This is a genomic window from Paenibacillus sp. J2L1-98, from assembly GCF_056269405.1.
In genome coordinates this window covers 1-115,343 of the sequence record NZ_JBWDNW010000004.1, presented here as the reverse complement: position 1 = coordinate 115,343, position 115,343 = coordinate 1, and the positions used below count along the sequence as shown (strand labels likewise).

Below are 115,343 nucleotides of genomic sequence, written 5' to 3'. Positions count from 1 at the left end.
TGACTTCGATATGCTGAGCAGAAGCGTAGTCGGCACCATCTCTTGATGATACGTAAGAATCGCAACATAAACCGAAGGAGCCACCAAGGCAATCACAACGAATAAGTAACGAAGCCACCGAATCATCGAAGAAATCATGAACCTCTGATAGTAATCCTCAGGTGACTGCAATAAAGAAAAGAGAGTCGTCGGTACAACAATAGCGATGGGGGTCCCATCAACAAGAATGGAAACACGGCCTTCCAATAACTGAGCGGCGACCGCATCCGGCCTTTCTGTAGTTAATAGCTGAGGAAAAGGAGAAAACGGGTTATCCTCGATCATCTCTTCGATATATCCGCTTTCAAGCACACCGTCCATATTTATTCGCTCTAACCGATTCATTACTTCTTGCACCAAGTTAGGGTCCGCCAGCCCTTCGATATAGGCAACAACGATTTGAGTCTGGGTGTACCGCCCGAGTTTTACCGAGTTCATTTTGAATAACGGACTCTTGATCTTTCTCAGCAATAAGGACATATTGACTGACAATGTTTCGGTGAATCCTTCGCGCGGTCCCTTAATAATTGGTTCAGCAACAGGTTCCTGTATGGAACGATGTTCCCACTTGGATAAATTTAATGCGATTCCGTTCTTTTCCTTATCAATAATAAGGACCGGATTCCCCATTGAGACTTGTTCTATGACTTCTTCGAACGTTTTTACTTCTTTATGATTGGAAAGCAAGATTTTGTTTTGAACAATGGGCGTACTTTCTTGCACCTCAGAGGTGACCTGACTAAGCGGAGTAAGTACATATTCATTGATCATATCCTTATCAGATAAGCCTTCAATGAATATAAGAAGCGCATTTGTTTTCCCGGAAATCAGAAAGTTGTGGAAGACAACATACAAGCAATTTTCATAAATGGTTTGAAGCGTCTGCAAATTTTCACTCAGTTCCAAGGAAAGAGGGATTTTCATACCTGTAATATCTTGGAGTTTATCAGCCGATATCTTCGTTTGGGAAGACACATAACCTTTTCGAACTAATTTTTTAAATAAATCCAAGGTCGACCACCTGTCTTCTTATCCAGTCTAATTCCAAATATTACAAAACACCTTTTCATCATAAAGGTATATTGTCTTTAGTTTTCCAAAATTATTCACAAACTAGCAATGGGGGTTCCTCCGGCATACAATAAATTTTTAAACAAAAAAAAAGGCGACCCCTCCCCGGTATATTTCCGGAAAGCGATCGCCGCTTCTTCTATTTAGTTCGTAAAATGGAAATATGACAAGCTCCTTATAACCGTTCCTTCACCCAAACAGCCATTTCGCCTTTGCCGCGGTTCGCCCAAGCGTAATAAGGAATAAAGGTAAGACTTGCCGGCTCAAGGGCGGCATCCGCATTCGAGCGGTACAGCTGCGTGCCCCATTGCTCGAACTCCAGCTTCAGTCCTTGCGCCTTAATAACCTCAATTCCCCCTACCAGCTGCTCATCAAATGATGCCTCGAGCTTAACGTCCTGCGGCAGCAGCAGCTGCTGAAGCTGCGGGCCGTTATCGGCTTCCTCTACGCAATAGACAAGCGGTCCGCGCTGCAGCGCAACTTTACCGGCGTTTTGTTTAACGAGCGGATGGCTTCTTACGCGCATAATCGGCATTTCGAGCGTAAGCTCGACGTTGTCTCCGGATGTCCACAGCCGTTCGATACGTGCATAGCCGTCTACGATTTTATCTGTGATGCTGTAAGCCTCGCCGTTAACGAGCACCGCTGCATGCGAGGACCAATCCGGAATGCGCAGCGCTAATGAAAACGCAGCCGGCTGATCAAGCGTTACTTCGAAGCGTGCAGCTCCATTCCAAGGCATGCCGGATTGCTGATTAAGCTTAATTTTTGTACCGTTTAATGTGAGCTCCGTCTCTCCGCCGATATACAAATGCGAGTAAATGGTATGTCCTTTCGTAGAGTACAAATACTCCCCGAGCGATGCCAGCAAGCGGGCAATATTCGGCGGACAGCATGCGCAGCCGAACCATTCTTGGCGAACCGGCTTCACATGGTTATAGTTTTTATTTTTCCCCTCGCATACATCCGGCGACACCTCCAGCGGATTCACATAGAAGAAATGTCTGCCGTCGCGTGACATGCCTGCGATGACCGTATTAAACAGAGCGCGCTCCATGACGTCCGCGTAGCGGCTGTTAGGCTCAAGCTGCAGCATCCTATGAGCGAAGAAGATCAGACCGATCGATGCGCATGTCTCCGAATATACGGTATCATTTGGCAGATCGTAGTCAAAGGAAAACGCCTCGCCATGAGCCATCGAACCGATACCGCCAGTAATGTACATTTGCTTCGAGGCAATGTTATCCCACAGTCTGCGGCATGCCTCAAGCAAGGACTCGTCTCCTGTTTCCCGCGCAACGTCAGCCATTCCTGCCAGCATGTATACGACACGTACCGCGTGACCAACCGCTGCTTCCTGCTCGCGGACAGGCAGATGGGTTTGAAAATATTCAGGGTCGATATGAATTTTGTTATTGCTCCAATGTGTCGTTCTGCCTCTGCGGTCAGCCTCTGCCTCGAAGAAACTCGGCTGCTGTCCGCGCTTATCGATGAAGTAGCTGCTGAGCTCCAAATATTTGCGGTTGCCGGTCGTTTCATAGAGTTTTACCAGCGCAAGCTCTACCTCCTGATGGCCGTCATAGCCGGCAATTTGTCCGGGTCCGTCGCCGAATACGACCGCAATATCGTCCGCGATGCGGCATACGATATCAAGCAGCTTCCGCTTGCCGGTCGCTTTAAAGTAAGCAACGCCGGCTTCAATCATATGTCCGGCAGAGTAAAGCTCATGGCACTCGGTTAAATTCGTCCACTTTTTGCCGGGCTCCTTGATCGTGTAGAACGTATTCAAATAACCGTCCGGCTGCTGAGCCTTGCCGATAATGTCGATCATCTCGTCGGCAACCTGTTCAAGAGCCGCATCCCGCTTCGTCTCAAGCAGATAACCTACCGCTTCCAGCCATTTGGCTACGTCTGTATCTTGAAACACGTAGCCGTAAAAGTCGCCTTTTTCTAATCCGGCCGCAATTTTAAAGTTGCTAACCGCCCCGCTTCGCTCTGCTCCTTCTACCCGGTCGTTTATGGCATCCCATTGATAAGGAACAACTACGTCCCTGACCAGGTTAATATAATAATTCCAGAAATCATCCGTAATATTAACTTGCTTTAGTGATACCGGCTTCGCATTATCCTTGCTAACTGCTTGTCCCATTCGCACTCGCACCTCTCCAGCATCTATTAAATTTCATACTGCTGATTTCTATTTTATGCGTTAGAATAAAACATAAATACGAACGTAAATAACCTATTTCTTATAAAATTTCACACTAGCATGGAGAGTGGAAAATGATGATAGAGTCATCGGAGCATGTCTATTTCGCAGCGCCGCCGCTTCCCTATTACTTAGAGAGCGGCGTTACCGTCCATAAGCCGGGCGATCAGCATCCGAACCGGAAGCAGCTTGGCGTATTTGACCTGATCATAGTGGAATCCGGCTGTTTATTTATTGGCGAAGAGGATCGCACATGGAATTTGACGGAAGGCCAGTCTCTTCTGCTGCTTCCCGACCGTTATCATTACTCGGTGAAGCCGTCAGAGAACAAGACTGTCTTCTATTGGGTTCATTTCCTGGCGGTAGGGGAATGGCAGCAGTCCGGGCTGGATCACGCCAGCCTCAACCACGATATGCATTATAATCGTTTTCTAACGTCGCCCTATTCGCTTCATCTCCAAAAAGCATGGACGCTCCCCTATCCCGATCAAGCGTTCCGATTAATGCGAACGCTGAACAAAGCGGGTGGGGAGCGTCAATCGAGCGCCTTCTGGACGCAGCAGCAAAATTTCGAGGAGCTGCTGCGCATGATGGATTTACGCCAAAACGACAGCTATACGAGCCCTTCCGTCACACTCGCGGAGAAGGTCGAGGCCTTTATTAAAAACAATTACCGCACCGAATTGACGAGCAAAACGATGGCCGAAGCGCTCAATTTTCATTACAACTACATTACAAGGTGCATGAAGCAGGTATACGGCATGACACCGATCGACTACTTGTCCAAATACCGTCTTGAACAGGCCAAGCTGCTGCTGCTCAAGACGGAGTGGCCCGTTGCGGAAATCGCCGGGTACGTCGGGTTTGAGAATGTCCCTTATTTCTCCAATTGCTTCACCCGTCATATCGGCATGCCTCCGACGAAGTTCCGTAAGCAGTATACGACATGAATGTTCATTACATTAATTTATATACCCACAAAAAAACTGTATGCCCTCCGAATACTTGTATGTGTTGCGCGCACAATACATACTCATGGAGGTAATAAAATGAAAAAAACCGTAATTTGGGCTGGCGTAATTTCGCTCAGTCTCATGGCGTCCACTGCATTTGCCGCTCCTCAAAATCAGGGAACAAACGAAGCAACTATTAAAGCGGAAATTGAAGACGGTACTGTAAGCGGTTCCGTTTATGGAAACGAGAAGAACGATGGATCGAAAGGTCTTCAAAATGCATATGAGAACGTCAAAGATAAACCGGCAGGCGCTCGGATTGCCGAGCTGCTAAAAACTAAATATAACATCGAGGTGAATGCTGACACTAGTTTAGCTGTACTGGTCACTGCATTGGAGAAGGATGGCGAACTAAAAGCTGCAGCGGATGTGCAAGCCGAGGTTGTCTCACTGGATCCCAACAATATCGAGGAGTATAAGAAACTGGGCAAGCTAAAAATAAAGCTCGGTGACAAAAAAGTTAAAGTTTATGTAAATGGCAAAACGCTAGGCTTTGAAGTATCCCCGGTTGTAGAGAGCGGTCGCACGCTTGTCCCGTTCCGCGCGATCTCTGAGTCGCTGAAAGCCGTAGTCACCTATGATAATGTTTCGAAAACGGTGACCGTTGCACGTGACGGAGTCGAAGTCAAACTGACGCTTGGCAGCAAAACCGCTACTATAAATGGGAAACCGGTAACGCTTGACGTTCCCGGTAAGGTCAAAAGCAACAGAGTTCTAGTACCATTACGTTTTCTGAGCGAAGCACTGAATACTAATGTAACATGGGATACGGAAACTTCCAGTGCAATTATCGTCGATAAAAATACGAAAGCTTGATTGTAAACACGTAAACAAAATAACAGCCCTCCATATTCTCATGAGTATGGAGGGCTGTTATTTTATCTGACTAATTCAAAAGGAACGCCGATATATTGTGCCAGCTTACTAGTTACTTCCTCGGTGTGAATGGCGTAGTAAGTGCCTGTCGTTGTTTGGAATACAGCCAGCCCATTTTCTTTACCGTTTTCACTGCTAATTATTAGTACGTCTTCAGCCGATATTTCAATGAGTTCATCATTTTTATTTTGAACAAAAATGAAATCCTTCGTTTCGCCATCGACAAATTTCTTAAAGAACATTAGGTAATCAACTCTTCTCGATCCAGTTTTACTTTTATTATTCCCACAAAGTTTAGTTTTGAAACATCCATTTCAAAATAGAAACGCGAACTTTAGATCTTTTTTTAGAAAACCGCTTTCTCATTTATTGCATAGCGTTCTTTATCGGAAAATACACCGTATAGGCTTCGTCCCTTATCTCATAAAGCGGTATAAAGCGGATACCGCGGTCTTGGCCTGTTGCCCGGTAATAGCCGGGATTCCACCAGCCATGATGCCTCTCGCGATCAGGCACGAGCAGCGACTCCGGCTGCTTTGGATCGCCGTACAAACGGCGTTCTTCGTCTACCAAGCCCGCAAGCACGATTGGCCCGTCCATAAAGGCAGCCGTATCAGGCTCGCCGGGCAGCCGCTCGGTCGTCAACTTCTTCGGAAGCTCAATGATAATAATATCTCCGTCATGCCATACGCGCTTTATCCCATAATAGGAGGTGCTGTGGAACGGACCGGCCTCGGCCGCCCCATTTACCGAAATTTCCGCTGCCCCGTCCAGCCACCAAGGGAGCCTTAGCTTTAAGGTGAATTCCGACTCCTTGCTGCAGGAAACCGTCAACCGGTAAATGAAACGATCTGGCCGATGAACCGGTATCGGCTTACTATCTACCTTCGTAATAGCCGTCATGCCGGTAACCGACCAACCGTTAAGCGGAAATATGCCATTTTGCCCGTCCTGCTCGATTCGAAGTCCAATCTCACTCCCCTCCCGCTCAAACCGTACGCTCGAAGGAATCCACTGCGAGATGGTTACGCCTTGTTCATTTTCCATAAATATTTGCGTCTCATAGGATGCGTTGGCTTGAACCAGCGTACCGTGACAGCACCAGAAATGCTGCGTTTCCGAGCCCCATGTTTTGCGGCTGCCCGCGCCTAGCCCTAAGAAATACGAGATCATGCCCGTTTCTCCATGTTGATGAGCGAGAACGCCATTGACGAATCTGCGCTCCCAATAATCCGCATAGGCCGCGTTTCCCGTCCAACTAAGCAAATACTGAGACAGGCGCATCATATTATAATTGCAGCAGTGCTCCTGACCGACGCCAAGCCGGGCAGCCATTTCTTCCGCCGGCATCCATAGCTCGGCATTATCTCCCGCACCGGTACATACGAAGCCCCGATCCGTTACCGCGCAGGCCCAGAACGCTTCGGTCACCTTGCGGAACCGTTCATCGCCTGTTACTTCATAGGCTCTGGCGGCGCCCAAAATTTCCGGAATTTGCGTATTCGCGTGCTTATTGGTGAGCACATCTTGTCCAGCCAGCAGCGCATCAAAAAAACGTCTGCGATCATACCGGTACATGAGCTTAAGATGCTTCTCATCCCCTGTCGCCCCGTATAAATCCGCCCACACTTCCAGCATACCGCCGGTTTCCATATCGAGCAGCTCATCCATTTGCTCCTGCGAGAAGCTGCTGGTCCAGCGGTCAAACCATGACGCCATCCCTTTCATCATATCGAGCGCCTGCTCATTTCCCGCAACGGCATACATTTCGTATAAACCCATAAGCAGCTTATGAACGGTATAATGAGGCGCCCATACCCACTTGCCGCTTACAAGCCGGTGCATAAACGTTTCAGGAAACGCCGCCAGCCATTCGCCGCCGCTCGCTTCCTGGCATTTTGCCAGCTCCGATACGATATGATCCGCCTTCGCTTTGACCATCATATCCTTCGTTTGCGCAAAAATACGGGCCGCCGCCGAGAGCCAATGCCCCATCATATGACCGCGCAGCTCGCAGGTCGGCGATTCCCAGCCCCAATGCCAATGCTCCGGCCCGTCCATGCTCATCGTGGACGCCGTTGTCGTCCCCCCGTTACCGCTATAGCTCCATAACCCCGCTTCCAAATAAAAGCTGCGGAGCAGATTTTGATTCGTAAGGCTCATCACATATTGCTTGTTTAACTCAAATCGCGCTTTCAACGGCCCATTCGCCAATTGGATTTGACCAGCCGGATATTCGGACAACACCTTAAACATCTTAAACGCCCTCCCTATTTTTGTTCCTTATGCTCATTTTAGACGCAATTAAAATAGGGATAAATGCACGGATTCTGCAATTGCATATACTTTTTTTAGGTATTATAATGTACGGAATGAAAACTAGCAGGGGAGGTTCTCAGCATCGATACGAACATCAGTCTCACTGCAGACCGGCTGCCGCTCGTGAGGGATATGGGCTGGAATCAGATCTCAAATATCTATACGCATCCCGACCGCATATTGGATTATGATGTGTTTCTGTTCGTAACGAAGGGAAGCATGCAGGTTATTGAGGAAGGAACGGAATATATCGTCCGTGAACAGGAGCATTTGTTTTTGAAGAAGGGGCTTCACCACTGGGGGCTGCCGAAGACCGAGCCAGGAACCTCCTGGTACTGGATTCACTTCAATACCGCCCTTGACGAACGGGTTTCCTACAGCGAGCATCTCCCGCTGCTCGAGCTAGGTTATTTCTATCCCCATCATTATGAGTACCGCTTTACGCTGGATAAATACGGAACTTCTCCCTTGCATCAGGGATTGGCGCAGCGGTTGCTAACGCTTCTGGACGATTACTGTCAGCTTAAGGTGCATGGCATGACCAGAACCAGCATTCTCGTCTATCAATTGTTTTTGGATTTGCATGAGGCCGCCTTAACGCAGGAAAACCCGAAATCAAATAGCGGCAAAGCGAATACGATTGCGGGCAGAGTTATGGACTATTTGGCCCGGCATTCGAACGGCGAGTTCGATTCGGCAAAACTAAGCAAGGAGCTGGGGCTCAATTACAGCTACTTATCGGCCTCGTTCAAGAAACAGACCGGACAAAGCATCATCGAAGCCCATACGAAGCTGCGAATGAACAAAGCGGTCGACATCATGAGAAATACATCCTTGAACATCTCGGAAATCAGCGAGCAGCTCGGCTATAAAAATCCGTATTATTTTAGCAGAGTGTTTAAAAAAGTGCTTGGCGAAGCGCCTACCTTCTATCTTCGCCACTATTATAAGCCTTAAAATGACGATGCCGCTCCTCTTGCGCGAGAAACGGAGATAAGGAAAAGTGTTGCTCCGCCAGGCGAATGTGCGATGATCGTTACTGCTTAACTAATAAGAACTTCCCTCCTTCATCTTTGATGACTCTTAAGAAAGACCCTTTTCGTTGGACTGGTGCCCAATGCTCATTTGGTGGGGATGTACGTTGCAATAGGTCTATTTTCTAGACTAATTTTTGTGAATGGCGCTAGTTTGAAGGGAATAGATCTAGATTTTAGATCTATTTTCGGTGAAAGGTGCCTAGATGCTCATTTAGTAGGGGTGTACGTTGCAATAGATCTATTTTCTAGACTTATTTCTGCGAATGGAGCTGGTTTGACAGGAATAGATCTAGATTCTAGATCTATTTTCGACGGAAGTTGCCCGGATGCTCATTCGGTGGGAGGGTGTGCTGCAATTACGGGTCACAGCAGACGGAGCTGTCCTTCAAGGTCTATAACCTTGGAGACAGCCCCTGTTTCTGTCTACTTATGCCCGGCTTCCGTCTTCCTCAAGCCATAGAATCGAGGTAACGCCGCGCTGCAACGATGGAATGTGAGCTGCGGAGCGCATCCGCAGCCGACCGCTCGCTTGAAGAGCGGATCGGCATCGAAAAAATGGCCGCCCGCCTCGGCTGCAGCCCCGCCTATTGCAACCGGGTGTTTCAGCGCGTCTACGGCATGTCCCCCCGTCAATATTTAACCGGACTCATCATTCGCCAAGCGAAGCTGCTGCTGATCAATACGGAACTTACAATCGAAGACATCGCTTATCAGCTCGGCTATCGCGATATCTTGCAATTCAGCAAGCAATTTAAACGCTGGATGAACCTGTCGCCGGCGGCATTTCGCAAGCTGACGAAATAGCGCCAATACATGAACAAGGGACGCCGGCAGAAGCCGGCGTCCCTTGTTTGCGTTATTTTTGAAGCTGCAATAAATTGTACATAAGCTGCGTTGCTTCAGCTCTTGTTGCATGCCGCTTCGCTAACTGTACCTCATTTTCATTGAGTTACCTGCTGAAGTAATCCTCCAGCCCATTCGCAATTGCATTGGCTGCTTTCTTCTGGTAGCCGGAGCCGCGGACGATGGATTCATCCTTTGCGTTGGACAAGAAACCGAGCTCTACGAGTGTAGATACCGTATCATTTTCCCGCAAAACGTGAAGATTGCCGAAAGAAATCCCGTTGCTCTTCAAGCCGATGCCGTCCGCAAGTCTGTTTTCTATCGCGCGGGCCAATGGCCGGTCTTTCGTTTCCGAATAATAGAAGGTAAGTATGCCTGACGTATTATTCTCCGAAGAATTATAATGGATGCTGACGAAAGCGTCCGCACCGGCGGATTCGCTTATCTTCACCCTGTCGGAAAGCTCGGGCTTCTCCTCTTCCTTCGTTCTTGTCATGAGGACGCGCGCTCCGCGGCTGCGAAGCTCATCCTCGAGGTAGAAGGAGGTGCTCAAAGTAAGTTCTTTCTCTATCGTTTCATATTTTGTTCCGATCATTCCGGGATCGTCTCCGCCGTGACCGGAGTCAATGACGATTACTTTCCCTTTAAGTCCCTTCGATTTTCCCGAAGAAACCGCCGCCGTTTGTATTGCGCCCTTCGCGATATAACGATCTGATACCCAGCCGATTTGCTGATCCGGAGTCTGGATCCGAACCCATCCTTCACGGTTGTCCGTTATCGTAACAGCCTCACCCTTTGTTAGGTATCCCAGAATGTCATAGTTCAATCCGGCGCCGGCCCTGATCCGCAGCATATCCGCCAGCACAGTCGCCCGGGGGGCTGCAGAACTCTTTTGCACACTGCCGTCTTGATCTGTCGCCGATGCCGTAACGACACTGCCATCGACCTTCTTCAAATAATGACCTGCCGCCCAACCGGAAACCCGGTCCGACTTGATGCGCAGCCAGCCGTACTCTTCATTCGAAACGGTGACCATCTCGCCATTCTTCAAAGAACCTACGATCGACGATTCAAGCGAAGGGTCGCTGCGGACATTCAATGAGTCGGTGTATACCTTGGCTGTATAACTACCGCTTGCTTCCGCCCGGGTGGCTGCAGAACTCTTTTGCACACTGCCATCTCGATCTGTCGCCGATGCCGTAACGACACTGCCATCGACCTTCTTCAAATAATGACCTGCCGCCCAGCCGGAAATACGGTCCGACTTGATGCGCAGCCAGCCGTACTCTTCATTCGAAACGGTGACCATCTCGCCATTCTTCAAAGAACCCACGATCGACGATTCAAGCGAAGGGTCGCTGCGGACATTCAATGAGCCGGTGTATACCTTGGCTGTATAACTACCGCTTGCTTCCGCCTGGTTTGGTATATAACCGGAAATACTGATCAACCCACAGATCAAAATTATCAAGTATACATTTTTGTTCATCCAAGTCTCCTTTATTATTCTTAGGCTATGTAGGTCTACTATTATACCAACAATTACCAGATTCGTGCAGTCCTATATATGTAAAATTACGACCGCATTCTCCATAAGCCGCCAAAAAACTATAGTTATAGCCATACGTCAGAGTCTGACGCTAGTTGCAATATTACAAAAAAAGGCGCCGCTTACGTCCGGAACAGACGTAAACGGCACCGATTTAAATGTACTGCGAAGGAATGAAGCGAGGATAGTAGCTGCTTTATACAGATTTAACCGCGTGACATCACGTTAATCTGCTTAGTACACCTGCTTCAAAAATTGAACCGTTTCATCAACCGCTTCGTCCAGCTGAAGTGTCGTGCCCTCATAGGGATCAGCTGCGCCGAATGTATGATTCCCTCCCGCAATGGAAACGAAGTGCTGCTTCGGAGCGACATCCTGCAGCAGCCGATTCTGAGTCAACAGGCGTTCATTGTCCTGCGCTCCCTGTACAACAAGAGCAGGGACGGCCAGCGAAGCGAATTTGCCGGCGATGTCGAAACGCTCCTCATTGCTAGCGACGTCCTCGAGAATCGCCTGCTCCTGCAGAGTCAGTTCTTGACCGGGCACAGCTTTGGGCCGGTTAGGAACCGCGCCGCCGTTCCATACGACAACTGCCCGTACTTCGGGATGCTCCGAAGCATAAATGATGCTGCTGCCGCCCGAACGACTGTGCCCGAGAATGGCAAGCCGCTCCGGATCGGCTTGCCCGGCCAGCGGCAATCCTCCTTCGCGAAGCCGGGCCACAAGAGCTTCCAAATCAAGCAGCTCACGGCTCACCGTACTTGCTGCTGCAGCTATACGCCCGTCCAATCCTTCATTTCGCGCGCCGATTCTGGAGAAATCGAAACTCACCGTATAGAAGCCTTGCTCGGCGAAGCGGCTCGTCACATCCGGCCAGAAACCCCAATCTTTGTGGCCTTTGAAGCCGTGGCTGACGACAAGCACCGGCTTGGCGGCACCGTCCTCCACCGTTTTCACTTCGCCTTTAATAAACAGTCCCTCGTCCAATTCAATTTTAAAACTCTCAATCGCAAGCAGTTGTTTTCCCACCGCTCTTCTCTCCCTTCTATTGTTTCAAGATCCAATCGTTTAGGTCAAAATTGTTGTCGGCCAGCTTCTCGTCCACAAGGAAATTCTTCGTTCCATCGAGAAGCTTGAGACCGGCATCGGTAAAGGGAACATCCTTTATTGTACTGATCGGGGCTGTCTTCTTAACCAGCTCCGGTGTCGTGCCGGCGATCTCCGCCGCAAATTTGTAATATTCATCCTCATGCTGCTTGAGGTCCTCCAGCGCCTTCAACCGAATTTCGTTCCATATCTTCGGGAAATCGGGGAACTTCTTCAAATAATCCTCGGATACGACGGTTACACTCGATCCATAAAGATCCGGATGACTCGTCGCATCGTTCAGATGCGTAAACCCCTGGTCGATCAGCTTGAGCGCATTGACTCCGCTGTTCGTCGTGGCATCCACCTCGCCCCGCGCAAGCGCCGCTTCGGCGTCCGGGCGAAGCAGATGAACCAGCTTGTAGTCCGTTACGCCTTCCTCCTTCAGAAGCCCGACTATGTAACGGTGCATAAAGGAGCCTTTCTGAATGGCAATCGTCTTTCCTTGAAGGTCCTTAACCGTCTTGGGACCGTTTTTCTTGCCGATCAAATAGCCGATTAAGTCGGTCGAGACCTGCGCGATCACCCGGGTTTTCGCTCCGGACGAATGGGCCAGAATGGCTGGCGTATCGCCCAAGCCGCCGATATCGAGCCTGCCGCCGATGAGCGCTTCGCTTTGGTCAGGCCCGTTCGGAAAGCCGGTCAGCTTCACTTCAGTGATGCCGTATTTCTTCAATTCCGCTTGAATGATGCCTTTATAGAATCCCCAGCCTTCCGCGCCGGAAGGCAGATTCAGCTTGTTCGTGCCGATATAGCCATAGTTCAGAACAGCGGGAACATCACTCTTGGCATCGCCGGAAGCGGCTGTCACGGCGGCATTTCCGCTTGCCGCGGATGAGTCCTCCTGCTTATCGTCGCTTCCGCTATTATTTCCGCATGCCTGACTGAAAAGCAGTATAAGTGCAAAAGCAAGAATGCCTATGAAACGCAATGCCTCGCGGCCCCCTTTTCCCCTCTTTGTCATCTCTGTTTCTCTCCTCTCAAGTCTCTATACACGTTCATTAAAATCTTGTTTTAACAGACAATTGATACATATATTCGTGACTGGATACCGGCGTTCGTCCCCGACCCCAGCCGACTTTCTCCCGGTAACCGCCGAGCAGCCCCTGCTGCTCGATTTCCTCTTCGCTTATATGAATGACGGCTTCCGAATCCGGCGCCACATAGAGCGCATCCACCGGACAATACAGCTCGCACATGAAGCAGGTTTGGCAGTCGCTTTGCCGCGCGATGAGCGGGATGCCGTTCTCTACGCGGTCAAAAACATTCGTGGGGCAGACATTAACACACTGGTTGCACTCGATGCATTTTGACTCGCTGATGATTTCAATCAATTTATGACGGCCTCCTTCTGAACTTCCTGCGTCTTGACCCACACATGATCCAGCCCGCCGCTGACCAATCGGTAGCGCTGCTCATTATCCAATTCCGGGAAGTCTTCCCGTTTGTGCATTCCTCTCGTTTCGGTGCGAACGCGTGCGGAATGATACATCCACCGGGCGGTCGCGGTCATGGCCGCCGCTTCGCGGGCTTTGACCCCATCAGAATTCAAGGTTACGGCTTTGCCGCGCAGCTCGTTCCAGATACTGTCGAGGCGCTCGATTGAACCATCCAGCCCTTTCTCCGTTCTGAACAGGTTGCGGTCGTACGGCATGACTTCCTCTTGGATGGAACGGACGTATTCCTCCGTCTTCCGTGGAGCGGATTGATCCACTGCTTTGGCGGAGAGTGGAGAGGAGGACAAGCCTTTCAAACGGCGGAATTCCTTCTTCACGCCGAGGTTTTGAGCATACGCGGCCGCCCCTTCGCCTGCGAACGATCCCGAAGACATCGCCCAAGCCGCATTATGGCTGCCGCCGCCGGTGAAGCCGCCGCAGATCAGCTCGCGCGTTGCGGCGTCGCCGGCGGCGTATAATCCGGGCACTTTGGTGGCGCAGTGCTCGCCGGCGATATGAATTCCTCCGGTACCTCGCACGGTTCCTTCCAAACGCAACGTGACCGGGAACTTGTCTTTGAACGGATCGATGCCGAGCCGGTCGAACGGCAGAAAAAAGTTGGTCTGCCCGACGCGCAGCAGCGGCTGAATATCATCCGGCGCTTGATCGAGTCTCGCGTATACTTGCCTTCCTTGCAGCAGGTTGCGGGCTATAACCGAACGGCCCCTCTGCGATCCGGCTCCTTCCACAAGCGAACCGTCCTCATAATAGAAGCTGGCGTATTTGTAATAAGCCGTCTTGGTCACCGACGAGAATGTGGGTGAAATCGCGTAAGCATTCGAAAATTCCATTCCCGAGAGCTCCGCTCCCGCTTCCGCCGCGAGCAAGTAACCGTCTCCCGTCAGTACGTTGCAGCCGAGTGCCTTGCTGAGGAAGGCGCATCCGCCGGATGCGATAATGACTGCCCCTGCGCGTACGGTCCAGGAGTCGCCCGCTTGCGTGCGGACGCCGGTCGCTCCGCCAACGCCATGCTCATCCGCCAGCAGTTCCAGCGCGGGACTGTGGTCCAATATTTTCACGCCGGATTTCAGCGCCTTCTTGCGCATCAGCTTCATATATTCCGGTCCTTGAAGCCCTCTCCGGTATTGGGTGCCGTTCTCATCAAGCGGAAACGGATAGCCCCATTCGGCGATTTTGTTCATGTTCTCGTAGGTCCGGTCGAGTACCCGATCCATCCACCCATTCTCCGCCAGATGGCCTCCCAGCCCGAAACGGCTTTGCTTTGCCTCTTCACGCAGCTGAGCGTCCGGCTTGATGTACCACACCCCCGTACCCGAAGGCGCCGTAGCGCCGCTCGATCCGCAGTACCCTTTATCCACAAGCACTACCTTCGCGCCTTTGGACGCCGCCGTAATCGCCGCCCACGTGCCCGCAGGTCCCCCTCCAATGACCAATACATCGGCATCTAACTGAAGATCGACCGCCTTTACACTCGTTTCACTCATTCTCCTTGCCTCCTATTTTTCATTATTGATCTATGGAACACATCTGCCATATGCGGCAAACGAAACCAACCAAGCTTAACCCCTGTAATTGTCCCGCCAGTGCAGCCAGCGTCGTTCCAACAGCCGCACAAGAGAATCGAACAGCTTGCCGACGATTGCGAAAATAATGACCCCGACAAAAATGACTTCCGTCGTCGAGTTCTGCTTGCCGATGTTGATCAAAAATCCGATACCCGATTGTGAACCGATCAATTCGGCGACAACAAGGCCAAGCCATGAGACGGCCAGAGAAAGCCGTACTCCGAGCAGGATGTTCGGCAAAGCGGCGGGTAGGATAAGCCGCGTAATTTGTTTGAACCGGCTGAATTCCAGCACGCCCGCGACGTCGAACAGACGGTTATCTACGCTGCGTATTCCCGCGAACGTGTTGATATACATCGGGAAGAACGCCCCGTTTGCGATAATGAAGACTTTGGACGTCTCACCGAATCCGAACCATAAAATGATGAGCGGCGCGAGCGCCAGATGCGGCACCATCCGCAGCATTTGGAAGCTCGGATCAAGCACATGCTCCGCTTTCCGGGAAAATCCGACGAGCAGGCCGGTCAGCAGGCCCAAGCTTCCTCCAATGGCGAAACCGGCCGCCGCTCGCTGTATGCTGATGCTCAAATTGAGGACTAGTTCGCCTGACATGATCATCTCTTTGAATGACTCCAGTATCATGGACGGCGTGGGAAGGAAGAAGGTTGAAATAAACCCCAGCTTGCCCGCAAGCTGCCAAACAATCACTATGATTACAGGAAGGATCGCTCCGATAATAAAATCGTTTACTCTCGCTTTCCATTTCAAGCCGGACCAAGAGGACTTCCGTTCATTTGTTCTGCCTATCGGCTGGACAAGCACTTCCGCCTGGTTGCTCATAACGTTTCATCGCCTCCTAGCCTTGATAATTATCGCGCCACTTCAGCCACCTTCGTTCCAACAAACGGACGAGCGAATCAGTCAGCTTCCCGACGACTGCGAAAATGATAATACCGACAAATACGATTGGCGTCTTGCTGAACTGCCTCGCATCCGACATCAGATAGCCGATTCCCGAGGTAGAGGCCATGAGCTCCGCCACGACCAATCCGAGCCAAGAGATTCCGACCGAGAGGCGCACCCCCAGAAGTATGTTCGGCAGCGCCGCCGGAATGACGAGCCGGATCAACTGCTTAAACCGGCTGAAGCCGAGCACCCTCGCCACTTCAAACAGCTTGTTGTCCACATTGCGGATACCGAGAAAAGCATTGATATATAGCGGGAAAAAGGCGCCTTTGGCAATGAGCAGCACTTTCGATTCTTCCCCGATTCCGAACCATATGACGAACAGCGGCGCTACCGCCAGACTCGGAATCATCCGAAGCATCTGGACGGTCGGATCGAATGCCCGCTCAGTCCGGCGGAACAATCCTACAAGAATACCGAACAGAAGCCCGAACCCGCCGCCAAGGAAAAAACCAAACGCCGCGCGGGCAACGCTGATTCGAAAGTGCTCCCACAGCTCGCCCGAGGCGGCAAGCTTACCGAAAGCTTTAGCAATCGTTACAGGCGTCGGGAACAACAAGGTCGAAATAACCCCAAGCTCGCCCAGCGCCTGCCAGAAAACAAGAAGCGCGAGGGGCAGAAGCGAACCCAGCAAGAAAACCGTCGTTCGCTTGTAGCCTCCGGGTTTCGTGATTTCGGTCGATGCGCTCATTTAAGTACCCTCCCTTCTTTTGGCCGCTAGATGCCTGCGCCGCTGTCGACTAGCTCCAGTTCCTCGATTTTCTCGAATTCGCCGATTACCTTATAACGCAGCTCCTGAAAGGCGACACTCGATTTCTTGCGCGGAAACAACAGCTCCACGGGGACAATCTTCTGAACCGTTCCGGGACGCGGCTTCAGAATGACGATCCGATTGGCCAGAAATACCGCTTCGTCAATATCGTGAGTAACAAAAATCATCGTCGTTTTGTTCTGCTGCCAAATATCTAGAAGCACCTCCTGCATATGCGCTCTCGTGAAGGCGTCAAGCGCGCCGAACGGCTCGTCGAGCAGCAGCACCTTCGGGTTGCGGAGCAGTGCCCGAGCAATGGCTACCCTTTGAGCCATACCCCCGGACAGCTCCCGCGGATACGATTTCTCGAAGCCCTTCAAGCGCACAAGTTTGATCAGTTCATCCACCTTCTTACGGATTTCCGGCTTATGCAGAGATAAGTCGGCGGCGATGTTCTTCTCGACCGTCAGCCAAGGAAACAAGCGAGGCTCCTGAAAAATAAATCCCTTCTCAATGCCCGGCCCGGTCACCTGCCGGTCATTCAGCTTAACGCTGCCGTCATAATCGACGTCGAGCCCGGCGACGATTTTAAGCAGCGTGCTTTTTCCACAGCCGCTCGGGCCGATGACAGTGATGAATTCACCTTCTTTCACCGCCAGATTAATATTTTGAAGAGCCGAAACGGAGCCTTTGCCGGAATGAAAAGTCTTGCTGAGCTGCCGGATGTCGAGTAACGCGCTCATGAGTTTCATCCTTTCTCTCGTCCCGTTCGTTATTAACACAAAAAGGCATTCTCAATTGAGAATGCCTCCGTCCGAACGGTCGACCTTACATGAATTTAGTTAATGTCGTTAATTCGTATTATTCACAGTGTATTAATTGGTTTTACAATAACAAGAAACCGCCATGCTGTCAATCTGTTTTTTTACAAAAGCGGCTCCCATAAGCGGGAAGCCGCCTTTGTCATGCTATCGTAGTTCTTCTTTGCCAATGTGGAAAACTTTCGTAAGTCACAGGTAAACGTAAACAGCCAGCTTTAAAGTAATTTAAGCATAACTATTAATCGATGTTCAGGCTGAATACGACCGGAGTGTCGCTTTGAACCTTCGTAGTCTTAATAATTAAAGCCTCTTCCGTTCTCTCCCATGTCGGCTTTTCATCAAATCCCAGCACGCTAATATCTTCAATAATAGCTTGGAAGTGATGCGATTTTTCACTAAGCGACTTAATTTTAACGACTCCATCATCCGGAAACACAAGAACAGTTGCATAAAGCCGGCTTCCTTTCACGGTGAAGCGGATATCCTCGCTCGTATAAGCCTTCGTTACGCCATCTGTAAATTGTCCTTCCTTAATCTTCGTAGGGCCCTCGCCCGACGTCCGCCAGAAGGTCGTATCATAGATTGCTTCGCCGTTCACTTTAAGCCAGCCGCCAATTTCAAGCAAAATTTGTTTATCCTGCTCAGGAATCGTTCCATCTGCTTTCGGTCCTACGTTAAGGAGCAGGCTGCCGTTTTTACTGACGATATCGACCAGATCCCGGATAATCTCAACCGAGGTTTTATATTCGTTATCCGCTGTATAGCACCATGAATTTTTCGCAACAGCGGTATCCGTCTGCCAGAAATACGGCTTCATATCGGCGAACTGGCCTCTTTCAACGTCTGGAACAGCGGTACCGAACTGAAAGGCATCATGCTTGTAGTTGATGGCAACCTCGATTCCCCACTCAGCTGACTTATTATAATAATACGCTGCAAATTTTTTGAGATAGGGCTTGAAGGCTGCCGTTTGAATCCACCAATCAAAATAAAAAATATGAGGCTTATACTGATCAACAAGCTCGCAGCAGCGAATGAGCCAATCCTCCAAGTATTGCTGGTTCGGAGGGGAGCCATACAGGTCATGATGGTCAGGCTCGGGCATAGCGGGCCAATAAAAGTCGCCTTGCACGAGCGGCTCCTTAATATCGGATTCAAACTCCTTGCCATGCGACATGAAAAACCAATGCTCGGCACGGTGGGATGAAACACATAAGGTCAGCTGCCGCTTTTCAAATGCCTCTTTCATTTCGCCAAGCAAATCTCGTTTAGGTCCCATCTCATGAGCGTTAAACGGGGAAATATCGCTTTTGTACATTTGAAACCCGTCATGATGCTCGGCAACAGGCATAATATATTTCGCGCCCGCCCGCACGAAGAGCTCTGCCCATTCATCTGCGTTAAAGCGCTCTGCCTGAAACATCGGGATAAAGTCTTTGTAGCCAAAGTCCTTATGCTCCCCGTACACGGCAATGTGATGCTTATATGCTTTTGAATCCTTGATGTACATATTTCTGGAATACCACTCGCTGTCGAATGCCGGAACGGAATACAAGCCCCAGTGGATGAAAATACCGAATTTCGCGTTTTTATACCAGCCCGGCACCTGATACTCGCTAAGTGAATCCCAGTTATCCTTAAAACTGCCTTTGGCAATCGTATCGTCAATAGCCTTCAAATATGCACTTGCATCCATGATTGTCATCATCCCTTCGCAATGTAATGCCTACGTACATTCTAGCGATGATATCATAGAATAAACATGCAGAAAGCTATCTTTCTATTGGACAAAAATAACCTTTCCATTCTAATTGCTTTCCTAATGGAAACAAAAAAAGACGCTCTCCTCCTGTACACGCTGTCTAAATAGACAACAGCCTCCCGGAAGAAAAGCATCTATTTCATTCATTTATTAGTATTTCAAGACGACAACGTCCGCTTCAGCCAATCGTAAGCCAGCCGCCCGCTTATTTCATGAGCGCCGGGGAACACATCCTGTGCCAGCTTGTCCCCTGCGCCTTCAGCGTCATAGATCGCCTGAATTTCCGCGGCAGCCTTGCGAAAGCCTGCCACCGGAAAGATCGGATCATTCTCGCCCGATTCGAGAAACAACGGACGCGGAGCGATGAGTCCGATCAGCTCAGGCAGCTCGGCATGCGCGAGCAACCCCGGCGTGTAGTTATCGATGCAATGATGTACAGCAAAAATGCTGTCCTTAAACGTGTTCGTGAAGCCCGTCAGTACCGCCGCGTTTATTCTAGCCTCCAGCACAGCGGCTGCATAACCAATCAAGCCGCCTCCCGAGAAGCCCATTAATCCAATTCGATTCGCATCGGCCTCCGGCCGTAAGGCCAAGTAGTTGAAAGCCTTTAACGCTTCGGTTACGCGCAGGCCGGTAAGCGTCTTGCCGAGCATCATCAGCTGCGTCGACAGATTGTAGCAGGAGCTTGGCGCATCCGGATTAAGCGCGAGATCCGAGAGCAGTCTGCGCTCACCGAAGCCGATAACATCCGGTGCGATAACGATCATTCCCCGCTTAACCAGCTGCACCGCAAAATGCTGGTGTATACCCGGCTCCGCCCCGTCAGGCGAACCATCCTTCAGCAGGCCGACTATTTCCCGGCTGCCGTAGCCATGACCGTGAAGCGCCAGCACGCCGGGCAGCGGTCCCTTCGCGTCATTAGGGATAAGCACATAAGCGGCAAAGGTCAAATCCGGCGTAACCGACAGCTCCACCCGCTCGCGGACATATCCGTCGCATTCTACCCGTTCCAGCAATTTAGGAGCATGTGCGGGATTAGGCTCGAATTGGCCGATCGCCTCGCGCAGCGCCGCCTTCAGCTTCGGCCTCCGCTCGTTCCGAAGCTCCCGTATGGATTGGCTGCGATGCCGGCTTACTGCTTCGTCATACAGCTTCTCTAAATATGAATCCCCGTTCCACATCGTTGTCACTCCCGTCCCTAAGTTAAATTTACTTTTGTGCTGCTGCGCTGAACAGCAAGGACCGTTTCGGCACGATCCGGATCGCTTGTCCTCCGCTTGGCGCCATCAAGGCGTGCAGCTCTGTTCTATGATCCACTTCCTTCACCGTAATGGTCACATGGGTACGGGTCGCTGGCTTATCGAATGAATCTGTATATATATACGCGATATAGGCAGTACTTTCCTCCAGAAAATCAAGCTTTACGCTTCTTTCGCGCGCCTGCTCATTCGTAATGCAGCCGATAAACCAGTCCTCTCCGCTTCTTCTGGCAATAACGGCGTACTCGCCGATGCTGCCCTGCAGCACGCGCGAATCATTCCATACTGTAGGCAGCTGCTTGAAAAACTCAATTTCCGGCTCGCCTTCGTAATCGGCAGGCCGATCGTACCAGAAGACCGATTGCATCGGACTATAGGCGATAACGGACATTGCAAGCTGATGCGCATGCGTCGTCTGCTTCCGCTCTGTATAGTAACAAATCGTATAATCGCCGGCTCCCGCGACGAATCTCGTAAATGGCAGCGTACAGTTGTGACGTGCTGTCGGCATATGCTCGTTGCCCCGTATCCCTTCCTGTGTCAGCAAATTCGGATAGGTGCGCGAGAAGCCCGTAGGACGGTAGGCATCATGAACATTGACCAGAATTTCATACTCGGAGCATTTTCGAATGACATCATGCAGCCAGCTCGTCCATGCTTGCGGGCCGCAGTTCACGAAGCCGATCTTAATCCCTTTCATTCCCCATTCCTTATAAACGGGCAAAAATTGCTCCAGCTGCTGCTCTACCGCTCTCCGGTCCAAATACAGAATGACGCCTATCCCTTTGGAAGCGGCATATTCGACAATGCCCCGCATGTCCAGCTGCGGATAAGTAACGCCCTCCTCCATCTTGAAATACCAGACGTCATTAACCTGATTCGTACATAATGAACGATCGTCGAACGGATCGCCGTACCAGCCCCAGTCGAACATCATAAACTTAAAGTTCATCTCAGCCGCAAAATCCACGCAAGCGATCGCTCCCTCGGGCGTCAGCGTCATTTCACGAAGCAGCTTGCCCGGAACGATCCAGTCCGTATGTTCAATCGCGCAGGGCTCACTCAGGTTCAGAATGATATCGTTGCGCTCCAGCAGCTCGCCCGGCGTATCGCCGACAATGACAACACGCCACGGCGAAGCGAACGGCAAACCGGTTCGTACAAGCTCATCCGCCAGCTTACCGCTTAAGCTCGTATCCATATTGTCATATCCGACATATTGCGTAACGAGACCGCTCAATTGACTTACGACGATGCCGTCCTCTGCCTTTAGCAGCATCCGCGCATAATCGGTCATAGCCGCTTCCGTAAGCGCTGCATAAATGCCGCTCGCGTAAACGACCGTAAGAGGCCGTTCGCAGTTTTCCTTCAGCTCACCCACCGGCACCAGATGATATTCCCCTTCAGCTCCATGATGCTCATAAGCCATGCAGTCCTCCGGAAAATAAAACTGGCTGCGCTCGCCCGCGATCGTAAGCGTTCCTTCCAAGCCCGGCTGCTCGGGCAGCTCATACCGAAAAGCGATTCCTTCATCATACGCCCGAAAAACGATCCGCAGCTCCCGCTCCTTCGCCGACTGCTCCCGTAATGTGACGCTCAGCTCATTGTACCGGTCCCGAACCTGATCCCGCTCTCCGTAAACAGGCCGCCACTGCTCGTCCTTCGACTCAAAGCGATGAGAGGAAATGACAAAACCGTCAAGTAAATCTGCCTGTCCCTTCAGCTTTAATCCGAGGCGTGAAGCTTGCAGCAGAGGAATTCCTTTATATGCGGCTTTATAGACCGGAATGCCTTTGGCTCCCTCTTCCGCCGCTAATAAAAAATCGATCTTCAAATTGCCGTCTGGAGAAGCGACTGTTAATGACTGCATCGTATGACCACTACCTTACCTAATTTGAATTTATATGCTTTAAATAAATGTCAGCACCGCTTTATCCGCGTTATATTTCATACCAATTCCCCTTTAAAAAGCTTAATGTCCGGCGCTCCCGATTGGAATGCTCTTTTTTAATGGATGATGTCATTTTTTTAAGAAAAACGGACGATGACGGGGTTGCCATCATAGTCCGTTTCTTTGCTGTGGTTGCATGACTTGCCGCCGTTGTAAATGTACGCCTGAAGATCATATTCTGTAGGGATTTCCCTCATCGCATCGTTCGTATTAATCGGAACAACTGCTCGGCTGTCCGCCTTACATTGCTCTTCGCTTCCTCCGGGTTCAACGCTTGCTCCAGTGATACCGGACCGCTGACAACCGGGAAGTAAGCGGTGATTCCAAGCCCATTCAATACCGAAGCTTGACTCGTCACCCCTCCGGCCAGAGCAATGACCGGAATGCCATGCTTATCGGCCATGGCGGCAATTCCTAACGGCGCCTTGCCCATAGACGTTTGTCCATCCAGCCTGCCCTCGCCTGTAATGACGAAATCCGCTCCTTCCAGCTGCTTCTCGAAATCGATCCTGTCCAGCACAAGATCAATGCCGGATTGAAGCTCCCCCTGCAGGAACACGGCGAAAGCTCCCCCAAGCCCCCCTGCCGCTCCCGCGCCCGCTATCATCTGCATGCTGATTCCCATATCCCGTTCCACAACCTGCGAATAGCTTGTTAAACCGCAATCCAACAGCTGAACCATCTCGGGATCAGCCCCCTTTTGAGGACCAAATACGTAAGCAGCTCCCTCAGGCCCATAGAGCGGATTGTTGACATCGCAAGCAACATGAAAGGTACAATCACTCAGCTCAGGACAGGCTTTCTCCGCAATAATTCGGCGGACACGAAGCAGAGCCTCTCCCCCCTGACCCGCCTCGTTTCCGGATTCATCCAGAAACCGATAACCCAGTGCCTGGAGCATCCCGATACCGGCATCATTTGTCGCGCTCCCTCCAAGGCCGATGACAAATTGGCGGCAGCCTTGTCCTATCGCATCAAGAATGAGCTCACCCACGCCATATGTTGTCGTTAGCAGCGGATTTCTGCACTCCTTCGGCACTAACGGCAAGCCGCAAGCGGCTGCAACTTCAATAACGGCCGTTTGACCGTCCCCTATTATCCCATATACAGCTTGAACCGGCTCCTGAAGCGGCCCCGTCACCTGAACGGACCTATTCTGTCCTCCTGTTGCGGATACAAGCGATTCTGTCGTACCTTCCCCGCCATCCGCCAAAGGCAGAACGACCGTATCGGCGTCAGGGAATACGTTTTTTATGCCCTGCGCTATCTCCTGACCTCCTTCAAGGGATGACAGGCTACCTTTGAACGAATCCATTGCAATAATTACTTTCATGTTATTCCGCTCCTTTCACGCATTGAATAGCTCTACTATAAACGAAAGGAGCTGCTTGGCGGAATGGTATCCCTGTCAAAAAATGAGCCTCTTTTTTGGTACATGTACCAAAAAGAGGCTCGTTCTAATTTACTCATCTGCTAACAATGCAAAATACAAGCGTACAGCATTCAAAAATTGTCTGGGATCGAGTTTTGTTTTCTCCGCTATTTTGTCAAGACGGTATTGCAGCGTATTTTTATGCATATGAAGCACAGCAGCCGTATCTTTGAGCGACGCATTTTGGACGAAGTACGTCCTCAGCAGCTCCTTCTCTTCTATTGTCACATCAGCTAATACCAGCGAAGCATAATCCCGCTTGATTCCAGAATCAATACCGGCAAGCAGCATACCCAGTTCAAGCGATGTGTACTCACACAAAGGAATACCCGCAGTTACTCCATACTGCAAAGCCAATCTAGCGTTGCGATAGGACAAGGCAAGATCCTCCCAGCCTGCTGCACTGCCAGATCCAATCAGGAAACGATGAGAATACGAATCAGTCAACTGCTGTACCACGGCCTTATAACGGGATTGTTCTACAATAAGAATATACTGATTGGGGAAACGGTACGCATACAAGCTCAACCGCAATGTTTTTACCAGTTGATGCATAGGCTCGTAATCGCCCTGCTGCTCCAGCAGGATGACGACTGCCTTCGGTTCAGCGCTCACGTCTACTCCCAGCTGCAGCAGCTTGCTCTGCCATCTGCCCGTATCTTCAGCACCTTCTCCGAATACAAGCATCCGGGTCAGCGCCGCGCGAAGCTCTTCAACCGATTGTTTTTCCCGGATTTGCATATTGTCTCTTATAAGCACTTCAGTTAACTTCGTGAGAAGAAATCCAAAAGCCCGGCATTCCTCCGGATCTCCCGATATTCCTATAACACCAATGAGCTGCCCTTCCATGACAACAGGATAGTTGATGCCTTTGCGTGAGCCCAAATAAGCTTCATCTTCAACAATCTCCATTGGCAGCCCTTGCTCCATAACTCGTTTTCCTGCCTGATGAACCGTTCCGATCCGCTGTATATCGGTGCTTGCCATGATTCGTCCATCCGTATTCATAAAATTAACGTCATAGCCAATAACCGTCTTGGCAGCCTCTACAATTGATTGAGCCAGCGCTTTGCTCATTTGGAACGATGGATTCACGTTCTCCCTCCAATCACGTGGTGGCCTGCATTTACTGAGTTTATTGATTTCTCAATTTTGCGTTTTAAAGATCGGATTCATAAACTTGAATATAGGCTTAATGATACGGAAGATCAAATGATTGAATACATATTAAATAATCAGGAAGAAATGGTCAACCTGCTATCCAAGCTATCTGCTGCAGCTGAAGAAATAAGACAATCGATTAAACAATGCAGCAACTCCTGAAACGATAGAGCAACAGGCCGCCAAAGATCACTTGGCAGCCTGTTGCTCTATTGTTGAAACTTATTTTATACAAATTTACAGAGTGCAAAAAAATGTCTACCTGCTTTAAGAAAACCGGTCTGGCGAGAAGGCCTGATTGTAAGCGGACGTCTGCTTGTTCTCGATATAATCTGCCGCCAGCTTGGCGGTTGCCGGACTGAGCAAAATGCCGTTGCGGTAATGACCGACAGCAAGCACGACTCGGCTCGATTCCGCTATCCGCCCTATTAAGGGAAAACCATCCTGCGTAGCAGGACGAAGGCCAGCCCAGCTGTGAAACGGCGTTTTGTCCGCCAAAAACGGAAACAGCTGCTTATTCCAATTTTTCAGCCGCCCGATTCCTTTGTCCGTAACCGTCGTATCAAAGCCGGCAACGTCCTCCGATGCGCCGCATACGAGAGTCGAATTTGCTTTGCCCACCAAGTAGCCCTGATTGCAGAAAACCATATGCGAAACGGGCTGCGCCTCGACTTCATACGCGCAAATTTGTCCGCGGATCGGATAAACCGGAATGTTCATATGAAATGTCTCTGCAAGCTGCTGCGCCCAGGCGCCCGAGCAAATCAGCAGCTGATCGCCGTCAAAAAAACGTCCGTCCGCTGCGCGGACGACAGCCTCGCGCTGCCATTCGACGATTTCGAGCTCATCCAAATTCTCATAGATTTGTACGCCGATATTTCTGCACGCCTGCTCCAGCGCGCTAACAAAATGAGGAGCATAGATGTGGCTTTCCTCCGGCGTATATAAGGCTGCCTGGGCACTCCGCGCGAGCAGCGGCTCCTTGCTAAAGAGCGCGTCTCCCTCCAGAATGCTACCGGAAGAGCCGTATTGCCGCTGCCATAGCAGCCTGCCCTCCAGCGCCAGCAAATCCGCCTCATGATAGGCGACATACAGACTGCCGGAGTTCGTATACTCGAAGTCCTGCTTAGAAACCTGCCTGATCGTCTGCTGCCACTCCGGATATAGCTGCAGGCTGTCCAAGCAAAGCTGAAAAAAATCATCCGGACCTTCGACATTTTCAGAATAAGGTGCGAGCATCCCGGCAGCAGCGCCGGAAGCCTGGCCGCCGCAGCGCTTCGTTTCGAGAACAGTAACCTGACAGCCCCGGCTCTGCAGTTCAAAGGCGCATGATAAGCCAATAATGCCCCCGCCCATAACCATGATTTTCTCTCTCGTCAACGTTCCATCTCTCCCGTAAATCAGGTTATTTCAATTTGAATTGCTCAAGACCGCTGCTTGCCGAAGCGTAACGCTTCTTCGTAATTCTGCCCGATAAATAGGAAAGCCGCCCGGCTTCAATCGCGAGGCTCATCGCCTTCGCCATCCTTACCGGGTCCTTTGCCTTCGCTACCGGCGTATTCATCAGCACGCCGCTTACCCCAAGCTCCATCGCCTGTGTTACATCGCTTGCAGAGCCAAGACCCGCATCGACAATGATCGGAACCCCGGCCTCCTCGACGATTAGTCCAAGATTGTACGGATTAAGGATGCCAAGACCTGTGCCGATCGGCGCCGCTCCCGGCATGACGGCTGCCGCTCCCGCTTCCTCAAGCCGCTTGCAGATGACTGGGTCATCCGACGTATAAGGCAGCACCGTAAAGCCTTCCTTCACTAATATCTCAGTAGCCTTCAACGTTTCGATCGGGTCCGGCAGCAGCGTCCGTTCATTTACGCTAATCTCGACCTTAATCCAATCGCTGAGTCCCGAAGCGCGCGCCAAGCGGGCGATACGAACGGCCTCGTCTGCCGTCCGCGCGCCCGATGTATTCGGAAGATAAATATAATTGTCTTCCTCCAAATGCTGAAGGATCGAATCATCCTCCGTAGAAGCCAAATTAATCCGCCTGATCGCAAACGTCAGTACCTGCGCGCCCGAAGCCTTGATCGCTTCCTTCTGGACGAACGGGTTAGGAAACAGTCCCGTACCGATAAAAAAACGGGAGGAAAGCGTATGGCCGCCAATTTGCAAAACATCTGATTTCATACAATCAGCCCCCTCCTACAAAATGAACCAATTCAATTCGCATATTCGGATGAACGGGCGTATCCGCCCATTGCTCAGCAGTCAGCACCTGGCCGTCAGCTTCCGCCACAATCGGCTTGCCCGTAAGTCCCAGCCGTTCAATAACGTCTTGAATCGTATTTACTTGCTTCAGCTGCTGCTGTTCGCCGTTGATGATAAGCTCCATAAGATCACTTTCCTCTCTCCAGCTTCCTGATGAACGCTTCGCAGGTGCCTTTCACGTCCGCGCTGCCTACGATTTCGCTAACCGCGCAAATTCTTGTCGCCCCCGCCTCAATGACTTCATCGACATTGTGCAGCTTGATGCCGCCGATGGCTACGAACGGAATTTTCACAGCTTGTACGACCTCGCGTACATATGCGATCGTGACCGGATCTACCACGTCCACTTTAGTTGCCGTTGGAAAAATAGGACCGACGCCGATATAATCCGCCCCCTGCTGCTCAGCGAGCAGCGCTTCCCCGATCGCATGGGTAGAAATACCGATGATTTTGCTGCCGACGATTTTTCGCGCTTCCGAAAGCGGTACATCCCCTTGGCCCAAATGAATGCCGTCCGCATCCGATTCCATCGCAATATCGATATAATCGTTGACGATGAAGGTTACTCCGTATTTTCTGGTCAGCTCTCTAAGCGCCTTAGCCTTGGCCAGCACCTCCGCTTTATCGCTCGTTTTGTCGCGCAGCTGAATAATATCCACGCCGCCCTTGATCGCTTCCTCCATCACTTCAATAAGGTTCCGTCCCGGATGGAATTGCTCTCCTGTTATCGCGTACAATCGAAAATCTTTCATTGCTCATCAAACCTCCGTTTTAAAGCCCGATATAACGGGCATATAAAGTTTTGGCGCGTACGAAATCATCGGTTCCCTGCACGAGCACGCGCCCGTCCGCAAACAGCACGAGCCGCTCGCCCTCGGGCAGCTCAGCTTTGAGAAGAAACGGATTCAAATTCACCTTTACCGCTACCGGCTCAAGCCGCTGCCGCCATACTTCAAGATCTAGCGTTCCGCTGCCCGCAATTTGGATCGTTTCCCGTCCGCATAAGGAAAGCACGGTGTTCTCCCCACTCAATTCAAGCGCCGGGTACTGCTTCAGCTGGCAGCACGGACAGCTCTTGTCCGGTTCGCCCAGCTTCATCTCATAGTATTGATTTTGCCAAAGATCAAACGTGACTAAGCTCTTTCTTCTTTGCTTACTGTCATCGACCAAATATTTGAGCGCTTCAACCGCCTGATAGGAGCCGACCATATCGACAACGGGCGCAATGACACCGATCATGTCGCAGGTTTGGCCGCCGGCATCCCCTGTTTTTATGAAGCAGCGCAAGCATGGCGTCTCGCCGGGAACGAAGATCGCGCTCATCCCCCGCGAGCTGACGGCGCCGCCGTACGTAAACGGAATGCCAAGTTTGAAGCAAGCGTCGTTCAACAGAAAGCGGGTATGGAAATTGTCCGTGCCGTCCAGCACCAGATCCATTCCTTCGAGCAATTCCTCGATATTATGGGCGGTTACGTCGGCAACGATCGCTTCCAAGCGAACGGAGGAATTAATTTTTTTAAGCTTCTTTTCGGCTGCTACGACCTTCGGATATACATGCTGTACATCCTCCTCATCGTATAGCATTTGCCGCTGCAAATTGCTTTTTTCCACGTAATCTCGATCTACAAACCGTACATGCCCAACTCCTGCGCGCACCATATGGTTGGCCAGCACCGTTCCCAGCGCTCCCATCCCGACAATACAGACCGCGCTGCCCTTCAGCTTCCGCTGTCCAGCTTCGCCAATCGGCGCAAAAAGCATTTGTCTTGAATATCTTTCCTCCATTTGCCGCTCCTTTCCGCGCGCTTGTCACTCATTTATAGGTTGCGGAAGGCATCCTCCGCCTTGATATCTTTCTTCAATTGACCGTGTTCCGTCAGCCAGCTGATCACCGATCTCCACGATTCCTCGGATTGTGAGCCAAACGGCTCCGAACCCGCATCCATCAGCGGCAGCAGCGTTTCCAGGCTTTGTTTCTCGATTGCTGCATCGAGCGGGAAATTTGCATCTTGTTTTTCAAGCAGCGTATTCAATGCTTTATCCGGATTGTTAACCGTGTATTGCTGGCCTTTGGCAGCCGCCTCGATAAATTTCTTAATGGCTGCGCTCTTGCTTTCAAGCCCCGCTTCGCTTGCGGTAAGGACAAGCTCATAATAATCGGGAACGCCGTAAACGGAAGGATCAAACGATGTGAGCTTCACGCCTTCCTTCTCGAGCAGCGGCTTCTCATGATTCACATAGCCGCCGATAATCGCATCGACCTTGCCCGTCGTCATTGCAGGAATGAGATCCCAGCCAATGTCTACGTAATTTAGTTTGGATGAATCTGCGCCATCGGACTCCACCATCGTGTTGACAATAAGCTGATCGAGCGGAATGGACGGATAGCCGATTTTTTTGCCGATCAGATCTTTCGGGCTTTGAATGCCGGCCGATTCAAGCGCCATGAGGCGGTTGAGCGGATGACGCACGATGGATGCCACCGAAACGACCGGAATATCCTCGGCGCGGGACATTGCAACCTGCATCTGATAGCTGAGCGCGAGATCCGCTTTGCCCGTTGCCACTAATTTTAACGCATCATTCGTATCCGCGGGCGTTTTCAAATTCACCTTCAAGCCTGCTTCTTTAAAATAACCCTGCTCCTCCGCCGCATACAGGAAGGAGTGCACCGCATTCGGATACCAGTCGAGCAGCACCGTAAGCTCCGTCTCGGCTTCCTTGCTGTTATTTGCATCCGCTTGCTTCTTGGAGCCGCAGCCCGCCATCATCGTCAGGACGAGTACAAGTGCGACTGCTATCGTCAAATTCTTTTTCCACATGTGTAAGCTCATTTGTTTGTTATTCCTCTCTTATTTGCAATTAATTGTAGCTTTCGATTTTTAAGGTTGGCGGCGGGCAAGACTGATCCGCTCTATCCACTGCGCCGCCAGAAACAGCAGTATGCCCATCGCAGACAGCAGCAGCACGCCGGAAAATACCGCCTCGCCCCGAAGCATGTTCGACGCCCGCTTCGTATACATGCCAAGCCCGGCCTCTCCGCCCAGCCATTCCCCGAGCGTAGCGCCGCCAACGCTAATCGTCGCGGCCATCTTAAGGCCCGTAAAAAAACCGGGCAGCGCCGACGGCATTTTCCATTTCAGAAACAAATCCCGCTTACGGGCGCCCATCGACCGCATGACCTCGCCGATGCCGGCATCAGCCGAGCGGAAGCCGTCTGCCGTATTTACCGCAATGGGGAAGAAGGTGAACAGGATGACGACGGCAACCTTGCTCCATATTTCATAACCGAACCACATGACCATAATCGGTGATAACGCAATAATCGGTATCGTCTGGGACGCGACAATGAACGGATAGAGCGTCTTCCTAGCCAGACCCGAGCCTTCGATCCAGACTGCGGCTAACGTTCCGAATAGGATGGAAATGCCGAGCCCAAGCAAAGACTCTCCCAAAGTGACAACAAAGTGCTTACCCAGCAGAAGCCGATTATCCCAGGTGGAAATCAGCACGTCAGACAGCTTCGGAATAATATAATGCGGAATGGCCAAAAAGGCCGTCGCAGCTTCCCACAACACTGCAAGCAGCAGCGCGAACAAAAACACAGGCATGCCTGCCCACAACCGCCGCCTCATCGGACCGCTCCTTCCAAGCTGCCCGTACCCCGTCCAAGCAGCTCCAGCGCCTGCCGCTTCAAAGAAATAAAGGACTCATCAAGCACATGCTGATACGTCCTTGGCCTTGGCAGGCCGATCACCAGCTCCTGCAATGCGGTAACCGGCGCCTTCGCCGCTATGAGCACGCGGTCGGACAGCAGCAGCGCCTCATCGACATCATGCGTAATAAATAGAATCGTTTTGCGGTGCTGCTCCCACACTTGCAGCAGCCATTCCTGCATGCTGACCCGCGTCATCGCATCGAGAGCGCTGAACGGCTCGTCCAGCAGCAGCAAATCTCCACCGCCCAAAATAGAGCGGAGAAACGACACCCGTTGGCGCATCCCGCCCGACAGCTCATGCGGGCGCTTCGCCCCGGTACCCTCCAGCCCGAATGCCGGAAGCAGCTCTAGCACCCGTCTTCTCGCTTCCCGCTTGGGCGTACCGGCCAGCTCCAGGCCAAGCGCGGCATTATCAAGCACGCTCCGCCACGGCATAAGACTGTCCCGCTGCGGCATATAGCCGATGCGTCCCGGACGTATGTTCCGCGCATCAGCCTGCGCATCCCCGCCGGAACCGAGCTTTATCGTTCCCTCTTGCGGGGACAGCAGGCCTGCCAGCAGCCGGAACAGCGTCGTTTTCCCCATTCCGCTTGGCGCCAGAAATGAAACAAATTGTCCTGCTGGAATGTCGAAGTCAAGTCCTGCGAACAATGGCAGCTCATCTTTAAAAGCATAGGTCAGACCGCTGACAGACAAAGCAAGCGGAGGCCCCCCCGGCTTCACTTCACTCAAATCGGCCACTCCTCTTGCCGGTAAGCCATATCCCAGAACATATATTCAAATTTGGAAGTCGTCACAAACAGTTCCTCCAGCCGCGCAAGCTCCCGCTCCGGCAAGCCTTCAGAGAGCCGGTTCATTAGGCCGATGGTCCACTCTGTCAGCTCGCCAAATTCCTCTGAGCTGTACATTAGTATCCATTCGCGGTAGAGCGGATGCTCCAGTGCGCCCGGATAACCGGCGAACGCCGTGCCGATTTCCCGGTAGCTCCACATGCATGGAAGCAGAGCGGCAACCACCTCGGCAAGCGAGCCTTGCGCAGCATCAAGCATATATTTCGTATAAGCTATCGTTGTCGGGGCAGGCTGCGTCGCCTCCAGCTCATCCCGCGCAATGCCGAAGCGCTCGGCATATTGCCGGTGCAGCTCCATCTCCACATTCAGCGTCGAATGCAGCAGCTCTGCAAATTTGCCCATCGTCTCCAGATCATTGGCTTTAATACTGCCTAACGCGAACATTTTGGCATAATCGATTAAGTACACATAATCTTGCTTCATATAGTAAATGAACCGTTCAAGCTCCAGCGTTCCATCTCTTAGCCCGGTCAAAAACGGATGTCCATGACAATTTCCCCATACCTGCTGCACCGACCGGTACAGCCTATCGCTAAAACGCACCACTGATCACTCCGCCCTTTCCGCCTCATGGTCCCGACGCTTGCTTTCGTATTCCGGCTTTGCTTGATTGCACCAATCGGCAATAAAACCAATCATAACTTTGACGTAATCGACAAGCTCCCGCATATCGATGCTCTCATTCACAGCATGGGCATGCCGCAGCTGCCCCGGCCCGTATATGACCGTTGGAATGCCGGCCCGGCCCAGCCAGCCCGCATCGGTAACAGTCGCGCTCATGCCGACAGCCGGAGCTGCTCCCAACTGCTGAAGGTGGGCAGCCGCAAGCGACTTAAGCCCGTCTCCATCCTCATCCAGCGTAAGTGACGGAAAGATCTCGCCCCGCTCCTCAAGCATCGAACGGCCTCCCCAGCGGAAGGTCGGCGGGTGCTGGCGCAGCCACGGATCAGCTTCCGCAACCTTCAGCAAATGGCTCTCGATTTCGGCAGCCACCGTTTCATAATCCTCATCGGGATAGAAATGAACCGTGATCCACAATGCGCAGCGGTCCGCAATGAACGCCGCATGGCGGCCTCCTTCAATAACAGCCGGATTAATCGTATTCGAGCCCGGCGAAAAACCAGGGTAGGATTTGGTCACTGCCCAGTGGCGCTCCAGCTCCTGAAGGCCTTCAATCAGCTTGACCATTTTCTCAATCGCGCTGGCGCCCTGAATGCCTCCGCCCGCATGAATCATCCGCGACCTGAGACCGTCATGATAAGTGACCGGGCTTTGCACCGTCACCCATCCGGTAATGACCCCGCCCTGTCCCTGAATAGCGAGCTCGCTCGTATCGGCAACGACGGCAAAATCCGCGCAGCAACCCCGTTCGGTGCAGGCTCTCGTTCCTGCCTCGCCAGCTTCCTCGCCAATGACCGATTGAAACAGCAGATCTCCCTTCAGCTCCACTCCCGCATCCGTCAGCAGCTTGACCGCAAACAGCAGAGCGGCCAATCCGCCCTTCATATCTGCCGTTCCGCGCCCGTAGGCTCTGCCTTCTTCTAATGTAAGCTTGAACGGATCACGCTGCCATTCCCCATCGTCGCCGACCTCGGCTACATCGATGTGGCCATTTAGCAGCAGGCTCCGGTAAGAATCCCGCTGCGTGCCCGGCCTGAGCGCGGTAACGTTCGGATCGCCGGGATACACCTCCCACAGCTCCGTCTCGAAGCCGCTTGCCTGCAGCTGCTTCTCGACAAACCGCTGCGCATCAAGCGTATTTCGTGCCGGAGGGCTCACTGTTGGAAAGGCGATCAGCTGTGCCAGCAGGGCGAACAGCTCGCCTTGCCTTTCTTCAGCCTGCTGCTGCAGCTGGGCAATTATAGCTTGCGGCATAAATATAATATCCTCCTTTTGGTACAAAGCAGGCTAGAGCAATAGAAAAAACCATTCGAGAATACACGAATGGTTACGATTCGATACGTTCTCTACGCCAGCATTACCTGGTTCAGATTAACGGTCCGGGACAGCAGGTCCCAATCTCAGCCGGACTTCATCCAGCACCCGAAGTCTATATTAAGTTAAATCTACTATAACTTATGCCTATCTAATTGGCAATACGTAACTGATAATGTTTCTCACAAACAAACGCCTGCTTTCGGCTTAATGCAATCGCTGCAAATACACCTGCCGCTTCGTTTATTTTATCTTGCATAAATAATTATCTAAATGTATATTTATACAAAAGAATAAACACTCGGGAGGCTCGTCATGATTCAATTGGAAAAATCGTTAACAGCAGCTTTATTGAGAAAAGCGGATAATTCGGTTTTAAATACGGCTCGCCGTCCCAGCCTTGTGATGGAGCGCGGTGAAGGAATGTATTTGTGGGATACGGAAGGTAAACGCTACTTGGACTTTGTCGGCGGCTGGGCGGTCGCCAGCTTGGGGCATTCCCCCGCTGCCATTCAGAAGGCCTTATCTCGTCAGGCTTCAACGCTCATTCATGCCAGCCCCGGTTACTATAACCGGCCTATGATTGAATTCGCGGATCTGCTCACGAACGTGAGCAACATGGACAAGGCTTTCTTCGCCAGCAGCGGCGCCGAGGCGAACGAGAGCGCCATAAAGCTCGCAAGAAAGCATGGCGCTGTCAACCTGAACGGGGCGTATGAGATCATTACTTTAACGAATAGCTTTCACGGGCGCTCGCTGGCGACGATGTCAGCGACCGGCAAGGCCGGGTGGAAGGAGCTATTCGCTCCCAAGGTAGACGGCTTTAAACATGTCCCGATTAATGACCTTGATGCCTGCTTCGCTGCGGTAACCAATTATACCTGTGCAATTATGGTTGAGCTCGTACAGGGTGAAGGCGGCGTTCATGCTGTGGATGAATCCTATTTGTACGGTCTTCGCAAAATATGCGATATGTACGGCATGCTGCTTATTTTCGATGAAATTCAGACAGGGATGGGGAGAACAGGCAAGCTCTTCGCTTACGAGCATTACGGGATTGAACCGGATGTCTTGACGCTTGGCAAAGGAATCGGCGGCGGCTTTCCGCTATCGGCCATGCTGACGAAAAGCAAATACGATCTGTTCGAGCCGGGGGATCAAGGCGGAACCTACACGGGTGCGCCGCTTGCAATGGCTGTAGGCTATGCCGTGCTTCAGGAGCTGCTGGAGCACAATTTGGCAGGCAACGCCAAGACGCAAGGGCAGTATTTGATGAGCGGCCTGCATGAGCTTTCCCGCGAATTCCAGATTTCAGGCATCCGCGGCAAAGGACTGCTGCTCGCGTTCGACGTACCGGAAGGAGCAGGTCCTGAGCTTACCGCTATTTGCCTGCGCGAGGGCTTGCTCATTAACTCGCCAAATCCGTCAACGGTTCGTCTCGTACCTCCGTTAATCGTAACGCAGAAGGACATCGACGACATGCTCGGCATTTTGCGCCGCGCGTTTGGTCAGCTGCAAGCCGCTTAACGGCTGCTATTCAGATTAAAGGGCTGGTTGCCTAGGGCAACCGGCCCTTCTACAATACGATAACAATATTTAGCTATATCAACCCGCGGCACATATGAGCGGCTGAGCCCGAGCTCCTTCGCGTTTCCCTTTTATTTATCCAATGGCAGCCATTCGAGTACATCCTGGATCGTTTTGTCCCAAAATGCCCAATCGTGAATACCCGTTTCTTCCGAATACGTATAGTCCAGACCTGACCGTTCAAAAGCTGATTTCAACTCCAAGTTAGGGGCATACAGAAAGTCTTCTTTGCCGCAGTTCTGATAAAATTTCGGCTTCGGACCCGCTGTTTGGTCACACTTGCCGATCAGATGAAATAAATCGTTATCCGTCCCTTCCTGCGGAGCATCGCCATATACGAGCTTTAGAAAGTCCGGCCGCTGCTCTCCCCAATTCATAGTTGCAAAATTGGCTGTTGACATACCGGCCGCCGCGGCAATTTGATTCGGCCTGCTGAGTGCCCATTTAAATGCGCCGTAGCCTCCCATGGACAATCCTGCGACAAAATTGTCTTCACGCGCGTCGGATAAAGGGAAAAATGAACGCGCCAGCTGCGGAAGTTCATCCATCAGAAATGTTCCGTATCGTCCGCCGTACGCCATATCCGTATAGAAACTGAAATGGACTTGAGGCATCACGACGGCCAAACCGAGCGGAGCCACGTATCGCTCGATCGACGTCCGTCTCATCCATATCGTGTCATCGTCGGATCCTCCATGCAGCAGCCATAGCGTAGGATGACGATCACGGCTGACTACATTGCTCATGCCTACTTGCTTTGTTGTCTGCTGGGGAAGAATGACGGTCATTGACGTGCTTAAGCCGAGTGTTTCGGAAAAAAAGTTACATTGAATCATTGCCATTGAGAAACTCCGCCTTCCATTAATTTGATTTTTATATGAGCCGGTGCTTGGACGAATGAACACTTCGCCCCGCCCCGGCAAGATCCTATCTACTTGCTTTGCAGCCAAGCGTCATATTGCTTTTGTTTTTCGGCGATGATTTTATCCAGTCCTGCCGCCTTTAGCTTAGCGTTGAAATCGGGCAATGTTTTTACAGGGTCAACCGTCCCTGTTTCCAGCGCAAGCCGATACTCGTTTAATACGTTGGTGACGGTTGCGATTTCCGTTTTAACAGCATCGGCACTAAAGGTAAAGCCAATCGAAGGCGATTTCACCGCGGATTCATTAAAAGCTTTCGTTTGTTCCCATACCTGCGGATCGTTTCCTTCCCAAATATAAGTCATGAATGCGTTTCCAATTTCCCAGAAAAAAAACGAATAACCCGTATCTCCGCTAACTCCGGAAGGCTGACCGATGATGTTGTCACCTTTTTTCTCATAGTGCTTTCCTTCAATACCCCAATCCAGCAAGTTCAGGAGTTCCGGATCCGTGTAGAGGAGGTTCATCATCTCCATCGCTTTCTCAGGATTTTTACTGTTTTTGGTGATGGACATCATAAAGGCGTTAAAGGATCCCGCACCCATCATCGGTTTCGTTAACCGTAAGCCTACCATTTCTTTCGAGGAATTTCGTGTCTCCTGTGCTTCAAAGCCAGGCTTCAGATTAGCGACATAACCAAACAATTTGTTTGCTTTAACCAAGTTGGTTCCCGTATCCGTCGAAATAGCGATATCCTTTGCTAAATAACCGGCTTGATTCCATTTTCTGATCAGATTCAGTGAATCCTTGTATTCTTGGCTTTCATACAAATTTTCCAGCTTTGTTCCGCCGCTGTAACGGATGACGCCAAATCCGTCTCCTAAAGTGTCGAATTTGTCCGCCATCATGACGTTCAAGATCGTTTGGCCTTGGCTTTGCTGGCCAAGCGGAGTGAGACCCGGCTCATTTTGTTTGATCGTCTCCAGAACGGAGCCAAGCTGTTCCCACGTTGTAACCTGACTTAGATCGATGTTATGTTTGTCGGCAATATCCTTCCTGAATACGGCGCCCCAATCGGCGGCGAACTCCCTTAAGCCTGTTACGCCATACAGCTCCCCTTTTATTTTCGAACCTTCCAAATACGCAGGATCTACGGCTTCCAATATCCCCTGACCGTGACTTTCCAGCAGATCGTCCAAAGGCAGGAGCTGCCCTTTGCTCACCTGGCCGCTGTAGTTGAATCCGCTTCCCGTTACCATCAGGTCCAGCTTCTCGTTGCCCGACAGCATCAGATTCGTCTGCTGGGACCAAGCCGCGAAGCCAATCGGCAAAAGCTTAATGGTGGCATTGATTTTTTGCTTCGTTATCTTGCTCATTTCCTGCTGAACAAGCTCTAAATCGGGAGAATTCGTACCGGACATATAGGCCATAACGACCTCGTACGGCGGCTCGGATTCCGCGGCTTGCCCGTTGCCTTCAGGCTGAACGCCCGGATTTCCGCCGTTATTGTCCCCGTTCGAATTTGAACAGGCGGCCAGAAATGAGGTTAACAAGAAAACAACAACCAAAGATAACATTTTGAACTTTTTTGCCATTCATCCATTCCTCCAAAAGATTTATATGCTAACTGAATCCTCGGATTCAGAATCAGCCTGGCGCAATATCTTTCGTTCATTTAATAGGCATGCAATACGACTTTATCAGCGACAATCAGTCTGGGCTCCGTAACGAGCTGCACCTCTTCAATGGAATAGCCCCGTGCCGTTTCCAGCAATCGCAGTCCTTCATGCGTTACCTCCATAACGGCCCGGTCAGTAATAATTTTTTGAACGACCTGTGCCCCTGTCAGCGGCAGCGTGCATCTTTTGAGGATTTTGGGTGTTCCGTCTTTGCTGACATGCTCCATGACAACAACGACCCGTTTCGCTCCGTGTACTAAATCCATCGCCCCGCCCATGCCCTTTATCATTTTTCCGGGTATCATCCAGTTAGCGAGATCTCCTTTTTCTGAAACCTCCATCCCGCCTAAAATAGCTACATCGATATGACCGCCACGGATCATGGCAAACGATGCGGAACTATCAAAGAAGGAAGCGCCCTTCATGGCCGTGATGGTTTCTTTACCCGCATTGATCAAATCGGGATCAACATCATCGATGGTCGGGTACGGTCCAATTCCCAGAAGGCCGTTCTCGGATTGCAGCACAACCTGTTTATCAGGCGCAATAAAGCCAGCTACCAAGGTTGGAATACCGATTCCAAGATTTACATAATTGCCGGATAAAATTTCTCTTTCCGAGCGTCTTGCTATCCGTTCACGCGCCGTCATGTTTTCTTCCTTCATTCCACTAGTCTCCTCTCCCGGTCGCGTGCCGATCAATTGCGCAAGGTCAGTTTCTCGATGCGCTTTTGTTGTTCGCCAACGATCATTTTTTTCACATATATTCCGGGCGTATGAACCGTTTCCGGCATCACTTCACCGATTTCATTGATTTCTTCAACTTCCGCAATGGTTTCTTTGCCCGCCATTGCCATAATGGGATTGAAATTTTGTGCAGTCTTATTGTAAATAAGATTGCCAAACCGATCGGCCCGAGCCGCCCGAATCAGACTGAAATCAGCTGTCAGCGCCTCTTCGAGCATATAATCTTTCCCCCGAAAACGCCGTATTTCCTTTCCTTCTGAGAGGGGGGTTCCGAAACCGGCTTGCGTGTAAAATGCCGGGATGCCGGCACCTCCCGCTCGGATTTTTTCCGCGAGCGTACCTTGCGGAACCAGTTCGACCTCAAGCTCTCCCGATAACACCTGGCGTTCGAACTCTTTGTTCTCTCCTACATAAGAAGAGATCATTTTTTTGATCTGTTTGTTTTGCAGCAGAAGCCCCAAACCCCAATCGCCGACTCCGCAATTATTTGAGATCACAGTTAAACGCTTCGTCCCTTTCTCTGCCAGCGCCAATATCAAATTCTCGGGGATGCCGACAAGCCCGAATCCGCCCACCATGATGGTTGCTCCGTCTTGGATATCCCGAACTGCTTCATCAAACGAAGTTAGAATGGTTTTCATGCCGGGCTGTCTCTCCTTCTTTGTTTTCATTATGGTTTTTCCACGATCATTGCAATGCCCTGACCGCCGCCAATGCATAACGCGGATAGGCCGAAGCGGCTTTTCCTTCGTTCCATTTCATGAAGAAGCGAGACAAGAATCCGCGCTCCGCTTGCCCCGATGGGATGCCCCAAAGCGATTGCTCCTCCGTTGACGTTAACCCGATCCGGTGCGAAACCGAAATGATTGTTATAAGCAAGAGATTGGGCGGCAAAAGCCTCGTTCACTTCGATCAAATCGATATCCGATTCGGTCAAACCCGCTTTGGCCAGCGCCTTCCGCGTCGCGGGAACGGGACCCATCCCCATGATAGCCGGATCGACGCCCGCAATGGCATTGGACCGTATGATGGCCATTGGCGTTATTCTGAGCGCCGCAGCTTTGCGGGCACTCATTACGAGCAGTGCGGCGGCACCGTCGTTGATGCCGGAGGAATTGCCCGCCGTAACCATACCGTCTTTCTTGAAAGCGGGACGGAGCTTCGATAATTGTTCCAATCCCGTATCCGGCCGCGGGTATTCATCCGCGACGAATAGGCTGCGTCCCCCTTTGCGGTCGATGAGCCCCACCGGAACGGTTTCGTCCCGGAAACGTCCTGCGGCAATTGCGGCTGCGGCTTTTTGTTGACTCTCATAAGCAAACTGGTCTAATTGTTCTCTTGTTAGCGAGTACTTCCCGCATAGATGTTCGGCAGTAGCACCCATATGATTATCGTGGATGGAACACCACAATCCATCGCGGATCATGCTATCGGTCAAGGTCTGATCACCCATGCGAAATCCCGTTCGTCCGCCTGTCACCAGATAAGGTGCCTGGCTCATGTTTTCCATTCCGCCGGCAAGCACGATCTCGCTTTCTCCGCTGCGAATAGATTGCCAGGCTAATTGAACGGCTTTAAGCCCGGAGCCGCACACTTTATTTACCGTCATGGCCGGAACTTCCTGCGGAAGTCCTGCGGCCATCGCCGCCTGACGGGCCGGATTCTGTCCAAGTCCTGCTTGCAGTACATTGCCCATGATGACTTCGTCCACTAAAGACATATCGACTTGAACGCGTTCTAAAGCAGCCCTTATCACAGCTGCACCCAATTGGACGGCGGAGACTTCCTTAAGCGCCCCGTTAAAGCTGCCGATCGCGGTCCGGACAGCGCTTACGATAACAACATCATCCATACGATCCCGCTCGCTCCCTTCCTTTATTGTCCGAAATATACGACGGTTAATTGGTGAACGGTATTTCCATGCGGGCCGGAAAGTCAGCGCCGAAGTACAGCGTTTGATTCGCGGCTTTCATTTTTTTTTGCAAAGCCCAAGCGCCCTCCTCATTGGCGTGCGCATGATTAATCGGGTCGTACCGAAAGGCGATGGATGCCGAACTGCCGGGTAAACGGTCATCCAATCGGGGAGCCGACGGATTGGAGCCATGCAGGTACCATTGTTGTTTACCGGCGGGCTGAATCCCCCGGTGATCCCAATCCCTCCAGATCCCTTCACCGATTACGTAAGTTTGTACATCCCCTTTGGGATGGGCATAGTCTATTCCTTTCAAATGATGATCGAACCATTCCAAGGCATCTTTGAATCCATTCCTTTCACTCCCCGGGTACGTCAAGTCCCCGGACGGTTGCAAAGTATGTACCCATGGGCCAATAAGCAGCCGGCTTCTTCTCCTTGTTTCCTCCGGGAGTTTATTATAATCGCGAACCATGCCGTCCAAATGCTGGTCGAACCATCCGTCTATCATCAATACCGGCGTGTGGATGTTTTTCGGAATTCCCTTTAATTCCGACCAGAAACCGGCGCTCCAATAATCGTCATCGGGACTGACATTCGTAATCCAATCTCTGTACCATGTAAGCTTTTGACCGAATAACAGCTCGTCCATCTCGACGTGAGGGTGTATGTGAATCGCTTGCTGGAAAAGGCCTTCAGCCGGGATGTCTTTTACGCCGGAATTTTCAATCGCCCAGCCGGTATAGACATCATGCCTAAACATACCGTTCATGTAATGTTGTCTGTATCGTTCGGTCGTGAACCCCGACAGTACCATCGCCTTCACTTCATCCGGCAGCCTGTCGGCCATCGCCCATTGAACGGCGCTTGAGTAGGAATGGCCGTATGTGCCGATATTTCCATTCATCCAACTCTGCTTCATGACCCATTGAATCGTATCCAGACCATCGTTTCTTTCGTTCACAAACGGTGTCCAGTTTCCGGCTGAATCCCCTGTACCTCTGCAGTCCTGTAAGACTACGGCATAACCGTATTGAGCCCATAATCTAGCAATCGCCGCCAGCATCGGGAAAATGGCAGCATAGGGATTCCGGGTAACAATAACAGGCCAGGGTCCTGCACCGGCAGGAAAATATATAGCGGCCTTTAGTAAAACGCCATCTCTCATCTCGATCATAACGTTCTCGTCCCGGTCGAATTCATCCGTGGCGGACGGAAGTCCCTGTTGAATCTGCTCAATCCATCTCTCGGCGGGATTCATCTTAATCTCCTTCCTGTTACCTTTCATGGCTGACACGCCTGAAGATTTCGGCTGGTAAGCTTTTTCCCTACTTTTTCTTGAATAAATTGAGCCGCAGCGGTCAGCCCGGGTACATCAACGCCAGTAGAAATACCCATGCCATGCAGCATATTCACCAAATCATCTGTAGCAACGTTACCTGCAGCCCCCGGAGCGTACGGACATCCTCCAAGTCCGCCCACGGATGCATCGAAGGTTCTAATCCCCATCTCTAACGAAACAAGAATGTTCGCCAGAGCCATTCCGCGGGTATCGTGAAAGTGAAGGGCAAGACAGTCTGACGAATATCGTTTCAGCAGAACGTCAAGGGTTTCTGCCACTTGTCTCGGATTGGCGGCTCCAATCGTATCCCCCAGCGACACCTCGCCAACTCCCATTTCCAGTAACGCCTCTACTACCCGGATTACCTCTTCGAGCTTCACGTTCCCTTCGTACGGGCAGCCGAACACAGTCGATATATAACCGCGGACTGTCTTTCTTGCTATCATCGCATCGCTTGCCACATCGGCAAGCTCTTGAATGGTCTCGTCAATCGATTTATTGATATTCTTGCGGTTGTGCGTTTCACTCGCGGATAGAAAGACGGAAACTTCGTCTACGCTTACTTCCAGTGCCCTTTCAAGCCCCCGTTGATTGGGAACAAGCGCTGCATAAGTAACCCCTGGAATATGATCGATCCCCTTGGCTACCGCAGCGGCATCGGCCAAGGCCGGAATCCATTGCGGGCTCACAAAGGACGAAATTTCGATATACGTTAACCCCGTCGATGACAATTGGTTGATCCAGGAGATTTTATGGTCCGTCGGAACAAACAGCATCTCATTCTGTAACCCGTCTCTTGGACCAACCTCTTTAATAAGGACATTCTCCGGCAGCTTCATGCTGTTTCACCGCCAGCTTGCTCCATCCGATGCACGACATGGGCTGCAGGATGCGTATAGATAATATTGTTCTTGCTCAACTGCTCAATTACGTCAGTGCCATAACCCAACTGCTGAAGAATATCAAATGTATGTTCCCCCAATAACGGGGGCGGGCTTTGTACCTCCACCACACTCTGGGAGTATCGGATCGGTGTCCGCAACACTGGCAGAGTTCCAAAAACAGGGTGTTCAACGTTCACAATCATATGATGGTCCCGTATCAGATCGCTGTCCACGAGCTGTTCCACATTCCAAATCGGACCGTGCAGCACGCTGTTCTCCGACAAAATGGAACACCATTCCTTCGTGGTTTTATTCAAGAAAATGAAATTCAATTGTTCACTTAGCCGCTCCCGATTCTGCACTCGAAGTTGATTGGTCTTAAAGTCTTCATGCTCCGCCAATTCGGGACTGTCTATCGTTTTGCAAAAAACAAGCCACGCCTGATCGGATTGAGCCCCTGCCATCAGCCACCCGTCCTTCGTAGGAAAGGCTTGATAAGGAACCACCTCCGCATGCTGGCTGCCCATCGGTAAGGGTGATTTCCCGGAGGCGGTGTACTGTCCAAAGCGCGTTGACAGATTAAATACCATGGAGTCGATCAGGTTCAATTGCACCCTTTGTCCCGTACCGCTCCTTTCCCGCTCCAGCAGAGCTGCGCATATAGCGCCGAAAGCAAGATAGGCGGTCGATGTGTCGGCAACCGGAACACCGACGAGCAGCGGGTCTCCGCCCGGTTCACCCGTTATACTCATCACAGCCCCCATTCCTTGCATGACGGGGTCCATTCCAGGAAGATGCGCATATCCCGGGGTATCTCCGAAGGCAGAGATGGAGCAGTAGATTACGCTCGGATTTATTTCTTTGATCTGTTCGTACCCAACACCTAATTTGTCGCAAGTACCCGGGCGGTAGTTCTCGACAATAACGTCTGCAGCAAGGCATAATTCATGCGCGATTTTCAACCCATCCGGGTCTTTCAGATTCAAGGAAATAGAACGCTTTCCATGGTTATAAGCTGCAAACAAATAACTCTCGCCCTCCTTGAAGTAACTGCCCGAACTACGAACCTGATCGCCGGACAGCGGCTCAATTTTAATGACTTCCGCGCCCAAATCGGATAACATATTTGTGCAATAAGGAGCTACCAGCCAATGTGCAATTTCAACAACCTTAGTCCCTGAGAGCGGTCCCATCCAGTAAACCCACCTTTTGTTTTCCACTAATTTGTTATTAAGCGAACCGGTTCCCCGATTATATGCTTGGATTACCTCGTCATGATCTTTGTCATCAATATTGAAAGCGATTACTTTTTTATTTTACATATAGGATTTTATTATGTAAAATACGTGTTGTCGATATTAATATAGTTTTTATCTATACAAATACGAAGGCGAAGGAGATGGACAAGCAATGAGAACGGAGCAGTTGCAATACTTTGTGGAGGTCGCCAAATTCGGTTCTTTTTCATTGGCAGCTCAAAACCTTCACATCGCCCAGCCCAGTATCAGTCAAGCTATCAGCAATCTGGAGCATAATCTGAACGTCAAACTATTCGAGCGATCCAGAACCGGTATTCGTTTAACTCCAATCGGTCATTCTTTATACATAAAGGCCCAGAACATTCTCAATATCGTCGGCGAAATGTACGACGAAGTGCTCGCCGAGACCAATGTCATTAGCGGAAACCTCCAAATCGCTGCCATTCCGAGCATTTGTAACGCTTATTTAAGCGACGTGCTTTCAGCTTATAAGAAAAAATACCCCAATGTCCGGATCGAGGTCAATGAGGAAGGGACATCCCAAATCTTGCAGGAAGTTTTGTCGAACCGGGTTGAAATCGGTCTCGTCTCGCGTCTTCCTGACGATGTTTTAGACAAGAAGATTGAGTTTTTCCACTTAATGACTGGCACTTATATGGCCTATGTCGGGAAAAACTCCTCCCTGCCTTTAAGCAATCCAATCTCATCGGAAGTGATCGCCAAACAGCCTCTCATCACTCTTAAAGGCGGATATCGGCAAGAAGATTACCTCAAAAAAATGCTTCATACAGATGAGTTAAACGTGCTGCTAACCCTCGGATATACGGAAGCAGCCAAAAAAATAATTGCGGAAGGAGTTGCCGTCGGTTTTTACCCGGATTTCTCAGTCAGACAGGATCCTTTCGTCAAATCCGGCGACATCATCCCGCTGGAGATCGAGAACAATAGTCTCGTCCTTCAGTTCGGATGGGTCCGAGCCAAGAACCAGCGTTTCTCCACAGCTGCTCAAGAATTCATTAAATTGTTAAAGGACGTCATCACTATTAGGTAATGGAGTATTTCATACTCCTGCGAATGTTGGATAAGCCGCTTAGCATACCCTATTACGATTGTAATGCGCCAATCCGCAGGAGGACTTTCATTGTGCTTAAACGAGCGCGAGCTTCCCGAAACAAAGAATTTACGGTCTACGTAATTCCCGCATGGAAATGGAAGGAATTTATCGCCTTCGAGCTTATCGGCGGCACAGCGTTCTATTTGCTTTGCAGAAAAACGGCTAATTCCGAGTTATTCGGCATCGCCGCCAACATAGCCGGGCCGCAAATGCTCAAGTATGTGATGGCCGCTTACCGGATCAACACAAAAAACGTTCCGCAGTTTCCGCCGGACTAGCGGAAATGCAGAACGTTCCTTAAGAGCTAAAAGCCGAAGTAAGCTTTCGCATTGCGGTAGGAAATGTTTTGAACCATATCGCCAAGCAGCTCCATGTCCAGCGGCGCCTCGCCATTTTCGACCCATTCGCCAAGCAGATTGCAGAGCAGGCGTCTGAAATATTCATGTCTGGTGTACGAGAGGAAGCTGCGGGAATCGGTCAGCATGCCGACAAAGCGGCTAAGCAGTCCCATATCAGCAAGCGTATTCATCTGGTCCAGCATACCGTTTTTCGTATCGTTGAACCACCACGCCGAGCCGAGTTGAATTTTGCCCGGCACCCCGCCGCCCTGGAAGCTTCCGATCAACGAGCCAAGCACGTCATTATCCTTCGCATTAAGCGAATAAAGAATCGTTTTCGGAAGCGCATCGTCCGTATCCAGCGCGTCAAGCAGCTTTGCAAGCGGGTATGCCACTGCGCTGTCGTTGATCGAGTCGAAGCCGGTATCCGGTCCCAGCTTGCCGAACATGCGGGAGCTGTTGTTTCTTGCCGCGTTAATATGGAATTGCATCGCCCATCCACGCTCGGCATATAAGCGTCCCAGGAAGAGCAGCGTATACGTTTTGTACTGCTTCTCTTCATCCAGACTAACCGGTTCCCCGTTCAAGGCTTTGGCGAAAATAGCCGCAGCAGCATCCTTCGTCGTCTCGGCGTAAGCAACGTAATCAAGCGCATGGTCGGATACTTTGCAGCCGGTCTCGTCGAAAAACTTCACTCTCGCCGCTAGCGCAGCAAGCAAAGCATCATAGCTGTCGATCGTGCTGGACACTGCAGCCTCAAGCTTGCCGATCCACTCTAGAAACGTTGCGCGGTTTATCTCCAGCGCTTTGTCCGGCCGGAACGACGGCAGCACCTGCACGTTGAAATCTTCCAGCTCCTTGATCGCGATATGATACTCAAGCGAATCAGCCGGATCATCTGTCGTGCAAATGACCTCGACATTAGACATCTTGATCAAATCGCGCGCTTTAAACCCGCCAGTCGCCAGCTTCGCATTAACCTGCTCCCAAATCGCCGGCGCATTTTTCTCATTAATAAGCTCTTCTACACCAAAATAACGGCGGAGCTCTAAATGCGACCATTGATAAAGCGGATTGCCGATCGTATGCGGAACCGTCTTTGCCCAAGCCTCAAAGCGGTCGTAATCGGTCACGCCTTCGCCGCCCGTTACGTAGCGCTCCTCTACCCCATTCGCGCGCAGCGCCCGCCATTTATAGTGATCACCATACAGCCATGCTTCCGTAAGGTTCGCAAAGCTCGTATTCTCAAATATTTGCTGCGGACTTAGATGGCAGTGATAATCAATAATCGGCATGTCCTTCGCAAAATCATGGTATAACCGAATCGCCGTTTCATTCGATAACAAAAAATGGTCGTCCATAAATGGCTTCATTTCCGTATTCCCCCATTATGCTATTTGCTATTTGCGAAACTTCACTAGATCATCAATCTGCACGGCTAGCCCCGTTTGAATCGAACGGTTCGCTGCGATGCCGGTAAGAATCGATCTCGCTCCGTCAATATGATTAGCCGCCCGGTTGAAAGGGTCCTCCACAGCCGTTCCGAACAAATCGTTCAGCAATACAGGATCTCCTCCGCCATGGCCGCCGAGACCTTCCTCTACCTCGACCTCATACGGCGCGGCAAACATCGGAAAAACTTTAATCGTTTTTTCCTTCAGCGCGCCCTCCTCCGACTTCTCTCCGCCGGAATTGACGTACGACTGCTCGACGATATTCATCTCAATGCGGCCCTTCGTTCCGTTAAAGGCGATGCGGTAGCCTTCCCAAGGCAAGTAAGCGTTTAACGAATACGTTAAGATCGCGTTGTTTTTGTAGCGGACGAGCACGCCCATCGTGTCTTCAATATTGATGCCGTCACCGAACACGCTCTGATCGCGGCGATAGCCGTCCTCATGCTCCGCATCCAAATACATTGCTTTTAAATGATCATTTTTATCCAAATGCAGCGCAAAAGGATCGTTCTCGGCAACCGGATTGCCTGTCGCGCGCTCATAAAATTGAGTTTCACCGCGCTGCTCCGCATTTTCGCGCCCATAGAACAACAAATCTCCGTAAGCAAACACCGATTCCGGCTGCGAGCCGATCCAGAAATTGACGAGATCAAAGTGATGCGTCGACTTATGCACGAGCAAGCCGCCGCTGTTTTGTTTGTTGCGATGCCATCTGCGGAAGTAATCGGCGCCGTGCTGCGTATTGAGCAGCCATTCGAAGTGAACGGACGTTACTTTGCCGATCGTACCGCTTGCAATAAGCTCTCTAGCCTTCGTATGATGCGGCGCATAGCGGTAGTTGAACGTCACCCGTACATGGCGTCCCGTACGCTCAACCGCGTCCAAAATTTCCTGGCATTTTTTCTCGTCGACCGTCATCGGCTTCTCCGTCACAACATCGCATCCGAGCTCTAGCGCCCGAATGATGTACGTATGATGCGTACGGTCCACGCTCGTCACGATAACCGCATCCGGCTTCTCCATCTCGATCATCTGATCGAATTCATTCGATTTGTACGTTCTTACAGCAGGATGCTTATATTTATCAACTAAAATGCGGTTCGCATAGTCCATTCGGGTTTGGTTAATATCGCAAAAAGCGAGCAGCTCCGACGTATCCCTGAAATCGGCTGCAAGTGCACCATAGAAAAATTCAGCTCTGCCGCCGCTGCCTACCAATACATAACGTTTTTTTGACATAATCCTAATTCCTCCCTCGATTTGCTTACTTTCATCATACTGCATGAGAGTGATATAATTCTCTGCATATCATGCTGTATTTTTATGAAACACCGCTTTTTTTGCGGTAAAAAGAAGAGGAGCGGATCCATGATGGCCAATCAGCTTGAAACCTGCAGCTTCGGCTCTACTCCCGAGCTGTATGTGGAGTATGTGAAGCGTTCAGCACCCTACACGATGGAAGACGACCATTATCATGACTATTATGAAATCTACTATATGCTGTCCGGGCAGCGGATCTACTTTATACGCGACCGGTCTTATTCCGTCGAGCAAGGAGATCTCGTTTTCATCCACAAACATGAGCTGCACAAAACGATGCATACCGGCGATTCCTCCCATGAGCGCATCATCATTCATTTCGATGACGCGATGATCGGCCGCTTAGCGGGAAAGCATGCCGGCCTCCTATTAACGCCGTTCAGGCAGCCGTCCCATATCATACGCCTGCCGAGGCAGGAGCAGCTGGCCGCTGACCAAATCATGCGGAGGCTGCTGACGGAGATCCGGCAGCAGCCTGACGGCTACGAGCTGTTCCCTCCCTATGCGTTAACCGAGCTGCTGCTGCTCGCAGCCAGATATACGCAGCAGCACGAGCCTGCTCCGCTCCACCATGCAACGCCCATGCATGCGAAAATATCCGAAGTGATCCGCTATATTAACGCCCACTTTGCAGAGCCGCTTCGGCTTGGCGGGCTTGCCGAGCATTTTTTCATCAGCCCCTACTATTTAAGCCGCATGTTCAAGGAGATGACAGGCTTCACCTTTTCCGATTACATCATACTTACAAGAATAAAGGAAGCGCAGCGTCTGCTCCGCGAATCCGATACCAGCATAACGGATATTGCCGCTGCCGTCGGCTTCGATAACTTTTCCCATTTCGGCAAAACGTTCAAAAAAATTACCCGTGTATCCCCGCGCGGCTATCGCAAGCAGTATTTGTAAACAAACAGAAACAATGTCGTAATATCATACATTTGTAGTCATTAAATTGCACTAAAAATAAGAAATGAAATATGTTAGATTATATTTGTTGTCATATATTTGTATACGAATGATGAATTCACTAATAGACGCCCAGGGAGAGATGAACCGATGATTCGAATTGGTAAAATCAGTTATTGGCATGTGCACGCATGGGATTATACGAAGCAAGCGCAGGAGCATCCGGGTACAGAAATCGTTGCGGTATGGGATGAAATCGCGGAACGCGGACAGGCAGCTGCCGAGAAGCTGGGTGCTTCTTTCTACGAAAATCTGGATGAAATGCTGAAACGCGACGATATTGACGCAGTCATTGTTGACGCGCCGACCGTAAGGCATCAAGAAGTTATGGTAGCGGCGGCCAGAGCGGGCAAGCATATTTTTACGGAAAAGGTCGTAGCTGCAACGTTGAAGGAAGCGAATGCCATACTGGATGAAGTAACCAAAAATAATGTAAAATTAACCGTATCGCTGCCTCGTTTAAATGACGGCTATACGCTCGCGATTCGCGATATTTTGTCCCAAGGCGTACTTGGAAAAATAACGCTGGTACGGGCCCGCCTGTCTCACAACGGGGCAACCGCGAACTGGCTGCCTGAGCATTTCTACAGCTTAGAGGAATGCCTCGGGGGCGCATTAATCGATTTGGGTTGTCATCCTATGTATTTGACCAGACTGTTTATGAATGAAATGCCTAAGGAAGTATCCGCTCATTTCGGATACGTGACAGGCAAGCAAGTGGAGGATAACGCAGTATCGGTATTATCCGCTCCTTCCGGTGCGATCGGGATTGTGGAGGCCGGCTTCGTAAACAATCATTCCCCGTTTACGCTTGAGGTGCATGGCACGGAAGGTACGCTGCTGTACGGTACGCCTAACAACAAACTGCTGCTTCGCACATCCGCTCCAGGCATCGAGTCCTCCGAGCAATGGACGGAGCAGGCCATTCCGCCGGCAAGAGAGAGCGCTTTCGAGCAATGGGTGCAGCATATCGAAAACAACACATCGGCAGACGAAAATATTAGACTGGCCATTGATTTGACAAAACTAATGGAAGCTTCGAATCTGTCCGCCCGCGAGCATCGTTCCGTGAGAATTGACGAGCTGAGCGAGTAACCGCACGAGTAAAACAGATTTTCCGAGGAGGAATCGGCATGCCTAACTTCCCATACGAGGTGATGCATGAACGCCAGGATGCGCTTGAGCGTCTTGAGCTGTGCATCAGGTGGGGACAATACGACATTCATGTGCTGCGCTTCCATCTGACGCAATTTCCTCCCGGTAGAATTGTCGGATTCCACAAGCATGCGGAATATGAATTTCATTTCATACCGCAAGGCAAAGGGAAGGTTATTATTGTCGATCAAGAATACGCGCTTAAGCCGGGCATGTTCTATTTAACCGGACCTGACATTATGCATTATCAAGAAGCAGATGCGCTTGAAGCCATGGATGAGCTCTGTCTGCACATCGACATCATCGACCTTGCAGCGCAGGACGGTTGTGAGCATATTCATACGGGTGATGATTGGGAAGCCGCCGAAGCTCACGATTGTATCGAGAAGCTCAGAACGCTTCCGCTTTACCCGACTAATGACCTGCATCAAGCGATGCCCCGCTTTCTTGAAGCTTACCAGGCCTGCAGCGATAATTTTGTCGGGAGCTACACGACCATCAAGCAAACGGTTATCCAAATACTGCTGCGCGCCGTTCGCGCTTACGACAGCGCGAGCGAACAGAAGCATCTGCCAACGCGCGATATGAAGGCTTACCGTTACCGGCTCGCCATGGAGTATATTTACGCAAACTATGACGGCGTTATCACGCTTGAGGATGTTGCAGACAAGCTTAATCTGAGCTCCCGGCATATTCAGCGGCTGTTCAAGGAGCTCCATCACGGACATACCTTCAGCCGGATTCTTGAAGACATCCGCCTTGATGCCGTATGCCGTGAGCTGCAGGAGAGCGAGCAGTCCGTGGAGAAAATAGCCAAGCTTGCCGGCTTTGCCGGCGGCAACTATCTACACGCTGTATTTCGCAAGAAATTCGGCGTCACTCCTTCCGAATACCGGAAGAGCACTCGTCACCAAATACCGCAATTATAAAAACATACGAAACGACTAGGAGGCTTTTAAACATGTCCAAAAAAATGTATAAACTCGCGATTATCGGCTGTGGCGGTATTGCAAACGGCAAGCATCTGCCAAGCCTAAAGAAACTGGATAACGTTGAAATCGTTGCGTTCTGCGATATTATCGAGCAGCGCGCTATTGAAGCAGCCGGCTTATACGGTACAGAAGACGCAAGCGTATACACGGATTATACAGAGCTGCTGACCGATTCCTCAATCGAAATCGTCCACGTCTGTACGCCTAACGACTCGCACGCGGATATTGCAATCGCTGCGCTTGAAGCCGGCAAGCATGTCATGAGCGAGAAACCAATGGCCAAAACCGCATTCGATGCTCAGCGCATGTTGGATGCTGCCCGCCGTACGGGCAAGAAACTTACCGTCGGCTACAACAACCGCTTCCGTCCGGACAGCCAGCATTTGAAGAAGATATGCGAGGCTGGCGAACTTGGCGACATTTATTACGCGAAAGCGCATGCGATTCGCCGCCGCGCGGTGCCGACTTGGGGCGTTTTCCTAGATGAGGAGAAGCAAGGCGGCGGACCGCTTATCGATATCGGCACGCACGCGCTTGATCTGACGCTGTGGATGCTTGACAACTACAAGCCGAAGGTCGTGCTTGGCACTTCGTACCATAAGCTTTCGCAGCGCGAAAACGCCGCAAACGCTTGGGGACCTTGGGACCCGGCAAAGTTCACGGTCGAGGATTCCGCATTCGGAATGATCGTCATGGAAAACGGCGCTACGATCGTGCTGGAATCCAGTTGGGCGCTCAACACGCTTGAAGTTGACGAAGCCAAGTGTACGTTGTCTGGAACAGAAGGCGGCGCGGACATGAAGGATGGCCTTCGCATTAATGGCGAGCAGCACAGCCGTTTGTATATGACGAAAGTTGATTTGAATGCAGGCGGAGTTGCCTTCTACGATGGCAAAACCGAAAGCGACGCCGATCTCGAAATGAGATTGTGGCTGAAAGCCATCGACGAGGATACCGATCCTGTCGTTAAACCGGAGCAGGCCTTCGTCGTTTCGCAAATTCTTGAAGCGATCTATGAATCATCAAAAACCGGCAAAGCTGTATATCTATAATCAGAAAAAAAGAGCTGCCTGGCTCGGTCTACTAAGACCTTGCCGGGCAGCTTTTTTCCATCCAGTTCGTTTCCGGCTGTGCTAGGGAGAAAACCCCGTCCTCAGCGAATAAAATGAAGGCGTCGGGAGCATGACCCGGCGCAGCTATCAATCTCTCTCTTCTCATGAGTGCCTTATACTTTCATAGGAGCGCCCCGATGATCAATAAACAGCGCGTCTGACTCCGTTTTCCGCTCCACGATATTCAATATGCCGGCAGCGGATACCGTCGCATCGCCCGGTGCCTGCTCGCCGCCCATATCCGTTCTGATCCAGCCCGGATGAAGCGCATGAACGACTATTCCTTGCGGCGCCAGCTCGCGGCGAAGCTGTGCGGAGAACATATTCAGAGCGGATTTTGAGAGCGCGTAGGAATAATCACCGCCATAAGCGCCTGCAAAGCTGCCCGCTTCCGAGCTAATATTGATAATACTTTGCCGCTCTCCTAGGCGAAGCAGCGGCAAGAAATGCTTGAGCACCACGATCGGGCCGAATAAATTCGTCTGGAAGGATTGCTCCACCTGTTCCATGTCAAGCTGCTCCAGCTTTTGGTCTCTCCCGAGCAATATCGCCGCGCTGTTAATAATGGCGTCAAGACTGCGAGTTCGGTTTTTCACTTGCTCACAAGCATAACGGACCGAGTTCTCATCCGCGACATCCAGTGGCAGTATCGTTAATTGTCCGATAAACTTCGCGAGCAGCTCCTGCAAGCCCTCAGCAGCAGAGCCCGGGCCGCGGACACCAGCCAGTACATGGTGTCCCCGCTCACACGATTCTGCAGCAAGAGCCAGGCCCAAGCCTCGATTCGCACCTGTAATCAATATGTTCATGCAGCTTACTCCTCCTGTCGAGATCTGTATTGTGCAGCTTATTGTAACTGAAATAATCCGCTATTCCTTATCGTTCTCAAGCAGCTCCAGCATCATTTTCAACTGCTTAAATGTATCCATGTAAGCATATCGTCCGCCGGTGTACTCTCCTTTTTGGACTAACGCCATACCGTTCTTCTCCATCGATGCAACCTTCTCTTTCATACCGTCGACGACGAAGGCAATATGATGCGGGCCTTCCCCATGCTTGTCAAGATGCTCTCTCCATGTGCTCGGATGCTTATCCGGCTCAATGAGCTCAAGCTGCAGGGAGCCCATGTCGAAAAAGGCAAGCTTAGCGCGGGCCGGCGACGATTCCCCGTTATATTCCGTTTGCGCCTTGTCTACCGTATCTGTCCAGAACCAGCCTGGCTTCTCCACCCCGAAAAAGTCCGCATAAGCTTGTGAGGTTTCATCTATATCGTTAACTAACAGTCCAATTTGAGTAATCGTCCGTGTTCCAAGTATATTATTGTCCAAGCTTATCGACTCCCTTAGGTTGTTTTTATCGATATCGAATGTCATATATGCTGCAAAAGCAATTGCGCCTTCTCATGCTCCCCAATTTATAAGATCACACCTCCTACATTCGCATCCCCCCTCTCAAAATAAAAACGCCGACACTTCCATGAACACGCGTTTATTTTGTATAAAAAAAATAATAACAGCCTGTTCCGGCTCAACCTGCCGCCCCAAACTTAACGAAGCGCTAATGACTATGTAACGACTTCTGCTCATCACTCTAATCCTGAAATACGCTTTTTAAGTAACTCTTCAAACCGCTCCCGCTGCTCCACCGAGCTCATTAATTCGATTTTAAGTAACAAATATAGAACCCTTTGTTATACCGCATACTTTAGTTCGATTTTGAATAACTAATTTATGATCTTTCACTGTACCGCGTACATTAGTTCGATTATGCAAACTTAAACGCAAGTTTTAAAACGTCCGGTCAGAAAAGCGCTATTTAGTTATGCAAAATCAAACTTAATACGTTATTTTCAAATACAAGCATGAATTAGTTCGATAAAATCGAATTAGTTGCCGAAACACAAATTGCCATGCGGAGGAGGAGATACTGATAAGCCTGACTAAATCCTTCGGATTAGTGAATAATCAAAGAACTCTCCGAACTTCAGCTTGCAATCGGCTAAGTTTGTGTAGCCACCCTTTGACAGGAATCACGTACAACGAGCTCCGTTCCTACGGCAACCTGATGGAATGAATCGGCGCCATTCTCGATTTTTGAAATCAATGTTTTGGTCAATTTGTCCATCATATCAGCAAAATCAATCCGGATCGTCGTTAATGCCGGACTATAGTGGGCACTTAAAATATGGTCATCGAAGCCGATGACCGATATTTGCTGCGGCACGAGAACACCCGATTCCTTCAACGCCCGGATGGCTCCGAAAGCTACACTATCGTTTGCTGCAAATATCGCTGTCGGAAGCTCCGCCCTGGATTTCATAAATTTCTTAATTGCCTTATAGCCGCTCTCCTCATTAAAATCACCCGGCAGCATCCATTGCTGAACGAGCGGCAGATGATGTCGAGACATCGCAGCTTGAAAGCCTCTCCACTTGGACGGCCCGGAGTATCTGTTCATATCGCCGTTGATCATGCCGATTTTTTCATGTCCCAAGCTCACTAAATAATCGACTGCGTGACCTACGCCCGTTTCGTTGTCAAAGTTAAACACAATGCGGTTGGGTTCGGAACGGCCCGGTAAGTGCTGATCGACGATCGCCACCATAAATCCTTCAGCTATAAGCTCCTCAATGAGCGGCTCATGATTCGCTGCTCCAATAAATACGCCTCCGTCAATTCTTCGCTGAAAGAAGCTTTCCTTAATCGTGCGGGTCTCTTCCAGCTCTCTCATATCCCGAACGATATGTGTCAGCACGTAATAACCATGAGAAGAAGCGCTTTCAATAATCCGTGCAAGCAGCAAGCTCGAGATGCTGTCGCCGGATACACGGCCGGAATCGATCATAAATAAACCAATCGTTCGCGTGCGCTTGCCTGCCAGCACTTGAGCGGATAGGTTAGGGAAATAATTGTATTGCTGAATGACCTTCATTACTTTTTGCTTCGTCTTCTCGGGGACATTGGCATAATTATTGATTACGCGGCTGACCGTGCTTCTGGAAACTCCAGCTAACTTGGCGATTTCCGTGCTGTTTATTTCCCTGCTCAATCAGAGCCCCCCTTTCAATAAACACGTGTTTATGGGCATATGTTACCAATGATCTAAAGAGCTGTCAATTGCTAATGTCACGCATCTCATTTTACCTTGAGCAAAAGCTTTTTATTGATTTCTGCAGCCTGGAACATTCGCAGCCTGGGCTTAAAGTTTTCTGCTTCACAACTGCGCCCTCACCTCGGCTTCTTGCACATCGCGCTATAAAATCCATACAAACGCCCCCCATACCTGAGTCCGGAAGCTGCATACGCCCTCCTAGTTATTACTGTTCATACAGCTTTCGCTGTTTCATGCCCGTACACAAAAAAAGCAGCTGCCTCCGGAGCCTTTCTCCTGAGACAGCCCCTATCGCCCGGGCAGCTAAGTTGCCGCAGCGAGCAGCTGCTTGGTGTACTCGTGGCGCTCCTCGCCCAGCAGCTGTCCGCGGGAGAAACGATCCACGATTCGGCCTTCCTTCATCACGATAAAGCGGTCGCTCATCATGCTTACAGCCGTAATATCATGCGAGATGAAGAGATATGCCATACCAAGCTCACGCTTTAATTCCGTGAGAAGCTTCAGCATTTGAGCTTGCACCGATACATCAAGGCTGGAGGTCGGTTCATCGCAAATGAGCAGCTTGGGTCCCAGGCTTATGCCGCGCGCTATAGCAACGCGCTGTTTTTGCCCGCCGCTCAGCTCATACGGGTACCGCTCCAGATGGTTTGCCTGCAAGCCGACCATCTCCAGCAGTTTTTTCGCCGTTTCTAATCGGGAATGACGTACATCCGCCAAGAAGGCTGGCAGCACATGCTTGAAATTATCCAGCGGCTCCATAATGGAACGCCAAATCGGAAGCCTTTGGTTCAATGCGGATGACGGGTCCTGAAACACAACCTGCATATGCTGCCGCATCTCGCGCAGCTTCTTTCCCTTTAAGGAGAGCATCGGGACGCCGTCCAGCAGAGACTCGCCGCTGTCAGGCTGCTCGAGCGCAAGCAGCAGCCGGACGAGCGTGCTTTTGCCGCTGCCGCTTTCCCCAACGACGCCTACACATTCGCCGCTATTAATAGAGAGGGATACATCCCGCAAGGCATGCACGCTTCTTCCCATTTCCTTATATGTTTTATTTATACCATGAACCGTTAGAAGCGGTGTCATGAACTTCCCTCCTCCGATTTCGCAAATTAAGCCTCCGCAGACAGCGTGCTCTGATGCATTCGTTCAAGCTCCACCAAATCCGGTTTCGCCTCGAGCAGCATTCTCGTATACGGATGGCTCGCATCTCTTACCATTTTATCTGCGCGATTCTGTTCGAGGAGCTGTCCATGTCTCATAACGGCCACCGTATCAGCCCGCTTCATCACATGCCGCAGGTCATGCGAGATAAGCAATACGGCGCATGCCGTCTTCGCTTGCAGCTTGGCAAGCAAGCCGAGCACGCGCTCGCCTGCCAGCACATCCAGCGCCGTCGTCGGCTCATCTGCTATGAGCAGAGCAGGCTCCAGCATCATAGCTGATGCCATAGCTGCGCGCTGGAGCTGTCCGCCGCTAAGCTGGAACGGATAGCTTTCAAAGACCCGCTCCGCCGGTAAGCCCGCTTGCTCAAGCCACTCTAACGCGGCTTGCTTCGCTTCCTTGCGTGAGCAGCTGCGGTGGCTGCGCAGCGTCTCTATCAATTGCGCGCCTAATTTAATAAAGGGTGTAAAGCTGCTTTGATAATCTTGGAATACAAACCCGATTTTGCTCCCGCGCAGCTCTCTTCTTTTCTTATCCGGCAACCTGCCGATGTCCTCGCCGCTAAGCAAAATACGGCCTTCCGTCACTTGAAGATTAGGAGGAAGCAAGCCGATTACCGCGCTTGCAGTCACGCTTTTTCCGCTTCCGCTCTCGCCTACTAACGCGAAAGTTTCGCCCGGCCGGATAACCAATGACAAATCCTTAACGAGCAGGCGATGCTCCTTGCCTTTGTCCGCACAAATATACAAGTTTTCGAGCTGAAGCACAGGCTCAATCGACACGATCGGGGCTTCCCGTTTAATGCTTATACCAGCCGCTTGATTCATTACTTTTCACCCCCGCTGCCTGTTTAAATGCTTTTATCATCAAGCCGGTCGCGCACGCCCTCGCTAATCAAATTGCAAGAAATAACAACGAGCATAATCGCGAGTCCCGGATAGATCATGAGCGACGGATTGGCTTGAAAGTATGGCCTTCCGTCATTCAGCATCGCACCCCACTCCGGAGACGGCGGCTGTGCGCCTAATCCGACATACGATAATGAAGCAATGATTAAAATAATTTTTCCAATGTCGAGCGCTGCGAGCACGATGACCGGCGAAATGATATTCGGCAGCAAATGCCGCCGAATAATCGTCCAGCCGCTGCAGCCTGCGGCACGCGCCGCAAGCACATATTCCTTCTCGCGCTCGGATAATACAATGCTTCGAACAACACGGGCGTAGCCAATCCAATTGACCAGTATGATCGACAGCATCAAATTGGTCAGGCTGGGACCAAGAAAGCCGGTAAAAGCGATCGCCATAATAAAATCGGGAAATGCGCCAATCGCATCAACCATTCGCATCAGTACGGCATCCGCCCGGCCGCGCTTGTAGCCCGCCAGCAGCCCTATGGGAATCCCAATGATCATGACGGCTGCTAAAGCCAGCGCTGCTATGCCTAATGTAGTTTGAGCGCCCGCGGCCAGTCTGGAGAACAGACATCTGCCTAAATGGTCGGTACCGAGCGGATACTGCCAGCTTGGCGCCAGCAAACGTTCAGACATATTGACGGTAAGCGGATCATTCTGCACCATAAGCGGTCCTATGAATGCGAGCAGCACCATAACCGAAAGGATAGAAATACCAACTGTTGTCTGCCGACTTCTGCGGAAGCGGCTCCACCGCTTCCTGCCAGCTTTGGAGCAAATCAAACCTGTAATGACCGTCCTCATGACAGCTCCCCCTTTCGAATACGGATTCGCGGGTCAAGGAGCCCGTAGCTTAAGTCAACGAGTAGATTCACTCCTACAACAACCATTCCCATCAGCAATACGAAGCCTTGCACAATCGGATAATCCCGTTCGAAAATAGCCGATACCGCCATCGTACCAAGTCCCGGCCAAGAGTAGAGCGTCTCTGTAACGACAGAGCCCGCAAGCAAGCTGCCGATGCTCATCCCGCATACGGTTATGACCGGCAGCATGGCGGCACGCATCGCATGCAGCGACAATACACGCCATTCCGGGATGCCTCTTGCTCGGGCAGCGCGAATATATGGCTCAGACATGCTCTCCAGCAGCCCCGCTCGAAGTAAACGCGAATATTCGGCCGACAGGCCAATTCCTAAAGTAAGTGACGGGAGTATCATTTGTTTAAAAGTTCCTTTGCCCATCATCGGAAGCCAGTGAAGCTTGTAAGCGAACAAATAGATAAGCAGGAGCCCGAGCCAGAACAGCGGCACCGAGGCTCCAGTCAATGCGAAGATACGGCTTACGTGATCGGGCCATTTTCCGCGATATTTAGCGGACAACGTTCCGAGCGGCACCGCAATGAGCAGCATGACGATTAAACCTCCCGCCGTGAGCTGCAAGGTTGCAGGCAGCCGGTACATGATCTCATCAAGCACCGGTTTGCCCTTCATATACGAATAACCCAAATCAAATTGCACCACTTGCAGCAGCCACATGCCATATTGCACAATTACCGGCTTATCGAAACCAAGCTCCCTCCGCAGTTCTTCTTCATCCGCCTGCGTCACGGCTGCGGTGTCAGCCTCGAGCATCAGAAAAACGGAATCACCTGGCGCCAGCTTCATTAGTATGAAAGTGAGCAGCGACAAAAAGAAGAGTACGGATACGAGCTGCAGCACACGTTTTTTGACGACATGCAGCATCTCACTTCACATCCAACTGATTCGTAATAATATAATATTCCTCCGGACCCGGCTCCCAGCCGGTAACACGGTTGTTCATGCCAACGATAAGATTCGGATAAATGACATAGGAATGCGGGACAGCGTCCATAACGGCCTTCACGGCCGCTTGCGTTAGCTTGGCCCTCTCTGCCGTGTCACTCGTTGCATTCAGCTTCTTCACCGCATCAATAATCGAGTCGTTCTCATAGTCCGTACCGTTCAACGATCCGCCGGGCATGAAAGCAGAATTCAGGAAATAGCCGCCATCGCCGCGCGGAGCTGACAAGCTGCTGTATGTAACGATATCCCACTCTTTATTTTCGCGAATATATGTATCTGCATTTTCTACCGTTGAAATATGGATCGTAACACCTATCTTAGCCGCATCGGATTGCAGCAGCTGAGCGATTAGCGGAAGCTCAGGACGGGCGCTGTAAGTAGCAAGCTCTAGTGTCAGCTCTTTGCCGTCCTTCTCCAGCTTGCCGGAGCCGTTTAGTTTATAGCCCGCTTCCTCAAGCAGCTTTTGCGCAGCCTTTGCATCTGAGGGCCGAACGCCTTCCTTGCTGCCGAAAGGCAGGCTGGAGTTGAATGGACCACTCGCCGGTGTTCCGTTTCCAAGCATGATCTCCTTCGCTGCGCTCTCGCGATTCAGAAGCAGGTCGACCGCTTGTCGTATTTTAATATTTTGCAAGAAGGGCTTCTGTTGGTTGTAGAGCAAATAATGAACGCGTAATCCGGCAATCGAATCCACATGAAGATCCTTATCCTGCTCAATGCTGTCTACCGTCTCGGATGGAACCGAATAAACGATATCCGCTTCCTTCGATTGCAGCGCCAGCGCCCTTACGTTACTGTCTTCGTTAAATTTATAAATAACCTTATTCACTTTGGCTTTTCCATCCCAATAACCGTCATAACGTTCCAGTTCAGCTTCAATATTGGGTATGAATTTTACGACTTGGAAGGGACCGGTACCGACAGGAGCATGGTTGAACGCTTCTGTCCCCATCACCTCTTCCGCTGCAACGCTCATTATGGATGCGTACGGGTTCACCAGCTCCGACGGTAAAGCGGGATGCGGCTCGCTCGTCACGATTTTCAGCTCATTTCCCTTTGCCTCCATCGACGCGATTTTCAAGGAGCCCGCAAGCACCTTGCTTGCAGCAATGCCCCGTTCGAACGAGGCTTTAACCGCCGCAGCATCAAGCCTCGTACCATCATGGAACGTCACGCCCTCGCGAATCGTAAACACCCAGGTTACGTCGTCCGCCGCTTCCCATTTCTCAGCAAGCCATGGCTTTACCTCTAAATTCTCATCCATGCGAACCAGCGTCTCCACAATTCCGGCACGCAGCGTTTCCCAGCTGTTATGCGGATCCAAGCTTGCTGATTTAAAGTTGCGAATGACTGTTACCTGCTTCTCCGCTTCCGCTGCGCGTCCTTGCGCTGCTTCATTTGGAATTTCATTATTGCCGCATGCAGCAAGCGCTCCTGCACTTAGCAATACTACTGCCAGTAGAACGGCCAGATATTTTTTCGAATTCAATAATGCTTTCAATCGATTACTCCCTCTCTGGAAAAAAACGACTGGATGTTTTCGTCCAATCGTCTCGTCGTTGTGTTATCTCGTTTCTCTGTGGACCGTAACCCGTTTGAGCCGCGGGCTGTATTTTTTAACTTCCAACCGCTCAGGCGTCGTTCGTTTGTTTTTTGTCGTTGTATAGTTACGGTCACCCGTCTCTGTACAAGCAAGCGTCACGATTACTCTCACTTCATTCACCTCCTAAAAAATTTTCTGCATCAATGAACATAAGATTCCAACTGCTCATTCGATGCATTTGGGAAAAAATCCGTGAACTCGCTCCAATCCTGCGTTAGCTCATTATCGCTTAGTAAGCAGCTGTCGAGCGAGTCGATCAACTTCGTTCGATTCATTTCGATTCCGATAAATACGATTTTGTTGATACGGTCGCCGTATTCCTCATGCCATAAGCCGGCAAGCTCGGTGTCCTCCTGCAGCACAGCCTCGCGCTCCGCTTCAGTCAAGGCAGCTGCCCACTGACCGGCTGGCCCGAATTGAATGGAAGGACCGGCCTGGCTTAAGCTTTGCGCGTAATTATTGCGTGTCGCAAGCCATACCATGCCCTTCGCCCGGACGATTTCCTCCGGCCATTCCTGCATCCATTTCATTAGCCGCTCTGGATGAAATGGCTTGACCCGTTCATAAACGAATGAGGATATGCCGTATTCTTCCGTTTCCGGCGTATGAGAGGGAGCCGCCATTTCTTTAATCCAGCCCGCCGATTGACTAGCCTCGTCGAAGTCGAACAGCGATGTGTTCAAAATCTCCTCCGGATCCACTTCTCCTTTGGAGGTGCGAATGAATTTGGCGCGCGGCTGCAGTGTTCGGAGCACGCCCTCAAGCTCTGCCAATTCTTCTTCGCCGACAAGATCGCATTTATTCAAAATAAGCACGTCGCAAAACTCGATTTGGTCAATAAGCAAATCGACAACCTCACGGGTATCCCCTTCGTCGACAGCCTGACTGCGCTCCAATAATGTTTCGCCGGAGGAGTAGTCATGCCAGAAACGGTAAGCATCCACGACCGTGACCATACAATCGAGCTTGCAAAATTGTGTCAGATCGATGCCTTGCTCTTCATCGATATAAGTAAAGGTCTGAGCGACGGGAACCGGCTCGCCGACGCCAGTCGATTCAATCAATATGTAATCAAACCGGTTTTCCTTCGCCAGTTTCTCTACTTCCTTCAGCAAGTCCTCCCGCAGCGTGCAGCAGATGCAGCCATTGGACATTTCAACTAGCTTCTCGTCCGTCCGGGATAAGCCGCCCCCATCCTTTATTAGAGAGGCATCAATATTCAATTCGCTCAAATCATTTACGATGACGGCGACCTTAAGACCGTCGCGATTGTTCAATACATGATTCATAATCGTGGTCTTGCCTGCGCCCAAATAGCCGCTTAATACGGTTACCGGAATTTTGTTCACTGTCACAGTAGCACCTCAATTCTATTCTATTCAACACCTTTTCAGAACGTAATAATTACGATTATCTCTGATTAAAAAAAGCCGGTTTCACCGACTAATAGTAATAATTACGCTTTGTCTAGTATATCAACATCATTTTCTTTCGTCAAGATCGTAACGATTACAAATAATCATTATATTTCTCTATCTTATCTCCTTCAATGTTCCTCTAGTTTTTTATTTGCTTACAGCACGGCATCGGCGTTTGAGAAAACACGAAAAGAGGCTGTTAGCACACATTTGCGCTTACAGCCTTTGAGTAGCATTCGTTTGCGGGCTGTATCCATTCCTTACCTGCAAAAAAAGAGCTGTTCATGGTCATCGACCATGAAAACAGCTCCCTTCCTTAATCTTCTAATTCCTTATAAATGCCTTCAAGGGCTGCGCTTACTCCACTCTCATTGCATGCTTCTGAGCCAGCAGCGACAGCTCTGCCGCTTTGAAGGTATGCTCCTGCGTCATAGCAAGCTCCGTGCCGTTCAGGCAATCGAGTATCAGCTGGCCAAAATAAGGAAAGCCGACCTTGCCGCCAAGCTGCATATGCTGCTCGCCGTCCGCGTTTACCAAATAGAGCTGATCGCCTTCCTTGTCTCTAGCAATATCGATATATTTTCGCAGCTCGATGTAGCCTTCCGTCCCGAGAATGGTCATCCGGCCGTCGCCCCAAGTGCCTAGACCGCTTGGCGTCAGCCAATCGACACGGAAGTAGCCGGTAGCCCCGTTATCTCCCACAACCGTCATATCGCCAAAATCCTCAAGCTCCGGGTAGTCTTTATTCGCATAATTGGCGACCTTGCTGTTCACGACGCTTGCATTGCTATTTCCTGTAAAATACAGAAACTGTTCGATTTGATGCGATCCGATATCGCAAAGGATGCCGCCGTACTTTTCCTTCTCGAAAAACCATGCCGGCCGCGCTGCTGCATTCAAGCGATGCGGACCAAGTCCGATAACCTGCACGACACGTCCAATCGCACCCTGCTCTATCAATTGGCCTGCAAAAACAGCACTTTCCACATGCAGCCGCTCACTGTAGTAAACGGCATATTTTTTCCCCGTCTCCGCGAAAGCTGTACGAGCGTCCGCCAGCTGCTCAAGCGTCGTAAATGGCGCCTTATCCGTAAAATAATGCTTGCCGCTGCGCATAACGCGTACGCCGAGCGGTCCCCGTTCAGAGGTAATAGCGGCAGCCGCCACGAGCTGCACCTCAGAATCGGAGAGCACCTGCTCTTCCGAGTCAGCCGCCTGCACCTGCGGATATTGACGAACGAATGCTTCCACCTTAGCAGGATCGGGATCATACACCCATTTTAAAGTCGCGCCCGCTTCCACGAGCCCATTGCACATTCCATAAATATGTCCATGATCAAGGCTAACCGCTGCGATAACGAATTGTCCGGCCTCAACCACTTTATTCGGTTTTCCCTTTGGCGCATACTTCATGCCGTCTGCTTTACTCATTCGTCCTACTCCTCCTTCTGATAAGCGGAGTTTGCGATCCGCTCTTGCAAATAGTGATGGAATAACTCCTCATCGATCGGCAGGTCAACCCAGCCGTCTGTCCAAGTGGACAGGAGCATTGCATTAGAAAGCATTAGCCCTTTGATGCCTTCCTCGCCGGGAGCAATCAAAGGCTCGTCGAACAAAATCGCATTCACCCAGTTTTGCGTAATTCCTTTATGGTCCGGATAGCTGCCCTTGACTGGAATTTCGCATTTCCAACATTCCGGCTCGCCGAAGCCTCCGGTGAAATCTCTATTAAATTCAGACTCAGGCACGCGCAGCCTCCAAAAAGTCAGCGTATTGTTTTCGATCACGATTTTGCCCCGGTCGCCGCTTATTTCAAGCCGGTTCGTTCCGGGCGCTTCGCCAGTCGTCGTAACGAATACGCCGGTTGCGCCATTCTCGTATTCCACAAAAGCTGTCACGTCATCCTCAACCTCAATATTGCGGTGCTTGCCGAAATAACAGAAAGCACGGACGCGCTTCGGCATCATACTGATTGTCCACTGCCACAAGTCAAGCTGATGCGGATCCTGGTTAAGCAAGACGCCGCCGCCTTCCCCCGCCCAAGTCGCCCGCCATGTGCCCGAATCATAATAGCTTTGAGAGCGGTACCAGTTCGTAATAATCCAATTGGTCCGTTTCACTTCGCCAAGCTCACCGGCATCGATCAATTCCTTCAGCTTCACGTACAGCGGATTTGTACGCTGGTTGTACATCATGCTGAATTTCACATTCGCTTTGCTGCCCGCTTCGTTCATCTGGCGAACCTGCTTCGTGTAAACGCCAGCCGGCTTCTCGCAAAGCACATGCAGCCCGCGTTCAAAGCAAGCGATTGCAAGCTCTGGATGCGAGAAATGAGGCGTCGCGATTAGTACGCTGTCTACCAGACCGGAATCCATCATCTCATACGGATCGGCATATAAGCCTACTTGATCGCCAAGCGTTTCTTTGGCCCACTGGAGATTCGCTTGCATGCTATCGCTGACTGCCGTTACTTTGACGCCGCTTACTTCGCCCTTTAATAAGTAACCGATATGTCCCTTGCCCATATTTCCTAGCCCGATAATACCTAAACGAACGCTCTGCATTAGGATCCCGCCCCTTTATTTGAAAGTGAATATAGCTGTTTATGAAGTCTTTTGAACTTACCTTTATGGTAGCACTTCGAGACCCGGCCGGCTTCATTCGCATTATCCTGTTTGCCCTTTTATTTGACTGTGGTTGGTGTATAATGAGGTTATTCACGAGTGGAGGCAAAATGATGAGCACACAGCACCAAATTAGCTTGCCTTTTACGATAGGAACGAGCTCTGACTTTAACGCTCAAATCCCTTACCATACCCATTTTCATTATGAAATTTATTATTTTCATGGCGGGAAAGTGAACTATCTCATAAATGACAGCATCCACGTGCTGGAGCCCGGCGACATGCTCCTCATGCACGGTATGACCCTGCACCGGGCGCATGTCGACCCGAGCGAGAAATACCACCGCTCCACCCTTCATTTCGACCCGTTTTACTTTAAGCAATTTATTCAGCCGCCGTTTGCTGATGACCTGCTCGAGCCCTTTAAGAAGCTGCATAATGTAAGATTACAGCTTCGCGGCCCAGAGAAAGCTGAGGTTGAAGAGACGCTTCTCAAGCTGGAGCAGCTTTACGTGCAGCGGGACGCCTTTTCACAACAGCGCTTTCAGGCGCGGCTGCTCGACTTTCTTATTTTGATCAATCAGCTTTGCCAGAAGCCGCTTAAAGCTAAACCAACCTTTCCGTCATCCAAGGAGCAGCACGTGCAGTCGGTCATCTCCTATATGGAGCGCCACTACAAAGAAGAGATATCATTAGAGAGCATTCAGACGGAGCTGCATCTAAGCAAATATTATTTAGCCAAAACGTTCAAAGAGGTTACCGGCATCACGATCTTCCAATTTCTGATGCAGCGTAGAATTTACCAGGCCAAAATCGAGCTAATCGACGGCGATCAGCCGATAACCGAAGTCGGCTACGAGGTCGGCTTTAAACATCCCTCTCATTTTAGCCGCGCCTTTAAGCTGCATACCGATCACACCCCTGAGCAATATCGCAAGCAGCATCAACTCCACCCCGCCGGCATGTAATCATCTCCAATCCTAATTCATGGATTGGAGCAGTTGACCCTTTTAGTTGATAAGCGTATTATTGTTATATCAACTAAATTGAAGAAAACAGGTGAACACATGGAATTCAAGCAATCAGTAGGCTATGTCATCAGCAATACAGGACGCAGATTAAACCAGCGGCTGCAGCAGCTTTTTCAAGATCATGACGTTACACCCGAGCAATGGTCGCTGCTTATGTGTTTGGACGGGCATGACGGAATTACCCATAAAGATTTGGCGCAGCGCACCGACAAAGACCCCGCTAACATTACAAGGCTAGTCGATCAGCTGGAGCGGAAGGCGCTCGTTCGGCGCGTCGCGAATCCAAGCGATCGAAGATCGCAGCTTCTTTATGTAACGGAAAGCGGCAGAACGAGTGCTCGTTCGCTTGCGCCGGTAGAGGCTGCTTTTGTCACGCATATTTTAACGGATGTAACGGAGGATGAAATTGAAGCATTCAAACGTTTTATGGAAAAAATAAACAAAAATGCGGAGCAGCTTCAGTAGGTAACGGCAAGGCCGTCTTCAGAGAGGGGAATAGGCAATGAATACCAACAAGTTATGGAGCGCAGACTTCATTAAAATATGTTTAAGCAGCTTTTTTCTATTTTTTTCTTTTTATACGCTGGCAACAGCATTATCGGTTTATGTAACGAATGGACTCGGAGGCTCCGATACGCAAGCCGGCTTGTCCATGACTGTATTTGTCATCGCCGCCGTATTGCTCCGGCCCTTTGCCGGCCAGCTTATGAACCAGTTCGGTGAGCGTAAAATAGTCGTTATTTCATTACTGCTATTTTTATTATTTTCCGTTGCTTACTTTGGCGTTTTCGGCTATGCCATGCTGCTGCTTGTTCGTTTTTTGCACGGCGGCACCTTCGCTATCGCAACAACCTCCACAAATACGACCGCAATCGGCATTATTCCAGAACATCGCAAAGGGGAAGGCATTAGCTATTTCAGCTTGTTTATGAGCTTAGCCATGGTTATCGGGCCGTTCGTCGGCTTAACGATTACGAATTATGGCGGCTATACGGCAATGTTCACATTATGCGCGGCATGCTCGTTAATTTCATTTGTGCTGGGCGCATCGACCAAACGCCAAGCCAGCATACCGTTATCCTCCGCCGTTAGCGCTGAGCCTAAGTCATTGAAGCGCAAAAGAAAACTGGATTGGCGTGATCTTGTAGAACGGAAAGCCGTTCCAATCGCGTTTAGCGGCTTTGTTGTCGCATTCGCTTACAGCGGCTTAGTGACATTTATGTCCGTATACGCTCATGAGCAAGCCATTGATCAATATGCCAGCTACTTCTTCGTCTGTTTCGGTATCATGATCGTCTTGCCGCGCCCTATTGTCGGCAAATTGCTTGATCAGGTAGGCGAGCATGTCATCGTCTACCCGAGCATCGCCATATTCGCCATCGGCATGCTGCTGCTCAGTCACGCCGATTCACCTGTACTGCTGCTTATATCCGGAGCGGTAATCGGCCTTGGCTATGGCGCTTTGCTGCCTTGCTTTCAGACGATAGCGGTGCTTGCAGCTCCGACTCACCGCAGAGGACTTGCTACTGCGACGTTCTATTTGCTGTTCGATCTTGGTTACGGCATCGGTTCCTACACGCTGGGCTCGCTAGCTTCAAGCTACGGCTACAGCGTTATGTACATGGTTTGTGCCTTTATTATTGCCTTTTCTTCCGTTATCTATTTCACGCTTCATCACAAGCGCAAACGATTGACCGCAGCAGCCGGCGATAAAGCTTATGTTTCACCCTAAGCTTTCCTCCTGTATCGGCAATTTGATTTCGACTACAGTTCCTTCATTGACCACGCTGCTAAGTTGAAGCGTACCCTTGTGCGCTTCAATAATACGCGTGCTGATCATAATCCCGAGGCCGGTCCCTTTTTCCTTCGTCGTCACGAATGGCTCTCCGATCCTTTTAATCAGCTCCTCCGGTATGCCGGGACCGCCGTCCTTAATCCGGATATGAACGTACCCGTCCTCCATCGTCGTAACCGTTAAAACAACCTCGCCGCCCTGCGGCATCGCCTCGAGCGCGTTTTTTATAATATTCAAAAATACCTGCTTCAGCTGATCAACGTTACAGTATACCGACGGCCTCGTGTGATCGTAACATACCTTTAATTCCACATTGAGCAAAATAGCTTGCGTTTCCAATATAGATATTACGCTTTGCAGAATAGGCTCGAGCGGCTCGTTGTGAAAATGTGAGAAATGCGGCTTTGCCAGCGTCATGAACTCATTTACGATAAGCGAAATACGGTCAATTTCATTGGCCATAATCGTAAAATAGTGCGGCTGCTCCGGATATTTAGCGCTAAGCAGCTGCGTAAAGCCCTTGAGCGCCGTCAGCGGATTGCGAATTTCATGCGCGACTCCCGCTGCAAGCTGTCCAATAGCCGACAGCTTCTCGGAACGAATGAGCAATTCCTCCGATTGTTTGCGATCCGTTAAATCTCGAATGACAGTGAGCATAACATCTTTGCCCAAATAATTGTTAATCCGAATGCACGATAACTCCACATCCAAATATTGTCCGTCCGGACGTATAATGACCCGCTCTTGAAACGGCGTCGGTTCATCCGAGGACATAATGCTCTCCATCGTTTCCATCAGCGAATCATGATCGTTCGGGTGAATAAATTCAAACACGCTTCTGCCGATGATCTGGGTATCCTCGGCTATTCCGAACACCTGCATGGCCAGCTTGTTCACGTAAAGGATGATGCCTTGGTCGCTCAGCATAATCGGCTCGGGAACGAATTTGATCATTTTCTGATAAAGCTTCGCGCTGTCCCTGAGTGTCTTCTCCTTTTCTTGCTTAAAGGTAACGTCCTGCACCGTTCCAAGCAAGGACGGCAGCCCGTTGAACATAATGATCGAGCTGTTGCCCTCCAAATAAATGACGCTTCCGTTTTTTTTCACCCCTTTAAACTTAAGCGGAAATTGGTCGCGCCCAATTACTCTGCCGTTCATCACTTCATTTCTGATCTTGATGATTTCTTCTTCAGTCATCAAATCGATCGGAGAGAGCGAGAGCAGTTCATCCTCCTTGTAGCCAAACATCTCGGCTAAATAAGGATTGGTATAAACGATATTATAATTTTGCACAACGAATACGCCTGCAACAACGCTTTCCATCAAACTTTTGTATAAATAATCCTTCTCGTTTAAGGATGCTTCCATTCGTTTCTGATTGGATATGTCATGAATAATAAGCTGTATAGCAGGTTTGCCGTCAAATTTCACTGCAACCGCTCTCAGTTCAACTTCAACCGTCTCTTGATCCAATCGAATCAGCTTGAAATATATGAAATTAGAAGGATTAGCTTCTCGAATTAAATAGCGGATATTTGTGGAGAACTGCTCCAAATAATCGGAATGAACGAACTTGTGTATCGGCTGCGCAATGATTTCTTCCTGCTTGTTCACACCTATCATGTTCAAGAAAGCAAAGTTAGCAAATACAATATGACCTTCGGACAATACAATTAGCCCATCTGGCAGCATGTGAACCAGATGCTGATACCTCTCTTCACTTTCTCTTAATTCGCCAACACCAACTATTTCCATTCTCACTTCTCACCTCATTCAAACAAATAGCTTTGCTTTATCTGATTGTTTACTTTCAACATCGCCAGCCTTCTTCCTGCTCCTGCTATTAAATTTATATGTAAAAATATCGTTACCGCTTGAGAAGTAAGCCTGTATAAGCATAACAATCGCTTAATATCCGAAAAAAAAAGGACTGCCTTTGAAGTAGAATATTCTACTTCAAGGGCAGTCCCGATCATAATATTTGTTATTAGCCTTCGAGAAGAAGTGCTTCCGGATCTTCCAGAAGCGCCTTGACCGTAACGAGGAAGCGAACTGCTTCGCTGCCGTCTACGATACGGTGGTCGTAAGACAATGCGATATACATCATCGGACGATTTTCCATACGCACGTCATCGATAGCTACCGGACGGATTTGAATTTTGTGCATGCCGAGAATACCAACCTGCGGCGTGTTAAGAATCGGCGTCGACAGCAAGGAGCCGAATACACCGCCATTTGTGATGGTGAAGCTTCCGCCTTGAAGATCAGCGATCGACAATGTGTTAGCTCTTGCTTTACCTGCAAGCTCAACAATGTTTTTCTCAATTTCAGCAAAGCTGAGACGTTCTGCATCACGAACGACCGGAACGACAAGCCCTTCCTTCGCAGATACAGCAATACCGATATCGTAAAACTTTTTAACGACGATTTCTTCGCCGTCGATTTCTGCATTAAGCAGCGGGAACGCTTTAAGCGCGCCAACTACCGCTTTCGTGAAGAACGACATAAACCCTAGGTTCACATCATTTTTCTCAAAGAAGGCTTGCTTGCGGCGTTTGCGCAAATCAAGAATCGCAGTCATGTCGACTTCATTGAACGTTGTCAGCATCGCTGCTGTACGCTGTGCTTCAACGAGACGGTTAGCAATGGTAACCCGGCGGCGGGACATCCGTTTGCGTTCTGTCGGCTTCGCATCTTTGCTTACGCTAGCAGGCTCAGCTTGTGTAAGCGGAGCGGATTTAACCGGGGTTGCTACCGCAGGCGCCGGTGCCGGAGCTTGTCCTTGCGCTTGCGAAAGATCAATGCCTTGCTCGCGGGCGCGTTTGCGGGCAGCTGGTGAAGCATTGATAGCTGCCGCATCATTTACAGGAGCAGCTGGCTTTGCAGCAGGCGCTGCTGGAGCAGCTGCCGCTGCCGCAGGAGCAGCAACCGCTGCCGGCTCTGCCACCGGAGCAGCAGGTGCGGATGCGCCGCCCGCTGATTCGCCGATCGAACCGATTGCTTCGCCGACGAGTACCACATCTCCGTCTTGTTTAGCAATGCGGGATACAACGCCGCTGTTGTCAGCGCTAATTTCAATGTTAACCTTATCCGTTTCAAGCTCCAGTAAGACATCGCCTTGATTAACGGAGTCGCCTTCCTTCACGAACCATTTCGTAATCGTTCCCTCTGATATGGACTCGCCTAATTCTGGTACTATAATTTCAGCCATTAGTCACTACCCCCTAATCAAACTTGTTTCAACTGGCTTGCCGTTCAAAGCTGTCGAGATAATCCATTTTTGTTCTGCGGCATGAACCTCTTGGTGTCCGCTTGCTGTACTGGAGCGATCAGGTCTGCCTACATAGCGGACAGCTGCCTTCTTCGGTGCCAACGCGCGAAGGCGCGGCTCCATAAAGCTCCACGAACCCATGTTTTGCGGTTCTTCTTGCAGCCATACGATTTCTTCCAGCTTATCGTATTGTTTCACGATGCGCTCGATCTCTGCATGAGGGAACGGATAAAGCTGCTCCACTCTCGCAACGCGCAGCCATTCGTAATCGTCTGCATTAGATGAAGCAAGCGCCTCTTCAACATCGACTGCTACCTTACCTGTGCAAAGCAGCAAGCGTTTCACTTTATCTTTCTGATCCTTCGGCTCCGTAAGGCTGAATTGCGGCAGTACCGGCTTGAATGAGCCTTCGCTGAATTCAACGCCATGGGAAGCGACGCGCGGATTGCGGATCAAGCTTTTAGGTGCCATAAGAACGAGCGGACGAGCCTGCTCCGTGCCAAGCAGCGATGCTTGCTTACGCAGCAAGTGGAAATATTGAGCGGACGATGTCAGGTTGGCAACCGTCCAGTTGTTATCAGCGGAAAGCTGAAGGAAACGCTCTAGTCTAGCGCTGGAATGCTCCGGCCCTTGGCCTTCGTAGCCATGCGGCAGCAAAATGACGATACCTGATTTTTGCGACCATTTCGCACGGCCAGCCGAGATGAATTGGTCGAAAATAACTTGTGCAACGTTGGCGAAGTCTCCGTATTGCGCTTCCCAAATGACGAAAGTTTCAGGTGCGAATACGTTATAGCCATATTCAAAGCCTAGTACTGCCGTTTCCGACAATGGGCTGTTATGAACGGCAAAGGATGCTTTCGCTTGCGGCAAGATGTGCAGCGGCGAGAACTTAGCTGCATTAGCGTTATCGTTCAGCATAATGTGGCGATGTGCGAACGTGCCGCGCTCCGAATCCTGACCGCTTAGACGAATTGGTGTACCGTCTGCGAGAATCGTTGCGAACGCGAGTGTCTCCGCATGCGCCCAATCGACCTTCTCGCCATCGTTCAAAGCTGAGGCTCTACGCTGCAGAATACGTTGAAGCTTTGTATATTCAGTAAAGCCTTCCGGACGGTTAAGCAGCTCCAAGTTAATGTCGCGAAGCGTCTCGAGCGGCACAGCCGTGCGCGCTTCCTCGGCAGCAGGAATCACTGACTTCTGCTGCTCGCCGTTCAACTGAGGCTGTCCTTCATTCGCTTTCATGGCATCGTAAGCAGCCTGCAGCTTACCGTTCGTACGCTGACGCAATTCCTCTATCTGCTCACCCGTGATCGCTTTCTCGCCTTTCAGCTGCTCACTGTAAAGTGTGCTTACGGTCGGATGATTGCGAACCTTCGAATACATAAGCGGCTGCGTTACTTCCGGATCGTCCATTTCATTGTGGCCGAAGCGGCGGTAACCGATCAAATCGATTACAAAGCCTTTATTGTAACGCAGACGGTATTCGCAAGCAAGGCGCACTGCAGCCAAGCAAGCTTCCGGCTCATCCGCATTCACGTGTACGATCGGAATGTCGAAGCCCTTCGCAAGATCACTTGCATAATGCGTCGAACGTGAATCGATGCTGTTCGTTGTAAAGCCAAGCCGGTTATTTGCGATAATATGCAATGTACCGCCATTGTGGTAGCCTTCCAGCTTATTGAAGTTAAGCGTCTCGGCAACAATTCCTTCGCCGATGAAAGCGGCGTCGCCGTGAACACAGATCGTAACCGCTTTGGACGGATCCTGCTTAGGCATACCCGGCTTGCTGCGATCCTCTTGTGCAGCCCGCGTGAAGCCTTCGACAACCGGATTAACGAATTCAAGGTGGCTAGGGTTGTTGGCAAGAGTAAGGTTCGCACGAATCGTTTCGCCTTCAATTACAGCCCGGTCTGCGCCTAGATGGTATTTCACGTCGCCAGTCCAGCCATAGTTAAGGCCCATGGATCCTTCCGACGGAATAAGTTCTTTGTTCGGTGCATGGTGGAACTCGGAGAAAATTTTCTCGTACGGCTTGCCCAGCACATGCGCCAGTACGTTTAGACGGCCGCGATGCGCCATACCCATAAGAATATGATTAGCACCGTCATGCGCGACGGCGCGGACGATTTCATCCAGTACCGGTACGAGCATATCTACGCCCTCGATCGAGAAGCGCTTCTGTCCAACGAAAGTACGGTGCAGGAAATTTTCGAAAAACTCTACCTCTAAAAGACGCTCAAGCAGCGCGGAACGCTCTCTTGGCGAAAGCGGCGCTGGGAATGTTCCCGATTCCGCTTGCTTATGAAGCCAATTCCGTTCATTCTCATCATGAATATGTGTAAATTCATATGCAGCCGAACGAGAATAAATTTCTCTCAAGCGGCTTATTGCCTCCCAGCCATTGGAGATCGAAGCAGGCGCATTATCCCAAATGAGCGAAGCAGGAATAGAGGCCAAATCCGCTTGCGTGAGTCCGAATGTTTCAGGCTCAAGCAGCTTAGTGTCCGCTACGGGGCTAAAGCCCAGCGGATCAATATCCGCAGCTAAATGGCCGTATCTGCGTATGTTCAGCATAAGCTTATGCGCAGCGACAACCTTTTTCAACATATTTGAATCAATCGGACCAGGTGCTGCAGTTGATGCAGCCTGTTTCTCGCTTGGCTTTGCCGCGACGCCCGGAGTTACTCCAAGAGATACAGCCGGCGGTGCTCCAAAACGTACAAACAGCTCGCGAACCGTTGCTTCAACAGAATTAGGATCTGTTAAGAAACGTTCGTATTGCTCCTGCACATACCCAAGGTTGGGTCCATAGTAGCTTTGCCAAGGCGAATAATTACGCTCATCATGGTTGCTCATTGCAGAAAATTCCACCCTCTCTATTCATTGCCATCCTATTATTTTCTAAGGCGAAGCTCGTCATACATGCCCGCCAACTTACACTTACCCAAATCGTTTCCCAATTGCTTCTAATTTGCATCGTTAATAACTAATAATGTCCATAACTCTTTTATATTTTAGTACATAGTACGCTCTCCAACCATAATCATATTGGCATCGATATCATCCATTTCAAGCATTGATTGTCGTTCGCGAATATTCTTATTTGCATACACCCTCAAAACGCATCTCCATTTGACTGCGTACGGAGTTTCCTTAGTTTCATTTTCCCTACGATGAGCAGAAGCAAAGGCAGACCGATCATATTAACCGGGAGCGCGACCGGCACCCAGGCCGAGAAAAATTTTCCGGGACAATTGCTGCTGCATTTTGGATAAAACTTCTACTCCGTCCTTGCCTTTGGCCGTAAGTATCAAGACGGACTCCTTGCCTTTCCCCCCGGTTTGCAAACTGCTGGGAATTCCCGTGGGCAGCGCAATCTGAAGCGTTCCTTCGAGCTGCCCGTCCTCCGTGATATCAAGGCCGCTGGCGATGACCAATGCGAGATCATCCGTCTCCCTGCTGTCCCAGCAGCCTGTGACTAATCCCATACAAACGAAAAGAAACAAGCACCGGCCTAGCATTCGGGTCAGCATCATTTTTTTTCCAACTCCATTTTTTGTTTGGCGTATTCTTGCCGCTTTCGCATCACCTGCCAAGGGGCTCTGGCCAATACATCCTCTAATCCGGAGAAATTGACCGGGGCGAGCGGCGTCAAATAAGGGACGCCGAAGGAGCGCAGATTAACCAGATGGATCAATATCGCAATCATGGAGGCACCGACGCCGTACAACCCGAAAGTGCCGGCAGAAATAATCAATGGAAAACGCAGAATGCTGATAGCCTGACTCATCTCCGGGTGCGGGATCAGAAAGGATGCAATCCCAGTCAAGGATACGATGATAATAATGGGGGCGGATATAATCCCAGCCTGAACAGCGGCTTGTCCGATAACAAGCGCCCCGACGATGCTGATCGTCTGACCTACCGGACGAGGAAGACGAACCCCCGCCTCCCGCAGCGCTTCAAAGGTAACCTCCATAATCAGCGTCTCCATAAGTGCCGGAAACGGAACTATTTCACGCGCCGCTGCAAGGCTTAAAGCCAAGCTGGTGGGGAGCATTTCCTGATGAAAAGTCGTAACCGCAACATATATGGACGGCAGGGCCATCGACAAAAAGGCAAACAAATACCGCAGCCATCGAAGCATCGTTGCAAAAATAAATTTCATATAGTAGTCCTCGGCCGTCTGAAACCCGTACCAGATCGTGATGGGTGCAATCAGAGCCATCGGAGATCCGTCAATTAAGACAACGACCTTGCCTTCAATCAGTGAAGCCGTTACCGAATCGGGCCGCTGGGTCGATTGAATGAGCGGAAACGGCGAATAGGGATGATCGCTTATCATTTCTTCGATACCCCGATTTCAGAATGCTATCCATATCGATTCCTAAGATACGCTTCCTTATTTCATCAATCATAGTCTGAGGCGCCATATTACCCATATAAACGATCGCAACATCGGTTTGGGAGACCTCTCCTATGCTTATCCTCTCTATCTTAAGCTGCGGCGAACGGATTCGTTGGCGTATTAAGGCCATATTGATACTGAGTGTCTCGATAAAACCGAGCCGGGGACCGCGGATAACCGCCTCCATATTCGGTTCCTGCAGCTCACGGTGCAATGAATTTTGCACACTGATAGAGAGTGCCTGCCTTGAAGATTCAATGAATAGAAGGGCGTCTCCCTTGACGATCCGCTGAACGAGTTCATTCTGTTTTTCTACTATTTTCGTTTTGCCCATAGGAACCAACCCTGTATTCAACTGCACAACAAGCTGAGAAGGGGGATCAGCGCCAGCAGGGTCCAATGCCAAGAGCGGTCTCAATATCCCTTCTTCCAGCTGTGTGGCGTCAACTATTACGCCCAGGTAGACCAGCATGCAGGGGAAGGAGTCGAATAAATAGAACTTTTTCACGACCAGATCGGTACAATTCAAAAAAATTTGCTCTATGGTTGTTTCATTTTCATTCAAATTGTCGAATAGTTCTGCATTAATTGTCGTTTCAGACTCCGCTATTATTTTCTCTAGCTTAAATCTTCCTTTTTTTCGTTCCATATGGCATCACCTGCCTCAGTTTGTTCAATCGGGTAACGTTTGCGGCCAATTGGATAAAGATTCCCCCGATTAAGATTCCCTGATATTACCGTTTTATTCGAAGTTTCGTTATTCTCGGCTGCCAGCAAAAAGTTAAAAAAATAAACCTCCAGCTATGGAGGTTATCGAAGAAGTATATTTCCCAAGCTGCCTTAGGCATACTGATTTCATATTGAATGAAAATCGTGTAAGTAAAAGAGGGATTGCCAGAGATGTTTTGGAGGGGAATAGCGTTTTTGCTAATCGTAGCTTTGTCGGGTTGGGTTCTCTATGTTGCCGTGTCAACGGGATAAGCAGTTGTCTAGCAAGGAATCGGCTCCCTTTATTAGCAAATACACGTTTTTTTCTTAACGCCCGTCTTGCCCATAGATACGGCCTTCTGGATATAATCACCTGCGGCAGGAACTTTACATGCTGTATGGCCTAAGTCAACATGCACCTTACCGATGCTTGCCGCAGCAGCCTCTGCTTCCTCACGCAGCTCCCCTACATAAATGCCTGTTGAAATGACAAAGCTGTTCATCGTATAACGGACCCGGTTCTTCTCCATGTGGATGGTAGCCTGCACACGCTTCAGCAATGCTCTTATTTCTTCCAAATCCAGCTGCTCGTCCGGCGTGAGCGACACATAATTCGCATAAACACTCCAGCCGCAGGTCGCGACCATTTCCTCGGGAGAATTGATCCATTCCAGCGCCAGCTCATGAGCAAATGGACTTTCGGCAGCAACCCCGGCTACCGTATACTCAGCGACCATGTACCAATTGGATTGCTTGACCCAGTGCTGCAGAGTCTCCTTCGCAATGGTTTTGGGATTGACCGTAAGTCCTGCCAGGTACATCGCATCGCTATTCCCTGATTCGAACAGCTTCAGCGCAAGCTCCTGATCCTTCTTCACATCTTTCACGAGCTTCTTTAAATCGCCGATTTTCACTCCGAAGACCGGCTCCATCGCCCCATGCCGCAGAAAAGTCATTTTCGTTTGTTCGTTCCCCAGACGCTCCAGCTCCTGCATGACTTCTTCATAGGTCATCTCCTTGTCCTCCTTTGAAGTTATACAACCACGCTTGCTGCTTATTTCTTCCCCTTCAGCACTATAGGGCCGATTACGAGCGCCATTATAAGCAGCATTGCCCCCGTAAACATGGATATGCCATAGCTCTGAACCCAATACGGACTATCCTCGACACGCTTGTAAATAAAGCCGCCCATCAAAGGGCCGATAAACCCTGTAATGCCAGTCAACGCGGAAAAAACGGCAATATACATCGGACGCTCCGACTTCGGGGTATCGCCAATAATAAAGTTAAACGCGAGCAGGTTGTACCCCCCAATGCCTATGCCCAGCACGACATGTACCGTGATCAATACGAGAATGGCAGGCAACAGCTCCATCCCCGCCCATAGCAAGCATGAAACAGCAATGATCGGAAGCGCCCATCTAAGCAGCGTGCGCGTCGCATATTTGCTGTTCAAATTGCCCCAGTAATAGTAGCTGAACATCATCACTATCATTTGAACAGTAGTGATGACGGTAACCCATGTATAGTTCAGCTTCACAATATCAAGCATGACGTATGAGAAGAGCGGTACAGCAATATTTTGGATCAAAATAAAGGTCGCGAGAAACAGCGTTGCCAGTAAATAGGCGCGGTCGCGGAGCGGCTTTTGGAGCATTTTCCACTTTGACGATTCAATGGACCGCTCAAGCGGCAGATTAGGATAGCGGTACAACTCAATGCCATTCCATACAGTCGCCACCGCGCAAATGATATATAACACGATAAAACCGGTGGCTTCCGGCAGCTGATTCAAAATTTGACCGCCGATGAGCAAGCACAGACTCGCGACCGCCCAATGTATCGTATTCCGTATGCCAAAATAACGGCCGCGAACTTGAGCAGGCACCATATCGGCAACCAAAGAGGTCCAGAGCACGCCGGCAGACTGCGCGCAAATAAACGATATCGTAAACAGCGTAATATAAGTCGGTACCCAGTAGATTTCCGGCATCCAAAACGGTATTAGCCCTGTTGCCGTCCATAATAAGCGATGGATAAGACTAAATACCATGACATGCAGCCGTCTATTCTCAAACCGGTGCATATAAAATGCGACAATAAGCTGAACCAAGTTGGCAAATGCCGGGATCGCAAGCGCAATGCCGATTGCTTCAGATTTGGCTCCTAAATAAAGGAGGTACGCTGTAAGCAGCGGACCTCCAAGTAAATTCCCAATGATAGTCGCAGGAATACCTTCTATTACAGCAGTATGCAAGCCTCGCCGCTGTGCGGACATTCTCCGTCTAGGCAACAGGATGCCCCTTAACATATAGATCCTCTCCGCTCTTCTTACTCGTGGTGTAAGACCAATTCAATCAATGTTCTAACCATTACACCGGTAGCGCCCTTCGGCTCCCAGCCTCTGCTTGCTTCCAGCCATGCCGTTCCGCCGATATCAAGATGAACCCAAGGCAATTCCTCTGCGAAATGTCCGATAAACAGCCCGCCTGTAATCGTGCCCGCATATCTGCCGCCGCTATTTTTTAAATCGGCTGCGTCGCTCTTGATCTGCTTCTTGTACTCCGGATAGGAAGGCAGCTGCCAAATTCTCTCGCCCGCACGATCAGATGCCTTTTGCACCAGTCTGAATAGATCCTCATTATTCGTCACCGCGCCCGTAGCTTGCGTGCCAAGCGCAACCGATACCGCGCCTGTTAGAGTAGCTACGTCAACTAAACGTGTCGCGCCCCTTGTAATCGCGGTCGTCAAGCCGTCCGCCAGCACCAATCTTCCCTCGGCATCGGTATTTACGATCTCAACCGTATGACCGCTCATCATGCGCAGCACATCTCCAGGTTTAAGCGCACGGTCAGAGGGCATATTCTCAGCTGTCGGAATGACCGCGATGACATTGATCGCAGGCTTCAGCTCCCCGATAACGCGAATGGCTCCGAGCACCGCAGCCGCTCCGCCCATATCCGAGATCATTTCCTGCATCCCGTCCGCCCGTTTTAAGGAAATGCCTCCTGTATCAAACGTAATGCCTTTACCGATCAGTCCCCAAGCCTCTTCGGAATCCGGATTGCCTTTATAGTGAATAACGATCATACGCGGCGGATTTATGCTGCCTTGGCCGACGCCAAGCAAGCCGCCCATCCGCTGTTCTGCCGCGCTCCACTCGTCAATGACTTCAATTTCCAAATCAAGCTCCCGCGCCAGCTCCTCCGCATGATAGGCCAGACGCTCCGGAGTAAGATCATTCCCGGGCAGGTTAGTCAAATCACGGGCTAAGGTAACACCTTCAGCGTACAGCTTCCCTTTTGCTATCCCCTGCTCCCATAATGCGGCGTCTTCTGCCGGTACGGCTGTACCCTGCGGTACAAAAGCAACCTCTTTCAGCGTGAAACGCTCTTTCGGCTCGCGCTTCAGCGGCTGTCGCACATGAAGCGCCAGAAGCAGGCCTTCTGTTAGCGCCTGAGCCGCATGCTCAGCGCCAAGCTCAGCCTGGCCCTCCAGCAAAGCTGAAGGCAGCAGCACTTGAACGGTCTCGGCATGCAGTTTTTTCAAAGCTTTGGCTGCAGCTGCCGCAGCCAGGCGCAGGCCAGACGCTCCGTCTTCTAACTCAAGTCCAACGAAAACGATATGTGCTGCCGGATAAAGTCCCAATGTCGGTAAAATTTCGGTTTGCTCCGGTTCAGCCTTAAATAATCCTTTGGCGTACAGTCCTCTAAGCGCATCATCGATTTGGGGCTGCACGATCGGGCCCGCAGTTCCTCCCGGAATGAGCTCTTTTTTGTTAACGAAACGAATGACTGCATCCGCAACCGCTTGATCTGTACCGCGAACCCCATATGTAAATTGAACACTCATTTGTATTCCCTCGCTCTCGTCATGTATAAACCAGTATATGAATCGATCATATTCGAAAATTATCAACAAGTTTTTCAAACTCATTATATCGGACGTCCGTCTACTTTTCCACGTTTATAATTTAAAAAAGCGAAAAGCTCCCCTCCCGTAATAGGGAGAAGAGCGTTTCGTCATTCTGCTAACGGCAATGTAATGATAAATTCGGTTCCGACACCTGCTTTGCTGTCGACTCGAATCGTTCCGCTATGATTGCGGATGATCCGGTAGCTCACCGATAAACCAAGTCCCGTACCCGCCTGCTTCGTTGTAAAAAAAGGATCGAACAGCCTGCTCATCGTCGCCTTATCCATCCCTTTGCCGTTATCCTTAATTATAATTTCGGCAAATTGGCCATTGCTGCGCGTTATAATATCGATTAGGCCTCTTCGTTCGCTTTGCACCTCTTCAACGGCATCAAGCGAATTTTTAATAATATTCAATATGACCTGCTTCACCTGCTTCACATCGATCGAAACGAGATGCTCTGAACAATAGCATTCCGATTTGATCTCGCAATTCCGCATCAATGCTTCGCTTTCCGTTAGAAGCACGACTTCCTTTATCAAATGATCGATAGAGACCAATTGCTTCATCGGTGCAGATGGCTTAGACGAGTTTAGAAATTCATAAATGATATCGTTGGCTCTGTCGATTTCCGTCAAAATAATACGCGCGTATTCTTCCTTGCCTACTTCCAGCAAATAAGGCCGAAGCAGCTGAATAAAGCCGCGAATGCTCGTTAAGGGGTTGCGAATTTCATGAGCAATAGCAGCAGCAATTTTACCAAGCATGGCAAGCTTATCATTTTGCAATGCCGTCTGTTCAATTTGCTTGTATTCCGATACGTCTTTGACGCTAATTAAAAAATCTCCGTCTAATTGATCACCGTATGTAACCGTAACTAATAGATGTTTGCCATCCTTGTGTTGGAATTCATAGTATCGACTATGCATAAGAAACATTTCTTTGTACAGTCGTAGAATAGTTCGCTTTGTGCTGATTGTAAGCTGCCGATGCCTTAATATTTCTTTTATTGTACAGCCAATTAATGTTTTTCGAGGAATGTCTAACAATTTAGCCATTTGCACATTAATAAACGACAAAATTCCGTCGTTGTCAAATAATGCGATTCCGCTGTCCATGTGCTGTAAAACGTTTTCATATTTATTTTTGACCATTTCAAAGGAACGGTTGGAACGGAACAGCATCTCGCGCATTTCAGTGAATTTCTGATCGGTTGTTCGTTCAGGCTGCAACCGAAAACGACAGGCTACCATGATTTCCATTAAGAAAACGAAGGAACGGTTGTATAATCGTACAGCCTCCTCCGAATCGACATTTGCGGCTAAAGACTGTATGCACTCCTCATGTACGGCAATGATTTCTTCTGGATTTATTCCGTAAAGCTCCTTGCCCAGCTCGTTGGCATGAAATAGTGATACTTCCTTACCACTACGTATGTACTCGGCAAGCGCCGGGAAATAGCGCTTTCGAATGGCCTGCATCATGTACTCCTCCCCGGCAACGTCTCTATAGATAACGGTTACAGTTAATACTAATCATAGGGCGAGTTTACAATCGCTGTCAATCGGAAATCCTGTCGAATTTTGTGCAGCGAATGGGAAAATAGTCATGCCGTTAGCCAATTAAGACTCTAATCACCGCTTGTCTATTTTCCCTCTTTTTTACTTACAAAGCTTACATAGCAGCATTAGTCGTCATTGCTTGGCTCATTTCTGCCATCCTATTTATCCTTATCCTGCTTCGTACCGGATCTTTTATCGTCGCTATTTTTGTCGTCTCCGTTATTATTTTCCCGTCCGCTTTGATCATCATTTCCGCTATCGTCACGGTCATTGCTGCCTTTTATTCGATCATTGTTATCTTGCTTCCAATTGTCTCTCCGATCACGGTCATCGTCGTTGTCATCATCGTTGTCATCATCGTTATTTGAACGATTCCAACTGCTGTCTCTTTGATTATCTTTATTTTTGTTATCCTTCTTAACCTCATTTGACTTATTAGGAGAGTTTGGCTTCATCCATTTTCCCGGAGTTATTGTCGGAAGAATCGTCCAACCTCTATTTTTCCATGGCTTATTAGTCTCTAGCGCTCTATTCACTCCGTTACTAACGGGCTTCTCCGGCTTCTCCGCTTTCACCGGTTTATTAATTTTCGGAGTAGCTGTAGGCTTAGACGAATTCGACTTTTTATCAGCCTTTTGCTTCTTGGCCTTCTCTTCTTGCTCGCGTGCCACAAGCTCCTTCAGCTTCTTCTTGCTCGTATCTTCCGCATTGTCAACGATCGTCTTCACACCGCCAATGGGCTCCGTCACTTTATCAATAGATTGCTGCTTCAGCTGCTCTAATTCGAGCTTATAGCCTTCATCTTTCGCCATCAAATATACAGCCATCTTGCCTGAGGATATGCCGTTCGCGGCTGCTTCCTGACGAACCTCATTCGGCACCGATAATGTTGTAATATTCGCGCTGGCCGCCTCCGCTGCAAGCTGAGCTAATACGCTCCGAAGCTTCTGATCGACTTTTCCCGTCAAAATATTCTCAAAATCGAGTTTAAGTGCGGATTTGTCGTCAATCAGCACGCTGGCAATAAATATATCCTTGTTCGGAGTATCGAGGTAATGTGAGCCTTTAGCCCTCTCCAAAATAGAAGCGGCTACTGTCTCCACACTTACTCCTTTGTAATTAAGCCCTTTAATAATAATCTCGCCGTCCTCATTTAAGGCGCGCAGCTCGCGTACCTTCTCATTCCCGTCTACGCCTAGTTCTACGCTCGGATTAATATCCATGCTCATATAAGCGACGACAGGATGCGCATCGCGCAGCGTGAAGAATAGGAACGGAACGAACAGAAGCAGAACAATAGCTGCAGCGCTGCTATACCTATAATAAGGCTTAAACGCGCGAGGCTTCTTATACTCCTCTTCAAACGTAATCTCTTCACCAATTTGCGGCTTCCCTTGAATAGGAGCTTGCAAGAATTGTCCGTCTGCCGTCATTACAACTGCATGCTGCTTATGAATGCTCATTACGACTCCACGTTTCATTTGCCTGCCTCCTTATTCATATCTAACTGGTCACCGGCTATATTTAAATAATCGTGCATATATGGGTATGTACCCGATATAACGAGTGCGATAGCAATAATATATTTGCGGTTTCGTTCTACCGTTTTGCGGGAAACGCCGCACATGGCAGTTAACTCTTTTACAGCAAGCTTACTCGTTTGCCTTAACGAGTCTAACAAATCTGTTTCGCTTACGAGAGTTTGCGCAATTCCGATCAACAGCCTTCTGGAATCCGCATGTTTGGGAGACTGCTCTACCAGCTCTGCAAATGAGATGCCGAATCGTTCAAGCTCCTGATTAAGCTCGCCGATTTCGTGGCGTCTCTCATCTTCGGTCCGTTTTATTTCAAAGGCTGTAATCGCTTGACTTGTCTCGATGGAATTGTAATGCGGCTGTTCCTCATCCTCAGAATCGAACATGCTGTAAGGTACGACCTGTGAATGCCTTTGCTCTTTTCGGACATGGTCAATAAGCCGACGGCGAATGACGGTTTCAGAAAATCCGATGAACGATTTTCCAGCATGACTGGAGAACTGATTGATCGCTTCGTTAAAAGCTAACAGCGCCACGCTGAATTCATCATCCCGATTCGGATCTATATACCGTTTGCAAAATCGACTTGTTACTTTCATTATATAAGGTTTGTAGTCTGCTATGAACTGCTCACGCAGCAGCTCGTCACCTTGACGAATTCGAGCAACCCATTGTTCGGGAGTGAGCTTCTGCCCATCCTCCGCAGCTTCGGCAGAAGCAGATTTCCGCAGAAAGCGTTTGAACAATACAAGTAACAACCGCTCCACCTCACTATTAGTATGATTCGTTTCTGTATGCCCGGTTTCGGGGGGTACATTATGAGAAGATCTTCATTTTTTCGAAAAAAGAAAAAGCCTCCGAAAAGGAGGCTCACCATTCGTGTTAAAATACTAAACGGATGTACGGCGTTGACGGAGCTTATTCCTTCTGCTGTTCAGCATCCCAAGACGCTTCTTAAGTACAAGCTGCCATTCCGTATCCTCAATCTGCTTAGCGAAGCTAAGCAAATCAAGCGCCATATCAATTTGACTGTGGACGACATCCATTGGATCCTCATTTTCATGATTAACGCAATTTTCAAGCAGCGCCTTGCCTTCTTGCTCCACGTACTCCTGAAAATCAACTTCGGCAGCACCGTCGCCATGCGCATATTCGGCTAATATTTCATATTCGTTTTCAATTAAATAATGAATGTCTACACGGTGACATACCGGACAAAACATAATAGGCACATTATGGATATGAGTACGGAAATGCTTCAGCGTACCTTTTGTTCCAATCATACTAGCTCCACAGCAAAAACTCATTGACGACCCCTCCTAAAGGTTTGCGGTGCAAACCTACATCGTAAGCATCAACTTAGGTTTGCGGAGCAAACCTAGTATTGTCATAAAATATAAGAACGCAAAAATCCAACCTGATACATGCTTATATTTCACCGCGAATCGAGCCTTTGCCGTCAAAGAACGGCATCAGCTGTGTTTGAGCTTTGTGGCTATGTATACCTTATTCGCTCTGCATAGGTGAAATTCCTGCTTAAGCATCACAATATGCGCCTTACGGCCTAAATGATAAAACAAAACCCGCGCCATGAACTGGCGCGGGTTTTGAATAATTCGGAACGAAATATATTATTTCGCTACCAGAGTTTGTTGGCCTGGTTTCCAGTTGATTGGGCAAAGTCCGCCGGATTGCAAAGCTTGCAATACGCGAAGCGTTTCGTCAACGCTGCGGCCTACGTTGTTGTGGTTAACAACTTGGTATTGTACTTCGCCTTCCGGGTTGATGATGAATAGGCCGCGAAGCGCGATACCTTCTTCTTCGATCAATACGCCGTAGTCACGAGCAACGCTTTTCGTGATGTCTGCAGCTAGCGGGAATTCAAGCTGGCCTAGGCCATTATCGTTAACCGGCGTGTTGATCCATGCGCGGTGGCTGTGTTTGCTATCAACGCTGACACCAAGAATTTCAGTGTTCAATTTGCTGAATTCAGCAGCTGCCAAGCTCAAAGCTGTAATTTCAGTTGGGCATACAAATGTGAAATCAAGCGGGTAGAAGAACAATACCAACCATTTGCCTTTGTAATCCGCAAGAGAAGCTGTACCGAAATCTTTACCGTCTCCTGTTGCTGTTTCCATCGTAAAATCCGGGGCCTGGCGGCCTACCAAACGTTCTGCCATAATAGAAAACCTCCTTGACCTATCCATAAATTTTTATTGTTTATGCCACTTCATCTGTGTGACTTACCTAGTAAATAGTATCACTAGTCTAGAATGAAGTCAATATTATAATCAATATTTATTTATAATGATTATAATCTAGAACTTACTTTTTAAGAGCGGCAACGATCAAATCGCCCATCTCCGAAGTTCCGATTGCTTTGCTCTTGTCAACAGCGATATCGCCTGTACGGTGGCCGGCATCAAGCACTTCTTTCACGGCAGCTTCAATTGCCGCTGCAGCTTCGTGATAGCCGAACGTTAGACGGAACATAAGTGCTACAGAAAGAATAGTTGCAATTGGGTTGGAGATGCCTTGACCAGCGATGTCAGGAGCCGAGCCATGCACCGGCTCGTACAAGCCAAAGCTTCCCTCGCCCAGCGAAGCAGACGAAAGCATGCCGATTGAACCAGTCAGCATCGCAGCTTCATCGCTAAGAATATCACCGAACATGTTTTCAGTTACGATTACGTCGAAGCTTGAAGGACGACGAAGCAGCTGCATCGCACAGTTATCGACAAGCACGTGCTCCAGCTCAACCTCTGGATATTCAGGCGCAATCCGGTTAACAACTTCACGCCATAGACGGGATGTTTCAAGAACGTTCGCTTTGTCAACTGAAGCAAGGCGTTTGCCGCGAGTCATCGCGATATCGAATGCTTGGCGAACGATACGCTCAACTTCTTGCACATTGTATACGCAAGTATCAACCGCTTCTTCGCCGCCAGCGCCTTCACGACGGAATTTCTCGCCGAAGTAAATACCGCCAGTCAGCTCGCGGACTACGATCAGATCAGTGCCTTCAAGAACTTCCGGCTTCAATGTCGATGCTTCCTTCAAGCAATCGAACACAGTAGCTGGACGAATGTTCGAGAACAAGCCCAGCGCTTTACGAATGCCGAGCAAGCCTGTTTCCGGGCGAAGCTCCTTCGAGTTGTTGTCCCATTTCGGTCCGCCTACAGCGCCAAGCAATACTGCATCTGCGCCTTTGCAAATGTCAAGCGTCTCTTGCGGCAGCGGAGTTCCTTTCTCGTCGATTGCAATACCGCCGAACAAGCCGTGCTCCGTTTCGAATTTATAACCGTAAAGCTCCTCGGTTTTTTTGAGCACTTTAAGTGCTTCGCCAACAACCTCAGGTCCGATACCGTCGCCGGCAATAACTGCGATTTTTTTTACATCTGACATAATAAAGTAACACTCCTCTTTTTCAATTAAACTTGTCCGTCTAATGTGCCCGGGTAGCCCATCATTCAAACAAACCTATAAACTCATTCTCAGTCTATTATCATTTGTACCATAAATCCCGAACGATTACAAAGATATAAAATCTATTGGCTCTATAGACTGTGTCTATAGAGGTTGCCATTTCGCATACCCGCCCTATTTCACTCTAAATAAAAAGCTCATTGCCTTTTGTTCAAAGGCAATGAGCCGTTCATCAATGAAGGTTAGATCAAGCTCATCTTATCGCGGCGGCCTGGAGACTTGCGTTTTTCGATCAGGCGGTTAAGCGCATCGATATATGCCCGAGCACTTGCTTCAAGGATATCCGTGCTTAGTCCGCGACCTTGCGCAGAAACTTCATCCTGCTTCAGAACAACGTGTACCTCACCCTGTGCATCCTTGCCTTGTGATACGGATTTGATCGAATACTCCTCAAGCTCTACATTCTCCTGCGTAACCTTATCGATAGCATTGTAGATCGCATTCACGGAACCGTTGCCGATTGCCACTTCTTCTGCGACCCCGCCCTCGGCTTTACGAATTCTAACAGAAGCGCTTGGAGTTGATTGATTGCCATAGCTCACCTGAATCGTCTCCAAGGTGAAAACCTCCGGCGTATCAACAAGCTTCTCCTCGAGCAAAGCGAGAATATCCTCATCGCTGACGTTTTTCTTGCGATCAGCCAAATCTTTAAATTTAGCGAACGCAGCGTTAACCGCTTCTTCATCAAGCTCGTAGCCCAGGTCGATCAGCTTCTCGCGGAATGCATGGCGTCCGGAGTGCTTGCCGAGCACAAGCTTTGATTCCTTCAGGCCAATCGTATCCGGTGAAATGATCTCGTAGGTCGTTTTTTCCTTCAGCATGCCATCCTGATGAATGCCGGACTCATGCGCAAACGCATTGGCTCCGACAATCGCTTTATTGCCCGGTACAACCATGCCCGTCAGCTTGCTGACCAAGCGGCTCGTCTTGGCAATTTCTTTCAGGTTCAGCGACGTTTGGGCGCCGAAGTAATCAGGACGTGTTGCAAGCGCCATAGCGATCTCTTCGATAGCTGTATTGCCGGCACGCTCCCCGATTCCATTGATTGTACCCTCGACTTGATCGGCACCGTTCAAAATCGCAGCAAGCGCGTTTGCAGTCGCCATACCGAGATCGTCATGGCAATGCGCGCTAAGCTGAATCGTTTCGATATTCGGTACGTTTTCTTTCAACGTTTTGAAAATATTTCCGAATTCCTGCGGATTCATATAACCGACCGTGTCCGGAATGTTAACGACCGTCGCGCCTGCTTTGATCGCCATATCCGTAACCTCGCATAAGAAATCCAGCTCCGTACGACCAGCGTCCTCAGGCGAAAATTCGATTTTATCAAAATATTGCTTGGCATAGCGAATCGCGCGATCCGCCGTTTCCAGCACCTGCTCCTTCTCCATCCGCAGCTTATGCTTACGGTGAATCGGGCTGGTAGCAAGGAACAAGTGAATACAAGGATCCTGCGCGCCTATAAGCGCTTCGCGAACCGCGTCAATATCCTGCTCGCGCGAACGCGACAGACCAATGATCGTAGCGTTCTTAACCGCGCGCGCAACCGCGTTAACCGCAGCCAGGTCTCCTGGCGAAGCTGCAGGGAAGCCGGCTTCTATACGGTCAACTCCAAGCTTTTCAAGCTGAAGGGCAATCTCTACCTTTTCCTTCGTGTTCAGGTTTACACCTGGAGATTGCTCTCCGTCACGAAGCGTCGTGTCGAAAACATAAATTTTCCGCATTTGTGCAATGCACCTCCGTGAACAGAATGATCCCGGTACGCGCTTGGAGCCGCTGGACGATTCATAATGCCCATCGTCCAGCGATCCGGCGAACCGGGATATTGTCGTTCATTTTAACTGTTATTACTTCTTGATCCAGTGCATCAATTCACGAAGTTGTGCGCCTGTTTGCTCAATCGGGTGAGCAGCTTCGTTACGGCGAGTAGCTGTCAGCATCGCACGGTTCGATTGGTTTTCCAAAATGAAGTCGCGTGCGAAACGGCCGGATTGGATATCTTCCAGAACACGTTTCATTTCTTTCTTCGTTTCTTCTGTAACGATACGAGGACCCGTTACATAGTCACCGTATTCCGCTGTGTTAGAGATAGAATCGCGCATCGACGCCATTCCGCCCTCATACATCATGTCAACGATCAATTTAAGCTCGTGCAAGCACTCGAAATATGCCATTTCTGGAGCGTAGCCAGCTTCAACAAGCGTTTCGAAGCCTGCTTTAACAAGTGCTGTAGCGCCGCCGCAAAGAACGGCTTGCTCACCGAACAAATCTGTTTCTGTTTCTTCTTTGAAAGAAGTTTCAATAACGCCTGCACGCGTACAGCCGATACCTTTCGCATAAGCAAGACCGATTGCTTTAGCATTGCCAGTAGCATCTTGCTCGATTGCAATTAGACCAGGAACGCCGAAGCCCTCTTGGTACGTACGGCGAACCATGTGACCAGGAGATTTAGGAGCTACCAGGAATACATCCGTATCTTTGCTAGGCACGATTTGGCCATAGTGAATGTTGAAGCCGTGGGAGAACATAAGCGCTGCGCCTTTTTTCAGGTTAGGAGCGATTTCTTCATTGTATACTTTTGCTTGTGTTTCGTCAGGAAGCAAAATTTGAACAACGTCAGCCACTTTAGCCGCTTCTGCAACAGTAAGCACTTCAAAGCCGTCTTTTTTAGCTACGTCAGCGGATTTACCCGGACGAAGACCAATAACCACTTTCAAGCCGCTGTCGCGAAGGTTTTGCGCTTGCGCGTGACCTTGGCTGCCATAACCGATAACTGCGATTGTTTTGCCTTGTAGTACGCCTTGATCTGCGTCTTTTTCATAGTACATTGTAACTGCCATTTTAATAATTGCCTCCTTTAATTTAACCCTTTTGAGCGGGTGTTTAAGCAGAGAATGACGCATTAACAGCGGTTCTCCCCTTAAACTCCCGCTCAAAGCGGGATGTTGAAATTTATAATATGAACAACGATTACTTAGCGTTTCCTCGGTTTAGTGCGGTTACTCCAGTACGCGACAGCTCGCGAATGCCGTAAGGCTTAAGCAATTCGACCATTGCGTCGATTTTTTCCGAGTCGCCCACTACTTGTACCATAAGCGTATGAGTTCCGATGTCAACAACGGCTGCGCGGAAAGTTTCAACTACGCCAAGAATTTCCGGACGGGCTGCAGGCTCTGCGTTTACTTTGATAAGCGCAAGCTCGCGCGCAACCATCGGATTGGAGCTTAGATCAATAACCTTGATAACGTCAATCAGCTTGTACAATTGTTTCGTGACTTGCTCGAGCGTATGATCATCACCCGTAGTGACGATGACCATACGCGATAAGCCTGCTTCTTCGCTGGATCCAACCGTAATGCTCTCAATATTAAAGCCGCGGCGTCCGAACAAGCCGGATACGCGCTGCAGAACGCCAGGCTGATCGTTTACAATTACTGCGATCGTGTGCTTTTTCATTCCGCATCCCCCATGATCATTTCATCAATCGTGCTTCCTTGCGCAACCATCGGGTACACGTTCTCTTCTTTGCGAACGACGAACTCAACGACTGCCGGACCAGGATGACGGAGCGCTTCTTCCCACACGGCGCGCGCTTCCTCTTTGTTAGAGGCGCGGAAGCCTTTTACCCCGTAAGCTTCGGCGAGCTTAACAAAGTCCGGGCTGCCGGAGAGATCGATATGGCTGTAGCGGTTGTCATAAATAAGCTCCTGCCATTGGCGAACCATCCCGAGCACCTGGTTATTAATAATAACAACTTTAACCGGAATGTTGTTAATTGCGCAAATCGCTAGCTCCTGCGCGCACATTTGCATACCGCCGTCACCATTGATGGAAACGACAAGGCGATCCGGATTCGCCATTTGAGCGCCAATAGCAGAAGGGAATCCAAAGCCCATCGTGCCTAGACCGCCAGACGTTACCCATGAACGCGGCTTGTTGAATTTGTAATACTGTGCAGCCCACATCTGATGCTGGCCTACGTCAGTCGTTACAATTGCATCGCCGTTCGTCGTTTCGTGGATCAGCTCCACAACCCACTGCGGCTTTAATTCATCTTCGGAATCCGTATAGCTGAACGGATATTGCTCACAGGAGGCTTTGAGCTTCGCACGCCAATCGTCAGCTTTATCCGCACGCTTAGCTTGCTTGTTAACAAGCTGCAGAACAGTCTTCACATCACCGACGATCGGAATGTCCGTTGGCACGTTTTTGCCAATTTCCGCAGGGTCGATATCGATGTGAACGATTTTCGCCAGCGGAGCGAACCCTGACAGCTTGCCGGTAACGCGGTCATCGAAGCGGGCGCCGATGTTAATAAGCAAATCCGCACTTTGAATCGATTTGTTAGCCGTGTAAGTACCGTGCATGCCCGGCATGCCTAGAAATAACTCGTTGCCGCTCGGGAATGCTCCCAAACCAAGCAAGGTCGTCGTGATCGGAATTTGTGTCTTCGTTACGAACTCGTACAGCTCCTCATGCCCGCCGGAGTATACAACTCCGCCGCCGGCTAGAATGAGCGGACGCTCCGCTTGTTCAATCGCCTTAATAAGCTTATCGACTTGATTTTTGTTAGGCGAAACCGTCGGGTTATAGCCGCGGATACTCACATCAGTTACCGGCTTGAACAATGTTTGTGCCGCTGAGATGTCCTTTGGTATATCAATCAATACTGGGCCTTTGCGTCCAGTGTTGGCAATGTGGAATGCTTCATGAATAATGCGCGGCAAATCTTCTACATCACGCACCAAGTAGCTGTGCTTTGTAATTGGCATCGTAATCCCTGTAATATCCGCTTCCTGGAAAGCATCGCTTCCGATCAGGCTGGAGATGACGTTCCCCGTTATAACGACTAACGGAACGGAATCCATGTATGCAGTTGCGATGCCCGTAACCAGGTTTGTTGCACCCGGACCTGAGGTTGCGATACATACGCCTACTTTGCCGCTTGCACGGGCATAGCCGTCAGCTGCATGAATTGCACCTTGCTCGTGACGTGTAAGTACATGATTGAAATCGGGGTTCCCGTGCATCGCGTCGTAAATGTACAACACCGCTCCACCAGGATAGCCGAACACACAATCTACACCCTCAAGCAGCAGACTTCTTAGCAAAATTTCCGAACCTGATATGACCTCGGGCTTGGAGAGCCTTTCCTTCAATTCCTCTTTTGACTTCAGTGTTGTACCTTGCGTTACCATCAGTCATCCTCCTCTCAAAAAAACAAAAAAACCTTTCGCTCCTCACGCTTCTAAACGAAGCAACGAGGGACGAAAGGTATATCTTCCGTGGTACCACCCAAATTCGTTATACATCTCCCGATGTACAACCTCCACAGGTAAGAACGTCGTGCACATACGTCCATACCATTGGCACTGTAACGCTTGCCCTGCGATTTCCCCTATTAGGCAACAGCATAAGTTGTTGCTTTTCAAGGAAACAGCTCCGAGGTGAGCTCGTAGAAAAGGGATTTTGGCGATGGTTGCAGCTGATCCATCCGCTCTCTGATCAAAAGAGCCCTAAGCACTTCGTCCTCATCATTGCTGATTGTGTATTTACCACATGGTGCGTACACCAGTACGTGGTAGATAAGACTTTCCTTATTATATGCCGAGAATCCCGGTTCGTCAAGAACCATGAGCAACTCTTCACACAAATTGTCATAGGCGCACTCCGCGGCCATGACACATATACTATTTTAGCCCCTAAACGGCAAATTCATGCAGCGTTCCAGTGGATTCGGAGCCGCAGAAATGGAATGATGAACATGATTCGAATGTATGTGCCCAGACTAGATGAAGCTGAGGTTGTCCGCCTCATTCGCACCGAGCTTATCCCCCTGTCGCACACGGTACATCAGCACGATGCCCAGACGATTCGCGAGCTTCCGAAGCGATTCCGGCGCGGTGTTACTTATGTAGCATCACTATCCAAAAAAAGCCCACCAATCTCCTTCATTCATTTTGAAGTGATGGGTGAGGTGCTTTATTTAGATATGATGGTCACGCATCCCGATCACCGGAACAGGCAGTGGGGCAGAAAATTAATAGCGCATAGCGAGGCCTATGGCAGGACACAGCACTGCAAGATTGCCAGGCTGTTTGTCGATCAGGTAAATGATAAAGCCCATCAGCTGTACAATAAGCTTGGTTACAATACCGTTCACTACTATCCTGAGCTGCGCTGCTACGAGCTGCTTAAGCCACTTCCCCCGCTATGATCACCTAAACGCCATTAATACCCGTCGAACCCTTGGTTGCCATAACCGCCGCCGTAGACATCATAGCCGTTATAGCCATCGAATCCGCCATAGCCGCCGTCAAAGCCGCCGCCGCAGCATTTGTTAAAATTGTTATTGCAGCAGCCTCCACCGAATCCAAAGAACGGCAGCGTGCCAATGGCTAGAAGATCAAACAAAACGAGTGGCAGTATAGCTTTCGTTTGCACAACCTTGCCTTTGTCTTTGTTGATTGGAGCTACGATCAGTTTATTATTGTGCACCCGAACGAGCTTGCCAGTGACGACAGAGCCGTCTGGAAGCACTGCATAAATGGATTTGCCGACCAGTTTCCGTACTTGTTGTTTGGAAACGTTACCCATGCGAAATCCCTCCTTTCCCTTTGTCCTTCAGCATATTCAGGGAAAGAGGCTATTGTCTGTTTGTTTGCCCTCAGAACTTATAAATGTACGCATACCGCATGATAAATTCATGTAACCTGCTTGTATACGACAAAAAAGGGCTGTCCAAAAGTCATCGGAATGACGAATTGAACAGCCCTATTTATATGTTAACGTCTAAGCGTTAATTTTTTCTTTTGCAATGCCTGCAAGCGAGTTGAACGAAGTGATGTCGTTAACTGCCAGATCAGCAAGGATTTTGCGGTTTACTTCTACGCCCGCAAGCTTCAAGCCGTGCATGAATTTGTTGTACGAAAGTCCGTTAATACGAGCTGCCGCGTTAATACGAACGATCCACAGTCTGCGGATGTCACGTTTTTTGTTGCGACGGTCACGGTAAGCATACATAAGGGACTTACCAACTTGCTCCTTCGCTGTTTTAAACAGACGGTGTTTCGAACCGAAATAACCTTTAGCTAGCTTTAAAATTCTTTTGCGACGACGAGTGCGGACAAATCCGCCTTTAACTCTTGCCATGAGTGGAAACCTCCTGTAGGTTGAATTTGCTTATTTGTTGTAGCTTATTATTACAAGTTGGAAAGGCCTTGCTTCAAACGACGAACGTCGCCAGCAGCCATAAGCGGTTGGCCAGCAAGTACGCGTTTTTGACGACCGGATTTGTGTGAAAGCAAGTGGTTACGGTAAGCTTTGTAACGTTTTACTTTACCAGTTCCAGTAATTTTAAAGCGGTCTTTCAGACTGCTGTGTGTTTTCATCTTAGGCATATCAGTTATCCTCCTTAAAGTTCTTCATCAGTTGTTAGCTGTTGGTTTTGGGTGCCAAAATCATAATCATGCTCCGGCCTTCCAGCTTAGGAGCGCGCTCAACGCTGCATAATTCGGCAACCTCTTTTGAAAGACGATCCAAAATCTTTTGTCCAAGAGCCGCATGAGCAATCTCACGGCCGCGGAATCTTACGGATGCCTTCACTTTATCGCCTTCACCCAGAAACTTGACTACGTTACGGTACTTCGTTTGATAGTCATTTTCATCAATGTTGGCACGGAACCAAACTTCCTTAAGATCAACGATCTTTTGGTTTTTGCGAGCTTCTTTTTCTTTCTTCTGCTGCTCATAACGGAATTTCCCGTAGTCCATGATGCGGCATACCGGCGGCTTAGCCGTCGGAGCGACGTTCACCAGATCCAAGTTAAGCTCAATCGCCATCTGCAATGCGTCGCGAATCGATTTAATTCCAATTTGCTCGCCGTCAGCGCCGACTAAACGTACTTCTCTTGCCCGGATTTCATCATTGATTTGATGTTCTCTGCTAATAGCGTGCCACCTCCAAAAATGGTTTGTTTCATGTTTTTACGCAATAAAAAAATGCGGGTTCGCTCGAACCCGCATCTCATAACCGTACATGTATGTCAGTGCATCATTTCTGCTGAAATAATGGAGTGACCAATCGATTATCGCGAACCAGCCAGCTTTAGCCGAAAGGTGAGAAGCGGGTGCTTCTACTTGTGCGTCATTTAGTTAGTTGAAAATGTTACCGTGTTACTATACCATAGCCCACAAAGCTGTGTCAACAGCTTAGCTGAATATTTTACAAGCGTCTCTTAAGCCCGCCATATTCTATTTGCTCTGCACTTCCTCTATCCGAACGACGCGCGTATGCTGCGTGTGACTCCATGTTTTGTTGTTCTGGGTGAAGAAGGCGTAGAACGTAATCGGCCACCACGAAATAAGGAAAAACGGCAATGTCAGCAGATGCGCATACATTTTCCACGATTTCACACCCTCAAGCATGAGGGCAAGCGGAAATTGAATAACCGAAGCTGCAACGGCAATTACTACCGTCCACCAAGGCAAGTAATTATAAAGCGAATCTAAATAATTAGGCGACGGAATCGCGATATCTACCCATATAATCATCGTCAGTATGAAACCAAGCAATGTATTATACACAGAGATCGTGTAGATAGCCGAATCGAATTTCACAAAGTTACGCTCTTTAATGCTGGCCCACAGCAAAGGGAAAAAGTAGTTGCGCGCTACGTTAAAATGTCCCTGCATCCAACGCAGCCGTTGTCTTGCGGAAGCTTTGAAGGTAACCGGCTTCTCATCGTATACCTTTGCATCGTAGTTCAAGACCGGATAAATATCACGCTGCACGCAGCGCATTGAGAACTCCAAATCCTCAACCAGGCTCGTTGCTCCCCAGCCCATATCTTTAAGGAGCGCAGAGTTAAAGCACATGCCGGTGCCGCCGAGGAAATTGCTCATTTTCAATTTGGTTCTGGATAGCTGCCACAATCTGTTGCAGTACCAGTAAGTGATGCCATAAGCAGCAGTTACCCATGAATCGTCCGGGTTTTTTGTATCTAAATAGCCTTGAATGACCTGATGGCCCTCGCATAAATCATTATTCATCAGCTGCAAGAAATCAGGGTTTACTAAGTTGTCCGCGTCGAACATAACAATCGCATCATATTGGCGAGGCATAGCCCACAGCTCTTTGAGCATCCATTCGATCGCATAGCCTTTACCGCGCAGCAGCTGGTTCGTTCTTTCACACGCATGAACGCCGAGGCTGCGGCTAATATCTGCCGTACCGTCTGTACAGTTATCGCAAATAACAAATATATCGTAGAGTTCTTCTGGATAGTCCATCTTTTTTAAATTTTCGATTAGCGCTCCGACTACTTTCTCTTCGTTGTGAGCTGCGACTAGCACGGCAAACGATTTTTGCGGCGCGTGATGCTTCCGGCTTTTGTTTTTGAACAAGCCGAAAATAGAAATACTGAATTGATAAACCGCGATTAACGCCATTACTACTTGAAACGCAATAAAAACAACACTTAGAACCATGCGGCACTGCCCCCTTGAGACCCCATTTTTTTTGCTTTTTTCAGCATTCGCTCTCGGCTGCTGCAAGCTTTTTATTATATATTTTCTCTTTGTACGAGTGTTTCTCTGCAAACACTCCCGGACCTTTATTGATTCTCCACAGAAACAACTTCTTTGTCAAAAGTTGAATTAGTCTCGATTACGCTTAATCTCGTCAGAAAAACGCTTGCATAGCATATGAATGAATGCATTACCTCCTTTTGCTCCGACTCAGCCTTATTTTCAACCATTTGCTGACTTTTTAGCACTAACGTCCTTATTTACGATAAAATGTGTGAAAATGTTTCTTAGATTGAAGTGCGACTATGTGACGAACAGGTGAACAAGCGGCTCCGTTCCGACACTTTTCGCTATTCCGACATTATCTGCCTTAACGTCTTAAAATATGTCCATTACAGTTTTACCCTACTGCACATTATTAAACAGATCATACAAATCAATATTTATACTTTGCTTACTAAATTTTTTAATAATGGGACATGAAATAGTTTACGCCCAGCAAACAAAAACATGTTAAAATTGAATTTAATGATATAGAAGATTATGTAGGTTTCAATCTTAGCCACCGTTAGGAGGATGACAGCGATGGAACGAATGATAGGCTGGCTGAAGACAAGTGAGCAAAAGATGCTGATTTGGGCAAATCGGAGACCTGCCGGGGGAAAAAGACATCGACTGCTTGGCAAATGGTTAAGCACGGTCACACATATGGGCGGCGCTACCTTTACACTCGCTACCGCCCTTATATATGCGCTACTAGCACCTGCTCCTTGGAGCCTTACTGGCTGGCAATGCTTGACTGCCGTCATCATTAGCCACTTACCCGTTGCAATCGTAAAACGAAAATTCAAGCGGCTTCGACCCTACCAGGCATTGCCTGATGTGAATACGGGCCACAAGCCGCTGATGGACTCTTCCTTTCCATCCGGCCATACTACGGCGATCTTCGCTTGGCTCGTCCCTATTGTGTTGACGAGCAGCATTTGGCTATTAGTGCCGTTAGCAATCATAATCGGAGTATCGGTCGGTTGGTCGAGGATGTACCTTGGCTTACATTATCCGTCCGACGTTGCGGCAGGCGCACTCATCGGAACGGTTACCGCCATCGCGGTCAACTATTCTTGGGTTGGATCTGCAGTAGGATTAAACTAGTTATCGTCATCCCCGGAATCATCCGAACCTGCTTCGATTGCTTCCGCCTCTTCCTTAAGCGACTTCTCCTGCTTCGCTTCGCGGTGCTTCCGCAGCGCCTCGGAGCCGATAACAGCTTCTACGCGATAAATATTTTGCCCTTTTTCCATAAACTTCATCTCATATTCGGTAAACACAAGGTCCTCCCGGGGGCCTTCTTTGTGTAAATGGAGCGAAATATTGCGCATAACTAGCTCCATTTCCGCAAAGCTGTTCAATGAAAACTCAAACAACGATTGCGAATCCGTCTTAAAATGAATTTCACCGCGCTCGTTCAGCAGCTCGATATATTTGGCAACGAGCCTTGGATGCGTAAGTCTCCGGCGCGCATGTTTGGCCTTTGGCCACGGATCGCTAAAGTTAAGATGAACGCGTTCGATCTCCCCCGGCGCAAACATCGTTTCAATGCCTTCGATATTGGCGCGAAGCAGCGCGAGGTTAGGCGGATGAGACTCCCCTTTTTGCTCCCAAATGATGCGTGCTTTCTCGCTCGCACGGCGAATCAGCTCATCATACATGTCAACGCCAATAAAGTTGATGTGCGGATAACGCGCGCTCATCTGACTGATGAACCGGCCCTTGCCCATGCCCAGCTCTACATATATAGGCTGATCGTTGCCGAAAAACTCGCGCCATTTCCCTTTGTGGGGCTCGGCATCGAGAACGACTAGCTCCGGCTGTCCCTCTAAACTTTCGCGAATACCTTTTCTTCCTCTTAAACGCATATGCAGTGATTCCTCCATTTATCGTAGACGATGCAACGAATAGACTAGTCCTTATTGTGCCCAAGAATGTACGCAATGTAAAGAGGAATGGACAAGCATTAGCTGCATACGCCATCCTTTTCGTGGAAATGCTCGTTTTACTCTGAAATTTCCGCAGCGTCTCTATAGAAAAAAGCCGCGGCCAGTTGTATGGCACCGCGGCTTTCATATTAATTTACGCGAGTATTTTAGAGGAGAAGCTGATATGGAATCGGCCCATTCTCTCGCTGATCGCGCTCATAAGATTCGAACAGCACTTCGTTAAGCTTCTTGCGGGCGGAAATTTCTACGCCATGGTTATTGTGAAAACGGACACCCGTAAGCGCCATCAATTCTTTAAGAGTCAGTTCAACAGTAACAGTGTCATCGCCGTGCGGAATTTTGGAAAGGTTATTCATTACTAATCACCTCATCGATTTATTTTAAAGGTATTTCCAGTTAATCGACGTTTCATGAATGCAGGTGCAGATGGGCTATGTCAGGTTTATTTATTGTCTTGTCGCACTTTTAATATAACACTTCATGTAAGGTTACACAAGCCCAATTTAATCCATATCAAAAATATTTTCCAATTAAAGCGATTTCCGAACGTTCTTTATCCAAACGCATAACAAACGTGGCTTTTCCACTCGATTTTCGCTAAAATATAGGGTGTACGTTTTGAAAGAAGGGGAAAATGATGATTGAATTACACACATCACCGCAGCAGCCGATGCTCTGGGGCGATAAACGATTTCATACATGGAATTACGAAATGCGTGAGCAGTTTGGCGGTAAAGTATTCAAGGTGATGCTTGATGCCGGCTTTACTTGCCCGAACCGCGACGGCTCAATCGCAAAGGGCGGCTGTACGTTCTGCAGCGCCCGCGGCTCCGGCGATTTCGCGGGCAGCAGACGGGATGATCTCGTTACGCAGTTCAATAATATACGCGACCGCCAGCATCAGAAATGGCCGGACGCGCAGTACATTGGCTATTTTCAGGCCTATACGAATACGTATGCGCCCGTTGAAGAGCTGCGCGAATATTATGAAGTGATTTTGCAGCAGCCTGGCGTTGTCGGCTTGTCGATCGCTACCCGTCCCGACTGCTTGCCCGATGATGTCGTCGATTATTTGGCTGAGCTGAATGAACGCACCTACCTATGGGTTGAGATGGGCCTTCAGACGGTGCATGAATCAACTTCCGAGCTGATTAACCGTGCCCATGATACTGCCTGCTACGTCGATGCGGTTCGCCGTCTCCGCGAGCGCGGCATTCGCGTATGCGCGCATATCATTTACGGTCTTCCTCAGGAAACGCATGAAATGATGCTCGACACCGGACGTGCCGTTGCCAAAATGGATGTGCAGGGAATCAAAATTCATTTGCTCCACCTCATGCGCAAAACGCCTATGGTGCGCCAGTACGAGGCTGGACTGCTGCGATTCCTCGAGCAGGACGAGTACGTGAATCTGATTGTCGATACGCTTGAGTTTCTGCCGCCGGAGATGATCGTTCACCGGCTTACCGGCGACGCGCCGCGCGATCTGCTGATCGGTCCAATGTGGAGTCTTAAGAAGTGGGAAGTGCTTAACGCTTTCGACGACGAGCTGAAACGGCGGGACACATGGCAGGGCAAACTGTGGCAGCCGGGGGTCTAAGCGGTATGAATGATAAGACGTCTAGAGGAGTTTGGCGGGCAAGCACTGGCAGCTGCTGTCCATCGGCAGCAGCGATTGGGGGTACGGCATGGGCTTTCTCTCTGTGCTGAGCATGGCTCACAAATGGATCGCAGAGCGCACATCAACCGGCGATATCGTCATTGACGCTACCGCTGGCGGAGGCGTCGATACTTATGCGCTGGCGGAGCTCGTTGGGCCAAAAGGCACCGTATACGCCTTCGATATTCAACAGGAGGCGCTGGACCGTACTGAGGAGCGTCTCTCTGCTCTCGCAGGCGACAATAAGCTGCCTGCACTGAAGCTAGTGCTTGAGAATCATGCCCGGATGGCAGAGGAGGTTGATCCATCTGTCATTGGGCAAGTCTCCGCAGTTATGTTCAACCTTGGATATTTGCCGGGAAGCAGCGACCTAACGATCATAACGGAGCCTGCCTCTACGTTAGCCGCACTTGATGCGGCGATTACCGTGCTGCGCCCGGGCGGCATCGTCACTTGCGTCCTTTATCCGGGCCACCCGGGCGGCGCGGAAGAAGCAGCAGCCGTCGAAGCCTGGGCAGCGCAGCTGCCGCAATCGCTGGCACAAGCCGTTATTTACCGCCAGCCGCAGCGGCCGGCGGCTCCATATCTCATCGCATTGGAGAAACGCCCATTGCCAGCTAGTTGACAATGAGCAGGATAACCTAAGCAGCGGATCAAAAGGGCAATTTTTATCGAATGTTATATAGCATCGACCCCATAAACGGACATTTTGGGCCTTAATTCACTAACTGGTGCTCAGTTAAAGCAAAACCAGGAAGATAGCTCCAATTTTTTCCTAATAAATAGGCGGTTCATGTCATTATTTCAGTAATATCGTCCCTTTTCACCGCCGGGAGTTCAGCCTATGCTTGAAAGAGAAAGGAGTAGCTGGACAAATAACAGCACTACATACAAACGATATGGGAGAGATAACCAATGACTGTAAAACCTTATCCGCTACAATTCAAGCCGGAAATGAAAGAACGTATTTGGGGAGGACGCGCACTGGAGGGTTTTGGTCTCGAGCTGCCTGAAGGCTCCATCGGCGAGGGCTGGATGATCGGCGATCATCCGAACGGTACGACGAAAGTCATGAATGGCGAGCTGTCTGGTGTTGGCCTTGATCAAATTCGTGAAACGTATGGTCCAGTTTGGTTCGGTACGCAGGGCTTCTCCGAGAAAAACGGACGTTTCCCGCTTCTTATTAAGCTGCTCGACTGCAATGATGACCTGTCCATCCAAGTGCATCCAACAGACATATATGAAGGACTTCCAGAAGGCGAGCTCGGCAAAACTGAAATGTGGTACATTCTTGACGCCAAGCCCGGCGCAAAAATCATCTATGGCCTGAAGGACGGCGTTGACCGCGACGCGATGGAAGCCGCTATTGCTGAAGGCCGCATTATGGACACGCTGCAAGAGGTATCCGTAGAAGCTGGGGATGCGTTCTACATTCCTGCTGGTACGGTTCACGCGCTCTGCTCCGGCGTTGTTGTAGCCGAGATTCAACAAAACTCAGACACAACGTATCGTTTGCATGACTACGATCGTCCAGGCCTTGACGGTCAATTGCGCGAGCTTCATATCGAAGACTCCCTTAACGTCATCGCCTACAAAGGCGCGGGCGCACAGCGTATGAAAACCGACAACGCGGTTGCTGGTCAATGGCTGACCATCGCTTCTTCCCCTTACTTTATCGTTGAGAAAGGAGTCGTAGCCGCTCCTTGGCAGCTATCCACCTCGCTCGAGAGCTTCGTCATCCTTGTCATCGCTGAAGGCGAAGGCGTATTGAAGTGGGAGGACGGCGAGCAGTCCGTAAAAGCAGGCGAGTGCTTCCTCCTTCCTGCTAACCTTGGCGGCTATGAGCTTTCAGGCAGCATGACGGTTCTTCGCAGCGTTGTTCCCGCTTAATCGAATACCCTATATTTAAATAAAAGAATGCAAAAATAGAAGGGGCGTTCCAAGGTCTTAATCGACCATTGGCACGCCCCTTTATTTTGCCTGCAATCATGATTTATCTTTGCAGTACTTCTCGCTCTGCTTCTATCGACAACGTGAATGGACGCGGCTTCGGCTTGCTGCTGCCCGAATCAAGTGTATACAATACGGCGAGCAGCGTGTGACGCTCGCGTACCACCTCTCCGGTTGCCAGGAATTCCGCAAGATCAAATGGCAGCTTCTCAATAACGGCATGCTTATGAAGCTCCTTCTCCCCGAGCCCTAAAGCAGCGAATTCAGCGGATACATCGTCAGGACGTTCCGCAAGGCGGCGCATCCAGCCGCTCCACACGGTCTTGTCCATCGTAAACTCCCACCAGGTTTTGCGCGGTTTGTAATTATGATTAAGGAAATAATCATATTTCATAAGCCCCAGCACCACGTCGGAATCGAGACGTGAACCGGCGATCGCGAGCACTTCGTCAAATGAAGCGGCAGGCTTCCCAGTCTCCTCCTGCGGCGATGGTAATGAACCGATTGCATTCTTGCCTGAAAGCGGCAGCGATTGAAGAAACGCCCACAGCCGCGAATACAGATCCTCGAGCTGATGTCCGATCTTTTGCCAGCCGCTGCGCTCCCAGAAATCGCCGAACGCTTGGAAGAAATCGAATGGGGACGGAAATACGCGATCGACCAAATAAAGCAGCGTATGATCCATCCGGTGAGCGTTCCAATATTTCTCGAGTACATCCTCAACCCGCTTAATGCGCACGATATCGCCAAATGGCATCAGATCGTTGCCGAGCATTTCATACGGCGATCTATCCATATAAATATAGCCCCATTTGTCCGCTTCGCGGCGGAGACCCGTGCCCCGCAGCATCTTCAGGAAGCCAAGCTGCAGCTCCTCGGGGCGCAGCTCGAATACATCGTTAAACGTTCCGCGGAATGTATCGTAGTTTTCAAGCGGCAGCCCGGCTATCAAATCGAGATGCTGATCGATTTTTTGCGAATTTTTCACCTTCATGACGGTACGAACAAGCTTCATCCAATTTTGACGTCGCTGAACGGCTTCGTTCGTCGGATCATTCGTCGACTGTACGCCGATTTCGAAGCGGAATATACCTGGAGGCGCATTCTCCGCCAAATAGTCTAACACCTCAGGGCGCATAATATCGGCCGTAATTTCGAATTGGAAGACGCAGCCTTGATGGTTTTGGATCAAAAATTCGAATATTTCGAGGGCGTAATCCCGTTTGATATTAAAGGTCCGGTCGACAAATTTAATGAGCTTCGCACCTTTATCGATCAAATACAAAATATCCGACTTCGTCCTCTCCATGTCATAGTACCGAACGCCGACCTCAATGCTGGATAAGCAAAATTGGCAGCTGAACGGACAGCCGCGGCTTGTCTCAAAATAAACGACACGGCTCCCCAGATGAGGAATATCCTCTTCAAAGCGATGCGGGGACGGCAGCTCGTTCAGATTCAGCTTCGGTCGGGGCGGATTAATTAGCACCTCGACACGATCCTCGCGCTGCTTCCGGTAAGCAACCCCGAATACCATATGATATTTGCCGTCGCCTTCGATCTCGGTCAGCAAATGATGGAACGTCTCCTCGCCTTCCCCAATGACGATAAAGTCAACCTCTTGCACCCGTTCCATCCAATAGTCCATATCATAGCTGACTTCCGGGCCGCCGAGAATGATCTTAATTTCGGGCATAATTTTGCGCAGCATATTAATGACCGTAATCGTTTCCTCGATGTTCCAAATGTAGCAGGAGAACCCTACCACGTCAGGCTTGCGCGAAAAAATATCCGATACGATGTTCATGACCGGATCTTTAATTGTATACTCTGCAATATCGATATCGAATCGTTCGCCGCTGAACGCCTTCAAGCATCGCAGCGCCAGTGAAGTGTGTATAAACTTAGCATTTAATGTGGACAGAACCACTTTCATAGCATAACCTCTCTAACGTAAGCTTTTGCTTATGAAGCGCCTTTCCAAAACACTCAGCGCCTATAGCAAGATGCCTTCTATTGTACCGAAAAAATATAAAAAAAAGAAGAGGCATCCCCTGCCATACATCGCTGCAGCAAATGCCTCTTATCATTAATCTCTTATTTTAATATAAAGCTCATCTTTAAGCTGCATATCGATGACCGGATATCGAACGCGCCATTTGTCGCCGCCAAGCGGCGTAACCTCGCCTGCAGCAAAGCCGCGCGGCTCGAAGCCGTAATCGCGCTGGAACGAAATAACGAGCTGGATCTTATCGTCCGGCAGCATCGAGTGGAACTCATAGCCTATGTTGATCGCCCACATCCGAAGCTCCTGCGCTGTCTCGGGCCCGTAATACATATAGAACAGCGGATCAATATCAGCTGTCAGGACGAGCCAGCCTGAAGAATCGCGCTTCGCCTCCCAATTGGTAAACTCAGCCTCGCCCTCCGTTGTTACCAAGGAGGAATATTGCTCCTTGAGCAGCTTCTCAATATCAGTCAGAGGTGCGCCCGCGAGCGTTTCCGGCAGGCTGGAAGGCAAAAACTTCGCGCCCGCAATTTGCCCGCCCGTCACTTCGCTTCTAAGGTTAGCCGCATGGATAACCGATACGGCGAAGTTTAGATGAGCGTTCGTGCCCGAGTAGCCGAGCGTAGTAATGCCGATAAGTTCACCGTACTCGTTAAACAGGGCACCGCCGGAGCTTCCATGATCGATCGGCGCGCTTGTCTGTATGTAGCGAATTCCGTTTTCGTAAGTAATGTTGCTGATCAGTCCGTCTGAGACCGTATTTTGCACCCCTAGCGGACTGCCTATCGCAACGACCTTGCCGCCTTTAAACGAATTTAAACCATAGCCGATCTCAACCGAAGGGATGTTGATCGGCTTTTCTGTTTTGATGATGGCCAGATCCGCATTCTCGTCATAGTTGACTACGCCCGCTATTTTCAGCTCGTCGCCGTTAATCGTAAGCGCCGTTGCGGAGGCTGCGTCAACGATAACGTGATGATTCGTCAAAATCAGGTTGCTGCCAATGACAACGCCGCTGCCCTGTGCGCGATTCGTCATAATCATAACGACGCTTTCGTCAAATTTATCTACAATCTCTTCACTAGTGAACTTAGGTAAATTTTTCTGCTGCTCAAGCCATTTCTCGTACTCTGCTTGCTCGGCGGCCTCTTGCGATGTAATGCGAACCGCGTTAGCGGCGCTGTCCCACTTCACCGTGGCGCGAAGAGATTCAGATATGAAGCGGACAGGAACGAACGTCACGCCTTTGCGGACGACAGCCGGAGCATCGAGCTTGACGGTTTTACTATTAATGACCGCTTCTTTCCTGCCTACTTTAAGAGAAATAGATAAATTGCCTTTACGTCCGATAATCGTCTGTGTCTTGCTCTCCCAGGTTACGGAAGCGCCGAGCGCCGTAAAAATATCGCGCATCGGAACGAACGTCACGCCCTTCTCTGCATAGGCGGCAGCTGAGAGCGAAAGCTTCTTCCCGTCTACGATAACTTGCAATTGCTTAGCCGGAGAAGCGACCGCTTTGCTCGTAACGCTGGCAGCCTCTACGGAACTGCCGCTAAGCCCAGGCAGCGGAGCAAGCAGTAAGCCCGCTATGAGCAAGGGACTGAGCAAAGTCTTAATAAGTTTTGTTTTCACGCAGTAATTTCCTCCAACCTTTTCCATTTTCACCATTTGGTCTGTCTAGCATTTATCCTACCATTCCTTCTGACGCTTTGTCTATGAAATCGGTTTTCAAAGATAGCAGCAGAAAGCCAAATAGAAGATTAGAACTGTTGCCTGCTCTCGTGTTATAGTAGGAGCATTGAATCTAGGAGGTTTTTAAGCATGCACAGGGGGAAAAAGCGCGGAGCTCCTCAATCAAAAGCAGATAAGAGCAAGTCCTATCCGGTTACCGAACCGATGGAGCTGCTTCCATTTCTCATAAAAAACATTTCCGGTGCCGGACGAAACGTCGTGAAATCGATATTGGCGCATGGACAAGTGTCCGTCAGCGGAAAATCGACGACCGCTTACAACTATCCGCTGCAGCCCGGCCAGACCGTGACGGTTGGCAAAGATCGGCCGCAGGAGAAGATTCCGCTGGAAGGGCTCGCGATCATGTTCGAGGATGAGCATATTATCGTCATTAAGAAGGAAGCCGGGCTGCTGTCCATATCTTCGGATGCTGCACCGGAAAATGAAATTACCGCATACCGCCAGCTGATGGCGCATGTGCGGCTAGAAAATACGAAAAACCGGATTTTCGTCGTGCATCGGCTGGATCGCGACACGTCGGGTGTTATGATGTTCGCGAAGAGCGAGGCGGTTCAGCAGCAGCTGCAAAACAGCTGGCAGGATACCGTTCAAGAGCGCATCTATGTCGCCCTCGTTGAAGGAGCGGTTAAGAAGGAGACGGGAACCATCACCTCTTGGCTGAAGGAAAGCAAGACTCTCAAAATGTATTCCAGTTCCTACCCGAATGACGGGCAGCACGCCGTCACGCATTACAAGGTGCTTCGATCGAACAAAAACTTCTCTCTGCTTGAGGTGAATCTAGAGACGGGACGCAAAAATCAGATTCGCGTTCATATGGAGGACATCGGCCATCCTGTGGCCGGCGACAAAAAATACGGCGCCCGCACGCGGATAATCGGCCGACTCGGGCTGCATGCCCGCGTGCTTGCCTTCACGCATCCGGTTACGGGCAAGCTTGTCCGGTTTGAAACCGATATTCCGAAGCTGTTTCTAAAGCCGTTCCATGTAACGGAGTAGTCCAAGCAGGAAAAGCATCGGCCGACTATCATAAAGCGGCCGATGCTTCTATTTACAGACAATAATTCCAACAAACCGGGAGGAACTCTATTATGCCACATCTACTATTTCGCGGAGTGCCGGCAGAGCAGCTTCAAGCCGTTACCCCTGCGCTTGCGGATAAGCTTGCCGCCATTTGCGAATGCGGCACTGACAATTTCACAATGGCTTGCCTGCATACGACCAGCGTATTCGGCAGTCAATCGGAACAATCCGACTTCGCCTTCATTGAGGTAGGCTGGTTCGAGCGCGGACAGCAGGTACGGAACAGCTTCGCGCAGGCTGTCACCGAATGCGTCCGCCGCCTTGGCATATCCGAGATCGAAATCGTGTTTCATGCCTACCGCGAGGACAGCTATTACATCAACGGCGAGCCCGCCATAGGATAACGGCAAACTTACGGTTGAAGCGCCCATACTTTATACAGCATTACGGCCGCTTCCGCACGGGTAGCGGCATCCCGCGGATTCAGATTTCCTTGATTACCCTGAATGATGCCTTTATTCACCATTAGCGATACGCTTTCGCCGGCATAGCTTGATACCTGTGCGGCATCTTTAAACCTGCTCAAATCCGCCGCCTCGGTTGTGCCAAGTTTACCTGCCGCTTTCAGCGCGCGCGCTGTCAGCACCATCATGTCTTGTCTTGTTATGATCGACTTCGGATGAAAAGCATTGCCGCCGCTACCGGTCGCGATGCCGAGCGCCCTCGCTATGGCCAGCTCATCGTAATAATAATCGCCCGGGTTAACGTCATCAAAGCGGCCGTTAACTTCCGCTTTCAATTCAAGCGTTTTAACGAGCAGCAGCATGAAATCTCCCCGGGTCACATAACCGCCGGGATTAAAGGCATTTTTAGACACACCGTTAATAATGCCTCTGGAAGCCAATACTTCAATTTGTTTTTTGGCCCATGGATAACGGCCGAGATCGGGGAACGATGCTTTAACAAAAGCAACGGCATAAATGCTGAAGTGGGTTATCGTAAACTCCACTTTTCCCGTCGCTGCGTTATACCTTCCGTTCCCTACTGGAACCGCTTTACCGGAAGCATCGATATAAAGAGCCGTAATATGCTCCGCATCGTTCAGTTCGTTCGCGGCAGGCGTGTAATCCAAGCTTACCGTTACCGGCACACCTTCGTTATGCCAGTTAATCGGCTTTCCGCCGATCATAACGGAGAAGTCAATGACCGGACGATCGCCAATGAGGCTGCGGGTTTCATCGTTAACGCTGCTTAGCCCGGCTCCGCTTACCGTAAACACAACGGTATCCGAGCCCAGCACATCCACAGCGTGCAGCATATTGCTTGCGAGAGTGACGGTGCCGAGCGGTGTACGGAGCTCAAACTTAGCGTTAACGGTTTCAGAAGAAACATAAGCTGCCGGAAGCTGCGCAGCATAGCCTTCCGCTCCGTCCAGCTTGGACAATTCAATAATAACCTTTTTGTTCCCGTCATCGCCGGCCATCGCAACCTCTAATGCTTGCTGCATCTGCACCGCGCCGATAAGCGCATGCGCTCTGCCGTTTTCGTCTCGTTTCGTTAAAACGAGCAGCTTCCCGTCACCGTTTTCCCTTGTTACCTTTACATTGGATTGCTGCGCCGGGTTCGTTCCTCCATTCGACGGCTGTTCCTCGCCGCCAGCAACGACGGTAACATTCGCTGCCGCTTTATAGCCTCCATAGGTTGCAGTTATGACCGTTGTACCGGCACTTATTCCAGTAACCATTCCTTTCGAATTAACAGTAGCTACCGCAGCATTTGATGATTGATAAGCAGCCTGCGCCGATACATCCGTCATCGGAGCTCCTAACGCGTACACATTTTCCGATACGGTTACAGCATGTACAGCGGTTTGATGGGTTTTGGCTGCATCTAGGCTGTAATCGCGGTCGTCCAGTCGGATTTTCGTAAACTGTTCATTTTTCCAGATGCTCTTTATGTTATAGATTTTCATGGACACAACCCGAACATTGCCGTCAACGGCGTACAGCTCCAGCCCCGTACTTTCCGGATCCGGAAAAATAAGATCGGAAATTACCGCTTTCCCCTCGTTTCCAAACACTTCTACCGACGATGCATCCACAAACAGATGCATCTTGATCCGGTTATTTTCAGGATGCAGCGAGGCTTCGTGCTTTGTCGCGAAATTCGGATGGAAGCCCGTATCTCCGGATTTCGTGCGGTCGACAAAAAGCTCCTTCGCAGCCGTATCGTAACCGATCACGGTCTCTTCCGTTTCCGATTTGCGGACTTTTAACCCGAATTCGGAAGCGTTTCCAAGCTCGAATTCCGCGACAATTTCCATTTTAGTTCCAGAAATATTGCCCGTTATCACGCTGTCCGCATTTACCTCAGCATCGTTCACCTCGGCGATCGGTTCTCTCAATTGCGCTAGCTGTTCTACCGGCTTCTGGATTAAACGGATACCTTCAGGGAACGTTTTCAATTCCAATTCCCGAGGAAGGGACATGCTTCCGCGCCATCCGCCCGTTGGGGTATTGCCCGAATAGCTCCAGTTGCTCATCCAGCCAAGCCATAATCGGCGTCCTTCAGGCGAGGGAGCATCGCTCCACGTTACAGCCGCATAGAAATCGGAGCCCATATCCACCCAATTCAGATCCGCTGCTGAAAGGACAGGCTGATCCGGCGTAAAGGTCTCTCCGTCGAAATTTCCGAGGAAATACATCATCCCCGACCCGCCGGCAGGCGGCAGCGGATCGTTCGGATTCGTGCCGTTGCTGTCGCCAACGCTTAACATTAACACCCATTTCTTCTTCGCCGGATTGCCATCTACCGAAATTTCAAACAAATCCGGACACTCATATATTCCCTTGTGCGAACCTACTGCGTCTTGTCCGAAGGAGCTTGCGTACGTCCAATTTTTCAAATTCGGGGAAGTGTAAAACTCCACCCGGTCTTGAACGGCGAGCGACATGATCCACTTAGAGGTCGGTTCGTGCCAGAACACTTTCGGATCGCGGAAATCCGCATTCGCCGTCGGCAGCAGCACAGGATTTCCGCTGTATTCCGTCCACGTCCTGCCCTTGTCCTTGCTGTACGCTATACTTTGCACCTGATTTTTACCCGGTACGATTTTGTTGTCGGCATGGGTGAAGACGGCAACCAGCCCTGAGCCTTCTTCATCAAAAAAACCGCTCGTATTATTGCGGTCCACTACCGCGCTCCCAGAGAACACAACCCCATTGTCCCCGGGACGCAGAGCGATCGGCAGATGCTCCCAATGGATCAAATCCTTGCTTACCGCGTGCCCCCAAGTCATCGGCCCAAACGTCGGCGCATTGGGGTGATGCTGATAAAATAAGTGGTATTCTCCTTCGTAGTACACCATGCCGTTCGGATCGTTCATCCATGCTTTTTCCGGCGACATATGATACTGCTGTCTATACTTTTCGCCGTAATACGAATCCGGGCTGTTGAGATTGAAATCGTCGACACTGATGTAACCGTACGGCCCCTCGGTTTTCTCGTCGATGATCTTTACATACACCAGCTCCCCGACATACGCGGCAGCGTCCCAGGTTACTTCCCGGTAAATATCCGAATCCGATCCGCTTGCACGGAACAGGATCTCGCCGTCGCCGGCACGGACTAAAGCAGCGTACAGCTTGCCTTGATCCTGTCCTCCCGCAATGAGGAAAGTCACTTTGCCCGTACCCGCAAGCTCGAAGTTTCTGCTTTGAAGCGAACCCGTAGCACCGTCATCCCCTGCAGCTTTGCCATACAAGTGATGAGCGCCTTCCTGCCCAAAACCGGGCGCGCTGCTTACCGCTTGTTTGAAAGCATCGCCTTCCTGCGTCCAGCCGGCCAAGTCCCCGGTTTCGAAACCGTGATTCAGCATGTCAACGAATGGCGTGACCGTACGGAAATCATCCACATTCAAGTGGCCGAAGCCGCCGTCAGATTTGTCCACGATTCGAAAAAATAATTCCTCTCCCGCGTAAGCCGTGGCATCCCAATCCGCCCGGATATATTTCTCGTCTTCATGGCCGGTTGCGGAAAAGAGCACATCGCCCGTGGAATCCTGTACGAGCTGAACCGCCAGCTCCAGCGGTTTATTGCCTCCGCCGATCAGGAAGGTAAGCCTGCCGTCACCGGCTATATGTTTGTCTCCTTCCAAAATAAAGTGGGCAGACTCCAGCGTCCCTTGCCTTCCGTCGCCGCCGCCATGGTAGCCCCACAAATGATAGGTGCCTTCCTTTTGAAACGACTTCGTTCCGTGATACAGGGCCTCGTTCGTCACCACATTGTCAAAAGCGTTCCCTTCTACGACCTGCCAGCCGCGCAAATCCCCGGTTTCGAAGTTCGGATTCAGGATGGTCGATGCAACATAGTAGTTAAAGTCGTCCACATACAACCTGCCGGTCGTTGATTGATCGACAACCTTGAAATAGAGCTGCTCATCCATATAAGGTGACAAGTCCCATTCTACCGTTTCGAAAGCGTTCTTTCCTGAAGAAGCCATCCGCTTTAATTCGATGTTGTCACCAGCCCGATAAAGTGCCACATAAAGATCGGCTTCGTTATCGCCGGCTAGCTTGAAGTTCACTTGTCCCGTTCCCGCAAAGCGGAATATGCTGGATGTTAGCGAGCCCACTCCTTCTATACTGCTTTGCGCGTACACATGACGCTGATAACCGGGGATGACAGCCGTATTGCCTTGTGCAACCGTGAATGCATTACCATCCGCGACCCATCTCTCCAAGCCGTTTCTTTCAAAATCTTCGTTCAACATCGTATAAGAGCCCTTATTCTTATTCTGTACATGAAAATCATCCACATTGATATGTCCAGCCCCGCTGTCGACTACGCGGATAAACAGCTTCTTGCCGAGATAGGCTTCGGCATTCCATACGATCCGTTTGTACCGGTCCGAACCGCTGCCCGTCGCTTTGAAAACCGTTTCCCCCGAATCCTCCCGCACGAGTTCCACATATTGGCCAATAAGATCGTTACTGCCGCCGATCAAAAAGTCAATTTCGCCCGAACCGAAAAGTTTAAAGACCGACGAAGTTAAGGTCCCGCTTCGCTCATCGTCCGCTCCGGCAGAAGCATGGTAGTTTCCGCTATGGCCATAAGCCTGTCCTTCGCTGCTCGCGGCTTCGTTTGAAACCGTAAAGGCTTCTCCTCCTGTAGTCCACCCGTTAAAATCACCTTCCTCGAAGCCTGCATTCACAATGTCGATTTGTTCCGTATTATGGACGTGAAAATCGTCCACATTCACGTGCTGCCAGCCGCCGGCGGCAGCCTTATCTGCGATCCGGATAAATACATGCTCGCCAAGGAAAGCAGATGCATCCCATACAACCCGGTGATAGCCTTCGGTGTCGGCAAAGGATGTATGCGTGCTTTTGATGAGCTCTATCCCATCTGATTCGCGAACCAACGCAACATACTGCGTATCAGCCAAGTTCCCTCCGCCGATTAAGAAATTGATCTCCCCCGTACCCCCTAGTTGAAAATGGGTCGATTCGAGAACTCCTGCTTTAAAGTCGTCTCCCCAAAAGTGATATTCGCCTGCTTTATTGACCGGATCCTTATGCCAGTAAACGACGTCCGAAGTGACACGCCCCGGAGCCTCCCCTTCTGCCACGGTCCAGCCGTCTAAATTTCCCGTCTCAAAACCGGGATTCACGATTTCATAAGTAATGTCGGAAGCTTCTTCCGCAAAGGCAAGGTCATACGGTGCTCCCGGAGCAATAACTCCGGTAAAGGTTAACAACAAAGCCAAAAGGAGTGATACTGACTTATTCGCTTTACTTAATTTACGAATATCCGTAATCATAGAAATGGTATCCCCTATCCTTATAGTTTAGCTCATGAAACCATCCGAAAAATCGTTTAATCGTTTACGTAAACGATTACGTAAACGACGCGACCCTGATGACGATTATTCGCTTATCAGGGTCATTTCTATACGCTGAATCTACTGATCAAATCTTTCATATCGTTAGCGAGCGAAGCAAGCGTATGAGCTGCGGCTGTCATTTCCTGCATCGATGCCATTTGCTCTTCCGCAGCGGCGGACACGCTGACTGTCTGATTGGCGGTTTCCATAGAAATGACTGTGATTTTCTTAATGGCATCTTCCATTTCAGACATGTACATGTGCATCTCTGTTATGGAGTTTACTGCTCCTTCGGTCTCTACGGTCACATCCTGTGCTGACTGCACAATACGCTCGAACGATGTGCCGGCGTGCTCGATCTTCGTTTTTCCGCTGCGAACGGCATCGCGGTTCGAATCCATCTGTTCTTTAGCGAGCCGAACTTCGGATTGCATTTGCGCGATCGTTTCCTGTATGGAATGGCCCGCTTTAGCGGCGTTCTCGGCAAGCGAACGGATTTCCTCCGCAATGACGGTAAAGGCTCTTCCGTGAGCGCCTGCCTGCACGGCAGTGATCCCTGCATTTAACGAGAGTATTCTCGTTTGGGCGACTAATTTCCCAATCAGTTCCATGCTTTCGTCGACCTTTTTGGACTTGGCAGTCAAGGACTCGATAATTTGAGCCGCATTCTGTACCTTCTCGTCCATAATTTGAATTTGGCTAACCGCATTCCTGATCGACTCGTTTCCTTCGATTGCTGTCTGCAGCGTCTTGCGGGACGCTTCTGTAGCGACCGTCATTCGCTCAGCCATGTTTTTCAAGCCCGCGGATGTTTCATCCACCTTACCGCTGGCCTTATTCACCATGTGCGCCTGTTGCTCGCTGCCGGCAGCAACCGACTGGGCTGCTCCCGCAATTTCTTCCGCCGCTTTGGTCGTTTGCTCCGTTCCTGACGTAAGCTGATCCGACGTGCCGGCAACCATCTCAATACCCGACGTTATTTTCTTGATGACTTCGTTAAGCTGCCGGGTCATGAGGTTTAAATTTTGGGCCATGGAGCCGAATTCATCCCGCGACCGGACTTCGATCGAACGGGTTAAATCACCCGAGGCCATGTCGGAGGAAAGCACATTCACCGCCCTTATTTGATTCCTCATATACCTTGCAAACCAATAAATCACGAAAGATACAATAATGAGTGTAATCCCGATAATGATACCGGACTTCATTAGCAGCTGCTTAAGCGGTTCGTACAGCTCCTTGTCAGGAATAACCATCGCGAGCTTCCACCCGGTAACCGGAATGTCCATAAAATAAATCCGGTTCAGGCCGTTTGTATCCTCATAAGTCGCGTAACCGCTTTCTTTTTTGAGCATCGTCTGGCCTGCGTTTGCCAGGCTTGCGTTCGGATCCTGCGATACGTTCATTTTCAACAGCTTTTGCTCATCGCGGTCTGCGATATATGTGCCTTCGCTGTCCACCAGAAATGCTCTGCCGCTTTTGCCTACCTCGGTTGATGATATCATTTTCTGCAAATTTTTCAGGTCGATATTGGCCGTCACTACTCCCCGGAAATTACCGTTAAAATGATAAAAAGGCGCTGTCGTAGTCAGGCACCGCCGACTTGGAGTTTTCATCAAAATACGGCTTCGTCCAAACCACGGATTGATCCGTATCTTTCCCGATAAGGTACCAGCCGCGATTCAAGTAATTATATTCCTTGGTGCTGTAGTCGAGCGTGTACAGCACTTGCCCGTTATAACGGTAAGCGTAGGGTCCGAAATAGTTCACATAGCTTTTGAATTGATTGGCTTCAAACCATACGCCGACCCCGAACGTATCGTTATTGGTCGACAAATACTTCATAATCATATCGATGACCGTTTCCTGCTCAATGTGATCACCCGTTACCTCCATCGCCCTTGCCAGCGTTTGCGGAATTTTTAAATGCGCTGTCAATTCGGTTTGGATATGCTCTGCGGTGGAGCTGAGCTGATAACGCATTTTGTTGTCGATTTCCCTGTTGATCAACGCTTTCGAATTCTGATAAGTAAGAAAGGACAGGACCGCCATCGCGAGTATGATCATTGGCATAATAATTAGCATAATTTTGGAGCGAATGCTTCGTAATGCAAAGGTGCCCATCTGAAAACTTCCCCCTAATGACCAAGCGTAAACGGCTGTCGCCGTCCTCTGGCGGCAATAGCTCGTTTCGCGGTGAAATATAAGCAGGTATAAGGGTGAAACTTATAAATTCTTATATTTTCAAAAATGTCCTCCCCTAACGTCATGCTGGTTCGCAGTACGCGGGAAGGACCTCTGTCTGTTTAGCCGCGGCTGCGTAAACGGTCAAGCAGAACCGCCACAACAATAACCCCGCCCTTTACAATTAATTGCCAATAATAATCTACATTCAATAAGGTCAAACCGTTCGTAAGCACGCCCATAATCAATACGCCGATAATCGTGCCCTGGATCCGT

The 115,343-nt window shown here is 50.0% G+C and carries 99 protein-coding genes, 1 pseudogene and 1 other annotated feature (1 of these 101 running past the window's edge); of the genes and pseudogenes, 21 read left to right on the top strand and 79 right to left on the bottom strand.

The genetic code is table 11. From position 1 onward, the window contains the following. Together AC0YNZ_RS10695 and AC0YNZ_RS10690 are read right to left on the bottom strand one after the other, a co-directional pair. A protein-coding gene (locus AC0YNZ_RS10695; RefSeq protein ID WP_475826795.1) for a spore germination protein crosses the window boundary here: on the bottom strand, window positions 1-963 show its 5' portion. It extends 531 nt beyond the left edge of the window; the window shows 963 of its 1,494 coding nt (coding positions 1-963); its start codon is at window positions 961-963; its stop codon lies off the left edge, out of view. A gap of 322 nt (window positions 964-1,285) precedes the next feature. After that, window positions 1,286-3,259 carry a glycoside hydrolase family 127 protein gene (locus AC0YNZ_RS10690; protein WP_475826589.1) on the bottom strand — a complete coding sequence of 658 codons (1,974 nt, stop codon included), beginning with the start codon at window positions 3,257-3,259 and terminating at the stop codon, window positions 1,286-1,288. Between the two features lie 134 nt (window positions 3,260-3,393). On the opposite strand from AC0YNZ_RS10690, the gene AC0YNZ_RS10685 reads away from it, so the two are divergent. Continuing rightward, window positions 3,394-4,269: a helix-turn-helix domain-containing protein gene (locus tag AC0YNZ_RS10685; protein WP_475826588.1), complete on the top strand. Its 876-nt coding sequence runs from the start codon at window positions 3,394-3,396 to the stop codon at window positions 4,267-4,269. Between the two features lie 99 nt (window positions 4,270-4,368). Then, window positions 4,369-5,148, top strand: a complete 780-nt coding sequence (locus AC0YNZ_RS10680) for a copper amine oxidase N-terminal domain-containing protein (RefSeq protein ID WP_475826587.1) — start codon at window positions 4,369-4,371, stop codon at window positions 5,146-5,148. Window positions 5,149-5,210: 62 nt separating this feature from the next. On the opposite strand, the gene AC0YNZ_RS10675 is transcribed toward AC0YNZ_RS10680, so the two are convergent. Together AC0YNZ_RS10675 and AC0YNZ_RS10670 are read right to left on the bottom strand one after the other, a co-directional pair. Next, window positions 5,211-5,450, bottom strand: a complete 240-nt coding sequence (locus tag AC0YNZ_RS10675) for a hypothetical protein (protein WP_475826586.1) — start codon at window positions 5,448-5,450, stop codon at window positions 5,211-5,213. Window positions 5,451-5,574: 124 nt separating this feature from the next. After that, window positions 5,575-7,464: a beta-L-arabinofuranosidase domain-containing protein gene (locus AC0YNZ_RS10670; RefSeq protein WP_475826585.1), complete on the bottom strand. Its 1,890-nt coding sequence runs from the start codon at window positions 7,462-7,464 to the stop codon at window positions 5,575-5,577. Window positions 7,465-7,659: 195 nt separating this feature from the next. Here AC0YNZ_RS10670 and AC0YNZ_RS10665 point away from each other — a divergent pair, with 195 nt between their 5' ends. Beyond that, entirely contained in the window at window positions 7,660-8,484 is an 825-nt protein-coding gene (locus tag AC0YNZ_RS10665; RefSeq protein WP_475826584.1) for a helix-turn-helix domain-containing protein, read from the top strand. 566 nt (window positions 8,485-9,050) lie between these two features. Beyond that, entirely contained in the window at window positions 9,051-9,368 is a 318-nt protein-coding gene (locus tag AC0YNZ_RS10660) for a helix-turn-helix domain-containing protein (RefSeq protein ID WP_475826583.1), read from the top strand. Window positions 9,369-9,513: 145 nt separating this feature from the next. Here the strand turns inward: AC0YNZ_RS10660 and AC0YNZ_RS10655 are convergent, their stop codons facing one another. From AC0YNZ_RS10655 to AC0YNZ_RS10545, 23 genes are all read right to left on the bottom strand, one after another. Continuing rightward, on the bottom strand, window positions 9,514-10,896 hold the full coding sequence (locus AC0YNZ_RS10655; RefSeq protein WP_475826582.1) for an N-acetylmuramoyl-L-alanine amidase: 1,383 nt from the start codon (window positions 10,894-10,896) through the stop codon (window positions 9,514-9,516). 294 nt (window positions 10,897-11,190) lie between these two features. Next, window positions 11,191-11,985 carry an alpha/beta hydrolase family protein gene (locus AC0YNZ_RS10650; protein ID WP_475826581.1) on the bottom strand — a complete coding sequence of 265 codons (795 nt, stop codon included), beginning with the start codon at window positions 11,983-11,985 and terminating at the stop codon, window positions 11,191-11,193. Between the two features lie 16 nt (window positions 11,986-12,001). Beyond that, entirely contained in the window at window positions 12,002-13,066 is a 1,065-nt protein-coding gene (locus AC0YNZ_RS10645; protein WP_475826580.1) for an ABC transporter substrate-binding protein, read from the bottom strand. A gap of 37 nt (window positions 13,067-13,103) precedes the next feature. Further along, the gene (locus tag AC0YNZ_RS10640; RefSeq protein ID WP_475826579.1) at window positions 13,104-13,436 is read right to left on the bottom strand and encodes a 4Fe-4S binding protein; all 333 of its coding nucleotides are present in this window, start codon (window positions 13,434-13,436) and stop codon (window positions 13,104-13,106) included. Continuing rightward, a complete protein-coding gene (locus AC0YNZ_RS10635) occupies window positions 13,433-15,043 on the bottom strand; it encodes an FAD-dependent oxidoreductase (protein ID WP_475826578.1) in 1,611 nt (536 codons plus the stop codon). Before AC0YNZ_RS10635 ends, AC0YNZ_RS10640 begins: the two co-directional genes overlap by 4 nt. 75 nt (window positions 15,044-15,118) lie before the next feature. Continuing rightward, window positions 15,119-15,964, bottom strand: a complete 846-nt coding sequence (locus tag AC0YNZ_RS10630; protein ID WP_475826577.1) for an ABC transporter permease — start codon at window positions 15,962-15,964, stop codon at window positions 15,119-15,121. 16 nt (window positions 15,965-15,980) lie between these two features. Next, window positions 15,981-16,781, bottom strand: coding sequence for an ABC transporter permease (locus AC0YNZ_RS10625; protein WP_475826576.1), 801 nt, complete (start codon window positions 16,779-16,781; stop codon window positions 15,981-15,983). 26 nt (window positions 16,782-16,807) lie between these two features. Next, complete coding sequence (locus AC0YNZ_RS10620; protein ID WP_475826575.1) at window positions 16,808-17,584, bottom strand: ABC transporter ATP-binding protein; 777 nt, start codon at window positions 17,582-17,584, stop codon at window positions 16,808-16,810. Between the two features lie 316 nt (window positions 17,585-17,900). After that, a complete protein-coding gene (locus tag AC0YNZ_RS10615) occupies window positions 17,901-19,358 on the bottom strand; it encodes an alpha-L-fucosidase (protein WP_475826574.1) in 1,458 nt (485 codons plus the stop codon). 224 nt (window positions 19,359-19,582) lie between these two features. Further along, window positions 19,583-20,605 (bottom strand): dienelactone hydrolase family protein, encoded by a 1,023-nt coding sequence (locus tag AC0YNZ_RS10610; protein ID WP_475826573.1) that lies wholly within the window; start codon window positions 20,603-20,605, stop codon window positions 19,583-19,585. Between the two features lie 28 nt (window positions 20,606-20,633). After that, complete coding sequence (locus AC0YNZ_RS10605; protein WP_475826572.1) at window positions 20,634-22,553, bottom strand: glycoside hydrolase family 97 protein; 1,920 nt, start codon at window positions 22,551-22,553, stop codon at window positions 20,634-20,636. Window positions 22,554-22,827: 274 nt separating this feature from the next. Further along, window positions 22,828-23,967 (bottom strand): glycerate kinase family protein, encoded by a 1,140-nt coding sequence (locus tag AC0YNZ_RS10600; RefSeq protein WP_475826571.1) that lies wholly within the window; start codon window positions 23,965-23,967, stop codon window positions 22,828-22,830. Window positions 23,968-24,096: 129 nt separating this feature from the next. Next, window positions 24,097-25,161 (bottom strand): CdaR family transcriptional regulator, encoded by a 1,065-nt coding sequence (locus AC0YNZ_RS10595; protein ID WP_475826570.1) that lies wholly within the window; start codon window positions 25,159-25,161, stop codon window positions 24,097-24,099. A gap of 333 nt (window positions 25,162-25,494) precedes the next feature. Further along, entirely contained in the window at window positions 25,495-26,589 is a 1,095-nt protein-coding gene (gene thiO / locus AC0YNZ_RS10590) for a glycine oxidase ThiO (protein WP_475826794.1), read from the bottom strand. 43 nt (window positions 26,590-26,632) lie between these two features. Then, window positions 26,633-27,412, bottom strand: coding sequence for a thiazole synthase (locus AC0YNZ_RS10585; RefSeq protein ID WP_475826569.1), 780 nt, complete (start codon window positions 27,410-27,412; stop codon window positions 26,633-26,635). A gap of 4 nt (window positions 27,413-27,416) precedes the next feature. Continuing rightward, complete coding sequence (thiS, locus tag AC0YNZ_RS10580; protein ID WP_475826568.1) at window positions 27,417-27,617, bottom strand: sulfur carrier protein ThiS; 201 nt, start codon at window positions 27,615-27,617, stop codon at window positions 27,417-27,419. A gap of 4 nt (window positions 27,618-27,621) precedes the next feature. After that, entirely contained in the window at window positions 27,622-28,245 is a 624-nt protein-coding gene (gene thiE, locus AC0YNZ_RS10575; protein ID WP_475826567.1) for a thiamine phosphate synthase, read from the bottom strand. A gap of 19 nt (window positions 28,246-28,264) precedes the next feature. Further along, complete coding sequence (locus AC0YNZ_RS10570) at window positions 28,265-29,278, bottom strand: ThiF family adenylyltransferase (RefSeq protein ID WP_475826566.1); 1,014 nt, start codon at window positions 29,276-29,278, stop codon at window positions 28,265-28,267. A 32-nt stretch (window positions 29,279-29,310) separates the two neighbouring features. After that, window positions 29,311-30,315 carry an ABC transporter substrate-binding protein gene (locus tag AC0YNZ_RS10565; protein ID WP_475826565.1) on the bottom strand — a complete coding sequence of 335 codons (1,005 nt, stop codon included), beginning with the start codon at window positions 30,313-30,315 and terminating at the stop codon, window positions 29,311-29,313. Window positions 30,316-30,375: 60 nt separating this feature from the next. Then, a complete protein-coding gene (locus AC0YNZ_RS10560) occupies window positions 30,376-31,128 on the bottom strand; it encodes an ABC transporter permease (protein ID WP_475826564.1) in 753 nt (250 codons plus the stop codon). Next, entirely contained in the window at window positions 31,125-31,934 is an 810-nt protein-coding gene (locus AC0YNZ_RS10555) for an ABC transporter ATP-binding protein (RefSeq protein ID WP_475826793.1), read from the bottom strand. The genes AC0YNZ_RS10560 and AC0YNZ_RS10555 overlap by 4 nt, the downstream gene beginning before the upstream one ends. A 5-nt stretch (window positions 31,935-31,939) precedes the next feature. Further along, window positions 31,940-32,608 carry a thiaminase II gene (gene tenA, locus AC0YNZ_RS10550; RefSeq protein WP_475826563.1) on the bottom strand — a complete coding sequence of 223 codons (669 nt, stop codon included), beginning with the start codon at window positions 32,606-32,608 and terminating at the stop codon, window positions 31,940-31,942. 3 nt (window positions 32,609-32,611) lie between these two features. Further along, the gene (locus AC0YNZ_RS10545) at window positions 32,612-33,937 is read right to left on the bottom strand and encodes an acetylornithine deacetylase (protein WP_475826562.1); all 1,326 of its coding nucleotides are present in this window, start codon (window positions 33,935-33,937) and stop codon (window positions 32,612-32,614) included. A gap of 375 nt (window positions 33,938-34,312) precedes the next feature. Between AC0YNZ_RS10545 and AC0YNZ_RS10540 the strand changes: the two genes are divergently transcribed. After that, window positions 34,313-35,524, top strand: coding sequence for an aspartate aminotransferase family protein (locus AC0YNZ_RS10540; protein ID WP_475826561.1), 1,212 nt, complete (start codon window positions 34,313-34,315; stop codon window positions 35,522-35,524). A gap of 131 nt (window positions 35,525-35,655) precedes the next feature. Here the strand turns inward: AC0YNZ_RS10540 and AC0YNZ_RS10535 are convergent, their stop codons facing one another. The 8 genes from AC0YNZ_RS10535 to AC0YNZ_RS10500 all read right to left on the bottom strand — a co-directional run bounded on the left by AC0YNZ_RS10535 (window position 35,656) and on the right by AC0YNZ_RS10500 (window position 44,200). Beyond that, window positions 35,656-36,426: an alpha/beta hydrolase gene (locus AC0YNZ_RS10535; RefSeq protein WP_475826560.1), complete on the bottom strand. Its 771-nt coding sequence runs from the start codon at window positions 36,424-36,426 to the stop codon at window positions 35,656-35,658. A gap of 89 nt (window positions 36,427-36,515) precedes the next feature. Beyond that, on the bottom strand, window positions 36,516-38,039 hold the full coding sequence (locus AC0YNZ_RS10530; RefSeq protein ID WP_475826559.1) for an ABC transporter substrate-binding protein: 1,524 nt from the start codon (window positions 38,037-38,039) through the stop codon (window positions 36,516-36,518). Between the two features lie 80 nt (window positions 38,040-38,119). Next, on the bottom strand, window positions 38,120-38,788 hold the full coding sequence (locus tag AC0YNZ_RS10525) for a 3-oxoacid CoA-transferase subunit B (protein ID WP_475826558.1): 669 nt from the start codon (window positions 38,786-38,788) through the stop codon (window positions 38,120-38,122). 32 nt (window positions 38,789-38,820) lie between these two features. Continuing rightward, on the bottom strand, window positions 38,821-39,510 hold the full coding sequence (locus AC0YNZ_RS10520; RefSeq protein ID WP_475826557.1) for a CoA transferase subunit A: 690 nt from the start codon (window positions 39,508-39,510) through the stop codon (window positions 38,821-38,823). 29 nt (window positions 39,511-39,539) lie between these two features. After that, the gene (locus AC0YNZ_RS10515) at window positions 39,540-40,721 is read right to left on the bottom strand and encodes an acetyl-CoA C-acetyltransferase (protein WP_475826556.1); all 1,182 of its coding nucleotides are present in this window, start codon (window positions 40,719-40,721) and stop codon (window positions 39,540-39,542) included. A 46-nt stretch (window positions 40,722-40,767) separates the two neighbouring features. Further along, window positions 40,768-42,042 (bottom strand): CocE/NonD family hydrolase, encoded by a 1,275-nt coding sequence (locus tag AC0YNZ_RS10510; RefSeq protein ID WP_475826555.1) that lies wholly within the window; start codon window positions 42,040-42,042, stop codon window positions 40,768-40,770. 23 nt (window positions 42,043-42,065) lie between these two features. After that, a complete protein-coding gene (locus tag AC0YNZ_RS10505) occupies window positions 42,066-42,962 on the bottom strand; it encodes a hydroxymethylglutaryl-CoA lyase (RefSeq protein ID WP_475826554.1) in 897 nt (298 codons plus the stop codon). Then, window positions 42,959-44,200 (bottom strand): CaiB/BaiF CoA transferase family protein, encoded by a 1,242-nt coding sequence (locus tag AC0YNZ_RS10500; protein WP_475826553.1) that lies wholly within the window; start codon window positions 44,198-44,200, stop codon window positions 42,959-42,961. The genes AC0YNZ_RS10505 and AC0YNZ_RS10500 overlap by 4 nt, the downstream gene beginning before the upstream one ends. A gap of 217 nt (window positions 44,201-44,417) precedes the next feature. Between AC0YNZ_RS10500 and AC0YNZ_RS10495 the strand changes: the two genes are divergently transcribed. Both AC0YNZ_RS10495 and AC0YNZ_RS10490 read left to right on the top strand, forming a co-directional pair. Beyond that, window positions 44,418-45,317: a LysR family transcriptional regulator gene (locus AC0YNZ_RS10495; RefSeq protein WP_475826552.1), complete on the top strand. Its 900-nt coding sequence runs from the start codon at window positions 44,418-44,420 to the stop codon at window positions 45,315-45,317. 92 nt (window positions 45,318-45,409) lie between these two features. Then, window positions 45,410-45,658, top strand: a complete 249-nt coding sequence (locus AC0YNZ_RS10490; protein WP_475826551.1) for a hypothetical protein — start codon at window positions 45,410-45,412, stop codon at window positions 45,656-45,658. A gap of 26 nt (window positions 45,659-45,684) precedes the next feature. Here AC0YNZ_RS10490 and uxaC read toward each other — a convergent pair whose 3' ends face one another. Both uxaC and AC0YNZ_RS10480 read right to left on the bottom strand, forming a co-directional pair. Continuing rightward, on the bottom strand, window positions 45,685-47,091 hold the full coding sequence (gene uxaC / locus AC0YNZ_RS10485) for a glucuronate isomerase (protein ID WP_475826550.1): 1,407 nt from the start codon (window positions 47,089-47,091) through the stop codon (window positions 45,685-45,687). Window positions 47,092-47,118: 27 nt separating this feature from the next. Continuing rightward, window positions 47,119-48,411: a Gfo/Idh/MocA family protein gene (locus AC0YNZ_RS10480; protein ID WP_475826549.1), complete on the bottom strand. Its 1,293-nt coding sequence runs from the start codon at window positions 48,409-48,411 to the stop codon at window positions 47,119-47,121. A 129-nt stretch (window positions 48,412-48,540) separates the two neighbouring features. Here AC0YNZ_RS10480 and AC0YNZ_RS10475 point away from each other — a divergent pair, with 129 nt between their 5' ends. The 4 genes from AC0YNZ_RS10475 (at window position 48,541) to AC0YNZ_RS10460 (ending at window position 52,654) form a co-directional block, all read left to right on the top strand. Beyond that, window positions 48,541-49,395, top strand: a complete 855-nt coding sequence (locus AC0YNZ_RS10475) for an AraC family transcriptional regulator (protein ID WP_475826548.1) — start codon at window positions 48,541-48,543, stop codon at window positions 49,393-49,395. A gap of 150 nt (window positions 49,396-49,545) precedes the next feature. Then, complete coding sequence (locus AC0YNZ_RS10470; protein ID WP_475826547.1) at window positions 49,546-50,550, top strand: Gfo/Idh/MocA family protein; 1,005 nt, start codon at window positions 49,546-49,548, stop codon at window positions 50,548-50,550. 38 nt (window positions 50,551-50,588) lie between these two features. Beyond that, on the top strand, window positions 50,589-51,539 hold the full coding sequence (locus tag AC0YNZ_RS10465) for an AraC family transcriptional regulator (RefSeq protein ID WP_475826546.1): 951 nt from the start codon (window positions 50,589-50,591) through the stop codon (window positions 51,537-51,539). Between the two features lie 32 nt (window positions 51,540-51,571). Continuing rightward, window positions 51,572-52,654 (top strand): Gfo/Idh/MocA family protein, encoded by a 1,083-nt coding sequence (locus AC0YNZ_RS10460; protein ID WP_475826545.1) that lies wholly within the window; start codon window positions 51,572-51,574, stop codon window positions 52,652-52,654. 173 nt (window positions 52,655-52,827) lie between these two features. On the opposite strand, the gene AC0YNZ_RS10455 is transcribed toward AC0YNZ_RS10460, so the two are convergent. The 12 genes from AC0YNZ_RS10455 to AC0YNZ_RS10400 form a co-directional block, all read right to left on the bottom strand. After that, window positions 52,828-53,523 (bottom strand): SDR family oxidoreductase, encoded by a 696-nt coding sequence (locus AC0YNZ_RS10455; protein WP_475826544.1) that lies wholly within the window; start codon window positions 53,521-53,523, stop codon window positions 52,828-52,830. A gap of 60 nt (window positions 53,524-53,583) precedes the next feature. Beyond that, entirely contained in the window at window positions 53,584-54,042 is a 459-nt protein-coding gene (locus AC0YNZ_RS10450) for a VOC family protein (protein WP_475826543.1), read from the bottom strand. 670 nt (window positions 54,043-54,712) lie between these two features. Further along, the gene (locus AC0YNZ_RS10445) at window positions 54,713-55,762 is read right to left on the bottom strand and encodes a LacI family DNA-binding transcriptional regulator (protein ID WP_475826542.1); all 1,050 of its coding nucleotides are present in this window, start codon (window positions 55,760-55,762) and stop codon (window positions 54,713-54,715) included. 366 nt (window positions 55,763-56,128) lie between these two features. Beyond that, window positions 56,129-56,908 carry an ABC transporter ATP-binding protein gene (locus AC0YNZ_RS10440; RefSeq protein WP_475826541.1) on the bottom strand — a complete coding sequence of 260 codons (780 nt, stop codon included), beginning with the start codon at window positions 56,906-56,908 and terminating at the stop codon, window positions 56,129-56,131. Between the two features lie 26 nt (window positions 56,909-56,934). Continuing rightward, window positions 56,935-57,813: an ATP-binding cassette domain-containing protein gene (locus AC0YNZ_RS10435; RefSeq protein ID WP_475826540.1), complete on the bottom strand. Its 879-nt coding sequence runs from the start codon at window positions 57,811-57,813 to the stop codon at window positions 56,935-56,937. A gap of 23 nt (window positions 57,814-57,836) precedes the next feature. Next, window positions 57,837-58,703 (bottom strand): nickel transporter permease, encoded by an 867-nt coding sequence (gene nikC, locus AC0YNZ_RS10430; protein ID WP_475826539.1) that lies wholly within the window; start codon window positions 58,701-58,703, stop codon window positions 57,837-57,839. After that, the gene (nikB, locus tag AC0YNZ_RS10425) at window positions 58,700-59,644 is read right to left on the bottom strand and encodes a nickel ABC transporter permease (protein ID WP_475826538.1); all 945 of its coding nucleotides are present in this window, start codon (window positions 59,642-59,644) and stop codon (window positions 58,700-58,702) included. The genes nikC and nikB overlap by 4 nt, the downstream gene beginning before the upstream one ends. A gap of 1 nt (window position 59,645) precedes the next feature. Continuing rightward, a complete protein-coding gene (nikA, locus tag AC0YNZ_RS10420; RefSeq protein ID WP_475826537.1) occupies window positions 59,646-61,223 on the bottom strand; it encodes a nickel ABC transporter substrate-binding protein in 1,578 nt (525 codons plus the stop codon). 63 nt (window positions 61,224-61,286) lie between these two features. After that, window positions 61,287-61,436: a 50S ribosomal protein L33 gene (gene rpmG, locus AC0YNZ_RS10415; RefSeq protein WP_053377650.1), complete on the bottom strand. Its 150-nt coding sequence runs from the start codon at window positions 61,434-61,436 to the stop codon at window positions 61,287-61,289. Between the two features lie 29 nt (window positions 61,437-61,465). Continuing rightward, window positions 61,466-62,680: a GTP-binding protein gene (locus tag AC0YNZ_RS10410; protein ID WP_475826536.1), complete on the bottom strand. Its 1,215-nt coding sequence runs from the start codon at window positions 62,678-62,680 to the stop codon at window positions 61,466-61,468. Between the two features lie 420 nt (window positions 62,681-63,100). Then, a complete protein-coding gene (locus tag AC0YNZ_RS10405; protein ID WP_475826535.1) occupies window positions 63,101-64,174 on the bottom strand; it encodes a Gfo/Idh/MocA family protein in 1,074 nt (357 codons plus the stop codon). Between the two features lie 5 nt (window positions 64,175-64,179). Beyond that, window positions 64,180-65,307 carry a Gfo/Idh/MocA family protein gene (locus tag AC0YNZ_RS10400; RefSeq protein ID WP_475826534.1) on the bottom strand — a complete coding sequence of 376 codons (1,128 nt, stop codon included), beginning with the start codon at window positions 65,305-65,307 and terminating at the stop codon, window positions 64,180-64,182. Between the two features lie 170 nt (window positions 65,308-65,477). Between AC0YNZ_RS10400 and AC0YNZ_RS10395 the strand changes: the two genes are divergently transcribed. The 3 genes from AC0YNZ_RS10395 (at window position 65,478) to AC0YNZ_RS10385 (ending at window position 68,130) form a co-directional block, all read left to right on the top strand. Next, complete coding sequence (locus AC0YNZ_RS10395; protein WP_475826533.1) at window positions 65,478-66,335, top strand: helix-turn-helix transcriptional regulator; 858 nt, start codon at window positions 65,478-65,480, stop codon at window positions 66,333-66,335. Between the two features lie 99 nt (window positions 66,336-66,434). After that, window positions 66,435-66,863, top strand: coding sequence for a MarR family winged helix-turn-helix transcriptional regulator (locus tag AC0YNZ_RS10390; protein WP_475826532.1), 429 nt, complete (start codon window positions 66,435-66,437; stop codon window positions 66,861-66,863). A gap of 37 nt (window positions 66,864-66,900) precedes the next feature. Further along, on the top strand, window positions 66,901-68,130 hold the full coding sequence (locus AC0YNZ_RS10385; RefSeq protein WP_475826531.1) for an MFS transporter: 1,230 nt from the start codon (window positions 66,901-66,903) through the stop codon (window positions 68,128-68,130). Here AC0YNZ_RS10385 and AC0YNZ_RS10380 read toward each other — a convergent pair. From AC0YNZ_RS10380 to ilvB, 18 genes and pseudogenes are all read right to left on the bottom strand, one after another. Continuing rightward, the gene (locus AC0YNZ_RS10380) at window positions 68,122-69,948 is read right to left on the bottom strand and encodes a PAS domain S-box protein (RefSeq protein WP_475826530.1); all 1,827 of its coding nucleotides are present in this window, start codon (window positions 69,946-69,948) and stop codon (window positions 68,122-68,124) included. The two genes, AC0YNZ_RS10385 and AC0YNZ_RS10380, sit on opposite strands and share 9 nt — an antisense overlap. Before the next feature lie 232 nt (window positions 69,949-70,180). Beyond that, the gene (odhB, locus tag AC0YNZ_RS10375; protein WP_475826529.1) at window positions 70,181-71,404 is read right to left on the bottom strand and encodes a 2-oxoglutarate dehydrogenase complex dihydrolipoyllysine-residue succinyltransferase; all 1,224 of its coding nucleotides are present in this window, start codon (window positions 71,402-71,404) and stop codon (window positions 70,181-70,183) included. A 6-nt stretch (window positions 71,405-71,410) separates the two neighbouring features. After that, entirely contained in the window at window positions 71,411-74,323 is a 2,913-nt protein-coding gene (locus tag AC0YNZ_RS10370) for a 2-oxoglutarate dehydrogenase E1 component (protein ID WP_475826528.1), read from the bottom strand. 347 nt (window positions 74,324-74,670) lie between these two features. Then, window positions 74,671-75,003 (bottom strand): Ger(x)C family spore germination protein, encoded by a 333-nt coding sequence (locus AC0YNZ_RS10365; RefSeq protein ID WP_475826527.1) that lies wholly within the window; start codon window positions 75,001-75,003, stop codon window positions 74,671-74,673. After that, window positions 75,000-76,524 (bottom strand): annotated as a pseudogene (locus AC0YNZ_RS10360) (spore germination protein). Before AC0YNZ_RS10360 ends, AC0YNZ_RS10365 begins: the two are co-directional and overlap by 4 nt. A 364-nt stretch (window positions 76,525-76,888) precedes the next feature. Further along, the gene (locus tag AC0YNZ_RS10355) at window positions 76,889-77,596 is read right to left on the bottom strand and encodes a DNA alkylation repair protein (RefSeq protein ID WP_475826526.1); all 708 of its coding nucleotides are present in this window, start codon (window positions 77,594-77,596) and stop codon (window positions 76,889-76,891) included. A 41-nt stretch (window positions 77,597-77,637) separates the two neighbouring features. Continuing rightward, window positions 77,638-78,894 carry an MFS transporter gene (locus AC0YNZ_RS10350; protein WP_475826525.1) on the bottom strand — a complete coding sequence of 419 codons (1,257 nt, stop codon included), beginning with the start codon at window positions 78,892-78,894 and terminating at the stop codon, window positions 77,638-77,640. Between the two features lie 20 nt (window positions 78,895-78,914). Next, the gene (locus AC0YNZ_RS10345; RefSeq protein WP_475826524.1) at window positions 78,915-80,435 is read right to left on the bottom strand and encodes a leucyl aminopeptidase; all 1,521 of its coding nucleotides are present in this window, start codon (window positions 80,433-80,435) and stop codon (window positions 78,915-78,917) included. A gap of 170 nt (window positions 80,436-80,605) precedes the next feature. After that, entirely contained in the window at window positions 80,606-81,979 is a 1,374-nt protein-coding gene (locus AC0YNZ_RS10340) for an ATP-binding protein (protein WP_475826792.1), read from the bottom strand. Window positions 81,980-82,218: 239 nt separating this feature from the next. After that, window positions 82,219-83,541 carry an anti-sigma factor domain-containing protein gene (locus tag AC0YNZ_RS10335; protein ID WP_475826523.1) on the bottom strand — a complete coding sequence of 441 codons (1,323 nt, stop codon included), beginning with the start codon at window positions 83,539-83,541 and terminating at the stop codon, window positions 82,219-82,221. Beyond that, entirely contained in the window at window positions 83,538-84,353 is an 816-nt protein-coding gene (sigI, locus tag AC0YNZ_RS10330; RefSeq protein ID WP_475826522.1) for an RNA polymerase sigma factor SigI, read from the bottom strand. Before sigI ends, AC0YNZ_RS10335 begins: the two co-directional genes overlap by 4 nt. Window positions 84,354-84,485: 132 nt before the next feature. Then, complete coding sequence (locus tag AC0YNZ_RS10325; RefSeq protein ID WP_110773713.1) at window positions 84,486-84,902, bottom strand: hypothetical protein; 417 nt, start codon at window positions 84,900-84,902, stop codon at window positions 84,486-84,488. A 324-nt stretch (window positions 84,903-85,226) separates the two neighbouring features. Next, window positions 85,227-85,775 carry a peroxiredoxin gene (locus tag AC0YNZ_RS10320; protein ID WP_110773714.1) on the bottom strand — a complete coding sequence of 183 codons (549 nt, stop codon included), beginning with the start codon at window positions 85,773-85,775 and terminating at the stop codon, window positions 85,227-85,229. 145 nt (window positions 85,776-85,920) lie between these two features. Further along, window positions 85,921-87,000, bottom strand: coding sequence for a 3-isopropylmalate dehydrogenase (gene leuB / locus AC0YNZ_RS10315; RefSeq protein WP_475826521.1), 1,080 nt, complete (start codon window positions 86,998-87,000; stop codon window positions 85,921-85,923). A gap of 263 nt (window positions 87,001-87,263) precedes the next feature. Next, entirely contained in the window at window positions 87,264-88,808 is a 1,545-nt protein-coding gene (locus AC0YNZ_RS10310; protein WP_475826520.1) for a 2-isopropylmalate synthase, read from the bottom strand. A gap of 123 nt (window positions 88,809-88,931) precedes the next feature. Next, window positions 88,932-89,924 (bottom strand): ketol-acid reductoisomerase, encoded by a 993-nt coding sequence (gene ilvC / locus AC0YNZ_RS10305; protein ID WP_475826519.1) that lies wholly within the window; start codon window positions 89,922-89,924, stop codon window positions 88,932-88,934. Window positions 89,925-90,054: 130 nt separating this feature from the next. Further along, window positions 90,055-90,540 carry an acetolactate synthase small subunit gene (ilvN, locus tag AC0YNZ_RS10300; protein ID WP_475826518.1) on the bottom strand — a complete coding sequence of 162 codons (486 nt, stop codon included), beginning with the start codon at window positions 90,538-90,540 and terminating at the stop codon, window positions 90,055-90,057. Continuing rightward, window positions 90,537-92,282 carry a biosynthetic-type acetolactate synthase large subunit gene (gene ilvB / locus AC0YNZ_RS10295; protein ID WP_475826517.1) on the bottom strand — a complete coding sequence of 582 codons (1,746 nt, stop codon included), beginning with the start codon at window positions 92,280-92,282 and terminating at the stop codon, window positions 90,537-90,539. Before ilvB ends, ilvN begins: the two co-directional genes overlap by 4 nt. Window positions 92,283-92,839: 557 nt before the next feature. Here ilvB and AC0YNZ_RS10290 point away from each other — a divergent pair. Continuing rightward, window positions 92,840-93,301, top strand: coding sequence for a GNAT family N-acetyltransferase (locus AC0YNZ_RS10290; RefSeq protein ID WP_475826516.1), 462 nt, complete (start codon window positions 92,840-92,842; stop codon window positions 93,299-93,301). A 14-nt stretch (window positions 93,302-93,315) separates the two neighbouring features. Here the strand turns inward: AC0YNZ_RS10290 and AC0YNZ_RS10285 are convergent, their stop codons facing one another. The 5 genes from AC0YNZ_RS10285 to AC0YNZ_RS10265 form a co-directional block, all read right to left on the bottom strand. After that, window positions 93,316-93,681 carry a hypothetical protein gene (locus AC0YNZ_RS10285; protein ID WP_110773720.1) on the bottom strand — a complete coding sequence of 122 codons (366 nt, stop codon included), beginning with the start codon at window positions 93,679-93,681 and terminating at the stop codon, window positions 93,316-93,318. 195 nt (window positions 93,682-93,876) lie between these two features. Then, window positions 93,877-94,236, bottom strand: a complete 360-nt coding sequence (gene rplT, locus AC0YNZ_RS10280; protein ID WP_053374532.1) for a 50S ribosomal protein L20 — start codon at window positions 94,234-94,236, stop codon at window positions 93,877-93,879. 50 nt (window positions 94,237-94,286) lie between these two features. Continuing rightward, on the bottom strand, window positions 94,287-94,484 hold the full coding sequence (gene rpmI / locus AC0YNZ_RS10275) for a 50S ribosomal protein L35 (protein WP_053374531.1): 198 nt from the start codon (window positions 94,482-94,484) through the stop codon (window positions 94,287-94,289). Between the two features lie 34 nt (window positions 94,485-94,518). Further along, window positions 94,519-95,016, bottom strand: coding sequence for a translation initiation factor IF-3 (infC, locus tag AC0YNZ_RS10270; RefSeq protein ID WP_110773721.1), 498 nt, complete (start codon window positions 95,014-95,016; stop codon window positions 94,519-94,521). A gap of 57 nt (window positions 95,017-95,073) precedes the next feature. After that, window positions 95,074-95,231: a sequence feature (ribosomal protein L20 leader region), on the bottom strand. 106 nt (window positions 95,232-95,337) lie between these two features. Further along, window positions 95,338-96,573 carry a glycosyltransferase gene (locus tag AC0YNZ_RS10265; protein ID WP_110773722.1) on the bottom strand — a complete coding sequence of 412 codons (1,236 nt, stop codon included), beginning with the start codon at window positions 96,571-96,573 and terminating at the stop codon, window positions 95,338-95,340. A gap of 624 nt (window positions 96,574-97,197) precedes the next feature. Here AC0YNZ_RS10265 and AC0YNZ_RS10260 point away from each other — a divergent pair. Continuing rightward, window positions 97,198-97,764 (top strand): phosphatase PAP2 family protein, encoded by a 567-nt coding sequence (locus AC0YNZ_RS10260; protein WP_475826515.1) that lies wholly within the window; start codon window positions 97,198-97,200, stop codon window positions 97,762-97,764. Here the strand turns inward: AC0YNZ_RS10260 and trmB are convergent. Beyond that, on the bottom strand, window positions 97,761-98,528 hold the full coding sequence (gene trmB, locus AC0YNZ_RS10255) for a tRNA (guanosine(46)-N7)-methyltransferase TrmB (protein WP_475826514.1): 768 nt from the start codon (window positions 98,526-98,528) through the stop codon (window positions 97,761-97,763). The two genes, AC0YNZ_RS10260 and trmB, sit on opposite strands and share 4 nt — an antisense overlap. Window positions 98,529-98,755: 227 nt before the next feature. Next, entirely contained in the window at window positions 98,756-98,965 is a 210-nt protein-coding gene (locus AC0YNZ_RS10250; protein ID WP_110773725.1) for a hypothetical protein, read from the bottom strand. A gap of 281 nt (window positions 98,966-99,246) precedes the next feature. Between AC0YNZ_RS10250 and mnmL the strand changes: the two genes are divergently transcribed. From mnmL to AC0YNZ_RS10235, 3 genes are all read left to right on the top strand, one after another. Next, entirely contained in the window at window positions 99,247-100,209 is a 963-nt protein-coding gene (gene mnmL, locus AC0YNZ_RS10245) for a tRNA modification radical SAM protein MnmL/YtqA (RefSeq protein WP_475826791.1), read from the top strand. Window positions 100,210-100,297: 88 nt separating this feature from the next. Further along, window positions 100,298-100,894 carry a tRNA 5-(aminomethyl)-2-thiouridylate-methyltransferase MnmM gene (gene mnmM / locus AC0YNZ_RS10240; RefSeq protein WP_475826790.1) on the top strand — a complete coding sequence of 199 codons (597 nt, stop codon included), beginning with the start codon at window positions 100,298-100,300 and terminating at the stop codon, window positions 100,892-100,894. 290 nt (window positions 100,895-101,184) lie between these two features. Continuing rightward, window positions 101,185-102,159: a type I phosphomannose isomerase catalytic subunit gene (locus AC0YNZ_RS10235; protein ID WP_475826513.1), complete on the top strand. Its 975-nt coding sequence runs from the start codon at window positions 101,185-101,187 to the stop codon at window positions 102,157-102,159. Between the two features lie 103 nt (window positions 102,160-102,262). On the opposite strand, the gene AC0YNZ_RS10230 is transcribed toward AC0YNZ_RS10235, so the two are convergent. Both AC0YNZ_RS10230 and AC0YNZ_RS10225 read right to left on the bottom strand, forming a co-directional pair. Further along, window positions 102,263-104,155: a B12-binding domain-containing radical SAM protein gene (locus tag AC0YNZ_RS10230; protein ID WP_475826512.1), complete on the bottom strand. Its 1,893-nt coding sequence runs from the start codon at window positions 104,153-104,155 to the stop codon at window positions 102,263-102,265. Between the two features lie 153 nt (window positions 104,156-104,308). After that, entirely contained in the window at window positions 104,309-105,859 is a 1,551-nt protein-coding gene (locus tag AC0YNZ_RS10225; protein ID WP_475826511.1) for a stalk domain-containing protein, read from the bottom strand. 189 nt (window positions 105,860-106,048) lie between these two features. Here AC0YNZ_RS10225 and AC0YNZ_RS10220 point away from each other — a divergent pair, with 189 nt between their 5' ends. Together AC0YNZ_RS10220 and AC0YNZ_RS10215 are read left to right on the top strand one after the other, a co-directional pair. After that, the gene (locus AC0YNZ_RS10220) at window positions 106,049-106,975 is read left to right on the top strand and encodes an RluA family pseudouridine synthase (RefSeq protein WP_475826510.1); all 927 of its coding nucleotides are present in this window, start codon (window positions 106,049-106,051) and stop codon (window positions 106,973-106,975) included. Between the two features lie 92 nt (window positions 106,976-107,067). Beyond that, window positions 107,068-107,403 carry a DUF1904 family protein gene (locus tag AC0YNZ_RS10215; protein ID WP_475826509.1) on the top strand — a complete coding sequence of 112 codons (336 nt, stop codon included), beginning with the start codon at window positions 107,068-107,070 and terminating at the stop codon, window positions 107,401-107,403. A gap of 8 nt (window positions 107,404-107,411) precedes the next feature. Here AC0YNZ_RS10215 and AC0YNZ_RS10210 read toward each other — a convergent pair whose 3' ends face one another. The 3 genes from AC0YNZ_RS10210 to AC0YNZ_RS10200 form a co-directional block, all read right to left on the bottom strand. Then, the gene (locus AC0YNZ_RS10210; protein ID WP_475826508.1) at window positions 107,412-112,820 is read right to left on the bottom strand and encodes a GH32 C-terminal domain-containing protein; all 5,409 of its coding nucleotides are present in this window, start codon (window positions 112,818-112,820) and stop codon (window positions 107,412-107,414) included. 128 nt (window positions 112,821-112,948) lie between these two features. Continuing rightward, window positions 112,949-114,499: a methyl-accepting chemotaxis protein gene (locus AC0YNZ_RS10205; protein ID WP_475826507.1), complete on the bottom strand. Its 1,551-nt coding sequence runs from the start codon at window positions 114,497-114,499 to the stop codon at window positions 112,949-112,951. After that, window positions 114,444-115,007, bottom strand: coding sequence for a cache domain-containing protein (locus tag AC0YNZ_RS10200; RefSeq protein WP_475826506.1), 564 nt, complete (start codon window positions 115,005-115,007; stop codon window positions 114,444-114,446). The genes AC0YNZ_RS10205 and AC0YNZ_RS10200 overlap by 56 nt, the downstream gene beginning before the upstream one ends. Between the last annotated feature and the right edge of the window lie 336 nt (window positions 115,008-115,343).

Bases quoted from the DNA above. Each gene is read 5' to 3' on its own strand.
- AC0YNZ_RS10620 (WP_475826575.1), bottom strand. From the start codon at position 17,584: ATGAGCGCGTTACTCGACATCCGGCAGCTCAGCAAGACTTTTCATTCC.
- AC0YNZ_RS10285 (WP_110773720.1), bottom strand. From the start codon at position 93,681: ATGGGTAACGTTTCCAAACAACAAGTACGGAAACTGGTCGGCAAATCC.
- AC0YNZ_RS10535 (WP_475826560.1), bottom strand. From the start codon at position 36,426: ATGGCAATGATTCAATGTAACTTTTTTTCCGAAACACTCGGCTTAAGC.
- AC0YNZ_RS10370 (WP_475826528.1), bottom strand. From the start codon at position 74,323: ATGAGCAACCATGATGAGCGTAATTATTCGCCTTGGCAAAGCTACTAT.
- AC0YNZ_RS10350 (WP_475826525.1), bottom strand. From the start codon at position 78,894: ATGTTAAGGGGCATCCTGTTGCCTAGACGGAGAATGTCCGCACAGCGG.
- AC0YNZ_RS10530 (WP_475826559.1), bottom strand. From the start codon at position 38,039: ATGGCAAAAAAGTTCAAAATGTTATCTTTGGTTGTTGTTTTCTTGTTA.
- AC0YNZ_RS10605 (WP_475826572.1), bottom strand. From the start codon at position 22,553: ATGCAGTCATTAACAGTCGCTTCTCCAGACGGCAATTTGAAGATCGAT.
- rpmI (WP_053374531.1), bottom strand. From the start codon at position 94,484: ATGCCTAAGATGAAAACACACAGCAGTCTGAAAGACCGCTTTAAAATT.
- AC0YNZ_RS10465 (WP_475826546.1), top strand. From the start codon at position 50,589: ATGCCTAACTTCCCATACGAGGTGATGCATGAACGCCAGGATGCGCTT.
- AC0YNZ_RS10405 (WP_475826535.1), bottom strand. From the start codon at position 64,174: ATGAGTAAAGCAGACGGCATGAAGTATGCGCCAAAGGGAAAACCGAAT.
- uxaC (WP_475826550.1), bottom strand. From the start codon at position 47,091: ATGAAGCCATTTATGGACGACCATTTTTTGTTATCGAATGAAACGGCG.
- AC0YNZ_RS10565 (WP_475826565.1), bottom strand. From the start codon at position 30,315: ATGTGGAAAAAGAATTTGACGATAGCAGTCGCACTTGTACTCGTCCTG.
- AC0YNZ_RS10685 (WP_475826588.1), top strand. From the start codon at position 3,394: ATGATGATAGAGTCATCGGAGCATGTCTATTTCGCAGCGCCGCCGCTT.
- AC0YNZ_RS10220 (WP_475826510.1), top strand. From the start codon at position 106,049: ATGCACAGGGGGAAAAAGCGCGGAGCTCCTCAATCAAAAGCAGATAAG.
- AC0YNZ_RS10680 (WP_475826587.1), top strand. From the start codon at position 4,369: ATGAAAAAAACCGTAATTTGGGCTGGCGTAATTTCGCTCAGTCTCATG.
- AC0YNZ_RS10215 (WP_475826509.1), top strand. From the start codon at position 107,068: ATGCCACATCTACTATTTCGCGGAGTGCCGGCAGAGCAGCTTCAAGCC.
- AC0YNZ_RS10670 (WP_475826585.1), bottom strand. From the start codon at position 7,464: ATGTTTAAGGTGTTGTCCGAATATCCGGCTGGTCAAATCCAATTGGCG.
- AC0YNZ_RS10460 (WP_475826545.1), top strand. From the start codon at position 51,572: ATGTCCAAAAAAATGTATAAACTCGCGATTATCGGCTGTGGCGGTATT.
- AC0YNZ_RS10520 (WP_475826557.1), bottom strand. From the start codon at position 39,510: ATGAAAACCATTCTAACTTCGTTTGATGAAGCAGTTCGGGATATCCAA.
- AC0YNZ_RS10505 (WP_475826554.1), bottom strand. From the start codon at position 42,962: ATGAAGCTGCCGGAGAATGTCCTTATTAAAGAGGTTGGTCCAAGAGAC.
- AC0YNZ_RS10630 (WP_475826577.1), bottom strand. From the start codon at position 15,964: ATGAGCAACCAGGCGGAAGTGCTTGTCCAGCCGATAGGCAGAACAAAT.
- AC0YNZ_RS10325 (WP_110773713.1), bottom strand. From the start codon at position 84,902: ATGAGTTTTTGCTGTGGAGCTAGTATGATTGGAACAAAAGGTACGCTG.
- AC0YNZ_RS10645 (WP_475826580.1), bottom strand. From the start codon at position 13,066: ATGACAAAGAGGGGAAAAGGGGGCCGCGAGGCATTGCGTTTCATAGGC.
- AC0YNZ_RS10610 (WP_475826573.1), bottom strand. From the start codon at position 20,605: ATGTGGAACGGGGATTCATATTTAGAGAAGCTGTATGACGAAGCAGTA.
- AC0YNZ_RS10615 (WP_475826574.1), bottom strand. From the start codon at position 19,358: ATGGATGCAAGTGCATATTTGAAGGCTATTGACGATACGATTGCCAAA.
- AC0YNZ_RS10365 (WP_475826527.1), bottom strand. From the start codon at position 75,003: ATGATGCTGACCCGAATGCTAGGCCGGTGCTTGTTTCTTTTCGTTTGT.
- AC0YNZ_RS10570 (WP_475826566.1), bottom strand. From the start codon at position 29,278: ATGGAGGAAAGATATTCAAGACAAATGCTTTTTGCGCCGATTGGCGAA.
- AC0YNZ_RS10480 (WP_475826549.1), bottom strand. From the start codon at position 48,411: ATGTCAAAAAAACGTTATGTATTGGTAGGCAGCGGCGGCAGAGCTGAA.
- AC0YNZ_RS10260 (WP_475826515.1), top strand. From the start codon at position 97,198: ATGGAACGAATGATAGGCTGGCTGAAGACAAGTGAGCAAAAGATGCTG.
- AC0YNZ_RS10635 (WP_475826578.1), bottom strand. From the start codon at position 15,043: ATGAGTGAAACGAGTGTAAAGGCGGTCGATCTTCAGTTAGATGCCGAT.
- AC0YNZ_RS10380 (WP_475826530.1), bottom strand. From the start codon at position 69,948: ATGGAAATAGTTGGTGTTGGCGAATTAAGAGAAAGTGAAGAGAGGTAT.
- AC0YNZ_RS10395 (WP_475826533.1), top strand. From the start codon at position 65,478: ATGATGAGCACACAGCACCAAATTAGCTTGCCTTTTACGATAGGAACG.
- trmB (WP_475826514.1), bottom strand. From the start codon at position 98,528: ATGCGTTTAAGAGGAAGAAAAGGTATTCGCGAAAGTTTAGAGGGACAG.
- AC0YNZ_RS10655 (WP_475826582.1), bottom strand. From the start codon at position 10,896: ATGAACAAAAATGTATACTTGATAATTTTGATCTGTGGGTTGATCAGT.
- AC0YNZ_RS10625 (WP_475826576.1), bottom strand. From the start codon at position 16,781: ATGAGCGCATCGACCGAAATCACGAAACCCGGAGGCTACAAGCGAACG.
- odhB (WP_475826529.1), bottom strand. From the start codon at position 71,404: ATGGCTGAAATTATAGTACCAGAATTAGGCGAGTCCATATCAGAGGGA.
- AC0YNZ_RS10340 (WP_475826792.1), bottom strand. From the start codon at position 81,979: ATGCAGGCCATTCGAAAGCGCTATTTCCCGGCGCTTGCCGAGTACATA.
- AC0YNZ_RS10475 (WP_475826548.1), top strand. From the start codon at position 48,541: ATGATGGCCAATCAGCTTGAAACCTGCAGCTTCGGCTCTACTCCCGAG.
- AC0YNZ_RS10320 (WP_110773714.1), bottom strand. From the start codon at position 85,775: ATGGCAGAACGTTTGGTAGGCCGCCAGGCCCCGGATTTTACGATGGAA.
- AC0YNZ_RS10600 (WP_475826571.1), bottom strand. From the start codon at position 23,967: ATGAAAGTAATTATTGCAATGGATTCGTTCAAAGGTAGCCTGTCATCC.
- AC0YNZ_RS10675 (WP_475826586.1), bottom strand. From the start codon at position 5,450: ATGTTCTTTAAGAAATTTGTCGATGGCGAAACGAAGGATTTCATTTTT.
- ilvN (WP_475826518.1), bottom strand. From the start codon at position 90,540: ATGAAAAAGCACACGATCGCAGTAATTGTAAACGATCAGCCTGGCGTT.
- AC0YNZ_RS10200 (WP_475826506.1), bottom strand. From the start codon at position 115,007: ATGGGCACCTTTGCATTACGAAGCATTCGCTCCAAAATTATGCTAATT.
- AC0YNZ_RS10390 (WP_475826532.1), top strand. From the start codon at position 66,435: ATGGAATTCAAGCAATCAGTAGGCTATGTCATCAGCAATACAGGACGC.
- AC0YNZ_RS10335 (WP_475826523.1), bottom strand. From the start codon at position 83,541: ATGAAACGTGGAGTCGTAATGAGCATTCATAAGCAGCATGCAGTTGTA.
- AC0YNZ_RS10540 (WP_475826561.1), top strand. From the start codon at position 34,313: ATGATTCAATTGGAAAAATCGTTAACAGCAGCTTTATTGAGAAAAGCG.
- mnmM (WP_475826790.1), top strand. From the start codon at position 100,298: ATGGGCTTTCTCTCTGTGCTGAGCATGGCTCACAAATGGATCGCAGAG.
- nikB (WP_475826538.1), bottom strand. From the start codon at position 59,644: ATGCTGCATGTCGTCAAAAAACGTGTGCTGCAGCTCGTATCCGTACTC.
- AC0YNZ_RS10250 (WP_110773725.1), bottom strand. From the start codon at position 98,965: ATGAATAACCTTTCCAAAATTCCGCACGGCGATGACACTGTTACTGTT.
- AC0YNZ_RS10510 (WP_475826555.1), bottom strand. From the start codon at position 42,042: ATGAATCCCGCCGAGAGATGGATTGAGCAGATTCAACAGGGACTTCCG.
- AC0YNZ_RS10560 (WP_475826564.1), bottom strand. From the start codon at position 31,128: ATGAGGCGGCGGTTGTGGGCAGGCATGCCTGTGTTTTTGTTCGCGCTG.
- nikC (WP_475826539.1), bottom strand. From the start codon at position 58,703: ATGAGGACGGTCATTACAGGTTTGATTTGCTCCAAAGCTGGCAGGAAG.
- ilvC (WP_475826519.1), bottom strand. From the start codon at position 89,924: ATGGCAGTTACAATGTACTATGAAAAAGACGCAGATCAAGGCGTACTA.
- AC0YNZ_RS10690 (WP_475826589.1), bottom strand. From the start codon at position 3,259: ATGGGACAAGCAGTTAGCAAGGATAATGCGAAGCCGGTATCACTAAAG.
- AC0YNZ_RS10205 (WP_475826507.1), bottom strand. From the start codon at position 114,499: ATGAAAACTCCAAGTCGGCGGTGCCTGACTACGACAGCGCCTTTTTAT.
- rplT (WP_053374532.1), bottom strand. From the start codon at position 94,236: ATGGCAAGAGTTAAAGGCGGATTTGTCCGCACTCGTCGTCGCAAAAGA.
- AC0YNZ_RS10210 (WP_475826508.1), bottom strand. From the start codon at position 112,820: ATGATTACGGATATTCGTAAATTAAGTAAAGCGAATAAGTCAGTATCA.
- AC0YNZ_RS10660 (WP_475826583.1), top strand. From the start codon at position 9,051: ATGGAATGTGAGCTGCGGAGCGCATCCGCAGCCGACCGCTCGCTTGAA.
- AC0YNZ_RS10665 (WP_475826584.1), top strand. From the start codon at position 7,660: ATGGGCTGGAATCAGATCTCAAATATCTATACGCATCCCGACCGCATA.
- AC0YNZ_RS10265 (WP_110773722.1), bottom strand. From the start codon at position 96,573: ATGGTTCTAAGTGTTGTTTTTATTGCGTTTCAAGTAGTAATGGCGTTA.
- AC0YNZ_RS10455 (WP_475826544.1), bottom strand. From the start codon at position 53,523: ATGAACATATTGATTACAGGTGCGAATCGAGGCTTGGGCCTGGCTCTT.
- AC0YNZ_RS10525 (WP_475826558.1), bottom strand. From the start codon at position 38,788: ATGAAGGAAGAAAACATGACGGCGCGTGAACGGATAGCAAGACGCTCG.
- AC0YNZ_RS10495 (WP_475826552.1), top strand. From the start codon at position 44,418: ATGAGAACGGAGCAGTTGCAATACTTTGTGGAGGTCGCCAAATTCGGT.
- AC0YNZ_RS10470 (WP_475826547.1), top strand. From the start codon at position 49,546: ATGATTCGAATTGGTAAAATCAGTTATTGGCATGTGCACGCATGGGAT.
- thiO (WP_475826794.1), bottom strand. From the start codon at position 26,589: ATGGTTATGGGCGGGGGCATTATTGGCTTATCATGCGCCTTTGAACTG.
- AC0YNZ_RS10435 (WP_475826540.1), bottom strand. From the start codon at position 57,813: ATGAATCAAGCGGCTGGTATAAGCATTAAACGGGAAGCCCCGATCGTG.
- ilvB (WP_475826517.1), bottom strand. From the start codon at position 92,282: ATGGTAACGCAAGGTACAACACTGAAGTCAAAAGAGGAATTGAAGGAA.
- AC0YNZ_RS10310 (WP_475826520.1), bottom strand. From the start codon at position 88,808: ATGCGGAAAATTTATGTTTTCGACACGACGCTTCGTGACGGAGAGCAA.
- AC0YNZ_RS10500 (WP_475826553.1), bottom strand. From the start codon at position 44,200: ATGGGACCGCTCTCAGGGACTAAGGTTGTTGAAATTGCACATTGGCTG.
- AC0YNZ_RS10355 (WP_475826526.1), bottom strand. From the start codon at position 77,596: ATGACCTATGAAGAAGTCATGCAGGAGCTGGAGCGTCTGGGGAACGAA.
- AC0YNZ_RS10290 (WP_475826516.1), top strand. From the start codon at position 92,840: ATGATGAACATGATTCGAATGTATGTGCCCAGACTAGATGAAGCTGAG.
- mnmL (WP_475826791.1), top strand. From the start codon at position 99,247: ATGATTGAATTACACACATCACCGCAGCAGCCGATGCTCTGGGGCGAT.
- AC0YNZ_RS10235 (WP_475826513.1), top strand. From the start codon at position 101,185: ATGACTGTAAAACCTTATCCGCTACAATTCAAGCCGGAAATGAAAGAA.
- AC0YNZ_RS10345 (WP_475826524.1), bottom strand. From the start codon at position 80,435: ATGAGTGTTCAATTTACATATGGGGTTCGCGGTACAGATCAAGCGGTT.
- leuB (WP_475826521.1), bottom strand. From the start codon at position 87,000: ATGTCAGATGTAAAAAAAATCGCAGTTATTGCCGGCGACGGTATCGGA.
- AC0YNZ_RS10515 (WP_475826556.1), bottom strand. From the start codon at position 40,721: ATGGATGATGTTGTTATCGTAAGCGCTGTCCGGACCGCGATCGGCAGC.
- AC0YNZ_RS10230 (WP_475826512.1), bottom strand. From the start codon at position 104,155: ATGAAAGTGGTTCTGTCCACATTAAATGCTAAGTTTATACACACTTCA.
- AC0YNZ_RS10440 (WP_475826541.1), bottom strand. From the start codon at position 56,908: ATGACACCGCTTCTAACGGTTCATGGTATAAATAAAACATATAAGGAA.
- AC0YNZ_RS10545 (WP_475826562.1), bottom strand. From the start codon at position 33,937: ATGCCGCAAGCTATAATTGCCCAGCTGCAGCAGCAGGCTGAAGAAAGG.
- AC0YNZ_RS10385 (WP_475826531.1), top strand. From the start codon at position 66,901: ATGAATACCAACAAGTTATGGAGCGCAGACTTCATTAAAATATGTTTA.
- thiE (WP_475826567.1), bottom strand. From the start codon at position 28,245: ATGAAAGATTTTCGATTGTACGCGATAACAGGAGAGCAATTCCATCCG.
- AC0YNZ_RS10585 (WP_475826569.1), bottom strand. From the start codon at position 27,412: ATGAAATCAGATGTTTTGCAAATTGGCGGCCATACGCTTTCCTCCCGT.
- AC0YNZ_RS10400 (WP_475826534.1), bottom strand. From the start codon at position 65,307: ATGCAGAGCGTTCGTTTAGGTATTATCGGGCTAGGAAATATGGGCAAG.
- thiS (WP_475826568.1), bottom strand. From the start codon at position 27,617: ATGGAGCTTATCATCAACGGCGAACAGCAGCAGCTGAAGCAAGTAAAT.